Source organism: Enterobacter cloacae complex sp. 370H10 (genome assembly GCF_050031535.1).
GTDB classification, from domain to species: domain Bacteria; phylum Pseudomonadota; class Gammaproteobacteria; order Enterobacterales; family Enterobacteriaceae; genus Enterobacter; species Enterobacter intestinihominis.
Map to the genome: position 1 here is coordinate 512,428 of NZ_JBLGWG010000001.1, position 115,343 is coordinate 627,770.

The window sequence follows — 115,343 nt, forward strand, 5'->3', positions numbered from 1 at the left end:
AGTGCGGCGCCAATCGGTGCGAAGCTGCCGGTCATCAGGTGACGGACCGCGAGGGCCACGCCGTCGCCAATCATGCGGCCAAACGGACCGATAAAGGCATGCGCCAGGAACACCGCCAGGATCAGCGAGCAGACCGGGACCACCACCAGATAGAGGTAATCCGGCACGATGCGCTTCAGACGCGTCTCAATAAAGCCCAGCGCCAGACCCGCCAGCAATGCCGGGATAACCTGCGCCTGGTAGCCCACTTTGGCGATGGTAAACAGGCCGAAGTTCCACACCTCTGGCGTTTGCTGACCAAGTAAGTAAGCGTTCATTAACTGCGGAGAGACCAGCGTCACGCCGAGTACGATTCCGAGAATGGGCGTTCCGCCCATCTTGCGCACCGCTGACCAGCAGATCCCGACCGGCAGATAGAAGAAGATGGCTTCGCCAATCAGCCACAGGAAGTCATAGATGCTTTGCAGCGCCGGGTACATCTGCGCCAGGGTTTTGCCGTCGCTCATTGGCACATCGCCGATGACGTTACGGAAGCCCAGAATTAAGCCCCCGCTGATCAGCGCCGGCAGCAGTGGGAAGAAGATCTCCGCAAAATGGGAAATCAGCTGCTCATGCCATTTCATATTCTGGCGCGCTGCCTTCTTCGCCTGCTCTTTATCGGCGGAAGAGTGCCCGGTAGTCGCCAGCAGAGCCTGATAGTAATCGCCCACTTCGGTACCAATCACCACCTGGAACTGCCCGGCGTTGGTGAAGCAGCCTTTAACCATTTTCAACTCTTCAATGGCTTTCGGATTGGCTTTGGCCGGATCGTTCAGCACGAAGCGCAGGCGGGTAATGCAATGGCTGACGGTGGCGATGTTCTCGCGTCCGCCGACCAGGACGATCAGCTGATCGATATCGGCTTGTTTAACTTTACTCATCATGAAACCTCATGACAGATGGTGAAAGGGGTTATGACCTGTGCGCAAGCCTACTCCTTCAACGTGACGGCGAAAATGGGAACGTTCCCGAAATCGGGCGAAGATCACAATAATCCATTCAAAAAAATTATGAGAGGCGGGCTGGAATAACGATCTGACGGGGCTCGGTACGCCCGGTAATTTGCTCGATCAGCTGCGCGGCAGCCTGCCGGCCAGACTCGGCATAACCCGGGTCAACGCTGATAATCTCCGGGTGTAAGAACTTCATCAGCGGCGTGCTTCCCACGCTCGCTAACTGCAGCTCCCCGATGCGTTGTTCCTGCAAATATTTGCTCGCACCCAATGCAAGGGTATCCGTGGCGCACACCAGGGCGGTGGTTTGTGCAGTCAGCACGCTGGCGACCTGCTCATATCCCTGTTTCATACCCAGTCCAGGCAGCGCGGCCACGGCGGGGAGATTGTTTTTTTTACAAAACGCCAGGTACGCTTCATGGCGACGCTTGCCGGTGGTGATGTCGGCATGCGGCACGCCGAGATAGCTGATATGCCGATGGCCCTGCTCATACAGGCGCTGCATCAGGATCACGATTGCCCCTTCGTCATCGTAACAGACAGAGGCAAACCCGCTGGCGTCGCGCGCCAGCAGCACCAGAGACGGCTGCCAGGGTTTAAGCATGTCCTCTTTAAGGCCGGTAAACCCGAACAGCACTACGCCATCAATGTTGCGGCGCTGAAGCATACCGAGATGCTCCTCCACCATTTGCGCGGAAAACTTACTCTCCATCATGATCGGATCGTAGCCCTGCTCGTAGAACGCGGGCAGCATCGTCTGTACGGCGAGGTTTTCGGAGAGGGAATCCAGACGCGAGACAATAATGGCGACCACTTTATCGCTCTGCCCGCGCATGGCACGCGCGGAGCGGGAAGGGGAAAAACCGTGCTGATTCATCACCGCCTCGACGCGCTCGCGTGTGCGCTCGCTGACACCGCTTTCGTTGTTAAGCACGCGTGAGACGGTCGATTTCCCCACGCCGCTTAAACGCGCGATGTCTTTAATCGTAAGGCGGTTCTGCATGCTGTATTCCCTGTAACAACGATAAAATAATCAGTTGAGCCTAATGCTATCCTGCGAATTCGCTATGGGCAAAGTCTGGTTTACGTGCGGTTTATTTACGAGGGGGTATCATACCGCCCGAATAGTCACAAAAGGTATGGTTAAATCCTTATACTGCGCGACGACACCCCATTTTTAACTTACCGGAGGCCACATGGATCCCGATCCCACACCTCTCCTGACCAGGAGAAAACCTTCTTTCCGGTAAGCCAGCCTTTTGCTGTCTCACCGGCGTGAGGCAGCAACGTTCATACGTTCCTGCTTGATAAATTAAGTGCCTGACAGGTACGGCTCTGCCATGCCTGCGGGAAAACTGCGTCCGCCTTTGCGGATGCGGGGGAATGACTATGCTGAAAAATATCACCCGGCAGCTGTTCGCGCAGCTGAGCCGCCACCTGCCACATCGCCTGATTGCGCGCGATCCGCTGCCAAATGCCAACACCCTGGCGGGCGCGGAAATCCCCGCTTCCCTGACCGAGCGCTGCCTGAACGTGGCGGCGATGGATGAAAACGAAGTCTGGCGCGCCTTTGGCGGCCACCCGGAAGGGCTGAACGCGCAAGAAGTGTCAAAAATCCGCGAGGAACATGGCGATAACCAGATCCCGGCGCAAAAACCCTCTCCCTGGTGGGTCCACCTGTGGCTCTGCTACCGCAATCCGTTCAACCTGCTGCTGACGGTGCTCGGGATTATCTCTTACGCCACTGAAGATCTGTTTGCCGCAGGCGTAATTGCCCTGATGGTGGGGATCTCCACGCTGCTTAACTTTATTCAGGAAGCGCGCTCCACCAAAGCGGCGGATGCGCTGAAAGCGATGGTCAGCAATACTGCCACCGTGTCGCGTGTGATTAACGACCTCGGCGAAAACGCCTGGATTGAACTGCCCATTGACCAGCTGGTGCCGGGCGATCTGGTGAAGCTGGCGGCGGGGGACATGATCCCGGCGGATTTACGCATCATCCAGGCGCGGGATCTGTTCGTCGCGCAGGCGTCCCTCACCGGTGAATCCCTGCCCGTAGAGAAAGTGGCGCGGACCCGCGATCCGCAGCAGATGAACCCGCTGGAATGCGACACCCTGTGCTTTATGGGCACCACGGTGGTCAGCGGCACGGCGCAGGCCATTGTCACCGCTACCGGCGGCAACACCTGGTTTGGGCAGCTTGCCGGACGCGTCAGCGAGCAGGAGAGCGAGCCGAACGCATTCCAGAAAGGCATTGGCCGCGTCAGCATGCTGCTGATCCGCTTTATGATGGTCATGACGCCGATTGTCCTGCTGATCAACGGCTACACCAAAGGTGACTGGTGGGAAGCGGCGCTGTTCGCCCTCTCCGTGGCCGTTGGCTTAACGCCGGAAATGCTGCCGATGATTGTCACCTCCACGCTGGCGCGCGGGGCGGTCAAACTCTCTAAACAAAAGGTGATCGTCAAACACCTCGACGCCATCCAGAACTTTGGCGCGATGGACATTCTTTGCACCGATAAAACCGGCACCCTGACCCAGGACAAAATCGTGCTGGAGAACCACACCGATATCGCCGGAAAGACCAGCGAACGGGTGCTGTACAGCGCGTGGCTGAACAGTCACTACCAGACAGGGCTGAAAAACCTGCTCGACGTGGCGGTGCTGGAAGGTGTGGATGAAGAGTCTGCCCGCATGCTCTCCGGCCGCTGGCAGAAGGTGGACGAAATTCCGTTCGACTTTGAACGGCGCCGCATGTCGGTGGTGGTCAGCGAGCAGCCGGACGTACATCAGCTGATCTGCAAAGGGGCATTGCAGGAGATCCTGAATGTTTCCACGCAGGTGCGTCATAACGGCGAGATCGTGCCGCTGGATGAGACCATGCTGCGCCGCATCAAACGCGTCACCGATAACCTGAACCGTCAGGGGTTGCGCGTGGTGGCGGTAGCAAGCAAGTTCCTGCCCGCGCGGGAAGGGGACTACCAGCGTATCGATGAATCCGATTTGATCCTCGAGGGTTACATCGCATTCCTCGATCCGCCGAAAGAGACCACCGCGCCGGCGCTGAAAGCGCTGAAAGCGAGCGGGATCACCGTCAAAATCCTGACCGGCGACAGCGAGCTGGTGGCGGCCAAAGTGTGCCACGAAGTGGGCCTGGACGCGGGCGACGTCGTGGTGGGGAGCGACATTGAGCACCTGTCCGACGATGAGCTGGCCGAGCTTGCCCTGCGCACCACGCTGTTTGCCCGCCTGACGCCGATGCATAAAGAACGCATCGTCACTCTGCTGCGTCGTGAAGGGCACGTGGTGGGCTTTATGGGCGACGGCATCAACGATGCGCCAGCCCTGCGTGCGGCGGATATCGGTATCTCCGTGGACGGCGCGGTGGATATCGCCCGCGAGGCGGCAGATATCATTCTGCTGGAAAAGAGCCTGATGGTGCTGGAGGAGGGCGTCATCGAAGGGCGTCGCACCTTCGCCAATATGCTCAAATACATCAAAATGACCGCCAGCTCCAACTTCGGTAACGTCTTCAGCGTGCTGGTGGCGAGCGCCTTCCTGCCGTTCCTGCCGATGCTGCCGCTGCACCTGCTGATTCAGAACCTGATGTACGATGTCTCTCAGGTCGCCATCCCGTTTGATAACGTGGACGACGAGCAGATCCAGAAGCCGCAGCGCTGGAACCCCGCCGATCTGGGGCGCTTTATGCTGTTCTTTGGGCCGATCAGCTCCATCTTTGACATTCTGACCTTCTGCCTGATGTGGTTTGTGTTCCACGCCAACACCCCGGAACACCAGACGCTGTTCCAGTCCGGCTGGTTCGTGGTGGGGCTGCTGTCCCAGACCCTGATTGTGCATATGATCCGCACCCGCCGCATTCCGTTTATCCAGAGCCGTGCCGCATGGCCGCTGATCGTGATGACGGGCATTGTGATGGCGCTCGGGATCGCGCTGCCGTTCTCGCCGCTTGCAAGTTACCTGCAACTTCAGGCGCTGCCGCTGAGCTACTTCCCGTGGCTGGTGGCGATCCTCGCGGGTTACATGGTGCTGACGCAGATGGTCAAAGGATTCTATAGCCGTCGGTATGGATGGCAGTAACGGCAAGCCCGGTGGCGCTGCGCTTACCGGGCCTACGATCCGAACGTAGGCCGGGTAAGGCGAAGCCGCCACCCGGCAGCTGGCTTTCCTCCCAAATTCAACAACCTGTGATCTCCGTCGGCGCATTCGCTTGACGACAATTTGAGCGCATGTTAACAGAATGTTTTGCCTTTATTTGGCCCGTCAGATAAGGAACATTCATGTTACGGTACAGCCTCTTAACCGCCGGGCTCATGCTCGGCGCCTCCGCCTTTGCCGCCCCGGCAGGCGACCTTCCCTTAATGCCCTGGCCTGCGAAGGTTGAACGCCCGACCACGCAGGGTGCGCTGGTGCTTAACAATCAACTCACCGTGAGCGTCAGCGGCGACGATCTGGGGGATGCGGTCAACCGCCTGCGCCAGCGCATCGCCCTGCAAACTGGCTGGACGCTACAGCCGCAGGCCGAAAAACCTGACAAGCCAACCATCCGTATTTCCATCGCTAAAAAAGTGAAGCCGCAGCCGCTGCCGGACAGCGATGAGAGCTATAAACTCACGGTGGACGCCAACGGCGTAAATATCTCCGCCAACACCCGCTTCGGCGCGCTGCGCGCCATGGAAACCTTGCTCCAGCTGATGCAGAATGGCGCCGAAAACACCTCGATTCCGTGGGTTACCATTGAAGATTCGCCGCGCTTCCCGTGGCGCGGGCTGCTGCTCGATTCAGCGCGCCATTTCATCCCGTTACCCGATATCAAACGCCAGATCGACGGCATGGCCGCGGCTAAGCTCAACGTCCTGCACTGGCATTTGACGGACGATCAGGGCTGGCGCTTTACCTCGAAGCGTTATCCAAAATTAACCCAGCTTGCCAGCGATGGGCTGTTCTACACCCCGGAGCAGATGCGCGAGATTGTGCGTTACGCTGCCGAGCGCGGCATACGCGTGGTGCCGGAAATTGATATGCCGGGCCACGCCTCGGCGATTGCCGTCGCCTACCCGGAGCTGATGAGCGCGCCGGGGCCGTACGCCATGGAGCGCCACTGGGGCGTGCTTAAGCCAGTGCTGGATCCCACCAAAGAGGCGACCTATACCTTTGCCGACGCGATGGTCAGCGAACTGGCGGCGATCTTCCCGGATCCGTATCTGCATATTGGCGGCGATGAGGTTGACGACAGCCAGTGGAAAGCGAACGCTGCGATCCAGAGATTCATGCGCGACAACAAACTGGCGGACAGCCATGCGTTGCAGGCGTATTTCAACCGCAAGCTGGAGACGATCCTTGAGAAGCACCACCGGCAGATGGTTGGCTGGGATGAGATCTACCATCCCGATCTGCCGAAAAGCATTCTGATCCAGTCCTGGCAGGGACAGGACGCGCTGGGGCAGGTGGCGCAGAACGGCTATAAGGGCATTCTTTCTACCGGTTTCTACCTCGATCAGCCGCAATCCACCGCCTACCACTACCGCAATGAAATTGTGCCGCAGGGGTTGAACGGCGTGGATGTGATAGCAGACACCGACAGCGTCCAGAGCTGGGCTTTCTCGATGCCGCGTCTGAAAGGCAAGCCGGTGGAAGGCAGCTTTACGCTGGTGAAAGGCGATGCTGGCTGGCGCGGATTCATTGATTTTGCCGGGAAATCGCGTCGGGCGGTGGATAACATTCAGTGGCGGGACGACAATCAGGTAACGTTTACCGTTGATACCTGGATGGGTGAAACGCGTCCGGTCGTTTCTGTTGAGAACGATAAGCTCAGCGGCTATTTCCTGGTGGGTAACGCCCGCTACCCGATTAGCGGCACGCGTCTGGACGAGGTGCCGAAAGGCGTTCCGCCGGTGGTGCCGGACCCGGCGAACGAGGCCAATCTGCTCGGCGGTGAAGCCGCGCTGTGGGCGGAAAACGTGGTCGCGCCAGTGCTGGATATCCGTCTGTGGCCGCGCGCCTTTACGGTGGCGGAGCGGCTTTGGTCGGCGAAGGACGTCAACGACATCGACAACATGTATACCCGGCTACAGGCGATGGACAGCTGGTCCACGTTATCGGTTGGGCTACAGCAGCATACCCAGCAGCAGATACAGTTCACGCGCCTCGCTAATAATGCGGATACCTTGCCGCTGCAAATCCTCGCCCAGGCGCTTGAACCGGCGCAGTATTACACTCGTCAGCATCTTAAGTTCCAGGCTGGAAACTATCATCAGTTTGAGCCGCTCAACCGGCTCGCTGACGCGCTAAACGCGGAAAGTGCGACCGTGCGTCAGATGAATAAATGGGCTGATCGTCTGGTGAGCGATGCGGAAGACACGGAGAGCGCCGACGCGCTGCGCCACGTCTTTAACCGCTGGCAGAACAACACCAGCGACGTGCTGGCCTTGAGCGAAAACAGCTATCAGTTGAAGGCCATCAAACCGGTGATTCAGGAGGTGGACAAGCTGGCCTCGATTGGCCTGCGGCTGACGGATCTGGTGGCACGTCAGGGAACGCTGGATGATAAAGAGATCGCGTCGATCCAGAGCGAACTGGATAACGCGGCGAAAATCCAGGACGAAGTGGTGATTGCGGCGGTGTACCCGCTGGAAACGCTGCTCAGAGCGACGCGGAATCAGTAGTAAAGAACCCTCTCCCCTTTGGGGAGAGGGTTAGGGTGAGGGGTAAGGTTTTTCCACTCAGTTCTTCAACACCCACGCCTCTTTCCAGTGCGCGCCAACGCCAGGCTCAAACTGGTTTGCGGTTGGGCTGTACTGCACGCAGTAGCCGCTGTACGGGAAAGGCTTACATTCGTAGGTCTTACCGTCTTTTGGCTGTAGTACCACGGTGCCTGCTTTGTACGAGGCGATATTGTCCGGGAAGGTAAAGTCGTGGTGGCCGGTGCTGTCCGCAGCCGCATCGCTTTCCAGCATCAGGTTCAGCACGTCCTGGGCGAACATCGTGCCGTCTTTATTGGTCGCGTAGTATTTCAGCATATGGTGTCCCGCCGTCACGTCAGTCAGCGTCATGGTCACGTCCTGATTGACGTTGTTCATGTCCTGCTTCAGGTAACCTTTTTCCGCACCGTGGTGGTTCATCACGTGTGCTTCAAAATTAACGTCACCCTGCGTGTTGACGTGGAAGGTGACGGTCGCGTTGCCATGTTCGATTTTGCTGTATTGCAGATCGGAAACGGCGATGGTCTCGCTCACCTGCGCTTTTTGCTCTTCATAGGAGATGGCAACGGATTTCAGCGTGCTGCCCTCTTTCACGAATACGCTGTTGGCGCCGTGAACCGGGCTGATGTCACCGGCTTCATCTTTAACACCGACGCGGACATCGCTCTGAGCGGTGTTGATCTTCTGCGCCAGATCGTAAGACCACTGGTTAGCGTCGCCTTGTTCAGCAGAGCCGATGGTCATTTCGGTACGCATGGCGGTCACTTCACCGTTGGCGTCGAAGAAGCGTGCGATAACCTTATCGCCCACGTTCAGGTTATTACCGGCAATCTGGCCGCTCAGGGTTTTGCTCCATTCGGAAACAATCGCAGGCGTTTCATCCGGGGTAACGTTGCCACCATTCCCGAAATCAACGTCAATGGCCTGATAAAAGCTATTTGAGGTGTCCGCAATTTCCCACACGCCGTAAATAACCTGGTACCCCGTACGCGCAGGAACATTGCAAGTCATAGATTTTGTTACGGCTGGTGCCTGACTATTTCCGTTGATCGTACAGAATGGAGTTAATTCAAATTGATCGCGAGTCAGCGGCTTATTTGGATCCCAGTTTTGTTTGGTGATGTAATAGCGCCAGTTAGTGGTTTTATGCGGTGCAGTATGATGCCAGACGAACTCATGCGGGCCTGCCGTTATTGGGTTTTTGGTCCAGGCATTCAGGCTTTGCTTATCCAGCTGAGAATACTGGGAAATACCTGCACTGGCGAGCTGGCCGTCCGGCGGCATAGCGCCGGTCGGGAAACCGGAAGTTTTTTCCACGCTCTGCGGTTCATACTGTACAGCGCCGCAATCAATATTTTGGCCAAGCTTACACATATAGGCGCGGCTGGCTGGTGATTCAATATAGCCGTGAGCAAATGCCGACGATGCAACGGTCACTGTCGCGAGGGCAAGTGCAATTTTTGAAAGTTTCATTACTCATCCATTATTAGAGAATATTACCGGGTGGAGAAGCTTAATAATGGACGGTGCGATTTGTCATTTTATATGGAGAGTAAAAATAGTCGAAATAAAAAGGACAGCTAAGCTGCCCTTTCTTAATTGAATTGAATTAGCGACGTACGGCAATCGCTTCAATTTCAATTTTCACGTCTTTTGGCAGACGCGCCACTTCCACGCAAGAGCGAGCCGGGAAGGTCGCGTTGTGCTCGGTGAAGAACGCTTCGTAAGTGGCGTTAACGGTCGCGAAATCATTCAGATCTTTCACGAACACGGTGGTTTTGACGATATCGCCCACTTTCAGACCGGCAGATTCCACGATCGCCTGCACGTTTTCCAGCGACTGACGCGCCTGCGCCGCTACGTCGGCTGGCACTTCACCGGTTTTTGGGTTCACCGGGATCTGACCAGAAGTGATGATCATGCTGCCCAGATCAACGCCCTGAACGTATGGGCCGATAGCCGCTGGTGCATTTTCCGTCGCGAGTACTTTGCTCATTTTTTCTCCAGAATTACAGCGTTAAGAATGTTCCCGGCCATTATAACAGCCGGGATTTCATTACCAACCTCAATTAGTTGGCCAGCACCACATAATGAGAAAACTCTTTTTCGCAGTATTTGCATTTGAGTGCGATGTCATTGGCGCGTTTTTTCACTGCGAAACTGGAGGAAACCGGCTCAGCATGACTGATGCAGTTGCTGTTCGGGCAGACCAGCACGCTTTCGATGCGATCCGGCAGGCTTGGGCGGGATTTGCCCACCACGTCGTAATCGTCGATGCGGTTAACCGTGGCGTCCGGCGCGTACAGCGACAGCTGGTTAACCTGCTCGTCGGTCAGGAAGGTGTTCTCGATTTTGATCAGGTCTTTACGGCCCATTTCGCCCGACGGCAGGTTCAGGCCGATGGTGATGCGCTGGTCGGTTTCGGTCAGTTTGAACAGCGTCAGCAGTTTAAAGCCCACCTGCGCAGGGATGTGGTCAATCACGGTGCCACGCTTGATGGCTTCAACCTGGAGTTTGTTATCGTGTGTCATGGTCGTCTCCCCTTACAGAGCTAATTCGCGATTCAGAACCAGTGCCAGTAACGCCTGGCGAGCGAAGATGCCGTTTCCAGCCTGCTGGAAGTACCAGGCGTGCGGCGTTTTGTCCACGTCTGTGGTGATCTCATCGATGCGCGGCAGCGGGTGCAGCACCTTCATATTGTCACGCGCGCCTTCAAGGTCGCTGGCGCGCAGCACGAACTGCGCCTTCACGTTGGCGTACTCGGACGGATCCAGACGCTCTTTCTGCACGCGGGTCATGTAGAGAATATCCACGTTGCCCATCACCTCTTCGATACTGGCGTGCAGGCTCCACGCGATGCCTTTCTCGTCCAGCATGTCGAGAATGTACTGCGGCATCGCCAGCGCGTCCGGCGCGATAAAGAAGAAGCGGTTGCCGTTAAATTTCGCCAGCGCCTGGGTCAGGGAGTGGACGGTGCGGCCATATTTCAGGTCGCCGACCATGGCGATGTTCAGGTTCTCAAGCGTGCCCTGCGTCTCCTGAATGGTGAACAGATCCAGCAGGGTCTGCGTCGGATGCTGGTTGGCGCCGTCACCGGCGTTCAGTACCGGAATGCCGCCGGAAAACTCGGTCGCCAGACGCGCCGCGCCCTCCTGCGGGTGGCGCATCACAATCGCGTCAACGTAGGTACTGATAACCGAAATGGTATCCGCCAGGGTCTCGCCTTTTTTGCCCAGCGACGTGTTGCTGCTGTCCGAGAAGCCCACCACGCTCGCGCCCAGACGGTGCATGGAGGTTTCGAAGGAGAGGCGGGTGCGGGTCGAGGCTTCGAAGAAGCAGCTTGCAATCACCTTGTGCTTCAACAGCTCCGGTTGCGGATTGGCCTTCAGTTTTGCCGCGGTTTCCAGAACCAGTTCCAGCTCTTCGCGGCTGAGGTCGTTTATGGAAATGATGTGTTTTTGATAAAGCGGATTCATGTTTATCTCCTGACGCCGGGCAAAAAAAAGCCCCTCAAATGAGGGGCTCTGGGAATAGGTTTAGCAACGGGAAGAAAAACGGCAGGCCAGCGTCTGATTTCAGACGCGGTAAGACGTTATGTCGTACACGCTTGACCATGCTTCCTCCCGGCAAATTGTCGGGCATTATACGCAGCTCGCTTTTGGGATCAAGCGATTTAATGCACGCTTTACTCAATGCAAACGGTTCTTTGTGAATATTAATGCGTTCTGAGTAAATAATTAATTTGCTTATGCACCAGCGCGGTGCGCTTCACTACGCGGGGCGCGACCCAGACAATACTGCTCCCGGCCACTACACCTAAAATTTCCGGTAACTGGTGATAATCCAGAATACGCGCCACCGCGCGGCCATATCCGGCGACGGTATGGATAAGGATAAATTCGCTGTTGTGCTCCACGCTCACCACCATTTCAGAGACCGTACGCGCCGCGTCGGGGGCCGGGCGCAGCTGGGGATTCAGCGAATAAATCTTTAGCCCTTTGGCATTGCGAATTTTTATGACACCAAGCAACTTGAGCAGACGTGAAACGGTGGACTGGCTGATGGTCTCAAAACCACGCTCCTGTAAGTCACGGCGGATCTCTTCCTGGGAGAGATAGCTCTTTTCCGCGATCAGACGCTGGCAGACCGTTAGCTGTAGTTGCTCTTTGGGAGAGTACTCTTCGTAATCCATCATAGTTCCCATATCAGTTCCCGAAATAACCGGTGGCACCGCACCGATCCGTAGGCCGGATAAGCGCAGCGCCATCCGGCAAATCACAACAAAGCGCCCAGGCTTAACGCCACCATAATCACCACCGTTAAAATCCCCAGCAGCGGCGCGACCCATTTCAGATAACGCACGTAGGGCACGCGGGCGATAGCCAGCCCGCCCATCACGACGGCAGAGGTGGGAGTGATCAGGTTGACGATGCCGGACGCCGACTGGTAAGCCGTAACCACCAGGTCGCGGTTGACGTTAGCGAAATCGGCAAGGGGCGCCATGATCGGCATCGTCAGAACGGCCAGGCCGGACGAAGAAGGCACAAGAAACGACAGCACCACTTCCAGCCAGTACATCACGTTGATGAACGCCACCGTCGACAATCCGGTGACCATTCCCTCGGCGCTGTGCAAAATGGTGTGGGTAATCATGCCCTTATCCATGATCACTACGATACCGCGCGCGATGCCAATTATCAGCGCGACGCCCAGCAAATCTCGCGCGCCGTTGATAAAGGTTGAGGTCAGCTCCTCTTCGCTCATGCGGGCGATCAGCCCGACAATAATGGCACTGGCGAGGAACACCGCCGAAATCTCCGCCATCCACCAGCCCAGCACCGCCACGCCGTAGATCATCACCGCGAAGGCGAGGGCGAAGATCACCAGGATGAGTTTGCGCACCGGGGTAAATTCCAGCGACTGCTCGCCCTTGTTACCGAGAAAGTGGGCGAGATTTTCTTCCTGCTTATCCGCCACGATCGACAGCGACGGATCCTTGCGCACCTTGCGGGCGTAGCGCATTACCCACGCCACGCAGATGATCCAGCCGATCACCAGCAGCGCGATGCGTAGCATGATGCCGTTGGTGAAGGGGATCCCGGCGGCGTTGGCGGCGATCACCGTGGCGAACGGGTTGATGGTGGATCCGAGCGTGCCGATCCCCGCGCCGAGCAGCACGGTAGAAGCCGCAACCACCGGATCGAACCGCGCTGCCAGCATCACCGGCACAAGTAAGGTATAGAAGGGTAGCGACTCTTCGGCCATGCCGTAAATCGTGCCGCCGGCGGCAAACAGCGCCATCAGGATCGGGATCATCCACTCTTCGCGGCCGCGCAGTCGGGTGGTGACGCGCTCGATCCCGGCGTCTATCGCCCCGGTTTTAGTGACGATCCCGAGGAATCCCCCGATGATCAGAATAAACAGCGCCACGTCGATCGCCCCGGCCTGGCCGGACTCCGGATCGTACAGCCCGGCAATCGGCGCCATCAGCACGGAGACGAGCCCCTGCGGGTGCGCTGCCACGTGCGCGTAAGTGCCAGCAACCGGCACTTCTTTGCCGAGCGCCTCGTTCATCGCCATATGGTACTGCCCGGCCGGAACAATCCACGTCAGCACGGCAACCACGGCAATCAGAAAAAAGAGAATGGTATAAGCGGAGGGAAATTTGAACTTGCCCATGATGTTCTCCTGAACCCGGCGCACCCCGCGGCGCGCCGGGCGGTGATTAGTCGCCGAGTGTCGCCACCATGACCGCTTTAATGGTGTGCATGCGGTTCTCTGCTTCGTCGAAGACGATGGAGTTCGGGGATTCAAAGACCTCTTCCGTCACCTCCAGCCCCTTCAGGCCGTACGCCATCTCGATTTCGCGGCCCACTTTGGTATGTTCGTTGTGGAACGCCGGCAGGCAGTGCATGAACTTGACGTTCGGGTTACCGGTGGCCTTCATCACGTCCGCATTAATCTGATACGGCTTCATCAGGCTAACGCGCTCGGCCCACGCCTCCTTCGGCTCGCCCATTGAAACCCACACGTCGGTGTAGAGGAAATCGGTGCCCTGCACGCCTTCTTCCACATCGTCGGTGAGGGTGATGCGCGCGCCGGTCTCTTTGGCGATGGCGCGGCACTGCTCAACCAGCCCGGCCTCCGGCCAGAAGGATTTCGGCGCCACAAGGCGGATATCCATCCCCATTTTGGCCGCGCCGACCATCAGCGAATTACCCATGTTGTTGCGCGCGTCGCCGAGGTAAGCAAAGCTCAGCTCCGGCAGTGTTTTGCCCGGAGAGTGCTCCAGCATAGTCATCAGGTCGGCAAGGATTTGCGTGGGGTGGAACTCGTCGGTCAGGCCGTTCCACACCGGCACTCCCGCGTATTCGCCCAGCTCCTCAACGATGGCCTGGCCGTAGCCGCGATACTCGATGCCGTCATACATGCGGCCCAGCACGCGCGCGGTGTCCTTCATCGACTCTTTGTGGCCAATCTGCGAGCCGCTTGGGCCGAGGTAGGTGACCTGCGCGCCCTGGTCGAACGCGCCCACTTCAAAGGCGCAGCGGGTGCGGGTGGAGGTTTTTTCAAAGATCAGGGCGATGTTTTTCCCGACCAGGGTTTGCTTTTCGCGCCCGGCTTTTTTGGCCGCCTTCAGCTCGATGGCGAGGTCGATCAGGTACTGGATCTCCGCCGGGGTGTAGTCCAGCAGTTTCAGGAAGTTGCGGTTTTTCAGGTTGATGGTCATGGGTAAATCCTTTTTAAAATTAATGTCTAAGACCTTACCCCTCACCCCAGCCTTCTCCCCAAAGGGGAGAGGGTGTAATCGTCCCCTCTCCCCTTTGGGGAGAGGGTTAGGGTGAGGGGAAATGGGTGCTCAGTTACGAATCAACGTGCCTTTATCGCCCGCCAGGATCTCCGCGCCGTCGGCCAGCGCGCCGATCCCGGCAATGCCGTTGCAGGCTTCAACAAACTCGCGGCAGGCGGCCACTTTTGGCCCCATCGATCCGGCGTCGAACTGCATGCCTCTGAGCAGTTCCGGCGTGACCTGCGCCAGCGGGCGCTGGGTCGGCTTGCCCCAGTCGAGGTACACTGCGTCGGCATCGGTGAGGATCAGCAGGGCATCGGCCTCGATCTGCCGCGCCAGCAGAGCGGCGGAGAGGTCTTTGTCGATCACCGCCTCAATGCCGCGATAACCGTTGGCGTTTTCCACCACCGGCACGCCGCCGCCGCCGTTGCAGATGACCAGGTGGTCGCGCTGAATAAGCGCCGTAATGGCGTCGCTCTCCACGATGCGCTTCGGCTGCGGAGAGGGCACCACGCGGCGGAAATAGGCCCCGTCGACCTTGAACACCCAGCCTTTTTCCGCAGCCAGCGCTTTCGCCTGGGCTTCGCTGTAGACCGGGCCGATGTACTTGGTCGGGTTGCTGAACGCCGGGTCGGCGGCGTCCACTTCCACCTGCGTGAGCAGGACGCTCACCTCGCGCTGGGGCAGATTGTTTTTCAGCGCCTGCTGGAGCATGTAGCCGATCATTCCCTGGCTTTCTGCACCAAGAACGTCCAGCGGGTAGGGGGTGACTTTGTCGTAGGCGCTGTTTTGCAGCGCCAGCAGCCCGACCTGCGGGCCGTTGCCGTGCACCAGCACCACGCGCCATTGCTCCGTTAAGCCTGCGATGGTGCGGGCGGCCTGCTCGATGTTCTGGCGCTGGATGTCCGCTTCCAGCGGCTCGCCGCGCTTGAGCAGCGCGTTGCCGCCAAGGGCCACAACCAGAGTGGGTTTTCGTTCCATGATGGCTCCTTTAAATTCCGTCGCGTTCCAGTGGGCAGCTCATGCAGCGCGCGCCGCCGCGACCGCGCCCCAGCTCGTCGCCCGGGATCGGCAGCACGGTGATGCCCGCCTTGTCGTATTTCTCGTTGGTCCAGACGTTGCGCTCGTAGCCGATCACCACGCCCGGACGGATGGTCAGGACGTTGTTGGCGTCGTTCCACTGCTCGCGTTCGGCTTCAAAGGCATCGCCGCCGGTGGTGATCAGGCGCACCTGGTTAATGCCGAGGGCTTTTTCGATGGCGTGCAGCAGGTCGGTTTCCTGGGTACGCAGCAGGCCGCCGCGTCCGTCCGGGGTGAGCGTCCAGCACTGGGCGTCCTTGCGCACCACTTCCGGGTAAACGGAGAAAGTGTCCACGTCTATGTGGGTCATCACGGTGTCGAGGTGCATGCAGGAGCGGTGTTTTGGCAGCTCAACGGCGATCACGCGTTCGGCCTGGCGATGTTTAAACAGGCTGTTGGCGAGGAACTCCACGCCCTGCGGCGTCGTGCGCTCTGACATGCCGATCAATACCGCCCCGCGGCCAATCACTAATACGTCGCCGCCTTCCAGGGTGGCGTGGTCGTAATTAATATTCTCGTCGCCGAAATACTTAATAAACTCGCCATCGGCAAATGCGGGGTGCCAGCGATATATTGCGCGCAGATTATTGGTTTCGCGCTGACGGGCCGGTTTCGCCATCGGATTAATGGATACGCCGTTATAAATCCAGCAGGAGGTATCGCGGGTAAATAAGTGGTTCGGCAGCGGCTTCATAATAAAATCATTCGCCGTGTGGGTATCGACCACCATATTTTTAATAGCTGCCGGAATTTCACCGTAGGTTAATCCGCCGCTTAATCTGCGCGCCAGTTCGCGGTGCGGCATATCCGCCAGCCAGCCGCGGACGTCGCTGGCAAAGGCTGGGCCGAGGCGGTAGTCGGAGATTTGTGTTTCAAGAAGCCAGGCTTTTGCTTCCGCAATATCAAGCGTTTGCGTAAGAAGGTCGGTCAATAGCAGGACTTCCACACCCTGCTCGCGCAGCGTGTTTGCGAAGATATCATGCTCCTCTCCCGCCCGCTCAACCGAGAGCACGTCATCAAATAACAGCTCCTGACAATTCGATGGCGTTAAACGTTTAAGACTTAAATTAGGACGGTGCAGCATAACGCTACGCAATTGACCAATTTCAGAACCGACGTAATGCTTTTCCATAATTATTCCTTTAACTTTTTTTCAGAATAAAAAGGGCATGCGCCATGTGATGTGTTTAATTTCATGGCGGCTAAGCTCAATTGATTTCGTGATTCATAGTAGGCGCTTAAATAATGGTTATTGTGACGCTGCTCACGCGAAAACCGATATTGAGCAGTTTATTTTCAATTGCATGATTCGTATCAGATAATGATTAATTTCATATTATTACGGGATGAATAGCTAAGCAGGAACGGGTGGCAATATTTGAGGTTGTTATTGTTTTGTAGAATTACATGCTTTGAAATATTTAGTTATGCCGTTGATTTTAATGAATAAAATTTTGCCTCGAGAATAACTATGCAATAATGACAGTTAACTATTTTTCACTTAAGAGAAATCGATAAATAATTATGGGGTTTTAAAGGAAATAACCGAAGTGATAAAGTGTGATGCAACAACAGGTTTTGTGAGTTACGTTTTAAATTCAGCGAGTTAGATAAGTTGCGTAAAGCTTAGGAAATGAGGTTATGCATAATGACTGCATAAATGCCTTTTTGTAATTAACAGTGAATTAACACATTTTCCGATAAACATGCGCTGGCGCAAATCTTGTCTAAAAAGGGCTGGTATGGGAGAGGCGATTCTCGTATAAAAGATAAAAATGAAACAATGTTTTAATTTGAGGGTTGTATCATGATTATTGGCAATATTCATCATCTCCAGTCCTGGCTACCAGAAGAGCTGCGCCAGGCCATTGAGCACGTCAAGGCCCACGTCACCGACGCGACGCCGACCGGCAAGCACGACATCAGCGGCAACAGCCTGTTTTATCTGGTATCGGAGGACATGACCCAGCCGTTCGCTGAGCGTCGCGCTGAATACCATGCACGCTACCTGGATATTCAGATTGTGCTGAAGGGGCAGGAAGGGATGACCTTCAGCACCCTGCCGCACGGCACGCCGGACACCGACTGGCTGGCGGACAAAGACATCGCGTTCCTGCCCGAAGGCGAGCAGGAGAAAACCGTGGTGCTGAGCGAAGGGGATTTCGTGGTGTTTTACCCGGGCGAAGTGCATAAGCCGCTGTGCGCGGTGGGTGCACCTGCTAAGGTCAGGAAAGTGGTTGTTAAGATGCTGGTGGAGTAATTCCTTACCCCTCACCCTAACCCTCTCCCCAAAGGGGAGAGGGGACTTTACCACCCTCGCCCCTTTGGGGAGAGGGCCGGGGTGAGGGGTTAGCGGACATTATGTGATCCAGCTTAAACTTCCCGCACTCCCTCCTCATCTCCCATTTACCTGCGCTTTTTCTCCGTCATAGTATGATCGTTAAATTAATGAACGCTGTTCTATAATGTAGAACAAAATGATTCAGCAAGGAGATCACATGCCGCAGTCCGCGTTGTTCACGGGTATCATTCCCCCTGTCTCCACCATTTTTACCGCCGATGGCCAGCTCGATAAACCGGGCACCGCCGCGCTGATCGACGATCTGATCGCTGCGGGCGTCGACGGCCTGTTCTTCCTGGGCAGCGGCGGCGAGTTCTCCCAGCTCAGCGCCGAAGAGCGTAAATCCATTGCCCGCTTTGCGATCGATCATGTCGATCGTCGTGTGCCGGTCCTGATCGGCACCGGCGGCACCAACGCCCGGGAAACCATTGAGCTGAGCCAGCACGCGCAGCTGGCGGGCGCGGACGGCATCGTGGTGATCAACCCTTACTACTGGAAAGTGTCGGAAGCGAACCTGATCCGCTACTTCGAACAGGTGGCCGACAGCGTCACGCTGCCGGTGATGCTCTATAACTTCCCGGCGCTGACCGGGCAGGATCTGACCCCGGCGCTGGTGAAAACCCTCGCCGACTCGCGCAGTAACATCGTCGGCATCAAAGACACCATCGACTCCGTCGCCCACCTGCGCAGCATGATCCACACCGTTAAAGCGGCCCATCCACACTTCACCGTGCTCTGCGGCTACGACGATCATCTGTTCAATACCCTGCTGCTCGGCGGTGACGGGGCGATCTCGGCCAGCGGTAACTTTGCTCCGCAGGTGTCGGTAAATCTTCTGAAAGCCTGGCGGGATAAAGACGTGGCGAAAGCGGCTGAGCATCATCAGACTCTGCTGCAAATCCCGCAGATGTATCAGCTGGATACGCCGTTTGTGAACGTGATTAAAGAGGCGATCGTGCTCTGCGGTCGTCCAATTTCTACGCACGTCCTGCCACCAGCCTCGCCGCTGGACGAGCCGCGTAAGGCGCAGCTGAAAGCCCTGCTACAACAGCTCAAGCTCTGCTGAGCCGGACGATAACGATGACCAGTGAGAAAATTTTCACCCCACAGGACGACGCGTTTTATGCGGTGATCACCCACGCGGCGGGTCCGCAGGGCGCGCTGCCGCTGACTCCGCAGATGCTGATGGAATCCCCCAGCGGCAACCTGTTCGGCATGACGCAGAACGCCGGGATGGGCTGGGACGCCAACAAGCTGACCGGCAAAGAGGTGCTGATTATCGGTACTCAGGGCGGCATCCGCGCCGGAGACGGACGCCCGGTTGCGCTGGGCTACCACACCGGCCACTGGGAAATCGGCATGCAGATGCAGGCGGCGGCGAAGGAGATCACACGCAACGGCGGGATCCCGTTCGCGGCCTTCGTCAGCGATCCGTGTGACGGGCGCTCGCAGGGCACGCACGGCATGTTCGACTCCCTGCCGTACCGCAACGACGCGGCGATCGTGTTTCGTCGTCTTATCCGCTCTCTTCCGACGCGGCGGGCGGTGATCGGCGTGGCAACCTGCGATAAAGGGCTGCCCGCCACCATGATTGCCCTGGCCGCGATGCACGACCTGCCGACCATTCTGGTGCCAGGCGGAGCGACGCTGCCGCCGACCGTGGGGGAAGATGCGGGCAAGGTGCAGACCATCGGCGCGCGCTTCGCCAACCATGAACTCTCCTTGCAGGAGGCCGCCGAGCTGGGCTGCCGCGCCTGCGCGTCGCCGGGCGGCGGGTGTCAGTTCCTCGGCACGGCGGGCACCTCGCAGGTGGTCGCGGAAGCGCTGGGTCTGGCGTTGCCGCACTCCGCGCTGGCCCCGTCCGGGCAGGCGGTATGGCTGGAGATCGCCCGCCAGTCGGCGCGCGCAGTCAGTGAACTGGATAACCGCGGCATTACCACGCGCGATATCCTCACCGATAAAGCCATCGAAAACGCGATGGTGATCCACGCGGCGTTCGGCGGCTCCACCAATTTACTGCTGCACATTCCGGCCATTGCCCACGCGGCGGGCTGCACGATCCCGGACGTTGAACACTGGACGCGCGTCAACCGCAGGGTGCCGCGCCTGGTGAGCGTGCTGCCCAACGGCCCGGACTATCACCCGACCGTGCGTGCGTTCCTCGCGGGTGGCGTGCCGGAAGTCATGCTCCACCTGCGCGATCTCGGCCTGCTGCACCTGGATGCCATGACCGTCACCGGCCAGACGGTGGGCGAGAACCTCGACTGGTGGCAGAGCTCGGAGCGCCGTAAGCGCTTCCGCCAGTGCCTGCGCGAGCAGGACGGCGTGGAGCCGGATGACGTGATCCTGCCGCCGGAAAAAGCAAAAGCGAAAGGGCTGACCTCGACGGTCTGCTTCCCGACGGGCAACATTGCGCCGGAAGGATCGGTAATCAAGGCCACGGCGATCGACCCGTCGGTCGTCGGTGAAGATGGCGTTTACCGCCACACCGGCCGGGTGCGGGTGTTTGTCTCGGAGGCGCAGGCGATCAGGGCCATCAAGCGGGAAGAGATTGAGCAGGGCGATATCATGGTGGTGATCGGCGGTGGACCGTCCGGCACCGGCATGGAGGAGACCTACCAGCTCACCTCCGCGCTCAAACACATCTCGTGGGGCAAAACGGTGTCGTTAATCACCGATGCGCGCTTCTCGGGCGTGTCGACGGGCGCCTGCTTCGGCCACGTGTCGCCGGAGGCGCTGGCGGGCGGGCCGATAGGCAAGCTGCGCGATAACGACATCATTGAGATAGCGGTGGACCGCCTGACATTAACAGGCAGCGTAAACTTTATCGGTACCGCGGACAACCCGCTGACGCCGGAAGAGGGCGCGCGCGAGCTGGCACGGCGGCAGACGCATCCGGACCTGCACGCTCACGACTTTTTGCCGGACGATACCCGGCTGTGGGCGGCATTACAGTCCGTGAGCGGCGGCACCTGGAAAGGCTGTATTTATGACACCGATAAAATCATTGAGGTAATTAACGCCGGTAAAAAAGCGCTCGGTATTTAATTATTTTGTGAGAGAAAATCGTCTGCGGAAAATAGTCCGCGGGCGGTTTTTACGTGCCTGCAATTTACTAATTTAAACAATAAGTTGCGATATATCGTTGACGTCACAAAAGCGAAATAACGTAATTCAGAAATAAGATATGAGCATTGCTGGTTAATTGAACAGCTCATTACACTCCATTAACACGATGTTGTAATTCAGCACACTACATAAGGGTGTAATTCTGATGACGCAATTAACCATGAAAGACAAAATTGGCTACGGGCTGGGTGACACCGCCTGCGGCTTCGTCTGGCAAGCCACGATGTTCCTGCTGGCCTATTTCTACACCGACGTGTTTGGCCTCTCCGCGGGCATTATGGGGACGCTGTTTTTAGTCTCCCGCGTGCTCGACGCCGTGACCGACCCGCTGATGGGGCTGCTGGTAGACCGCACCCGCACGCGGCATGGCCAGTTTCGCCCGTTCCTGCTGTGGGGCGCCATCCCGTTCGGCATCGTCTGCATGCTGACCTTCTACACGCCGGACTTCTCCGCGCAGGGCAAAATCATCTACGCCTGCGTGACCTATATTCTGCTGACTCTGGTCTACACCTTCGTTAACGTCCCGTACTGCGCCATGCCGGGCGTCATTACCGCCGACCCGAAAGAGCGTCACGCCCTGCAGTCCTGGCGTTTCTTCCTCGCCGCCGCGGGGTCGCTCGCAATCAGCGGCATCGCGCTGCCGCTGGTCAGCATCATTGGCAAAGGCAACGAGCAGGTGGGTTATTTCGGCGCCATGTGCGTGCTGGGGCTGAGCGGCGTGGTGCTGCTCTACGTCTGCTTCTTTACCACCAAAGAGCGCTACACCTTTGAGGTGCAGCCGGGTTCGTCGGTGGCGAAAGACCTTAAGCTGCTGCTGGGCAACAGCCAGTGGCGCATCATGTGTGCCTTCAAGATGATGGCGACCTGCTCCAACGTGGTGCGCGGCGGGGCGACGCTCTACTTCGTGAAATACGTGATGGATCACCCGGAGATGGCGACCCAGTTTTTACTCTACGGCAGCCTCGCCACCATGTTCGGCTCGCTCTGCTCCTCCCGCTTGCTGGGCCGCTTCGACCGCGTTACCGCCTTCAAGTGGATCATCGTCGCTTACTCGCTGATTAGCCTGCTGATTTTCGTCACCCCGGCGGAGCACATCGCGCTGATTTTTGCCCTCAACATTCTGTTCCTGTTCGTCTTTAACACCACCACGCCGCTGCAGTGGCTGATGGCCTCTGACGTGGTGGATTACGAGGAGAGCCGTAGCGGTCGCCGCCTCGACGGGCTGGTTTTCTCCACCTACCTGTTCAGCCTGAAGATTGGCCTGGCAATTGGCGGGGCGGTGGTGGGCTGGATCCTGGCGTACGTCAACTACTCCGCCAGCAGCAGCGTGCAGCCGGTCGAGGTGCTGACCACCATCAAAATTCTGTTCTGCGTGGTGCCGGTGGTGCTCTACGCGGGCATGTTCATCATGCTTTCGTTCTACAAGCTCACCGACGCCCGCGTGGAGGCCATCAGCCAGCAGCTGATCAAGCATCGCGCGTCGCAGGGCGAGGCCGTTCCCGACGCGGCGACAGCCGCATCCCATTAACCGGAGGCAACATGGAAATTACTAACCCGATACTCACCGGCTTCAACCCGGACCCGTCCCTGTGCCGCCAGGGCGAGGACTACTACATCGCCACCTCGACCTTCGAGTGGTTCCCGGGCGTGCGCATCTACCACTCCCGCGATCTGAAAAACTGGTCGCTGGTCAGCACCCCGCTGGACCGCGTGTCGATGCTGGACATGAAGGGCAACCCGGACTCCGGCGGCATCTGGGCACCGTGCCTGAGCTACGCCGACGGGAGGTTCTGGCTGCTCTACACCGACGTGAAGATTGTCGACTCGCCGTGGAAAAACGGCCGCAACTTCCTGGTTACCGCGCCCTCCATCGAGGGACCGTGGAGCGAGCCGATCCCGATGGGCAACGGCGGGTTCGATCCCTCCCTGTTCCACGACGACGATGGCCGCAAATATTACCTCTACCGCCCGTGGGGGCCGCGCCATCACAGTAACCCGCACAACACCATCGTGATGCAGGAGTTTGATTCGCAGACTGGCACGCTCTCGCCCGAGCGCAAAACGCTGTTTACCGGCACGCCGCTCTGCTATACCGAAGGGGCGCATCTTTATCGCCACGCGGGATGGTACTACCTGATGGTTGCCGAGGGCGGCACCAGCTACGAGCACGCCGTCGTGGTGCTGCGCGCAAAAACCATCGACGGGCCGTACGAGCTGCACCCGGACGTGACGATGATGACCAGCTGGCACCTGCCGGAGAACCCGCTGCAAAAGAGCGGCCACGGCTCGCTGCTGCAAACCCACACCGGGGAGTGGTATATGGCCTACCTCACCAGCCGCCCGCTGCGCCTGCCCGGCGTGCCGCTGCTGGCCTCCGGCGGGCGCGGTTACTGCCCGCTGGGGCGCGAGACCGGCATCGCCCGCATTGAATGGCGCGACGGCTGGCCGTACGTGGAAGGCGGCAAGCATGCGCAGCTGACCGTGAAAGGCCCGCAGATGGCGGAGCAGCCTGTAGCCGTTCCGGGCATCTGGCGGGACGATTTCGACGCCAGTTCGCTCGACCCGGAACTGCAGACCCTGCGCATTCCATTCGACAACACCCTCGGCTCGCTTACCGCCCGCCCGGGCTACTTACGGCTCTACGGCAACGACTCGCTCAACTCGACCTTTACCCAGTCGACCGTGGCGCGCCGCTGGCAGCATTTCACCTTCCGGGCCGAGACGCGGATGCAGTTCTCGCCGGTCCACTTCCAGCAGAGCGCGGGGCTGACCTGCTACTACAACAGCAAAAACTGGAGCTACTGCTTTGTGGACTACGAGGAGGGGCAGGGGAGAACCATCAAGGTGATCCAGCTCGACCACAACGTGCCGTCATGGCCGCTGCACGAGCAGCCGATTCCGGTGCCGGAACAGGCCGAGAGCGTCTGGCTAAGGGTGGACGTGGATAAACTGGTCTACCGCTACAGCTACTCGTTCGACGACGAGACGTGGCACACCTTGCCGGTGACGTATGAGGCGTGGAAGCTGTCGGACGACTACATCGGCGGGCGCGGTTTCTTCACTGGTGCGTTTGTGGGACTGCACTGCGAGGACATCAGCGGCGACGGCTGCCACGCGGACTTCGACTACTTCACCTACGAGCCGGCATAGCCCAGTGCGCGTGAGAGCGCGAGCCCGGCCTGCTGAAGCTGCTCGCGGAAATTAGCCAGCTCGGCGTCGTCCACGCGCGAGGTCAAGGTCGACAGGCTCAGGGCGGCAATCACGCGGGATTCGTGGTTCCACACCGGCACCGCCACGCAGCGCACGCCCTGCTCGTTCTCTTCGCTGTCCAGGGCATAGCCTTGTTCGCGGGTCTGCGTCAGGGCAGTCATTAACGCTTCCCGGGAGGCGAGGGTGGAAGGGGTATAGGTGGTGTACTGATAGCCCTCCAGCAGGGTGTTCAGCTCGGCCTCGCCCAGCCAGGCAATCAACACCTTGCCGATGGCGGTGGCGTGAACCGGCAGGCGGCGGCCAATGCGCGAATAGGCGATGGCGGCCAGCTTGCCTTCAATCTTCTCGATATAGACCCCTTCACGACCGTCCAGGATCCCCAGATGGGTGGTCTGCCCGGTCCGCTGGGACAGCTCCGTCAGCCAACCTTTCGCCTTCTGGCGAATATCGATGGAGCCCACGACGAAATGACCGCGCTCAACCAGCTTCATGCCGAGGCGATATTTGCCGTTCTCCGGGTTCTGATCAATATAGCCGTGAAGCTGGAGGGTTTTCAGCAGCGAGTGGAGGGTACTCTTGCTCAGCCCCATCAGTTTGCTGATGTCGGTGATCTTAAGCTCGGTGGCCTGCTCGTTGAACAGGTCGAGGATCTGCAACGCACGTTCAACAGACTGAATAATCGGCATAATGCTGGCATGTCCACGCTGGAATGAAGGCGAAAACGTACCTTTTTCGGGGTGAAAAATCAATGAAATGGCGCCGGTGTTCTCCCTCTCCCCGTGGGAGAGGGCCGGGGTGAGGGCACCAGACCGCAGAGGAGTCAATCACTCCCCAAGCGTCGCCACCATCACCGCCTTAATCGTATGCATCCGGTTTTCCGCCTGGTCGAAGACGATACTCGCCGCCGACTCAAACACCTCGTCCGTCACTTCCATCCCGCCGTGCAGGTCGAACTCCTTCGCCATCTGCTTGCCGAGTGTAGTCTGGTCGTCATGGAACGCCGGCAGACAGTGCAGGAACTTCACGTTCGGGTTGCCGGTGAGCGCCATCATCTGCGCGTTCACCTGATACCCGCGCAGCAGCGCTATCCGCTCCGCCCACTTCTCTTTGGCTTCGCCCATCGACACCCAGACGTCGGTATAGATAAAGTCCGCGCCCTTCACGCCCGCCGCCACGTCTTCCGTCAGGGTGATTTTCCCGCCGTGCTTTTCCGCTAGCGCACTGCACTCCGCCACCAGGCTCTCTTCCGGCCAGCAGGCTTTCGGGGCCACCAGGCGTAGATCCAGCCCGGTCAGCGCCGCCGCTTCCAGCATCGAGTTGCCCATGTTGTTGCGCGCGTCGCCCGCGTAGACCAGCGTCATCTCGTTAAACGCCTTGCCCGGCAGGTGCTCCTGCATGGTCAGCAGGTCCGCCAGCAGCTGCGTCGGGTGGAACTCGTTGGTCAGCCCGTTCCACACCGGCACGCCCGCGTACTGCGCCAGCGTCTCGACCACTTCCTGGCCGTGACCGCGATACTGAATGCCGTCGTACATCCGCCCCAGCACGCGCGCGGTGTCCTTAATTGACTCTTTATGCCCAATCTGGCTGCCGCTCGGCCCTAAATAGGTAACGCGCGCGCCCTGGTCAAATGCGGCAACTTCGAAAGAGCATCGTGTACGGGTTGAGTCTTTTTCGAAGATGAGCGCGATGTTTTTTCCAGTAAGCTTTTGTACTTCCTTGCCATTTTTTTTATCGGCTTTGAGCTGTGCGGCAAGAGTCAGCAGAGAAGTGAACTGTGCAGGGGTAAAGTCGAGCAATTTCAGAAAGTGTTTCTTGTACAGATCAGACATTTTATCCTCGCATGGCGAACGCCACTTATTGAATTAAAATTCACTTTATATGTGTAATTATTCATTTGCAACCCCGTTTCACAAATCTTTCCAACAAAGGTGGAGGCAAACCCGTCCGTGTGTGAAAATAGAAGTATCTGCCGCACTTTAAAGAGGATTGACCCATGGCAAACCCGGAATTACTGGAAGAGCAACGCGAAGAGACGCGTCTGATTATTGAAGAACTGCTGGAAGACGGTAGCGATCCGGACGCGCTGTACACCATCGAACACCATTTCTCTGCGGATGACTTCGAGGCGCTGGAAAAAATGGCCGTGGAAGCCTTCAAGCTGGGTTACGAAGTGACCGAGCCGGAAGAGCTGGAAGTGGAAGAGGGCGACACCGTCATCTGCTGCGATATCCTGAGCGAAGGCGCGCTGAAGGCGGAGCTGATCGACGCGCAGGTCGAACAGCTGATGAACCTGGCCGAGAAGTTTGAAGTGGAATACGACGGCTGGGGAACCTACTTCGAAGATCCGAACGGTGAAGACGGCGAAGAAGGCGACGACGAAGATTACGTCGACGAAGACGACGACGGCGTGCGTCACTAAGCGTTTCAGGCGGTGGCACGCGCCACCGCTTTTTCAAGGCAGAACCATGGATTACCCGCAGATACTCGCCCCCGTACTCAACTTCCTCCAGTGCCCGACCCCGCAAGCATGGATTGATAAAGCCCGCGACCCGGCGAACCTGCCGTTGCTGCTCACCGACCATATGGTGTGCGAGCTCAAGGCCGCCCAGACCGCGCTGTTACTCGTGCGTAAATACGTCGCCGACGAAATCGGTGCCGATGCGCTGCTCGACTGGCTCAAACCCTACGAACTGTTCACCTTCCGCGACGGCCCGGAGCCGGACTTCATCGCCCTGCACAGGCAGATTGGCAAAAGCGTGATGCCCAAAACCGACGACCCGTGGGGACAGGCGCTCATCGACAGCATGGTGCTGCTGATTAAAGAGGAACTGCACCACTTCTGGCAGGTGCGCGAGGCGATGCTGGCCCGCGACATTCCGTACGTCAAAATCACCGCCAGCCGCTATGCCAAAGGGATGCTGAAGGAAGTGCGCACCCACGAACCGCTGACGCTGATCGACAAGCTCATCTGCGGCGCCTACATCGAAGCCCGCTCCTGCGAACGCTTCGCCGCGCTGGCCCCGTTCCTCGACGACGACCTGCAGAAGTTCTATCTCTCGCTGCTGCGCTCGGAAGCGCGCCATTATCAGGACTACCTGACGCTGGCTCAGCAGGTGAGCGACGACGATATCTCACCGCGCATACAGCTTTTTGGCGAAATTGAAGCCACACTTATCTCGACACCGGACAACGAGTTTCGCTTCCACAGCGGCGTGCCGGTGTAAACCGGCATAACTCAAGGATAAGGATGCTAGATGAATAAAAAGTGGACCCGTATTGTGATTATCGTCATTGCGGCTGCCGCCGTGGCGTTCTGGGTGTTTTTCGACAGGCAGCGCGCCCCGGAACGGCAGATGGATAACGCCCTCAACGCGATGCCCGCCTGGCAGGTGATTAAGGAGCAGGAGCCCGCGCTGCATCAGCGCATCCTCGACCAGATGGCTGCCCTGCAAAAAGCGGGCGAGCCGGAGCAGCAGATTATCGACACCATCCAGCCGCAGATCCTGCATCTGCAGATGACGCGCCTGCAAAACGCCCCGGACGCCAACGTGGTGAACTACATGACCATCAACATGGAGCAGACCGCCGCCATCCAGAAGGTGAGCGACGACGCCTGCTTCCGCTTCCTCTACCCGATGGTGAAGGGCGGCATCAACCCGATGCGCATGCTGGATAAAGATTTGATGGCGCGGCGCATGCAGGCCGATGCCGACATGATGCGTGCGGCCTACGGTAAAAATCGCCACACCGTGACGCAGGCCGAGCGTGAGGCGGCCGTCGAGGATGTGCGACCGATTATGAAGCAACTTGCCGATCAGTACGGCGAGGACATCCAGCTGTTGCAGATGCCGGAGAAGGCGGCGGGCAAAGAGAAGCTCTCCTGCGATATGGTGCAGGAGATGTGGGCCAAGGTGCTGGCGCTGCCGGAGCAGAAGGCGGCAGGGGTGATTCGGCTGGCGGTGTCTGAGCTGGAGTGACGAAGGGCGCTGGTTTTTTGGGCACTTAGCGCGGGTTTCGCGCGTCGTCGCTTGCATGGCGGCGCGCGACAGGTATAATCCACAACGTTTCCGCATCCCCTTCAGTGCCGAAGTGGCGAAATCGGTAGACGCAGTTGATTCAAAATCAACCGTAGAAATACGTGCCGGTTCGAGTCCGGCCTTCGGCACCAAAAGATGCAAATCAAAGTCGCTTAAGGGCGGCTTTTTTTGTGTCTGAAATCCAGTATTTACCCATCATTCCCGCTATATTAACTCTCTCAAGGTCAATCTGTTTCAACGTACATCTACCAACAGATGTTGGTACAGATGATGGTATTTCCGGTTCGATAACGCTTGTACCAACAGGGAGGGCATAAGCATGGCGTTAACAGATATCAAGGTCAGAACTGCCAAGCCAACGGATAAGCAATACAAACTGACCGATGGCAATGGTATGCATCTTCTCGTCCACCCAAATGGTTCAAGATACTGGCGTCTGCAGTACCGCTATGGCGGAAAGCAAAAGATGCTGGCTTTAGGTGTTTACCCTGACGTATCTCTTGCAGATGCCAGAGCTCGTCGCGATGACGCTCGTAAGCTTTTAGCAAACGGCATCGATCCGGGAGATAAAAAGAAAAATGATAAGATTGAGCAGGAGGAAGCACGTACTTTTGAGCAGCTTGCTATTGAGTTGCATGCCACAAATAAAAAGTGGTCGGAAGAACATAGTCGACGAGTGCTTAAAAGCCTGGAGGACAATCTCTTCCCTGCCATAGGTAAGCGGAATATCGCTGATCTTAAAACTAGAGACCTGCTGGCCCCAATCAAAGCGGTAGAACTGTCAGGACGGCTTGAGGTTGCTTCACGATTACAACAGCGAACCACGGCAATTATGCGCTATGCCGTACAGAGTGGTTTACTGGACTATAACCCCGCGCAGGAGATGGTTGGCGCTGTTGCTTCAAGTAACAGGCAGCATCGACCTGCTCTTCAGTTGAAGCTAATCCCAGAACTATTACGGCGCATAGATAGTTATACCGGTAGACCTCTTACTAGACTTGCCGTCGAACTCACGCTCCTGGTATTCATTCGTTCAAGTGAACTACGCTTTGCTCGTTGGTCTGAGATCGATTTCGAAACATCAATGTGGACAATACCTGCAGAGCGCGAAGCTATTGAAGGAGTAAAGCATTCACAGCGTGGTTCAAAAATGCGTACGCCTCATCTGGTGCCGCTTTCTCATCAAGCTTTAGCAATTCTTAAAGATGTTTACAAACTTAGTGGTGATCGCGATTTTGTTTTCATCGGCGATCATGATCATCGCAAACCGATGAGTGAAAACACGGTGAACAAGGCGCTGCACGTTATGGGTTATGACACGAAGGTAGAGGTTTGTGGGCACGGTTTCAGGACAATGGCCTGTAGTTCATTGATCGAGTCTGGATTGTGGTCGAGGGATGCAGTGGAAAGGCAGATGAGCCATATGGAACGTAGCTCAGTACGCGCAGCTTACATTCATAAGGCCGAACATCTTGATGAACGGCGACTGATGCTGCAGTGGTGGGCTGATTTTTTGGATGCGAATAGGGAAAGCGAAGTTAGCCCTTATGACTTTGGCAAGTAGTCTAATTCCTGATGCTTGCTATGTTCGAATTTGAAAAGCCGGCTTGAACTATAACCCATACTTTTTTATAACTGTATTATTCTGGCGACTCAGAGGTGCACTATGAAAACTTTCGATACTCAACTTGCGATGAGCATTGTATCGCACTCAACGGGAGGTTTTAGTTATGACACACTCGCTAGGGCATTGATTTCTAAAGATAAAAACGAAAACTCTGACGTCCTTCTTGAGTCATGTCGAAATTTTTGTCTCTCTCTTGAGGAAAAAGGTATTCTGAGGCGATGCCAAAGATGTTCTCATTCTCAAGATGAGTATTTCGAGTATATTCCTCACTAACATCAGTCCCTGAAAATTTTTTCAGGGACTGATTACTCCGTTCTTGTCATCCCCTTTTTTCTCCTGTAGCTTGTGTAACACGATTCTGGGGGGCGATTGTGAGCAACATCAACTTAATAACCACATGTACAAACGGCAAACACTACGGTAGTAGGGATATATTGAGTCTGAGTCAATTTTCATCAGGCCGAACCCCTTCAAATGTGCTCGTGAATTCTTGGTGCAATGCTCTGAATGAAGCTATTTCTACATCTGCAACTGTATGTGCAGAGGATCTTTATAAAGGTGGGCACTGGGCGACGGCTAAAGCCATCTTAGATGATTATCCTATTGATTTATGGATTCTTTCTGCTGGTTTAGGACTCCTTCACCACAAAGACAATGTTGTACCTTATAAAGCGACCTTTGCTGTTGGATATGACGAATCAATACCATTGTATTCTCAAGAATATGTAGGGAAAAGTTTTCATAGAACATGGTGGAAAGAAATAACCAATAGATCTACTTTTAAATCTAAGCATCCTACATCTATTGTAGAATTAATGAAAAAAAGAAAAAGAGACTATTATATTATCTGTGGCTCTCCAGATTATATTAATGCAATTGAACTAGATATCATTAATGGTCTTGAGTATCTAGTTGATGCAAAAAAACAACTGCTTATCATAACTTCCAAAAAAATCAATGGTAGGTTAACTACATACCTTTTCAAAACCAACCAAAATATGGCTCAGTGGCTGAGATGCAATATGCTCATGCTTAATATCAGTGTGGCAAAATACATTGTGAAGGAATTTACGTCAAAACAACTCAATGATTTAAATGAGTTATCTCAAAAGTTAAAAGAAGAACTCAAGGAGTTACCTGAGCGTGAAGTGAAAAAAGGAATTCGTCGTAGTCCGGAGGAAGTTAAGTCTTTCATTTTAAAGATTATGGAACAAAATCCTGGTATCAGTGCAACACACGCGTTGCGTGAATTTCGTGACTCGGGGAATTCATTTGAGGAAAAACGTTTTCGGGCTGAGTTTATGGCCCTGAGAGAGGCTAAACCTTAATGCTACTTGCCTGGGTTTCATGGTAGAATCCCCCGTTTTTTGAGGCTTTGCAGTGGCGTCACAGGAGAATAAGTTGTCGAAGCTAAAGTATTTTTTCCCTGATAGTCAGGATTTTATCGATCCCAGTTTCGACTTCTTTCGCGAAACGCGTAACGAACATCGCGTGCGTCAACGTGACGATCAGTATCCGCATGAGGTTTTTCCTCATCCTTACGATGGTATGCTGGTTTCTAAAGCTGTAGTTGATGGTCTTGGCGGCGGCGAGAGCAAATATACTCGTGCCCAGCGTTTGCGTTACTTCCGTAATGGAATGAAGCACTTTTTCCGTCTGCCGGAAAATATGGAAACTATGGGTGATTGCGGAGCCTTCACCTATGTTAATCAGGACGTCCCGCCATACCGTGTGGAAGAGGTGATTGAGTTTTACGAAACTTCCCGCTTTAACCATGGCGTTTCTCTCGATCATATCGTTTTTGGCTATGAAAAACCTGGTGAGGTATTTAGTGGCGAAGTATTGACTGAGTGTCGCCGACGCCAGGATATCACGCTGACCTTGGCTCAAGAGTTTTTAAATAAGTCTCAAAAGTCCTGTTTCACCCCCTTTGGCGTTGCACATGGATGGAGCAAAACCTCCTATCGTCAGTCTGTAGAGGCCCTGCTGGCCATGGGATACAAAAATATCACTATGGGGGGGATGGTGCCGTTGAAAACGGCGCAGATCCTAGAGACTCTCGAAGAGATTAAGCCGTTGCTGAAAAGTGATACGCGTATTCACTTGCTTGGTATTGCCCGTCCAGAGAGTTTCTCTGACTTTATCAAGTTTGGTGTGACCAGTATTGACTCGACTACACCGCTTCAGCAGGCCTTCAAAGATCGAAAAAACAACTATCATACGCTTGATGGCCCGGCCTATACCGCTGTGCGTGTCCCTCAGTTTGATGCGAATCCAAGTTTGAGCCGCAAAATTAAATCTGGCGTGATTGATCAGGATATTGCACGGCATCTGGAAAAGGATGCCATGAATGCCCTGTTCGAATACGATAAAGGGGCTTTGTCCCTTGAGAAGGCTCTTGATGCAGTCCTGGCTTATGAACGTCTGCATTCGGGTGAAAAAGAGGCCGACAAAATTCGTGCGGATTATGAACGTACGCTAGGAGAACGACCCTGGAAACAATGCCAGTGCAATATTTGCCAGGCCATCGGTATCAATGTCATCATTTTCCGCGGAGCAGAACGTAACCGTCGCCGCGGTTTCCATAATATTCAGGTGTTGTACAACCGTTTACAGCACACATTGTCATTACGCTCAGAGGAACTGTCATGAGTGAATATCGTGTTCCTGCCCTGCGAATCCGACAGGGTGAGGAGAGGCAACTCTATAGCCTTGCGATAGAAGGTAAACAGATCAGCAAAATAGCAGCGATTTCGCGTATTCGTCGCGGCGAAGAGAGTTTGGTTGGTTATCAGCGTCCAGAAGTACGTAACCATATTCGCGAAATTCAGCGCTACATTGAGAGCGCAAATCCGATGATACCAAACCCGGTGATTATCGCTTTTGATAAGCGTGTGCGTTTTGAACCGCTTACAGATAATGACGACATGGGACATCTGGTAATACCTTTCTCCGAAGATAAGGATTTTGAGAAGCCAGGGTTTATTGTGGATGGTCAACAACGTACTGCTGCTTTGCGGGATGCGGAAATCGACTCGTTTATGATGCCGGTCTCTGCATTTATCGCTAATGATGCAGAAGAACAACGCGAGCAGTTTATGCTGGTTAACTCCACAAAACCGCTGCCCAAAACGTTGTTATACGAACTGGCGCCGCATACCCACGGTCGTTTGCCATCCGATCTGCAAATGCGTAAGTTTCCTTCGCTGCTGACTCAACGACTGAACTTCGGGGAAGGTCCACTTGTGGGGCGCATCAAAACGGCAACCAATCCTGATGGGGTTATTGCTGACAACTCGATGATCAAAATGATCGATGCTAGTCTTCGTGAGGGAGCATTGTATCGCTTCCGTGACCCTGCGACAGGGTTGGGGGATGAAGGGAAGATGGTGAAACTGCTGAATAACTTCTGGTCGGCGGTGGAAACCGTGTTTACCGATGACTGGGACAAAAAGCCGCGCTATTCCCGCCTATTACACGGCGTCGGTATTCTTGCACTGGGTAGCCTGATGGATGAAATTGATCAGGTGCATCAGGACTATAAAGGTGAACCTGGCTGGACTGAGATCCCTTCCTATACTCGTTTTGTCGAAGAGTTAAATCGCATCAAGTCGCTTTGTGCATGGAGTAGTGGCGCGTGGAACTTCGGTACGGATATTGATGGTCAGCCTATCGTCCGTAAATGGAATGAACTGCAGAACCTGTCGAAAGATATCTCATTAGTGACGGATTATCTGGTCACAAGTTATATCAAAGCAGCGAACGCCAATATATAAAAAAGGGGCATTTGCCCCTTTTTTTATGCCACTACTGCAGAGACCTGCTGAACGTGCGCAATAAACGCGTTCAGCATTGACCCGGCACCTTTACCTGTAGGGTAGATTAAATCTCTGCGCTGTGCTGAGACCGCGTAAAAGGCCTGATGAGTGGCGCTGCCTGCAGAAAAGATGAAGTAATCAGCCTGTTTTGCTTGATTTATCAACTTGTCGGTTGCAGTGTGCGCATGGCTGATCTCCACTCTGATCCCGGGGAACAGCGTTTCCAGCATCCGTTTCGCGCGTCTTACCGCGCCTTCTGTCAGGCTATAAATCGCCACTCTGGCTCCGGATAAGTCCGGCAATTCATCTTCTGCATCTGCCGTACAGCTATCCTGCTCAGCCGGAAATACGCGCTCTGCACCTTCCCCTAGCACGTCAGTCGCCAAGTTGCGCATCACTGTACGAGTAGTCGGATCTAATCGCGCCCATATTCCGCTCACAAAAGACTGAACGCTGAGCCACAGCGAGGTGAGCGTCGCCCGATCCTGCACCGGAGCATCAAGGAAGAGTTCGATCAACTCGCCCAGCGCTGGCAGGTTGCGGAATGAACTGGCGCGTTCGACGATCAGTTCCAGCATGGCACCGGACTGTTGATACGCTTCCTGGCTAACAGAGCCTTGTAGGAAGCGGTCCGTCACCATTGTGGCCAGCTTGATATCCGCCTGACTGACGCTTTGTTCCATCGCAAGAACATCCAGCCACTTTAGCCACGTCGTACTACTCAGACTGAACTGATGACGTTCAAGCCATTCAATAAAGGCAGGCATCACGTTACGCAGGATCGGGAACGCGTCTGGTGGAACCTGACTTGATAGTAACTGGAGCATCGTCGCTTCATGGAACGAGTCGGCGGGCCAGTTTTCACTTTCCAGCGCGACCAGTTGCACCAGGCTGTTGCTGTCGACTTCTGACTGACATAGTCGGGAGAAACAGATATCCCAGCCCACGATTTGCGGATTGGTCAGATGGCGGATCTCCTCGATGAGTGTTTTCAGCAGTGGTACCGCCATCGCCTGCTCTATCAACTGCTGATCAAGCGTGTGGAGCGTTTGTGCGTAGCCGGTAATCTCCTCTTGCGTTGCGGTCAGGGAGGTTTGCAGATATGCGGCAAGCTGTTGCAGCGTATCCGGGAGCGACGCCGTCGCTGTCGCTGCTGACGGACTCACAACGTAGAACGGCCGACTGGCCCAGGTGTGCAATCCACTCAACCAGTCGGTTTTTAGGCGTTCTGGTAACGCGTTGAGCAGGTCGACTTCGCCAATAAGCATCACGCCGGTGGCCCAGGTTTTCCACGCCGCAAAGTCAGCCTCATCCTGGGATAAAAAAGGCATCTGCGTAAACAGAGGGTGCAGCGCCAGACATTGCGGGCGAAGATCCGCCGGGGAGGCCTGCGGATACCCGTGGATGTCGGGTGTAAAAAAGCGCTGCTGGTATGCTTTCAGCAGCATCCGCATCAGAGTTGTGGGAATGCGTCCCCGAACCAAATCAGCAAGCGAATCGTGATTCAGCAGCGTGTCCCACTTCTCTAACTTACCCGCCTGCTGGAGTTCAAGCAGCATAAGGTTGCGTCGCGAAAGCGCGCCGTTGTTCTTCAGTTCCTGTAGTAAAGCGTCGCTTGTGGCTTCGTCTTTTTGGCTATTCGCCAGAATGAAATCACTCAAGATCCGCCCAAAGGGACGTTTGACCGTGCGTACGATTGATGGCCTATCACGAAACAGGGCGATAACGTCTTTGAGCGCGGCGAAGACCCGCTCTTTTGCTGGTTTATCTTTCTGCTTTGTGGGCAGTAATTCGATCCGGATAAATCCGGCCGGACAGTGCGTCAGCAGAGCCGTTTCAGACAGCGATGTCGCTCCCTGCGCGGGGACGAAAGTCACCCTTCTATCGGCAATAACATCGGCAGACCCCAGCCTGGCATTCAACACATTGCTGAGCTCCAGCGTGGTGCGATCCGTTTCTGCCGCGGCAAAAAATACCCAGCGATGAGCATCGCACCAGGGCAGAATGATCGGCCACTGAGCGTCAGTCGCGCTCTCGTAGAGCGGCAGTAAGACGGTTTTTAAGTCCGCAGGGTAGGCGTTTTCAACGTTTTCTAGCAACCTGTCCAGCTTCAGTAAATTTCCGTTGCCAAAGAAGTCACGCACCCATTGAGGAGTATCAGTCATGGGTGTCTCCAAAGGTGTACTGGCCGCTAAATTCAATCAACGCATCTGAAATCACCGTATTATTAGTTGAAAACAGCAGATGCTCATCGTTCAGGTTTGCGCCGCTCCAGGTGTAATTCATGGATCCTTTCAGAAAGAAATGTTTGGTCAGCAACCCCTTGGCGTGCAGGTTCTCGTGATATAGGTATTGCATGTCGTGATCGGGCGATAAGCGCGTCAACAGTCGCTCGATAAAGACCACGCTGCGCGTGTCTTCACGTGTCACGATGCGTAGCGGACAGCCATTGTTGACGGCGGTGGCGAGCAATTCCTGGAAGCTGACCATCCGGGCCCCCCATGAAGGATCAAGAAAATTCCACTGACCGCCCCGGTTATCAATCACGTCAAAGTCGCTCATCCACGGTGAGATCAGCCAGATCGGTTCTGGGTAGAGGATCAAGCCACTAAACTGCGCGCTTAGAATTTCCCGCAAATGTCGCTGGCCCAGTGGGCCATGTAGGAAAATTTGTCGTTGTTCTTCCATTTCTGCGTTCCTTACAGCAGCGCTTCGGCCAGTTCAATACGTAACACTAGATTGCCATCCTGATAATCCACGGCGGATTCGCGGGGATAAAGATGCAAACCAAAGTACTCAATCGGGGTCACCTGCACCAGAGAGATCACTTCCACAATACGATGGCGGGCCTCGCGCGGGATATGCAGTTCTGCAAAGCCGTGTTGGGTAATGGCGTGATGTAACTGCGCTAACCAGTCGTTCTCGCTGATGCTGATGCTGCACGCCGTCTGTTGAAACAGTGAGCTTAGCAGCAGTCGTTCAGTCAGGTTGTTACCGGACTTAAACGGATTGTAATAGCTGAGAACCGACTGACGGATGGCATTGCCGCGCTGCCAGAGCATTCCCTGAATTTTGCAAAAGCGCTCAAAAACTTTAATCACACTGGCGTCAGGCAGTTCTTGCGTCGCTTGGGTATGGGCAAAAATATTCAGAGCGATTTCGTATCCGGCTTTGTCTTCCAGTTCCCGCCATGCGTTGAGATATGCAAGCATCTGCGCATCATGTGATGCCTGGCTGCCCGGACGTAGTACCCGTGTGTGCAGCACCGACATAAAACTGTGACTGAGTGCAAATCCCTGCGCCTTCAACAGCGCTCTGAGGTGGGCGTTAGCCTCACGGCGCTGCGGATGGCTGCTGGCCTTACGTATCGCATTTAAGGCCTCCTGGAGCTCGCTGGAAGAGGGGAGCCGCGAAAGCATTTCGAACAGGTCGTAGTCGATCTGCTCGTAATCGCTGGCGGCAAAACTACGCATAAACAGATTCAGTACGGAGACCGGATCCTGATGAAAAACGTCTTCCAGACGGGTAATGATGCCACAGCCGCCGGGTTCTGATTCGGTCAGCCAGATGTCCAGTACTTCGTCGTTGAGTTCGGTATCCACCACCAGACCGCGTTCATCGACATCCGGCAGCAACAGGTGGCTGGTTTGTTTGACCGCTCCGGCAAGGGTCGTTGTCAGCAGATGCTGTAGCCAGTCCTGAAAATCGACATCATCACTGAGATCCTGAGTCAGGATCGCGCTGTGCCTGTCCACCATTTCCAGAATGTCGGTCTCTTTAAACAGGTTGCGCAAATGTTGCTGCAGTTCCTGGCTTTCGGCGTCGTCTTCACCATCCTCGCTATTTTCAAAGATATTCTCTGCCTGGAAGAGTGTGTCCGCGATATCAGTCAGTCGACGTCGGCCGTCCGGGGTTTTTAATTCCGCGATAGAGTCTGCCAGAGACGACTGTGTGGCCAATTCCCGCGTAACCGCCGCTAGGTAGCACTCGTAGATCCAGTCAGCGGTGAACGTGTCATATTCGAAGCGTGGTTCATGTTTGATCCGATGCTGGAAATAGAGCGTTCGCAGTGCGCGCTGAATGGCCGGGTCATGCCGGAGGCGTTGCAGCAGAGTGGGCGGCAGCGTAAATCTGAGCCGGGCGCCATCCACCCACTGCCGCACGCCAACCCCGACAGGCTCGCCATTGTCGACCCACCTGAAGTTCACATGCGCCTGTTGCTTGGTTTTATTGCGTAATGAGGCTGTTGCGTGGGTGGCGTAACGCGTGACGTCGAGAGGTGTCATGTTCTGGTGGGTAAAGAACGTAATGGAGCGGAGGGTGTCCGTCCACGGGCCGGCAGGAATGGGGAGCGGATCGGCCTGATCGTCTGGGTTAAACCGGGTATGCCAGTACAGTTGCGAGTTGCTTTTCTCGGTGAGATTTTGCTCGAATCGCAGCGCGCGCGTAAGCACCTGCATCGGGCGAATGACCCTAATAGGGGGCTGACCTTCATACTCAATGATACACTCGGGCTGCCAGGTATCGCCGAAAGCCTGCTCAATATCAAAATCAACATCCGAAACGCAATTCATCGCCGGAACAAAGTTGTTCGGGATAAGCCAGTCTGCTTCATTGTCGGAGTAAACGGCATAGCGCTTGGAAATGCGCCCCGGCGCAAACTCTTTCAGACCCTGAATAAAGGGCAAATGTTCACGTTTCTTGAACTTCCGCTCGAGATGGATCTCCAGTTCCGGCAGATTGAGTTCACTGAATAGCGCTGAAGGAATAAAGGCCGGCAGCGGGGAACGTCCCGTCGAACGGTCTGCCTCCGGTTGGCCCATCCGCGACCATTGGGTGGTGAGTTGTCGTTTTAATGTCGGCAGCAACTCCATCATGATCGAACGGGGCGGCGACCACAGTACACGCTGAAGTTGCTCGTCAGTGATGCGCAGCGCGTAGAACAGATACTTTTCCAACTCCTGCTGCCACGCATGTTGTTCGATCACGGCGGTAATCAGGTGGAACATACGATCAAGATGGTCAAGAGACTCTCGCTTTGTCTGCGGTTTATTCAGCAATGACCAGATATTACTTCCGGGGATCTTCATGCTCAGCCAGTCAAGTGTCGCCATTGCCGCCTGCATTTTCTGGATATGAATGTTGCCCATCGGCAACGACTGTCCTTTTATCTCTGGATTAATGAGCTCTTCATAGCGTTGATAAACGACGCGGTCGCGGCCAAATTCGGACAGGACTGCGACCATCCATGGACGCATAGTTCTTGAACGACCGGCACGCCCTTTACGCTGCAAATAGGAGGCAACGTTACGTGGCGCTTTATGCTGAATAACCATGCCAACTGAGGGGTCGTTAAAGCCCACCTCCAGCGACGCGGTTGCAATTACCACTTCCGCTCTAGGATCGACCCCGACGTCCTGACTGGACGTTCGGGCAACGATGGCCCGGTCATTTTCGTCAAGTGGGTGACCAATATCCTGCGCGATACGCCAGTTCTGTCCTGCCAGAGTCAGCGTATGGCTGTTTTGCGGTGTTTCCAGACGCTGAGCGGCCAGCGGCGGTTTCGCAACGTATAAGTTTTGACCACGTGACCGCCAGCCTTCGGCGTCACACAGTTGATGATAAAGTCGGTTATTGATATCCAGATCGTCGGTGAAGACGAAGGTTTTTTGCCCCCATGTCCCGCGTGATTTTTTCCTTTTCGTATCCAGAATACGCCGGGCGAGCATGCTGGTCTGGATAGTAGTAGACAGCAGGGCGGTTTGCGAGACCGGATCACCGCGTAATGCCAGCAGATATTCAGCCCCTTCATCTTCCATTTCGTGGAGCTTCGGTTCGATAAGAGCCACATGTTTTTTATACGCGCCTACCAGATCGGCGAAGAAACGTTCGGCGTCACTTAGCGTTGCCGACAGCCCGACAAAATGGGGGCGGCTGCGTGCAAGTTGCATCCAGCGTCGCAGCAGATAGGCTGTCTGCGCACCGGTATTCCCCACATAGGTGTGTACTTCATCCAGCAGGACTACCGGCGGCGGTGTTACGCCGATGCCAACGCCAAATAGGTGATTCGTTTGGTTATTCCCGAGGTGCTGATTGAGCATTTCGGTGGTAGTAAACAGGATGTCAGGCGGGTTTTTCATCAGCGAGACGCGGGTCAGGATCACTTCGTCACTGTCTACGCTGTGATCGCAGTGGCTACAACGAAGAATCTCTCTTTTCGCTTTGATATCTTCTGCTTTCCAGTGCATTTGCCCCGGACATTTCGGCGTGGTGCAACGGAGTAAATCAAAGGGCATATCCTTGTCTTTATCTTTCGTTGCGTATTGATGGTTGAACGGGGTGTCACCGAAAAAAGAACCAATACGGATCTTGCGTCCTGCCAGTGCTAGGGCCTGACTGTCGAGTTCACGACATTTGCCCCAGGTTTCCATGAACTGATCTTTAAGCAGTTCTTTACGCGGATACAGTGCCAGCGTCCTGACCCGCTGTGCGTTGTCGCGCTGAATATCATTGAGGAGCGAGGTGAGTGCCGGGAGATAGAACGCCAGCGTTTTACCACTCCCCGTACCGGCACAGACAATGGTCCCGGTGGCTTCTTTCGCGTGAGCATGATGACTATGAAAGTGCCAGGCGCGCAAAATACGTTCGGTTGAGCGTTCCTGAAAGCCGGCAATGGAAAAGTCGCCGATCAGTCGGGAAAGCGCCTTGCGTTTAATCTCGTTCATCCACGGGACGTCGACCCATTTGCTCAGCACCGTTTGCGCCGGAAGTTCCCGCTTCGGATAGTTGCGCGGGCGACGGACGAAACGGTAGTCGGCGACAAGCGTCCGGGCTCGCTGAAGCGGTTGATCGCGGAACCATTGACGCTGGTGGCGGAACAGGTAGACCGATTCCGCCATACGCGTGCGGTAGCGCGTCCCCCCTTTGCTGGTCGGGACGCTGAAGAGCATGGCAGCATTCTGCAGTTCTGCCAGTAACGACTCTGCATCTTCGTAGGGCAGGTGCCGGGTAAAGAGTGAGATGATATCGGCATGGGTAAATGCGCCATCCGTATCCCCCCAGACCAGCAGTTCCGCTTCCCGCTCTTCGAGCAGGTCCAGCGCCTGGTGCAAGTGGGACAAATCAGCCGTAGACATAAACTATTTCCTTGTGATCACGAACTCATCCAGCATCTCTTCATCCCTTAACCACTCAAGCACCTCGGGCGTCAGGGCACTTAACGTCGGGCGGAGACTCTGCGGGCCATTAATGCTATTGAAAAATGCTTGCACCACGTCAGGCCAGTCTGTTTTCATCATGCCGCGCAGGGAATACAGTTTTTCGGCGAGCGCTTTGATTTGGTGAATCTTTTCACCGCTAACTGGTTGGCACTGCGTTAAGTTTTCGAAATCCTGACGTCGACGCTCATAGTCGGAGGCGATATCGTCAAATTTGTTCGCATTTTTTTGGAAATTCAGTGTCTTGTCATCGACATGAACCTGCTGATGTAACTCTTCCAACCATGCATCCCAGGCATCTTTTAGTTCTTTGCTCAGGTCCTTGTGTAGGGTGCCGAGTTGGCTGACGCAATGGGTCAAGGAATCATTCTGGATGATGTCGTAAGCGGTAGGTTCCTCTGAAGCGGCCAGCGTCTCATCTAGAGAGTTCTGTGGCGACTCTTCCTGATCTACAAGGTTTTCTTCCTCGCCGGGATTGTTTACCGACTGGTTTTTCAGCCAGCGTCCCCACTGTAACTTGAGACTTTTGACGCTGTTTGCGGCAGCGATCAGTTCGCTACGCTGCTCGTCATTCCAGGTAACCGCAATGCCCCGCGGGAGTTGTTGCTGGGCTGGATATTGCTGTTTAAGCAATGCAAACTTATCGGCAATGGTGTTAGTTTTGCTGCACACCAGATTACATTTATCGATGATTTGTGAGGCCTTACCAGCCTGAACGCTAAGATCGAGTTCTTTTTGCATTTCAGCCAGTTGTTGGCGCAAGGTGGTCATTGAACGGCTCCAGAGGCGATGATATCGCTCACAAGTGTTTTCAGACGGTCATTCACTTTATTCAGAGCAAGAGTCAGTTGCTGGATATCCCCTTTGGCGTTCATCTGCTGGAGTGTGAACGCGATCTTGGGTTGTACCAGTTGCCATTGCGCAAGTACGCTGCTGATTCTTGAAACGTAGTCACCGTCAAGTCGACAGATCTCCAGCCACAATTTCGCACTATCTTTCTGTTTTTCAATGGAAAGTAACGCAATTAAAGTCGCCAGACTCTCCTCGGCGTCGGTTCTGAGGGCTTCAATTTCACCCAGCAGCCACGAAGATGGTTTGTACTGAGCGCTGCCTGTGGGATAGTGCTCGGTCCGCACAGTCTCAATAAACGTCTGCCAGTCGTTCAGTTGGCTGAGGAAATCGTCGCTATCTTTAATGTTGGCAAAGAGATGAACATTTTTTAGCGTGCTGGCAAGTTCCTGTTTGACGGAGAGCGCCGCACGTTCAATTTCCGCACCAAGCGACTGTTTTAACACTGTTTTCAGCGCGGAATATATTACATCGGCATCCAGCGCACGACTGCTGCCCAAGCCTGAGCCTTGCTCAGTGATGGCAACCTGTTCAAGCCACGCTTTTCTGGCATCATCCCATCCTACGAGCGCCTGCGCCCTGGCTTCGGCGACTCTGGCGCTGGCGTGCGGATGCAGGGTCGCCTCAATCCCTCTGAAACAGATCTCGGAAGGAGAGGTCGTCAGCGTTCGACCGGTACTTTTCCCTTCGGTTCTCCCGACACCTTTCTGGGTGAGGCATAGGGTATTGACGATCTCCGCCGGTTCTTCTTTACCCGTCACCAGGCCAAGCAGCAGAGCTTTTTGCAGATGCTTTTTAAGCGCATCCTGTAAGTTACGCGCCCGGAAGTGATTAATGGCGCTTTCCGTAGCCTGCGGCACCCACCACTGGATGAAGTTTTGATAGCGAGTGTAGTCTTCCTGCGCCTCTGGATAATTAAAGCCTTGCTTTAAACCGGCGTAATACTGGATACGTAACAGGGCTACCGCAGCGTTATACACATCTACCCGTCGGGAAGGATCGGTCAGGTCCTGCTCAGAGTAAAAGTTCGTAATAATGCTTGAGGGGTCAGACGCCGCTTTTGGCAGTGAAATCAACGTAAAACGACCTTCTTTCAGCGGTGGCCGAGAAGACATACCGAACAACTCTGGCTGTGCATGAATTTCATAACAGGCGTTCAGTGCCGCACGCAAATCACGGGCAACATCCTGCGGCAGAATGACATTGTCATTCACCCATGCACGGACCGCCCTGATAAAGGGTAGTTCGGATTTGGCAGTGTATTTTGCCTCTTCTTTCGGTTTGAATTCCGGATTGTCAATCTTTTTACCCGCCGGCGTACTGCCTGTTTTGCCCGCCGTTTCGTGTGCGTTCTTTGTTGCTGGTTCCGCCGACTCCATGGTGGGACCTTTGCCATTCAGTTGCGCTGCTAGTTCATCGAGGCCAAAGGCACTCGCAACGCTGCCCGGCAGTTTTTCGCGTAGTTCATCAAATGAATCAATGCCATATCCCCAGATGGCGGCAAGCGTCACCGAACTGCCAACCCGGTTGACAACTATCTGTGAAATCTTGTCTTCGATCTCGGGAACGGCATGAATTCCAGCGAAATTTGCTGGCGGGAACTGTGTTTTTTCCGCTTCTATTCTGCAATCGCGCAGAATATCTAACAGGATGCGGTTAATGATTGTACGCGGGTTAAAAATCAACTCGCCGCTGCTGTCGCGGCAATGCTTATCCGCCAATGCCAAAATGGCATTGCGGTTATATGGGAAGAGCGGGAATTTCTTATTGGCAGAATAACCAAAATCTTCTAGTGCATTGGGGATCTCATCACTGTGCCAGACAGGTGGCCACTGGGGCTTACCTTGCTCAGGACTGTTTTTTAACTCCTCTGATCCAAAGCGTGCGGCGTTCAGATAGCGACCACAGAGCGAGACAATACGATCTTCGTTATTGTCTTTATCGACGTTCTCGATGACCCACTCGTAGCCAGCACGCGTGATTAACGTTTCCTGGCGGCGTTTATAGCCGGGATAATTGTCGGTGACTGCAATCACTGAGTGGACAGGGCAGAGAATTTGCACGCCGCCAGGTGCCGCTTCTTCGATCAGGCTGTCGATCAGGACATCTTCAATGGCGGAGATCGCCGCCATATCTTCTACCAGAATCACCAGACGGCGATTAAGTCGCAGAAACTCCTTGCGGATTTCCTGAAAAAGCTCCTGAAAAGATCCTCCATTGAAGGTGAACAGGCGCTTGAAGAGTGATTTCAGCGAGGTATGCATGGCTTCATTGAGCACGCGCGCTGCACGGGTACGCGCCTCCACTTGGTCTGACTCATGCAGTTGAGAATGGTTAAGATAGCGGCGTGCACGCGCGGACAGATCGTCAGGCTCAAAGACAAAATAGAGATCTTCCGGAAGAAGTTCATATTTATCATGATCTTCTTCTCCTTCTTCCAGACCACTACTCATCCGACTGGCAAGTTTGAAAATACAGTGGCCCGGCTTCAGAAGATTCTGTTTGAAGTTGGGGTCGGTGATCAGATCACAGATACCGTTTTCCACCTCTTCAATGATGGCTTCCATATAGGCGAGTCGGTCTGCTGGAATGTCTTTACCTTGTGCCAGCAGCGTTTGACCTTCTTCCATGACCGCTTTTTGCATGTCCTGCAACTGATGGGCCATCATGGTCAACAGTAGATCTGCCAGATCTTTCGCCGGATACTGTTCTGTTACTTCATTAACGCGCATGCGTGCGTTGTCGAAAAATTCCCCCGTCAAGTTTTTCAGGATGCGTAAAAGCACCTGTCGTAGACTGGAGTTTTTGGGTATCCGGACAATTTCCCATTGCTCGCTCTGGTCGTTTTCCGCCAGGTACATGTTGAACCGGCAGTCTAACCAGCGCACCAGATGTGATTTCCCCATCCCCGAGCGGCCAATCAGTGGGATGGCGCGCTCCGTATGAAGTAACTGCTGGAACAGGTCTTCGTCACGTAATATTTTATGATTTTCATTGACGTCGCGTCGGGTCAGTAGCATCGGTTCATGCACGGCCAGAAGTACATGATCCTCTAATTCTTCTGCTTCATTGCGAATGCATTGGACGATATTTTTCCTGGATGGCCAGTACTCCATCATGCTCATTCTGCATCCTCCCTTAGCGTGATTTGGCTAACCCGGCGAATTTTACCGCCAGGTAAGTGGAGTGATAAGGCGTCTTTATCATCACTGCCGATGGCGAGGATAATGCGCTTACTGATTTCAAGTCGTTGCAGCGCAACGGATGTGCTGGTGCAGATATTGTCACCTTCCGGCGCGACCCAGTCTTTTTCCTGCTGCATCACGTCATGAACGGAGTTTCTGAACTGGCCCCCGTCCATCATTGGCATGACCTCCGCCATGTTTGCCATAAAGATTTTGGCGGGAAGGGTACGCGTATCGTCAAAGATCTCCGGCAGAAAATATTGAATGGCCCGGGTAGGGTCGGTGACATAATTTCCGTCCGGCATTAACTCGAGAAAACCGAGAAAACGACCAAATTCTCTCACTAGTTTTTCGGTGTTGGTATTGATGGTTTCGCCGGGTAACCATTTATGCACTTTGTTGGTGATGATCGTAGGGGAGAGAGGTTCCAGGCCCCCGAGCGAGTGTTGCTGAAGGCTCAACAGGCAACTCAGTACCCGCCACAGCGGTTCGCATTCATTCCCACTGGCAACGCCGTTTTCACGACAAGCATCAATCGTACAGGCAAGCAACCGATGCGCCAACGGACGCACATCTGCTTCAAGCGGTAACATCTTTCCGTCGAGCATCGGCCAGAGTCCCAGATTGCACCAGAAGCTCAGGTTCTCTTTTAATTTTCCCCATGCGTTATCGTTAGTGGGCAGGTTATCAGGACGATAGCGGGCGAGCAGCGTGTCCTGAGACAACGGTTCCTGTGCGCTTTGCAGAACGCGTTCAATCAAAGGAAGCAGTATCAGGCCGCTTCCTGGGTTTGCGTTGTTAATTATTGACATGTTGTAGTTGCCTGATAAAAGTGTCCAGCGACAGCGCATTAGCGGCGCTTGCACACCATGTTCGATGTGGGAACTGAGGATCGGCGAGATGCTCAGGTGCAATAATAATTCGCTCAAAGCGCGTCATGGGTAGGTCTGGGAACGCATTGGCCGTGTTAGGGATGATCACGATCTCTGGTCCATCCGATGCAGGTGCTGTCATTTTCTGTGCGCTCCAGAAATGCGAAAGCGAATCCAGGTTGTTCTCTAGTTGCAGGAACACTGGCCTGTCTGCACGAATAAACACGTATTCGCCAGAGGTGATCAGCGACCGCAACGTCACACGAAGTTCCATCAACAACGAATGTAACTTCATATTTTCGTTGTAATAAACTTTCTTTTCCGCACCTACGAAGAGTGCTTTTTTCTTCGGCTCGGAGCGTAAAATTTGTACATCTGTGCCCACGGTGGGCGAAAACGCTCCTTTCCCTTTCTGACGACATCCCGGACAACCTCCACAGGTTAACTCGGGAGGATGGCTCTGATATTCATAGAATTTCTGCAGAATTTTACACAGTGGTTTGCCAGGATCCTCCAACCACATTTCCATTACCGTAAAGGCTGCCCGGCGGTTATTCAACTCGGACTGGCGGATCTTCTCCACATGGGTGTTCCAGTGCGCTTCTGAATAATGCGCATCGTCACAGTGACGGATATGAACGTGGTTATAGTAGCTTTCGAACCATTCAATCAGTTGCGTGTTGTTGTCATCCAGATTATCTCGCAGGTCGTCAGGAATTTTCGGATCAGCAAAGACCAGTTTGATGAGTCCGGCTCTTTGCATTAACAGCAATGTCCGACGGTTCCAGGCTTCGTTTTTATCGCCTTGGTGATCAATATGAACGGGCTTGGTGTTCAGTGAAATCATGTAGTCAGCGATCGGGCTTTTCTTACGATCGTCAAACATTGCTTTCCAGCGGGCAAAACCTTTTTCTACGCCAATCAGCGTCTCAACGGCCAGCGATTTTGCCGTTTTCATTTGCGCCTTATGCCATACCAGATGCACCTGGCAGGATCTGCCGTCACGCCCAGCACGCCCGCAGTCCTGGTAATAGCGGTCGATATTTTCCGGAATGGCAGCATGAATGATGCTGCGGATTTCCTTTTTATTCATCCCTACCCCAAAGGCAGAGGTAGCGACCATGATATCGAGCTGGTCATTTTTCCATTTTGAAATCAATTTCTTGCGATTGTTTGTGTCAATTTGACCGTGGAACATGCCGGTTCGCCAGTAGCCCAGTTCGTTCAGACGGGCAGACCACATTTCCGCATCTGTGCGGGTAGTGCAATACAAAATCAGCGGGCGGGGTAAGGTCAGCAGAAGCTGTTCGACCCGCTGACGATGCGCGTTTTCATTTGCCTCATGATGCACAAAATATTCCGGCTCCGGGCGTAGGAAATTAGCTGACACTTCAATCAGTTCGCTGTTTTCATCATGGAACTGCTCGACCAGAATGTCCCGGGTGCTTTTGCTGTAAGTCGCCGAAAGTAGCAGCGTACGAAAACGGCATTTTCCTAGGGCTTTCAGTGAGCGAATCATAGGGGCAATCAGCTGAAAGTCAGGGCGGAACTCTGCGCCCCATTGATCGATCAAATGCGCTTCGTCGATGACGATCGCGCCAATCATATTCAGTCTGGAAAGCTCAAACAGCACCGGAACCAAAGAAGAGCGAACGGATTCCGGGGAACAGAAGAGCACACGCTGTGTCCCCGCTTTGATTCTTTCCTTAATTGCCTGACGCGAGGGCTGATCTTGTCCTCCGATCCAAGCATAACTTCCACCATGATCTTGGTCGGTGCCGCGAAGCAGTTTTTGCATGTCGTCAGCCTGCTCAATTGCGAGGGCGACGGTGGGGACGATCACCAGCGTGAGGGTGTTTGTCGGTGCGCTGAGCGCCTGGAGTTGGGTGAGCAGACTTTTACCGCAACTGGTGGGCAGATTCACCAGCAATGTACAGTTATTATCAGACGTTAGCAGCGTCCGGATGGCGGCCTGTTGACCGAATCCCTGATAATGAGTCAGCCAAGGCTCCTCGGGTAACAGGCGCTTCAGTGCCGGATCGGTCTCGGGGCGCAGCAAGTTCCTGCGGATCTTACGCTGATAGGTGGCTCTGGTCAGCGCCAGGTCCGCCTCTTCAGCCAGTTGAATTTGTTGCGCGGCAGGCGACTTTGTCATGCCCCACTCAGGCGCCGGAGCGTCGGTCAGTTCCGGCGGCAGGGGTAGCCACGGCGCGCTAATACCACTTGCGTGAGCGGCACGTAACGCATCGGCGTAGCCGGCAAAAATGTCACCATGACCTGCCGAGGCATCGGTGATGATCTGAATCAGTCTGTTCAGAAACTGATTTTCGATACCGTCCTTAAAGGTGACCCCTTGACTAAAACAGGTGGTTAGCGCCTGCTGCAGGCGTGACCATTCCTCTTCCATCAGACGATTTCCTCCAGTAGATTTCTGCTGCACACCACCACGGCTTTGACGGCCATTAACTGGAGTCTGGCTTGTTCGCCGAAGGTTGCCTGTTGTTGTTCCCGGTCACTGGCATAGACTCGTTCCACCATCTCTTTCCAGGTGTCCGGTGAGACAAGCTCTTCAATTTCTTGCCAGAGATTAGGGCGCAGATTCATATCTGCATAGAATTTCTGCGATGTTTCATGTTTGGCGTACTCGCTATTGAGCAGTTCCAGCAACTGCGGATTCGTCACCGGTGTACCCTTAGAGGACAGCCAGTGTTGCACAATACGCGGCGGGTACAACTCGTCTGCGATACGGCGTTGGGCGTAGGTGTCCTGCGTCTGGCGATGGGTGACAAGCCAAGTAGACTGGAAGAAGTAATTGGGCTCATTCAATGGCTTTGGGAGCACCCGCAGTACCGCCATGGAACTGCCCCGGGCATCTTGGTTTAACAGTTGCCAGATCGTATCGACAAATGGCTGCCCATAACGCAGCGGATAAACGGTTGTTCCGTCGATCGCCGGAATGCGTTCAGCGCTCATCAGATGCGTTGACGGTGGGTTACCCCCTTCTTTATCGAAGCTGAGCATGCAGGTGGTGAGAAAGGTTTTAAAATCGACCAGCGTCCCTGTGCTGCGGTCAGAGAGTTCGAACTGAAACTTGATACCTTTTTCTGCGGTGCCGGTGGCGCGAAAACGCAGTGCACGCGTGATCCAACTTGTCAGCGCATTACACTGCGCTACTGCAAGATGATCGTCAGCGCTTATCTGTTGCGCAAAAATCGCCGCCTCTGCAATCTCGTCATCCATCGCCAGCAGCTTTTCCTGCATGTTAATTTTATGAGTTTCGTTGGCCAGAATGCCCTGTTCGCCAGGGAATTCGCTGGCAATACGTTCAAGGGCCACCGGACCTTCTTGGTAGACATTTTGCCACGCATTTTCCAGATAATCGTCGAGGACGAACTGGAGGCTGGCGATGGTGTTATTAAATACGCCAATGCTGTCTTTCAGAATACTGGCCCACACGTTGCGTAATCCGCGGTCGGCGTGATTTTTCAGGATCAGACTCTGGACGGGTTTTACGCCTTTCAGGTTTGCACTGTACCTGTTCAGACGACCAAGGCGCTGTTCAATACGGCTACAAGAGCGCGGTAAACCGTAGTGAACGGCCAGTCGCAGACCCCCATGGAGATTCAGACCATCTTCGCCGCTTTTATCGCAGATCAGGATCCGAATGGGGCTGCCGGGTTTCAGGTACATCAGGGGTTGACCCGGCTGATAGCGCTCCAGGGGGTACTCCAGCAGCAGTTCGAGCTTTATTGCCAAGTGCTGGGCAAGATCCGGACGATCGCAAAAGACGATGGCTTTTCCTGTTGAATTCTTTTGCAGCCACTCATTCAGGGTGATGGCAAGCTTGTTATCAATGGCCTGAAGTTCATTTTTTGCAGTTGAAACAATGTGTTCTAACAGATCTCGTTCTTCCTGAGTGCGTTCCGCTTCACCCAAATGTACTTTAGCGCGTTGCATGACACAGAGTGGGCTGGATAGGAGATCGTCAATCCAGAAAAGGTACGTGTCTTCACTCATTGCCCACTGCGTATTCTGCGGTAGTAAAGATAATGAACGATACTCATCAATCAGTTCGTCTAACGCTAACCCATCGCAATACCAGCGGCACTCCGCTGCTCCATTTAGCCCTGGAAACAGAAGGTTTAGGTTGAGGTTTTTCGTTTCATCGAAGCTGAGTGAAACCTGACGGCGGTTACGCAACAGTCGATGATGAATGCGATAGTTTTCCCCTAGGTGCCGACGAATATCCCGGATCCTTTCTTCACGCTCCTGGGTATTGGGGGAGAACGTCCCAATAAGCGGGATGAGTTGCTGGCAGAGTGTCATCAGAACAGTATCTTCTGGGAACTGCTGCTGCAGTGTTTCCAGATTACGGCGTAAGCTGACGTTTGAGACGGAAGGTACTAACCCCGAGAAGATCCCGCCGAGGTTTTCACGATTTTTGACCAGTTCGGTAAAGTCTTGCAGATGGGTCTCATCCACTTGGTAGGCTTCGGGATTAATACAGTGCAGCATCGACAAGAAGTTCCTTTCATGCCCATGCAGAGGGGTCCCCGTGAGTAACAGAACGTAGTGGGCTTTCCGGCAACCCTTAGCGATCAGGTTGAAGTCATAACGTTCATCTTTATCTCCTGACCACGGCCAGGAGGCAATCTGGTGGACCTCATCGACCGCGATAAGTGAAGGGGTGAATCCCCGTTCAATCAGGGTACAGGCATCGCAATGGGTGCAAATCACGATGCCTTCTGTGACCTCATTTTGTCGCAAACCTGCGAGGGCCGTAGAGGCATCAATAATAAGTTGTTTCAGTTGAAAGCGTTCACCCAGTTCTTCCCGCCACTGGTTAACGAGCGGTGCAGGAACTGCAATAAGCATGCTGACGTGGCCAGTAGTTTCTAACGTGTGTTCACGGACGACCATACCAGCTTCGATGGTTTTCCCCAGCCCAACCTCATCGGCCAGAATATATTTAGGGTTTTTATCCTGAAGCACACGGCGCACCACCGCCAACTGGTGGGGCTCAAGTTCAACGGCGCTACTGGAAATAGATGCCATCGCCCGGCAGGCAGCACGTTGTTGGATGTAAGTTTCAATAAAGGCTTGACGGTGAGGGAAAAAGAACGGCGCGTCATTAGCTTGGTGAGCAAGGAAATCTGCAGGGTTTACTGGGGTATCCGGCGCTTTGTTCAGAACAAAAATTTCGTCGATTGTCAGCGTCGTACTTTCATCTTCGCGAAAGATGACGAGAAAATCCCCTTTGGGGCGCGAACCGCCAAATCGGGCTCTAGCCCATCGTTGGCTTTGTGGTTCAATGCAATAAATTACCGTCTCTTCGTGCGGGATTGTCGGGGTGAGTTGTTCTAAAGGAACTTTCGTTTGCCGTGCATAAGGTTGAGTCGGTGACTCAAAAAAAGCAACTATTGCATTATTTGCGTCAATATCAATGCTGACAACTTTTCCGATGCCCTCAAAATGCTCAGAAATAACCAGCGACCCAATAGATAATATGCTCATCATCACAATCCTTGAAATTGTCTTCGCATGTATGATTTGTGCGGAAATGGACAGTCATGGGTGAAGTAAGCGGTTTCCATGTCTGAACGACACACATAGAGAAGCAAAAGTTCAGTCGATAGTGATAGGATACTGAGATAAATCCCATATTCAAGTGAAAAAAATCAAAGTTTTTAGTAAGTTCACAGATAACAAATTGATGTGATTAATTCACTTTGGGATGATTGATTTGTATAGAGAAAATCTCTTTTGCAACTGCTGTTTTTTAGTGTTGACAGTATTAACTTTGAGTTAAGGCAAGTTAAAGTGAATCGATGAGAACTAGATGGCTAATTTATTACGATATATTAAATATTCTTGTTGCATTAGTTAAATATAACAATAAATTTTAATAAGGCTAGGTAGCCAATATAAATTTGGCTACCTGAGTAAATTATTATTCACCGCGATAAATGCAGCCTGCAGAGCAGGTCTCTTTAACGACGACTGCGCTAAGGATTGGGAGTTGCGGCTTAATCTGATTCCAAATCCATTCAGCAAGCACTTCGCTGGTAGGGTTTTCCAGGCCTGGAATGTCATTGAGATAGTAATGGTCCAGCCTATCCAAAGTAGGTTTAAAAATCGCTTTTAGTTCGGCGAAATCAATGATCCAACCAGTGTGCTTATCCACATCACCGGTTATCTCAAGTCGCACGACAAAAGAGTGTCCGTGTAAGCGACCGCATTTATGGCCTTCCGGAACATTGGGAAGACGGTGTGCAGCTTCAAAGGTGAAATCTTTGTATAACGTAGTTTTCATAGCAACCTCATTTTTTTGTTATACAGTAACAATAAGAACCAAGATCTCCTAGCATTTCTGAGTTAGCTACCACTACTCTTTTGATAGACAAAAATATTCCGGTCTAGCTATACCGGACTGTTTCCGATTGTGAGCCTTTAGGCAGGATGATCATGACGCTAAATTGTGGGTTATCGGTGGTCACAGCCTTACATGGACCACTTAACTTGATGCCCTATTAATGGTTTTAAAATGGCTGCAAGGAAAAACCTCAATATTTTCAAACTGTCACCGTTGCTGGTTGGCTGGCGGCTCAAGTACAGCAACTCAGGAAGTAACGTTCACCATGTACTCGGCTGCATATTTTGAGCATTACCAACCGACTTTACTGACCTTTGGAAAAGGAGTTCTGGTCAAAACCCGATCAGGTAAAAGGGGACATTTTCTATCTGTACTTCAACGCCGCTACGGGTGAAGTTGAGCTGACCAAAGTAATGAATTACTGAGTTAACTTACTCCGTGTCGATTAGCACCGACTAATGATCAAGCGGCGGTTTTTCGTATTACCCCATTCAGCCATGCCTCATCCCTGTCAGGGCGGTTATCCTGTGTCGTCCAAAGCGAAGCTATCTCAATCCCCGGAACCGCCCTCAGCAACTCCTGCAATCCCTCTTCATCCAGGTCCGTAAACCGTCTTTCACCCTGCACCCGCTCACCGTTGCCATACTTAAAGGACACGTACCAAACGCCGCCAGGCTTAAGCGCATCCGCAAGCTTCTGCATCACGGCAGGCAGCTCAGAAGAGGGGACATGCAGCAAAGAGGCACAACACCAGATCCCATCGTACTGTGCTTTACCGTCGATCTCTGAAAATGTCATCAGCTTCACGGGTAACCCGGTATGTTGCTTTGCCAGTTCCACCATCGCGGAAGAGGCATCAAAAGCATCCACCTGATACCCCATCTCATGAAATGCTTTTGCGTCTCGTCCTGAACCGCAGCCCGCATCCAGAACCCGGGCACCATGAGGCAGATGTTGGGTGAAGGCCTCGTAAAGCGGGGTCATATCGACATTGACCGTGCCATCGAAGAAATCCTGTGCGTGGTTCTGATAGTAGTGAAGTGTCATTAAAACGTCGCCTCGCCTTCCGCGTTGGGTTTCCAGGTATGGATAAGCTTGTCCAGCGCGGCCTGCCAGTTACGCTGAAGAAAGCTTCTCCGTGCTTCAGGACGTTGCCCTGTCTGTAGAACAATCGTCTCATGTAACGGCAGTTTGCTCTGAATAAAATACTCATTGCGGGTGTGTAACCGCTGCAGGAGCCTGAGGTCGGGAATGCGTGCAGATTTACCTTCGACGCCACGGTTACAACACCGGCAGGCCAGCACTAAGTTCCATACGCCGTTAATATTGCTCACTTCATGGCGGGCAGCCCAGGGAATAAAGTGGTCGACGTCCGCCAGTTCTGCATCTCCCGGTACCAGACTGATGGGTTTAAAGCAGTAAAAACACCGTCCTTTCTGGTAACCATTCAGGCTGTCGCGACAGCTGGTGATGTCTACGCGACGCGCGTTCACCCTTGTGAACAACAGCTGATTATCTTCATCGAACTCCACGCCCACAAGATTACGTGAAATCCCCATCGACCAGGCCTGTTCTACCAGGTTCCAGCGGGCATTGGTTTCAAAGGCGAGGTTTTTATACTGCAGGCGTTCGCCCAGTAAAAAGAAGTTATCCGTCAGGCGGATACCGTTGTTGGTTTTGCGCTCATCGAGGAAAAAACGTTTATCGATCTCGCCCTGGTTTACGTAGTGAAAGGCATCGATCACGTTGTTAAAGCCAAGGCGCACCGTCGCTTCAATGAGTTGGGCATGGGTGATTTCCCCTCGGTTGAACTTCAGGCAGGTTTCCAGAAATTGGCTGCTGCGGGAGGTGATCTGTTTTGGCGCGTGCTTCAGGTGCTCGCAAAGATAGCGGCTGAACGGCACCGCAAGCTGGTCGAGCGTAATCAAATCGCTGCCCGTCTTATCCACTTCATACAACGCTGACGCCAGCGCAAATTTGTAAGATGCGACGTTCCTTCCAAAGAGGATCACACCACGCCAGTAGTTCTCAAGCGTCGGATCGGCCTGATAAAATTCCATCGATGAAGTCCTGTTACGGTTGGCTGGGCAGGGCGTTACTAAAGCCTGTAACAGGATCACATAACAAAATCAGGGTGATGTAAATCGTTAATCTATAGGTTTGATGAATTTTTGAGAGGTCTGAGAGGAAGTTATCGGGACAACCGATACGGCATTAGCGCAGGTTTATAAACGAACAGATATCTGGAAGAGGTGAGTTGAACAGGTTTCCAGCCAAAGCGTTGTCATTCCTCGAATTAAAACCCTATTTCCTGAATCCTCCTCGCAAATTCTAAATTTACCCCACACCAAACCGCTGTATTTATATTCAGCCCTGTATAATGGGCACCAGAAATTACGCCGAACGGCAAAGGAAGTATCAAAGAATATTTAAAGAAGAATTCGCGATATGAAGGTGCTGCAACACCCCCATACCGCTAACCACCAACAACTACGGAGAAGTTGAAAATGGCTGCGACGAATTTTAAGCCAGAGTTTACCGTTTGCAAAACAGAATCAGACGCTTTCACCGGCATGATTGAAAACCGCGAGCTGGTACGCAAAAACAGCGCCCGCCGTCTGCACGGCAACCCGCCCAACGCGGCGCCCGTCCACCCTCGCGCGGAAACGCCGCAGGACAGTGCCGCTTGCTGCGAACTGTATGCACGCATAGACATGAAATACCTTCTCCTAGGCGGCGACTGGTTAACCCGTGCAGGCTTTATCAACGGTATGCCTGTGAAAATCCGCGCCATGAAAGACTGCATCGTGATTACGCCACAGCATACAAGAGAATTATGGGGATGTCTGGAAGGTATGAGTGTGGTGAATATAAATAAGCAGAAAGTCGTGCAGTGGTTAAAAACGTTTCCGGGCGCGTTGAATGATACGGGAGATATACCTATGGTGAAGCGCGGAAATGGTCTGGCTGAATAATAATTTCTAAATTCTCCCTTCATTATTCCTGTAAAAGGATAAATTAATACGGACAAGAGTATTAATGTCCGTATTTTTTATTTTTTAAATGAATTATCTGTCTCCGCTGGTGCACTCAATAAATCGGTTGTAACATTCCCTGCAAAGCGACAGGGAGGATTGCTATGCAGATTTGTAGGATGGATTACAACGATGTCTCAGCCGATGGAAGAAGGCTGAAACTACACGTTTATGGCGTTGGGACGTTTCCCGTTTTTTCAGGGATAGAACCCGTAACCAATATTGCAGAGTGCGCCTTTATCAGGAATGCAGCATTACCTGTGGGTACGTACTGGATCGTTGATGCACCGGAAGGCAGTATTGCTAATCGGGTTGAGCGGTTTGTAAAAGACTTCAAGAACGGGACCGATCATTCTGAATGGTTCGGCTTGTTTAATGCTTCGACCATGGCCGATAACGTATTTGTGAATGGGGTCGACAGAGGCTCATTTCGACTTCATCCATTGAGGCCGAATGGTGAGGGAGAGTCGTGGGGATGCATAACGTTCTATAATATCCCTGATTTTCAACTGGTCAGACAATCTTTGCTTGCACGTAAGAAGATTCGTGTTCCTGGTGGTAAAGGGTTGATGGCATATGGACGTATTGATGTGACAGGAAGGGCTGATTATGCTTCATGCAAAGTTAAAAAATAATATCCTGATTGGTCTGGCATGCCTCATTGCTTCCTTCTTTATCGTCCTGTTTCCTCTGGGAGGCTTGCTCGATTACTTGTCTCAAGCCAGCAATGATTTTTTAAATCGCACCGGTTTGGGGTTTGCTGATGGTGAAGCAGACCCATCATTCCTGTGGGTGTTGGGGGGGATGATGGTCGTCGTTACCGCGCTACTGATGATTATCATCCGAAAGATATGTAACCTGAAGCAGGGATGAAATATTTCATAGCCGCTTTCTAAAACAATTAAGCGGCTTCGTGCCAATCCCACGCACTCCACCGCTAAACCTACTTTAACTAAACACCGGCACCCCCAGCCCAACCTTCACCTCCCTCAACGTCTCATGCGTCACCCCCTGCGCCCGTTCGGTCCCGCGCTTCAGCATCGCCATTAGCTCCCCCTTGTCCTGCATATACATCGCCCGCCGCTCCCGCATCGGCGCAATCAGCTCCTGCAAACACACCTCCAGCTCGTTCTTACATACCCGATCCCCCAGCCCGCCCGCCTGATAGTGCGCCTTCATCGCCGCCACTTTATCCTTGTCCGGATGAAACGCGTCGAGGTACGTAAACACCACGTTCCCCTCAATTTGCCCCGGGTCGCTCACCTTCAGGTGGTTCGGGTCGGTGTACATGGCGCTGACCGCACGGTGGATCGTCTCTTCGCTGGCCGAAAGGTGCAGCGTGTTGCCCAGCGATTTCGACATCTTGGCGCTGCCGTCGATGCCGGGCAGGCGGCTGGTGTCGCTCAGCATCGCCCTGCAGTGGAGCAGCACCGGGGCGGGCAGCAGGCTGTTCATCTTGTGCACAATCTCGTTGGTCTGCTCAATCATCGGCAACTGGTCGTCGCCGACGGGCACGCACTCGGCCTTAAACGCGGTGATGTCCGCCGCCTGGCTGATGGGGTAGGCCATAAACCCGACCGGCAGCGAGCGGGCGAAGCCCTTCTGCGCAATCTCGTTTTTCACCGTCGGGTTACGCTCCACGCGGGCGACGGTGACGATGTTCATATACAGCATCGTCAGCTCGGCGAGGGCGGGCAGGGCGGATTGCAGGCAGATAGTGGTCAGGTTCGGGTCGATGCCGGCGGCGAGGTAGTCGGCCAGCACTTCGGGGATGTTGTCGCGAATTTTTTGCGGGTTGCTGCCGTTGTCGGTCAGCCCCTGAAGGTCAGCAATCAGCACAAACTGGTTGTGCGTCTGCTGCAGCGCCACACGTTGGCGCAGCGATCCGACGAAGTGGCCAAGGTGCAGCGGGCCGGTTGGGCGATCGCCGGTGAGGATGGTTGGTGTGTTCATAAAGACTCCTTAATGTGCAATTGCCGAAAGGGGTCTTAGAAAAGTGAAAGCCGCCTTTCGGCGGCTATCAGAAAATGGGGAAAACTACTCCGTGCCGCCTTAAGAAGGCAGCCACCAGCGGTTTACGGTGAGCACGGCGTGGTTTATGTTCATCTCTTTACCGTACCACGTCCGGCGCGAAAAACAAAAGGGCACGTCATGCTGCAATCTCTCAATCATCTGACCCTCGCGGTCAGCGACCTGCAAAAAAGCGTCACCTTCTGGCACGAGCTGCTGGGGCTTGCGCTGCACGCCCGCTGGAATACCGGGGCCTATCTCACCTGCGGCGATCTATGGGTCTGCCTGTCCTACGACGAGGCGCGCCAGTACGTGCCACCGCAGGAGAGCGACTACACCCACTACGCGTTTACCGTGGCGGAAGAGGATTTTGAACCGCTCTCGCAAAGGCTTGAGCAGGCGGGCGTCACCGTCTGGAAGCAGAACAAAAGCGAGGGGGCGTCGTTCTATTTCCTCGACCCGGACGGGCACAAGCTGGAGCTGCACGTGGGCAGCCTCGCCGCTCGGCTGGCGGCGTGTCGCGAGAAGCCCTATGCGGGCATGGTGTTTACCTCAGACGAGGCTTGAGGCGCGCACCTTCAGCCTGCCCGCCAGCGTCACGTGCGTGGCGGCATCTTCCTGATTGCACAGGTACTCCACCGCCAGCCGTCCCAGCTCGCTGTAGGGCAACTGGATACTGGTCAGCGGCGGGGTGAGCTGTTCGGAAATCTTCTGGTCGTCGTAGCCCGCCAGCAGCATGTCCTGCGGGATACGCACGCCATTCACCGCCAGCGCCTGGTAGCAGCCAATCGCCAGCCAGTCGCTGGCACAGAAAATGGCGTCCGGGCGTTCGGTCAGTTCCAGCAGGGACGTGGTGGCAGTAAAGGACTCGCTGAACTGCCAGTTGGTCTGGCGCACCAGGTCGTCGTCACACGCGAGTCCGGCCTGCTGTAATGCCGCCTGATAGCCCGCCAGACGCTGGCGCGAGGCCTCCATCCAGCTCTCGCCGGTGATGTGGGCGATGCGCGTGGCCCCGCAGGCGATGAGGTGTTTAGTCACCTGGAAGGCGTTGGCGTAGTCGTCCGGGATAAACGACGGCAGCAGCGGCGAGCCAGGGTCGCGCTGGTTGAGCAGCACCAGCGGGATGCGGGTACAGTCCTGAAATGGCGTCATATCGACGACGTTCGTGACCGGAGAGGCAAGGATAATCCCGATGCAGTTGCGCTTGCCCAGCTGGCGGATGATGTTCAGGGCCAGCTCCACGTCGTCGCCGTAGTCGTAGACGGTGAGCAGCGTCTCGTTGCGCCACGCCGCTTCACGCGCCTGGCTGATGGCGTCGATAAACGGGTCGAAGCTCTGCAACGAGCTGACCAGCAGGGCGATCTCCTCCTGGTTGCGCGGAGCGTGAATGGCAGGAAGACGGTCGTAGCCGAGCTCGGTAGCGACGTTGATCACCCGCTGACGGGTGTCGTCGCTGAGCTTGATGTTGCGGGACTGGTTAAGCACCAGCGATACCGTCGCCTGCGACACGCCCGCCGCCCGCGCAATATCGTTCATCGTCACTTTCGTTTTTCGCTTCATCCGTCCTCTCCCTTTCGCGAATTCGCATCATACCCTAACCGCACGCTTTAGCGCCGCCGATCACGTTTCTCATTCATAGAAGCGTGAACTTTGTGAGAGGCGTCGCTTTTCTTTGCACCGCGATTTGCGCATTTATCCCACAGCTAATATTTATTAGCTAAACATTATCAGCAAGAGGATGCGTAATGAAAGAGCAGTGGAGTAAAGAACAGGCACAGGCGTGGTATCAGCAAAAAGGCTGGCTGTGCGGGTTCAACTATCTGCCGTCGACAGCGGTGAACTGGACCGATATCTGGCAGGAAGAGACCTTCGATGCCGCCACTATCGACCGCGAGCTGGGCTGGGCGGCGGACGCGGGCTATAACACCCTGCGCATCAACCTGCCGTTTATCGTATGGGAGCACGACCGCGACGGGCTGATGGCGCGCATCGACCGCTTTTTGACGATTGCCGACGACCAAGGGTTCAGCACCATGCTGACCCTGATGGACGACTGCGGCTTCTCCGGCGACGAGCCGTACCTCGGCCCGCAAAAGCCGCCCGTACCGGGCAAACACAACAGCCAGGCGGCGGCGAGCCCGGGGCGCGATAAGGTGTGCGATCGCGACTGCTGGCCACAGATTGAGCGCTATATCCGCGACGTTGTGCGCCAGTTCCGCGAGGATAAGCGCGTATTGCTGTGGGATCTGTATAACGAGCCGGGCAACCGCGGCATTTTCGCGACGGGCACCGAAGAGGTGTTGTACGACGAGAAGCTGGAAACCTGCGCGCACGAGTTGATGAAGCTGGCGTTCCGCTGGGTGCGTGAGGAAGATCCGACCCAGCCGCTTACCGTCTGCGCCTGGCGTCTGCCGGCGGAAGAGGAGGGCGAGACGTTTTATCAGCACCCGCTGGACCAGACCGCGCTGGAACTGTCGGACGTGGTGAGCTATCACGCCTACACCAATACCGGGCGCATGACGGCGATTATCCAGCAACTTCAGGCGCTGGGCCGCCCAATCTTCTGCACCGAATGGCTGGCGCGTCACGTGGGCGGCACCATCGAAGAGCAGCTCCCGCTGATGTACATGGCAAAGGTCGCGCCGTATCAGTGGGGGCTGGTGCGCGGTAAAACCCAGACCTGGCTGCCGTGGCCGGTGGTGATGAAGGAGTCCACGGACTACTGCCGCCTGTGGTTCCACGACGTGTTCGAGGAGAACGGTATCCCGTTTTCACGCGCTGAAATCGCGCTGATGAAGAAGCTGCGCAATATCGCCCCGGATCCGCAGGGCTAATAATAACGACCCGGCGCGCTGTCGCCGGGCAACCAGGTACGCACTATGGCAATGACAATGAAAATACCGTCTCGCGAGTTATGGTCCTACTTTGGCTATGGTTTAGGTCAGTGTTTTAGCTTTGGTTTAGTGGGTTCGTTTATAAACTATTTTTACACCGACGTGCTGGGGATCTCGGCGCTGGCGGCAAGTACCATCTTCCTGATTGCCCGCGCGTGGGACGCGGTTCACGATCCGCTGTTTGCCAGCATTATGGACACCATTAATAGCCGGTTTGGCAAGTTTCGCCACTTTTTACTGATTGCGCCGCTGCTGATTACCGGCGTCACCCTGCTGGCGTTCTATAAAATCGAAGCGGACATGACCACCAAAATCCTCTACGCCGGGGTGACGTATATCCTGTGGGGGACGCTGTACGCCATCTCCGATATCCCGTTCTGGTCGATGTCGTCGGTGATGACCAACGACTCCGGCCAGCGCACCCGCGCGGTAACGGCGGCGATGCTCGGGGTGAACGCCGGGATTGCCTGCGCCAATATCTTCTTCCCGAAGCTGGCGGCGTTCTTCGCCCAGTACAGCAACGATAAAGGCTACTTTATGGCGGCGCTGGTGATGATGCTGGTGGGCCTGCCGCTGATGCTCAACGGCTTTATGCAGATCAAAGAGCGCGTCCCGCCCAGCCCGGAAAAGGTGACGATGCGCGACACCTTCCACAACCTGCGCCAGAACAAGCCGCTGTTTATCGTCCTGCTGTCGTTCTTTTTCTGCGTGTTCCATAACGTGGCGGGCGGACTCTATATCTACTTCTTTATCAACAACATGGGCGACGGCAGCCTGCAAATGGCAATTGGCGTGATGGGGATAGTGGCGGCGGTGCTGTGCCTGGTCGCCCCGCTGCTGACGCGCCGGATGCAGAAGCGGAAGCTGTTTATGATCCTCTGCGGGCTGGACGTGGCGGTGCGCGTGGTGATGTGGTTCACGGGCTATCAGCACACGGCGCTGCTGTTTATCCTGCTCGGCCTGAGCACGCTGTTCGTGATGATGACCAACATCCTCACCTCGTCGATGATTGCCGACACCATCGAGTACGCGGAGTACCACACCCACAAGCGCTGTGCGGCGATCACCTTCTCCGGGCAGACCTTTACCGGCAAGATGTCGGTGGCGGTGGGCGGCGGGTTAATCGGCGTGTTTCTGACGATGATCAACTATGTGCCGCAGGCGCAGATCCAGAGCGAAGGCGTACTGTCGGGGCTGTTCTTCGGGATTTGCCTGCTGCCGGCGATTGGGTCGCTGATCCGCATGGGCTTTATGTCGCGCTTTACCTTTACCGAGGAGAAGCATGCGGAGATTTGTCGGCTGCTGGCGGAGCGGAATGCGTCTGCGAAAGCGCCGGGTGGTGGCTGCGCCTTACCCGGCCTACAGGACCAGCCCTTGTAGGCCTGATAAGCGAAGCGCCATCAGGCTTCGCGTAATGACTTACAGCGACTTCACAAACGCCAGCAGATCTTCGTTGAGCTGATCCTGGTGGGTCAGCGCGAAGCCGTGCGGCGCGTTGTCGTACACCTTCAGCGTGGCGTTTTTGATCATCTCCGCCGCCAGCTTGCCGGTGCTTTCAAACGGCACGATTTGGTCGTTGCTGCCGTGGATCACCAGCGTCGGCACGTCGATTTTCGCCATATCCGGGCGGAAGTCGGTTTCGGCGAAGGCGGTCACGCAATCGATGGTGCCCTTCAGGGACGCCAGCAGGGCGATGTTCAGCGTCTGCGTCAGGGCACCCGCGGAAACGGTCTGTCCGGCGTTGGTGCCGTAGAACGGGGTGGCGAAGTCGCTGATGAACTGGGCGCGATCTTTACGCAGTCCGTCTCGGATGCCGTCGAACACGCTCTGATCCACACCCTGCGGGAAGGAGTCAGATTTGCCGAAGATTGGCGTCACCGCGCCCAGCAACGCCAGACCAGCCACGCGTTCGCTGCCGTAGTTGTTGATGTAGCGGGTCACGTCGCCGCCGCCCATGGAGAAGCCCACCAGCGTTACGTCGCGCAGATCCAGGGTAGTAATCAGGTCGTTAATGTCGGACGCAAAGGTGTCGTAGTCATAGCCGTTCCACGGCTGATCCGAACGCCCAAAGCCGCGACGGTCAAAGGCGATGGCGCGGAAGCCGCGCTCGGCCAGGTAGTTTAGCTGGCTGTCCCACATGTCGCCGTCCAGCGGCCAGCCGTGGCTGAAGAGGATCGGTTTGCCCGCGCCGCAGTCTTTGTAGTAAATCTGCGTGCCGTCTTTTGCCTTAAACAGTGCCATAGTGTGTTCCTGTGCAGGTGATTGTTATGGTTATACCGGCGCGACCAGATAGCGAATTGCCGGTGATGTTGTGCCCTGATGAAAAGCCAGAACGCGGCTCTGCAACAGGAGGTCATTCATGGTGTGGCGTTCCTGCTGGCGCAAATGCTCAATCCAGGAACCCATCAGGAAGGTCTCGATAAACAGCCCTGGACGTTCGATATCCTCGTACACCGCCCAGCTCATCGCTCCGGCGCGGCGGCGCACCCGGCGTAGCTCGTGCACGGCCTGCAAAAACGCTTTCGCGTTCTGTGGGTCGATGATGTACTCGTGCGACACCAGCACCGGGCCGCGCTCGTTCGGGAGTTCAATCTCCACGCCGTCCAGCGGCTGCTCGCTCAGGTCGAGATTTAAATTCGGATCTTTCTCCAGCTTCCAGCGGAACGCCGTCGCGCTTGCCAGCACCATCCCCAGCGTGGCAACCACCAGCGAGGTCGGGGTGCCGAACTGCGAGGCGATCTGCCCCCAGACGGCGCTGCCTGCGGTCATCGAGCCGAAGAACACCGTCAGATACACAGCCAGCGCCCGGGCTTTTACCCAGCGGGCGGCGCTGCGCTGTGCGCCAAGGTTGAGGGTGGAGAGCACCGCAATCCACGCGAAGCCGGTGAAGAACTCAAACAGGTTCAGCAGCCAGACGTGGCGCACGAACGCCAGCGCCAGCATGGTGAGGGCAAACGTCAGGCTGGCGGCCACCATCAGCCGATCGGCATTCAGCCGCTGGCGCAGGCGCGGCAGCAGGATCGCCCCGGCAATCGCCCCCAGGCCGATACACGCCAGCATCACGCCGTAGCCCGCCGGGCCTAAGCCCAGCTCGTGGCGCGCCACCAGTGGCAGTAACGCCCAGCCCGCGCTGCCGAAAACGAAGAACGCCACGGTACGCACCAGCACGTTGCGCAGCACCGGGGCGGCGTGCACGTAGCGAATGCCGGACCGCACCGCCGAGAAGAAGTGCTCCGGCGGCAGCCGCTGCACGGAAGGCGCCGGACGCCAGCGCCACAGCACCCACGCCACGCCGACCACGGATAGCGCGTTAAGCGCAAACACCATCCACGGCCCGGCCAGCGACAGCAGGAAACCGCCCAGCGCCGGGCCAATCGCCCGGCTGATGTTGACCCCGAGCGAGTTAAGCGCCACGGCGGAACCCAGCTCGGGCTTGCTCACCAGGTCAGGCACAATCGCCTGAAACGGCGGCGAACTCATGGCCGCGCCCACGCTCAGCAGAAACGTTGCCGCCAGCAGAACGGTGGGGGTGACGTGTCCGGTAAAAGAGAGCAGCGTCAGCCCGGCAGCGGCGATGAACACCCACAGCTGGGAGAAGAGCAGGTATTTTCGTCGGTCAACGATGTCCGCCATCACCCCGGACGGCAGGGCGAAGAGGAACATCGGCAGGCTGCTGGCCGCCTGCACCAGCGCGATATCCAGCGGATCGGCGCTGAGCGTCAGCATGCTCCAGTTGATGCCGACGTCGCTCATCCATGAGCCGACGTTAGAGACCACCGTGGCGATCCACAGCATGCGGAACACCGGCTGGCTCAGCGGCTGCCAGGGCGAAGCCGCCGATGCGGGCGTCGTCTCGACGTGTGCGTCGCGAACGTCGTTAACCTGGGTCATGCGAACCTCTCCGTCGTCTTACGCTGCAGCCGCCACTGGCCCGGTCCGGTGAGGGCGAGGGTGGTGAAGATAATCAGCAGCAGCCAGCCAAACTGCCCTTCGGCAATCGACCAGTCCGGGTGCACCGCCAGCATCGCCACCAGCAGCACGGCGATAATCGGCAGGCACGCCAGGCGGGTGTAAACCCCTGCAATGATAAACAGCGGGCAGATGGCCTCGGCGACGATCGCCGGGATCAGGCTCGCGTAAGGTCCGAAACCAAACGGATCTTCGATGCGCGTCAGCTCTTCGCTGAAGTGGAGCACCTTCGGCAGGCCGTGCACGTACAGCAGCAGCAGGCTGCCGGTCAGGCGCAGGAAGAACAGCCCCGGATCGATCCGGGGTGAAGCGTCATTATGTTTCATCAGAATGCAAAGCAGCTGCAGCCCAGCGCCCCCCAGAAAGCGTTATCGTCGGACACTGGCATCTCTGACGTGCGGGCGAAATCATGCTGGTGGCTATGAACCCCGCACGGGCCGCTGCAGTGGTGGACGGCGCTCATGCCGACGCGTGCGGCCTGCGGCGGCGCGCTGCGGTAGTGGCCCGGCACTTTCACCACCGGGGACCACTCGGGCAGGACCGGAATGGCGGGCGGCGCGAGCGGGCCAAAGCTGCCAGCGGCGTAGACGATATCGCCGTTGACCACGGTGAGGACGGACTCGATGCCCTTGATCTCCTCTTCCGGCACGCGGAAGTAATCTTTGCTGAGCACCGCCAGATCCGCGAGCTGGCCCGTTTTGATCTGCCCCTTCTGGTTCTGCTCGCTGGAGAACCACGCGCTGCCCTGGGTCCAGAGCATCAGGGCGGTATCGCGATCCAGACGGGCGCTGTGATCGTACATCTGCATTCCGCCAACGGTGCGGCCGGAGACCAGCCAGTAGAGCGCGGTCCACGGGTTATAGCTCGCCACGCGGGTGGCGTCGGTGCCTAAGCCCACCGGCACGCCGGTCTCCAGCATTTTCGCCACCGGCGGCGTGTGGCGGGTGGCTTCGATGCCGTAGCGCTCGGCGAAGTATTCCCCCTGGAAGGCCATGCGGTGCTGCACGGCAATGCCGCCGCCCAGTTCTTTGATGCGGTCGATGTTGGCCTGTGACACGGTTTCGGCGTGGTCGAAGAACCAGTGCAGCCCGTTGAACGGAATGTCGCGGTTCACCTTCTCGAACACGTCCAGCATGCGGCTGATGGATTCGTTATAGGTGGCGTGCAGGCGGAACGGCCAGCGGTGTTCGACCAGATGGCGCACCACGCGCTCCAGCTCGTCCTCCATGCCCGGCGCGAGATCCGGGCGCGGCTCGAGGAAGTCTTCAAAATCGGCGGCGGAGAAGACCAGCATCTCGCCCGCGCCGTTGTGGCGGAAGAAGTCGCTGCCCTGGCCCGGCGTGAGCATGTCGGTCCATTTTTCAAAATCTTCCAGCTCGTGGCCCGGACGCTGGGTAAACAGGTTGTAGGCGATGCGGATGGTCATCTGCTTTTTCTCGTGCAGCTCGGCAATTACCTCGTAATCTTCCGGGTAGTTCTGGAAGCCGCCGCCCGCGTCGATGGCACTGGTCAGCCCCAGGCGGTTCAGCTCGCGCATGAACTGGCGCGTGGAGTTGACCTGCTGCTCCAGCGGCAGCTTCGGCCCTTTGGCGAGGGTTGAGTACAGGATCATGGCGTTCGGGCGGGCGATCAGCATCCCGGTCGGGTTGCCGTTGGCGTCGCGCTGGATCTCCCCGCCCGGCGGATTCGGCGTGTCCCTGGTGTAGCCGACCACCTTCAGCGCGGCGCGGTTGAGCAGGGCGCGGTCGTACAGGTGCAGGATGAAAACCGGCGTATCCGGCGCGGCGTCGTTGATCTCGTCTAAAGTTGGCATACGGCGCTCGGCAAACTGGAACTCGCTCCAGCCGCCCACCACGCGCACCCACTGGGGCGACGGCGTGCGCAGGGCCTGCTCTTTCAGCATGCGCAGGGCATCTGCCAGGGACGGTACGCCTTCCCAGCGCAGCTCGAGGTTGTAATTCAGCCCGCCGCGGATCAGGTGCAGGTGCGAGTCGTTCAGGCCGGGGATAGCGGTGTGGCCTTTTAAGTCGACCATCTTAGTGCCGTCGCAGTGGTGTTGCATCACCTCGGCGACGGTGCCCACTTCCAGGAATTTCCCGTCGCGCACGGCAACGGCTTCCGCGAGAGGGTTCTCGCGATCGACGGTGTGAAACTGGCCGTTAACCAGAATGAGATCGGCTTTACCGAGAGTAACCATAACTGCTCCAGACTGAGAGGGGAATGGTCAGGATTATGGGAACCGGTTTCGGGAAAGATCCAGTTATACAATAGGATAGGTATACCAAAGTATAACTATACCTAAGGTTAACTATACGAAGAGATAATTACGCCCCGGCGGCGCGGGTCATAGGATGAATGCGATTTTATCGGCGTGCCTTTCGCGACGATTTTAACCTTTAACCTCACTGGATAATCTTATGACCACTACAAAGCTCGAAGTCTTAACCCCTGCCAACTGTCAGATCATCTTCATCGACCACCAGCCGCAGATGGCGTTTGGCGTGCAGTCTATTGACCGCCAGGTGCTGAAAAACAACACCGTGGCGCTGGCGAAAGCGGCAAAAGTGTTCAACATCCCGACCATCATCACCACCGTAGAGACCGAAAGCTTCTCCGGTAACACCTATCCGGAGCTGCTGGATGTGTTCCCGGGCCAGGACATTCTGGAGCGTACCTCCATGAACTCCTGGGACGACCAGAAGGTGCGTGACGCGCTGAAGGCTAACGGCAAGAAGAAGGTGGTTGTCGCGGGCCTGTGGACCGAAGTGTGCAACAACAGCTTTGCCCTGTGCGCGATGCTGGAAGGGGACTACGAAATTTATATGGTGGCGGACGCGTCCGGCGGCACCTCCAAAGAAGCCCACGACTTCGCGATGCAGCGCATGATCCAGGCGGGCGTGATCCCGGTGACCTGGCAGCAGGTGATGCTGGAGTGGCAGCGTGACTGGGCGCATAAAGAGACCTACACCGCGGTGATGGATATCGTGCGCGAGCACTCCGGTGCGTACGGCATGGGCGTGGATTACGCCTACACCATGGTGCACAAAGCGCCGTCTCGCCAGAAGAGCGAGCACCGTACCTTAGCGCCGGTTCCGGCACGCTAAATCCCGGCGGCGGGCTGGTCCCTCATCCGGCTCGTCACTGCCTTTTTCTCTGGAGTTCACAATGAGTACAGGGTTGATATCCCTCGCGGCAGGCGTGCTGATTGGCCTGATGTATGCCGTGCTGAAGGTGCGTTCCCCCGCGCCGCCCGCGCTGGCGCTGATTGGCCTGCTGGGTATGCTGGCAGGGGAACAGGCGATGCGTCATCTTTTATCCCGCGATAATCCCGCTGGCGTGCAGGTGACGGTTCCCCACGTTCAGCACCTGACCGGAGCGTCATCATGAAGGCCTGGATTATTTCGCTGGTGTGCGGGGTCGCGGCTGGGGTAATTTACGCCCTGCTCGACGTGCATTCCCCGGCGCCGCCGGTCGTCGCGCTGCTTGGCCTGTTCGGCATGCTGGTGGGTGAACAACTGATCCCCATCGGACGGCGTCTGGTGAGCCGCGAACCGCTGACCCTGGCCTGGTTTCGTCATGAATGCGTACCGAAAATCAGCGGTACCGCGCCCCCAACGCCCGCGAAGGAAAGCCGCGACGCGTAACGAATTGTTTGAGGAAAGACAGCATGACGCTGCCGTGGCGCATTGCCATCATTGATGACGAACGCTCTGTTCGCAGCGGGCTCAGTAACCTGCTGCAATCGGAAGGGTATGCTACCGATACCTTCGATTCGGCAGAGGTGTTTTTGAGCCACCCTCTCGCCCTGTCCGGCGCGTCGCTGGTGATCACCGACATCAAGCTGCGCGGCATGAACGGGATCGAGCTGTTTGAGAAGCTGCGGTTGCTGGCCACGCCGCCGCCGCCAATACTGTTTATCTCCGGCCATGCGGATGAAAATATGCAGCGGTATGCACTCAGCCTGGGCGCCGCTGCATTTTTGCGTAAGCCGATTAACATCGATATTCTGCTGGATCATATTCAGCGGGAGCTGACCCGCCGACAATAAGGATCGCGGATGAACGAACAAACGTCGCCTGCATTTTGGCCCGCCCGGGGAAGTCTCCATGAAGGGCGGGCTTTTGTTCTGAAAGAGGATGTTATTTTTACCGTGCTGGCGCAGGAGGGCGGCATCTCCTGGATGAACGGGCGGCATCCCCAGTCCGGCGGTTCGTTTATTATTGCCACCGCGGTCAGCGATGAAGAAGAGGAGCGGGCAACGCGGCTGCTTAAAAACGAGTTTGCCCTGCGCGATCGACTTCATGACGGCTGGGCTATCCGGCCCGTCGCTTCAACCCAGTACCGCGGACGTTTTGCGCTGGTCTACGCGCCGTTCTGCTTTGAACTGCTGGCGTGCCGGGCAGGTAAGGCGATTTCCGGGATCGCCCGCTTTATCGAGATGGCGATCCGCATCTGCGGTCCCCTGCGCCAGATGCATCTGCACAACCTGATCCACGGCGATATCAAACCCGGGTCGATCTTCGTTCATCACGACGCCACCAGCCGTCTGTGCAGCTTTGGTCTTTCCTGCGCCACTTCCGACGCATTCTCCCAGTCCCGGCTTGCCGCGTCTGGCGGCACGCCCGCCTACATGTCACCGGAACACACCACGCGTACCCGGCGCGCCGTCGACAGCCGGAGCGATCTCTACAGTCTGGGTATCGTGCTTTATGAACTTCTGACCGGGCGATTGCCGTTTGAACTGAGCGCTGATGACCAGACTAACTGGGCGCATTACCATATTGCCTCTGAGCCGCTTGCGCCGGGCCGGGTGCGTCCGGACGTACCCGGCATGCTCTCGACCATTATCCTTAAGCTGCTGGAGAAGAATCCGGAGAATCGCTATCAGACCGTCGACGGGCTGATTGCCGACCTCAGGCGCTGCCAGGCGACGCTGACCGCCGAAGGTGAGATCGTCGACTTTATTCCCGGCCAGCAGGATCGCTCTCCGGCGATCCATCTTGCCGATTCGCTTTTCTCTGCGCATCCGCAGGCCAGCGACGTCATCGCCGCGTTTGAGCGGGTCAGCCAGAGCGGTGCGCCGGAACTGGTGACGATTGGCGGTCCGTCGGGGATCGGCAAATCTTCCGTGATCGCCACCACGCTGAAATCGCTGCAACAGCGCAAGGTGCTGCTGGCGGTGGGCAAGGTCGATCAATACTCTCCCACGCTGCCCTACGGCGTGCTGAGTTCGGCGTTTCGGACGCTCACGCTGCACCTGCTCGGGCTGCCAGCCGGGGAGGTGGCGACGTGGAAAATCCGCCTGTCGCGCGCGCTGGAAGGCTTCGAGGAGCTGGCTGTCAGCCTGGTGCCGGAGCTGAATTTACTTCTTGAGAACAAACCGCGTTTCTCTGCGGATACATTTTCCATCGACGCGCGGGCGCGCTTCAGCCATATGGTGCTGGCGCTGGTGAAAACCTTCGCCACCCAGGGCGCGCCGCTGGTGCTGCTGCTGGATGATGTGCAGTGGATCGACGCCGCCAGCCTGCAAACGCTCGATCACCTGCTGCGCGCCTGCGGCGCCATCCCGCTGCTGGTGGTGGTGGCGCACCGCGATCTCAGTTCGCTTTCTGATCCCAGCTTGCAGACCGCGCTGGCGAGCCTGCCGGAGGCGGCGCAGCATGCCATGACGATCGTGCCGCAGCCGCTGTCGGTGAAGGCCGTGGCACGCTGGCTCGGGGGGATTTTTCATGCCCGCAGTACCGGCGCCTCCGATCTTGCCACGCTGATCCATGAAAAAACCGGCGGCAACCCGCTGTTCGTTCAGGAATTTTTCCGCCGCATCGTCGATGACGGACTGGTGGTGCACAACAAATATCAGGGGAAATGGCATTACGATCTCCAGGCCATCCGCGCCCGGCATTACACCGAGAACGTGGTGACGCTGGTGCTTGAACAGCTCAAAGAGATGCCCGATGAGACGCGCCGCCTGCTGGGCAGCATCGCCTGCCTCGGCTGCACGGGCGAGCTGGAGATGCTGTGCCGCGTGGTGGGGCAGTCGGCGGCGGAAATCCGCTACGCCCTTCATCCGGCGGTTACCGCTCAGCTGATAGTGCTGACGGAGAAAGCGTACGCTTTTACCCACGATCGGGTGCAGGAAGCCGCCTTTGCCCTGCTGGATGAGGGCGAGAAAAGCCATCTGCACCTGACCACCGCCAGCCTGCTGGCGGATGCCGCGCGGCAGACGGCGGGTAACGAACTGCTGTTCCGCGCGGTTCACCACGTCAGCGCCGCGCTGGACTGCATCCAGCCTGCGCCGCAGCGCCAGAGATTCCGTGAGCTGAGCCTCCAGGCCGCGCGGCGTGCGAAGCGTACCGGCGATTACCTTTCCGCCTTAAGTTACATCCAGACCGCCAGAGCGCTGGGGAACGCGGGTCCGGTCTCGGACTTTATGCTGGATATCGAAGAGGCGGGCTGTGAGTTCGCGCTCGGGCACCTGGAGCGCACGCGCGCGCTGTGCGATACGATCCTCGGCTCACCGGGCGGGCTGACGGAGAAAGCGCTGGCCGCTAACCTGCTGGCGGAAGTCTATATGCGCCAGTCGGAGATCCGCCTGGCGCTGGAGGCGTCGTTATGCTGGCTGGGCGTGTTCGGGATCCAGATCAGCCGCTACCCGGAAAATGCCGAATGTGACGAGGCCTGGCAGCAGTTCTGTCAACGCACCGCCGACGCGCCGCAGAACCCGTTTACTCAGCTTAAGCTGATGGAGAGCGCGGAGACCGAAGCGGTAATGAACCTGCTTTACAGCGCCAGTATTTTCGCCAGCTTTACCTGCCCGCGCCTGCACTTTTTACTCCTGTGCCGGATGATGCACCTCACGCTCGATCGCGGCATAACCGGCGCATCCACCACGGCGATGGCCTGGTTTGGCGTGCTGATTGGCCACCGCTACGCCGAATACCGTCTCGGGTTTGAGTACGGCACGCTGGCTCGCGAGCTGGTGAACCGCCACGGCTATGATGCCTTTGAAGCCAAAACCCTGCTGCCGCTCGACCAGCTCAGCGTCTGGACCCAGCCGCTGTCGTACACTATCGAGTGCGCCAAGGCCTGCTTTACCTCGGCGGTGACCCACGGCGACATGACGATGGCCTGCTTCGCGGCCTGTCACCAGATCATTAACTTCCTCTCCCGGGGCGATCATCTGGACGGCGTGTTGACCAGCATCGATCGCGGTCTGGCTTTTGTGCGTAAAACGGATTTTCAGGACATTGAAACCGTTCTGCACATTCAGCGCCGCTACGTGGAGTTTTTACGCACGCCGGTGACGGGCACATGGAGCGCCGCCCAGGCGCTGCCTGACGATCTGCTGCCCGCACCGCCGGAGCAGGCGCCCGAGCAGACCTCGACCATGCTGTTCTGGTACTGGCTCTATCGCGGGATGGCGCACTTTACCTGCGGCGAATACGCCGACGCGCAGGCGGATTTAGAGAGGGCGGGCTGGTATGCGTGGTCCGCACCGGGCCATATCCATCTGCTGGATTACCATTTTTACAGCGCGCTGGCGCTCTCCCGCCAGCTTTCGCCGGAGACCTTCTCGGCGGATTATCGCCGCAGTATTCATCACCATTACGACAAAATTGCCCTCTGGGCGCGGATCAATCCGGGCACGTTTGCCGATAAAGAGGCGCTGATTTATGCCGAAATCGTCCGTCTGGACGGCATGAACAGCATCGCGCTGGAGCAGTATGAAAAGGCGGTGCGGCTCTCGCGGGAGGGCGGGTTTAACCCGATCAATGCCCTGGCCCACGAGCTGGCAGGGCGTTTCTCGCTGGCCTGCGGCTACCCGACCGCCTCCGACGCCCATTTCCGCGGTTCGATTGCCGCCTGGGGCCGCGCCGGGGCGCAGGCCAAGGTTCGTCAGCTGGAGCAGGATTTTCCGCATCTGCTGGCCTCCGGGCAGAGCCGCGCGTACGACACCGTGGCATTTGCCCAGAACGAGGTGATCCGCGATTTACAGAGCGTCATCAAAGCCTCACGCGCCTTGTCCGAAGAAATCAACCTCGAGCGTTTAATTGAAAACCTGATGACGCTGCTGCTTGAACGGGCCGGGGCGCAGCGTGGCCTGCTGCTTCGCGTCAGCGATAATCACATCCCGGAGATCGAAGCCAGCGCCTGGACCAGCACCGACGGGGTGCGGGTTCGCATCCTGAAAGAGACACCGATGGCGACGGACATGCCGCTGTCGGTGCTGGCCGCGGTGATCCGCACCGGGCAGGAGATCCGCACCGGCAAACCGGAGGAATTTCACCCGTTCAGCCAGGATCCTTATCTGGTGACGTCCGGCGCCGCCGTGATGTGCGTGCCGATGTTCAAACAGGCGCGACTGGTGGGGGTGCTGTATCTGGAAAACCGCCTGATGCCGGAAGTGTTTACCGCCGAACATTCGCGCGTGGTCAGCCTGCTGGGCGCGCAGGCGGCGGTTTCGCTGGAGACGGCACGGCTCTACGCCGAGCTGCTGGCGGAAAACATCCACCGCCGACGGGTGGAGAAAGAGCTGCGCGCCAGCCAGACCTCGCTGATGCTGGGTGAGCAGATCAGCCATACCGGCAGCTGGCGCTGGGAGCTGGTGCAGGATCTGATGTTTATGTCCGAAGAGTACGCCCGTATTCTTGGCCTGCCGGAGCAGCAAAAGATGATCTCAATGGCGGAGTTTTTGACCTTCGTGCATGAGGATGATTATGGCCGGATCGGTAACCTCGTTAATCAGAGCGTGCGTGACGGACTGTCGATGCGCGCGGAGTTTCGCATTATCCGCACCGACGGCTCCGTTCGCTACATCCTCGGGATTGGCGATCCGGTGGGCGTGGGCAGCGAGGTGAATGAGTATTACGGCATCATTACCGACATCACCAGCCAGCGGGCGGCGGAGGATGCGATGCGGGTGGCGCAAGCGGATCTGGCGCGAGTCTCACGGGCCACCACCGTCGGGCAACTCACCTCCTCGATCGCGCACGAGATCAACCAGCCGCTGATGTCGATTGTCTCGAACGCCGGCGCGAGCCTGCGCTGGCTCAACCGCGATCCGGCGCGGCTGGACAAAGTGCGAGAGGGGCTGGAGGAGATCGCCGCCGAGGGCGAGCGGGCAGGGGAGATCATCCGCAGCATTCAATCTCTGACGCGCAAACAGGACCCCACGTTTACGCGCATCGATCTGCACTTCCTGATCCACCACATCATTATGCTCTCCCGCAGCGAACTTGAGCTGCGACACATAAGCGTTGATTATCTCCTGAACGCTGACGACAGCTTTATCATCGGCGACAGCGTGCAGATCCAGCAGGTGCTGCTTAACCTGGTGATGAATGCGATGGAAGCGATGGCGGAAGTGACGGATCGCCCGTGCTGCATCACGATCGCCACCGCGAACTGCGCCGAAGGGAAGGTGATCTTTGAGATCGCCGATACCGGCAGCGGCATTGAGCCGGAGCTCACCGAGCGGATCTTTGACTCGTTCTATTCGACCAAAGCGCAGGGAATGGGGATGGGGCTGACCATCAGCGCCAGCATCATTGAACGGCACCGGGGAAAACTGAGCGCGCGCCGCAGAGATCCGTACGGGACGGTGTTTACCTTCGCGTTGCCGCTTGCCGGACAGGAGGCGTAACGGTTATTCCGCTGGCTGATGTTTTGTCAGGCGCTCGACGGCCCTGACCAGCTCGGCCACGGAGCGGACCTGCATTTTCTCCATCACCCGGCGGCGGTGTACTTTCACCGTAATCTCACTGACGCCCAGCTCGGCGGCGATCTGCTTGTTGAGCTTGCCGCTGATGGCAAGCTCAAGCACCTCATGCTCGCGCGGCGTGAGGGACATGTGGCGCTGTTTCAGGGCGTAGTGCTCTTTGACGCGGGCGGCGTTGTGCTGTGCCAGCCTGAGCGCGGATTCGATAGAGCCAATGAGGGCGCTGGATTCAACGGGTTTAGTGAGAAATTCGTAGGCCCCGCCTTTGATCGCCCGGACGGACATAGGGATAGTGCCGTGACCGGTGAGAAAGATGATCGGTATTTCCCGCCCGTTGGCTTTCAGCGCATCTGCGACATCAAACCCGGTGATCGTGGGCATTTGCATATCGAGGATCACGCAGGAGGGCAGATCCTCAAAGGGATGGCTGAGAAAGGCTTCTGCTGAGGAAAAGCCAAGGGCGTGTATATCCGCTGATTCCAGCAGCCCAACAACGGACTGCCTGACAGCGTCATCGTCATCAACCACATAAACAATGTGTTCCATTCACCGCCCCGGTGTGATCAGTAAACCATCAAGAATAAAATGCGCCTTTTTGAACGTAAGCGACTGTTTGCTATCCTCATTCATACTAACACATTAATAATTATTATCATTCGGCAATATGAAGATGATATGAAAGTGTAATAAAAATGTGGCGAATTGGTTAGGATCGGAACGCTGTTTTTAGAGACCTTTCCGGCTGCGAAGCCAGAGCGTGACACAGGCGATATTCATCCTGAGCCACGATGTTTTGTGTGAGGACGCCGACGGGTAAAACAGGCTACACTCTGATTTTGAGCGCGACAAGCTGAGGACATAACGATGCACTACACACTGAAAAGCAGTGACGATAAAGAAAAAGCGGAAGGAACAAGCGGCGCGGGCGCTCTACAGCAAAAACTGCTGGAATCCCGTTCGATTGTCATCTCCGGCGAGATCAACCAGGAGCTGGCCCAGAAAGTCATCACTCAGATGATCCTGCTGCAAAGCGTCAGCAACGATCCGATCAAGCTGTACATCAACAGCCAGGGCGGCCACGTGGAAGCGGGCGACACCATCCACGACTTCATTAAGTTTATCCGACCGGAAGTGCACGTCATTGGCACCGGCTGGGTGGCAAGCGCCGGGATCACCATCTTCCTGGCGGCGAAAAAAGAGCACCGCTACTCGCTGCCGAATACCCGCTTTATGATCCACCAGCCGCTGGGCGGCGTGCGCGGTCAGGCAACGGATATCGAAATCGAAGCGCGCGAGATTATCCGCATGCTGGAACGCGTGAACAAACTGATTGCTGACGCCACCGGCCAGCCGCTGGAGAAAGTGAAGAAGGACACCGACCGTAACTTCTGGATGTCACCGGCGGAAGCGCTGGACTACGGCATCGTGGGCAAACTGATCACCCATTATGACGAGCTGAACCTGGATTAAGTTTTAGCCCGCGCGTGCGTCGGGTGACGGCTTTGCCTTACCCGACCTACGCGCGCTCGATTGACCCATGACAAGTTCCCCCCTGGCTGTCTCTTCTATAATCGCGCCTGTCTCCCCTCTCACTGGTGCTAACCATGGCGTATCAACTGAACCTCGACTGGCCGGAATTTCTTGAGAAATACTGGCAAAAACAACCCGTTGTGCTGAAAAATGCCTTCCCGAATTTTGTCGACCCCATTACCCCTGATGAACTGGCGGGTCTGGCGATGGAGCCGGAAGTCGACAGCCGCCTGGTAAGCCATGCTAACGGCAAGTGGCAGGCGAGCAATGGCCCGTTTGAGCATTTCGATAACCTCGGTGAAACCGGCTGGTCTCTGCTGGCGCAGGCGGTGAACCACTGGCATATGCCCGCCGCAGAGCTGGTGCGTCCGTTCCGCGTCCTGCCGGACTGGCGTCTCGATGACCTGATGATCTCCTTCTCCGTCCCGGGCGGCGGCGTTGGGCCGCATATCGATCAGTACGATGTGTTTATTATTCAGGGGATGGGTAGCCGTCGCTGGCGCGTGGGTGACAAGCTGCCGATGCGTCAGTTCTGTCCGCATCCGGCCCTGCTGCACGTCGATCCGTTTGAGCCGATCATTGACGAAGATCTGGCCCCGGGCGATATCCTCTATATTCCGCCTGGATTCCCGCATGACGGCTTCACCCATGAAACCGCGCTCAACTACTCTGTCGGTTTCCGCGGGCCGAACGGTCGCGATCTGATCAGCAGCTTTGCCGATTACGCGCTGGAAAACGATCTGGGTGGCGAGCACTACAGCGATCCGGATCTGACCTGCCGCGAACACCCGGGCCGCGTGGAGCAGTACGAGCTCGATCGCATTCGCCAGATGATGATCGACATGATTAGCAAGCCGGATGATTTTACAAAATGGTTCGGCAGCTTCGTCTCCACGCCGCGTCACGAGCTGGATATTGCCGCCGCCGAGCCGCCGTATTCCGCAGACGAGGTGCTCGACGCGCTGCAAGGGGGCGAAACGCTTTCACGCCTGAGCGGGCTGCGCGTGCTGAACGTCAACGGCAGCTTCTTTATCAACAGCGAACAGCTGGAGACGGCGGATGTGAACGGGGCGGACGCGCTGTCCCGCTACACCCAGCTCGGCCAGGCCGAACTGGGCGATGCGCTGAATAATCCGGCGTTTGTGGAAGAGCTGACCGGATTAATTAACCAGGGATACTGGTACTTCGACGAGTAACAGACTGCGGCGTTTAGTCAGACTAAACGCCGCTACGTTCAAACCAGCATATTACAGGCCTTCCAGTAGTTCAGAAGCCGCTCATCGTCGCGCTCTTTTTCCGCTTTAATTTTCATCGCCTGGGCGAGATTTTCTCGCGATACCTCATGGCCTTTTTGCACGATGTCTAAGACCGCTTCACCAAGAGCCAGCGAAATTTCTGTCCGATTGTTGCGAATCGTCATAAATACCTCCTCGTTGGTTGCGATACTTTAATTATGAACGGGAAATAATCAGTCGCTAATAATTAATCTTATTCTTATTTTTTCAATTCGGCGCTAAATAGACATAATATTCGGTTCTGTCAATGATGTTTCAAAATGCTAATACGCATTTCAGGTCCGAATTTATGCGCTACAGTTAATTTCGTGCAACAGGCAAATAACCGAAACAGGAGAATGAATATGGTAGATAAAAGCGCAATTAAGGATCACACTCAGGTTGTCGCCAGCTGCGGAACGCATGTCGGGGTTGTAGACCATCTTGATGGTGAGCGTATCAAGCTTGCGAAGAGCGACCCGGAATCAGGCGGCAAGCACCACTTTATTCCTCTCGGCTGGGTCGATAAGGTCGAAGATAATAAAGTTGTCCTGACCAAAAACCATAAAGAGGTTTTTGCTGAGTGGCAGAAAGCATAAATATATTTCTCGTAAAGAAATATACGCCTTCGCTCCGGCTTTGTCCGGAGCGTAATAGTGTCTGCGCCCGGTGATTGCTGCCATGGCAAATGAATGGTACTGTTTTGCCTGTCCTTTCCCCGATGCAGGCTCCGAATTATGCTCCAGAGTGAAAATACATCAGCGAAGCGCATATTTTTTGTTGAGGATTTTCAAATATTCGGCGAGCGCTACGGCATCGACTACCGTTTCCCGCAGCTAAAAGATGAGCAGGTCAGCGGCAGCCCCGTGTTGCAGGGGAATGTTGAAGAGATGACGCTCTCGTCCGGCATTTCACTGACCCATTCCGACGTACGTGTATTACAGCCCTATGAAACCACCTCTCGCCACAGCAGCCCGCTTTATATGCTGGTGGTGCTGGAAGGGTGCGTGACGCTCACGCTCAATGGTATCGATTATCCCGTCCGCCCGGGCATGGCGTTCAGCTCGCGTCTGAGTGAAGATCAGGTGATGAGCGCGCGTCACGATGCTGACAGCACGCTGAAAACGCTCTCGTTTGGCGTGTACCCGCACGATGCCGGACGTGAAGCCCTGCTTGAGTCGCTGCTGCTGGAATGGCAAAGCCTGAATACCCCCGCGTTTGTCTGGCACGTTCCCGAGTTTGTGATGTCAGGCATTCAGCATGCACAGCGGCAGGGGGGAAGCATGCTCTCGCGTAAGCTGTTGCTGGAGGGGCTCATGTACCAGCTGCTCGGCCACGGCCTGAACCAGTGCCAGCTGCCCTGTCCGAGCCGCCCTGAGCATGCGCGTCTGGAACGCGTCCGGTGCCTGCTGGAACAGTCTCCTGAACGTGACCATACACTCGCGCAGCTGGCAGCCCTTGCTGCCATGAGCCCAAGCAGCCTGCGCAGCAAGTTCCGTCAACGCTACGGCTGCACACTCTTCGATTATCTCCGCGACTGTCGCCTTGCGCTGGCGCGTCGCTATCTGCTGGAAGGCCACAGCGTACAGCAGGCGGCGTGGATGTGCGGGTATCAGCATGCCACCAACTTCGCCACCGCATTTCGTCGTCATTACGGGATTTCACCGGGTGACGTGCGCAAATTCCGCTAACGTAATTTTGTCCATCGCGCGAACGTATCCCGTGCGGTTTAGCATCGCGCATACATAACCTGGCGGCGCGCATAGCTGTTTGCACCCTCAAAAAGGTAATAATTCTTATTAACAATAAGAAATATCTCTGGAGAGGGTTATGTTTGCTAAATCGCGTCTGGCACTGCTGGTGGGATGGGTTACCGGTAGCGTCGCTTTTCCTTTACTGGCGCAGGATGCCCAAAAAACTGACACCGTGGTGGTGACCTCGCAGATGCAGTCTGCGGCCACCAAGCTTGAAACGCCGGATATTGAAACCCCGCAATCGGTCTCTATCGTCACCCGCGAGCAGTTCGAAGAGCAGGGCGCAACCAGCGTGCGTCAGGCCGTGAGCTACACGCCGGGGGTCTACAGCAACCAGATTGGGGCATCAAACCGCTTCGACTACATGGTGCTGCGCGGCTTCTCGGACGGCAGCCTGGACAACGTCTACCTCGACGGCCTGAAGATGATGGGCGACACCAATTCCCACAGCTCGCTGGTGGTTGATCCGTGGTTCCTGGACAGTATCGAAGTCGTGCGCGGCCCGGCCTCCGTGCTGTACGGTCGCTCATCGCCGGGCGGCATCGTGGCGCTCACCTCCCGTAAGCCATCGTTCGATCCGGGCGGGGAGATCAAGCTCTTCGCCGGTAACAATAACCAGCGCGGGGCGATGTTCGACGTCACCGGCCCGGTTGATGATAACGACCGCGTGGCGGTGCGCCTCAGCGGGATGACCCGCTATGCCGATTCCCAGTTCGATCCGCTCAAAGAAGAGCGTTACGCGCTGATGCCGAGCCTGACCTGGCGTATCACCGATAATACCCGTCTGGATCTGATGGCCTACCTGCACCGCGATCCGGAAGGCGGCAGCCACTCCGGCCTGCCGTATGAGGGCACCGTCGTGCCGCACAGCGGTAAGAAAATCTCCAACACCTTTTTTGAAGGTGAAGACGATTACGACAAGTACGATCGTCGGGAAAACATGGTCGGTTATAACATCGAGCACTTGTTTGACAGCGGCTGGGCCGTGCGTCAGAAGCTGCGCTACCTGCACACCAAAGTCGAGCTGAACCAGGTGTATGCCGCAGGCTGGCTGAACGACACCGAGCTGAACCGCGGCTATTCCGGCTCCGATGAGAAGATGAACGCCATCACCCTGGATAACCAGGTCGACGGCAGCATCGATACCGGCGAGGTGAACCACCGCGTGCTGATCGGCATGGACTACCAGGACCGCACCAACAACGTCATCGGCTACTACGGCGGCTTCCCGCCGATTGACGCTTTCCATCCTGCTTATGGCGCGAAGCCGGACTACATCACCCAGTACAGCAGGGAAAAGCATAAGCTGCGCCAGACCGGCTACTACCTGCAGGATCAGATGTCCATTGACCGCTGGCGCCTCACGCTGGGTGGGCGTTACGACCAGGTGAGCGTGTCGAACGTCGACAACTTCAACCATACCCGCAGCGATCTGGATAAAAACAACTTCAGCAGCCGCGCGGCGCTGCTGTATCTGTTTGATAACGGTGTCGCGCCGTACGTCAGTTACTCCACCGCCTTTACGCCGACCAGCTTTGCCGACGAGCAGGGGAATATCCTGGATCCGATGAAGGGCAAGCAGTGGGAAGCGGGCGTGAAGTATGAGCCGGAGGGGATGAACAGCCAGTTCAGCGCCTCGGTGTTCCGCATCAACCAGAAGAACATTGCCACTAAAGAGGAGCCGACCGATCCGTACCGTTCCATCGGTGAAATCGAATCCGAAGGCGTTGAGCTGGAGGCGATTGGACAGCTGACCGACAGCCTGCGCATGCAGGCGGCCTACACCTATACGGATATTCGCTACAAGAAGAGCAGCCCGGAAGAGGAGGGCAAGCGCGCCGTCTATGCCCCGCGTAACATGGCCAGCGCCTGGCTGAGCTACGACGTCAAAAGCGGCCCGCTGGACGGCCTGACCGTCGGCTCCGGCGTGCGCTATGTCAACGGGATCGCCAGCGATCGTCAGAACACCCATACGCTACCGTCATACACCCTGGTGGATATGGTCGTGGGGTATGACCTGTCGAAAGTGGGGCTCACGGGCGTGAGCGCGCAGTTGAACGTCAATAACCTGACGGACAAAAGCTACGTTGCGGCGTGTAACTCGCTCTCTTACTGCTACTTCGGTGCAGAGCGCAGCATTGTCGGCAGCGTTTCGTGGACATTCTGAGTCGTTAGCCAATGCCCGGTGGCGCTGCGCTTACCGGGCCTACGGGATCGGTTTTCACCCTCTCCCTGTGGGAGAGGGCCGGGGTGAGGGCAACAGGCCGCACTACCCCTCCATCGCAATCACAATCGCCTCACCCATCTTTTTCAACGCCTCGCGATGTTTATCCGTCGGCGGCAGCGCCACGTTGATCCGCAGACAGTTGCGGTACTTACCGGAGGCGGAAAACAGCGACCCGGCCGCAGCCTGGATCTTCAGACGGCACAGCTGCTTGCTGACGCACACCATGTCGACCGTCTCCGGCAGCTCGACCCACAGCAGGAAGCTGCCCTGCGGGCGGGTAACGCATATTTCTGCCGGAAAATACTGCCGCACCCAGCAGGTGTAGGTCTCCATATTCTGCTGATAAATCTGGCGCATGCGCCGCACGTGGCGATGGTAATGGCCGTCGCGAATAAACGCCGCCACCGCCATCTGCGTGCCCGGCACGTTAAAACCGCCCGCGGCGTATTTCATGTGCATCACCCGGTCGTAATAGCGCCCCGGCACAATCCAGCCGACGCGCAGCCCGGGCGCCACGGTTTTGGTAAAGGAGCTGCAGAGGATCACGCGGCCATCAATGTCCATCGAGTGAATGGTGCGCGGGCGCGGGTACTCTGCGGCCAGCTCGCCGTAGATATCATCCTCCACAATCACAATATCGTGCCGCTGGGCGAGCGCCAGCACCTGCTTTTTACGCGCTTCCGGCATGATAAACCCGAGCGGGTTATTGCAGTTGGGGACCAGGATCACCGCTTTGATCGGCCACTGCTCCAGCGCCAGCTCTAACGCCTCGATGCTGATCCCGGTCTCGGGATCGGTAGGTATTTCAATCGCCTTGATGTCGAAGCCGCGCAGCATCTGCATGGTGCCATGAAACGACGGCGACTCGACCGCCACGATGTCCCCCGGTTTGCACACCGAGAGCAGGGCGATCGACAGCGCGCCGTGGCAGCCGTTGGTGATCACAATCTCGTTTGCCGCCACGGTGGAGCCGCCGTCCAGCATCAGGCGGGCGATCTGCTCGCGCAGCTCCAGACGACCATCGAGCACGTCATAGCTCAGCATTTCGCCAGGGTTATGCTGCGCAATGCGGCTCATCTCGCGCCACAGCGGCTTCAGGCTCGGCTGGTTGATGTCCGGCGAGCCGCCGCCAAAGGAGATCATCTCTTTGTCGGCGCGGGCGTCCAGCAGCATCATCACCTCATCCCACTGGGTGACGTCCACGGGGCGCTGCACCGGGCGCGTCATCGCCGGTACGGGCGGCTGCGCTTTGCGTTTCGAGACAAAATAACCGGAGCGCGGCTGGGGCGTGATCAGCTGGAGATTTTCGAGGATCTGGTAGGCCTGCTGTATGGTGCTGATACTAACGCCGTGTTCCTGGCTCAGCGTGCGTACCGACGGCAGACGTTCGCCGCTGCGATACAGCCCTTGTTCGATACGTTCCGCCAGTAGGTTGGCCAGATGTTGATAGCGCGTCATGCTGTATCCTTTGTTTTCACCATACAGATTATTAAACCAGTACAGATTGGTGGGTAAAACGCCATGCAGATACCGTTTTAGCGGATCTGTATGGTAAACAAAAGCAGTTTTTGAATCTGTATTGTATTGGCCGTTTTCCATGATGATAACCCCACTGGCACAGCGAGGAGAGCATCATGGAATTCTACGAGAATCGTTCAAAACGTCCGTTTATCGCGTTTGTCTGGGTAGCGAAAACGCTGCGTAACTGGTATCGCATCAACCGTACCCGCCGCATTCTGAGCCAGATGAGCGACGAGCAGCTCAAGGACGTTGGGTTATCGCGATATGATGTGTAAGCATTGGGTTGCCCGGTGGCGCTATGCTTACCGGGCCTACAGGAGACCGTAGGCCGGGTAAGGCGCAGCCGCCACCCGGCGGTTTTCAACTCAACAGCGCAAGCGTCTGCCGTTTCGGCCTTTCCAGCAGCTCAACCGCCTCCTGATATGACCGCACGTTGTTATAGCCCATCACCAGCCCGTAGCGTTTTCCTGATCCGTGATACCACGCCGAAAGCGCATTAACCTGTAGTTGCTGTTCCTGCCAGCAGCGGGCGATCTCCCGGTCAGCGCTTCCCTTTGCGAGGAACGCGACAATATGCATTCCACCGTCGTTTTGCTCGGTGAAGAACAGGTCACCATAGACCTCACCCAGGGCGGCAATCATCCAGTCGCGGCGGATCTGATACAGGGCGCGCATCTTTTTAAGATGACGAAAAAAATGCCCTTCGTTGAGAAATGCGGTGAGGATTTTTTGCGTCAGCACCGGCTGGCCGCTGGTGGTAATGTCCGCGCAGTCGGTAAAGGCCCCGACGGTGCTGGCGGGCATCACCACGTAGCCCATGCGCAGTGAAGGCATAATGGTTTTGCTGAAGGTGCCCATAAAGATCACCCTGTCATGCCGATCGAGGCTTTTCAGCGACGGCAGCACTTTGCGGGTGTAGTGAAATTCCCCGTCGTAATCGTCTTCGATAATCCACGCCTCGTTTTGTGACGCCCAGTCGAGCAGCTGCTGCTTGCGCGGCAGTGAGAGCGTCACCGCCAGCGGGCTCTGATGCGACGGGGTCACGATGGCAAAACGCGCGTCGCGATGATGACGGAGCAGGTAGTCCGTATTGATGCCGCAGCGATCAACCGGCACGGTGTGCAGGCGGGGCACGATCCGCTTGAGCAGCTGCTGGCCCATAAAATAGCCCGGATCCTCAAACACCACCTTGTCGCTGCGGCTGGCAAGCGTGTCGAGGATCAGGCGCAGGCTGCCGCTGTAGCCGCTGGTGATCAGTACCTGTTCGGCGGTGCAGGATAACCCGCGCGAGATATTGAGATAGCGGGCAATCGCCTCGCGCAGCGGATACCAGCCCAGCACCGGCGGGTTGAGCATTTCATTCTGACGCATGGCGCGCGTCGCCTGGCCCGCCAGCAGCAGCCATTTTTTATAGGGGAAGCTGTCGAGCGCCGGAATGCCGGGGCGCAGAAAACCGGCCCGTTCGCGCTGGCTAATCAACGACGCCAGCAGCGTGCCGGTCGCTTGTTCTGCGGGGGCGTGTTGCGCGGGCAGCAGAAGATCCGGGTTCACCCGCGTCCCGCGCGCGCCCTGGCTTACCAGATACCCTTCGCCCGTCAGAATGGCATACGCCGTCTCGACGGTTTTACGCGCCACCTTCAGCTCTTCCGCCAGCACGCGGATGGCAGGCACTTTATCGCCCGGCTTCAGCACGCCACTCGTGATGTTGTCGCGATAGCGGGAATAAATCTCATGATAGCCCGGCTTCATGTCCTACCTCATTTCACGATTTTTGTGTCTTTTTACTATGTCATTAACGGCGTAGATTTGCCTTATCGCATGAAAAAAACGGCACAAAAAGAGGAAAGACAATGAGCACCCGCGTAAACCACCACAAAGCCACACCTGCACTTGCCAACGCGCTTTCTGCCCTGAGCATGGAGGTGGCGAAAACCTCTATTGATCCGGCACTGAAGCACCTGATCGACATTCGCGTATCGCAGCTGAACGGCTGCACCTTCTGTCTGGATATGCACTCGAAAGAGGCTAAAATCGCCGGTGAGCGCGAGCTGCGCCTGTACCATCTGGCGGCCTGGCGCGAGTCCCCGCTGTTTAGCGCCCGTGAAAAAGCGGCGCTGGCCTTCACCGAAGCGCTGACCCAGATTGGCGTACATGGCGTGAGCGATGCGCTGTACCGCAGCGTGGCGGAGCACTTCTCGGATGTCGAGATTTCAGAGCTGAACTTCGCCATCGTAGCGATCAACGCCTGGAACCGCCTGGGCATTACCTCCCGCATGGAGCCGGGCGCGCTGGATGCGGCTTACGGTCTGAACAAGGCTAACCTGGAATAATTCTGCGCTCGCGGATCATCGCCACCAGCGCCCGTAATCCAGGCGAGTGGGGGATTGGGGCGTTTATGGAGTCGAAGTCGATGGTGGGTTAAACCCTGCCCGGTGGCGCTACGCTTACCGGGCCTACATGAGCCCGTAGGCCGGATAAGCGCAGCGCCATCCGGCAAACACTTCGCTCCATACCGAAGCATTGTGGTTTTTCCTCCTGCATTCTCTCCACACCCTCACAACGGAGAGACACCCATGATCGCAGTCCTTTTTGAAGCCAAAGCGGAGCCTCATCATCAGGCGCGCTATCTGCAGCTTGCCGCTGAACTCAAGCCTTTGCTGGCGGACATCGACGGCTTTATTGATATAGAACGTTTTCAGAGCCTGAGCATCGACGGCAAAATCCTGTCCCTTTCCTGGTGGCGGGATGAAGAGGCCGTCCGCCGCTGGAAGCAGAATGTCTTCCATCAGGCCGCGCAGGCCGAAGGCCGGGAGTCGATTTTTTCTTTCTACCGTATTCGCGTGGCGCAGCTGGTGCGGGAGTACCGCTCTGAAACGAGAGGGCACGCGGATGTATGACGTTCACGTGATTTTTAGCGACAGGCCCGGCGAGCTGGCGCGCTTTGGACAGCTGTTAGGCCGCAACGGCGTGGGGCTGGAGGGGGGCGGCGTTTTCGGTACGGATGCCCATTTCCTGGTGGAGGACGGGGAAAAAGCCCGCCGTGTGCTGCTCGACGCCGGGTTTACCGTGCAGGCGCTGCGAAAGCCGGTGATCAGAAAGCTTAAGCAGGAGCGTCCTGGCGAGCTGGGCGAGATAGCGGCGGCGCTGGCCGCAAAGGGCGTGTCTATCCTGACTCAGTACAGCGACCATGCGAATCACCTTATTCTGCTGACGGATGATGATAAGCTGGCCGCTGAGATCACCACACCCTGGGCGACAAATGTTAAAGACGAGCTTACCCTCTGATAACAGCGCGATGCTGGAAAAGGCCATTGCCGCTGTAGCGGCTGCAATGGCCGATCCGTCGCGCGTGAAAATGCTCTGTGCACTAATGGACGGCCGGGCGTGGACGGCCACCGAACTGAGTGCGGCGGCAGACGTTGCGCCGTCGACCGCCAGCGGGCATCTCGCCCGGCTGGTTGAAGGGCAGTTAATTACCTGCCTGTCGCAAGGGCGGCATCGTTATTATCGTCTTGCCGGGCACGACGTGGCGGCGCTGGTGGAACAGATGATGGAGCTTTCGTGGAGCCGCATTACCCCGCCGGAAACTACCGCGCCGAAAGCCATGCGTAAAGCCCGGACCTGCTACGACCATCTCGCAGGCGCGGTGGCGGTGCAGATCTACGATTTCATGCAGGCAGCATGCTGGCTGGAGGCAGACGGTTCAGCGCTCACGCCGTATGGTCGGGAGCAATTTCTGAAGCTCGGCGTTTCGTTAAGCGCTCATTCGCGCCGAAAAGCGTGCTGCGCCTGCCTGGACTGGAGCGAGCGGCGGTTTCATCTAGGAGGCGAAGCCGGCGCAGCGCTGCTTCTTTATCTGGAAAGCAAAGGGTGGATCCAGCGGGTGGCGGGGTACAGGGAGGTGGTTGTGACGGCTTCAGGACAGGGCGCCATCACCAGACATTTTAGCCGCTAAACTCCGCTGCGGGCTGTGCCCTCACTCTGCCCTTCTCCCACAGGGCTGAGGGATCCCCAGTAATTTTTTTATGCAGAAGCAATAAAGTTGCTTTCTAAATGACTGAGGGCTGTCAGCGATGCCCTGGTCCGGCTGTAAATCGCTGAGGCGTTTGCCTTCCGGCCGGGGCGAGGCGCAGGGATGCGCCGAGAGGGCGGCTTTACAGGGACGTTGCCTCCGCCCGTACCCGATAAGCCGGAAGGAATAAGCCGAGGGCACCGCGAAGCGGCGATTTACCGCCGGGAGCCCGGGTCGCCAGGGTGGTGGCGACTGAGCCACCCTGGCACGTTCACCGGTCATGTCGTTACAGAGTAGCAAGGAACATAAAGTGAACGGAATGACCACCACCGCCGTATGTTCCCCTCACCCTAACCCTCTCCCCGGAGGGGCGAGGGGATTGCTCAGTGCTCGCATTAATTTGTGGGGAACCCTCAGCCCACAGGGAGAGGGAGAATCTCATTTCGCAATTCCTGCGCTTTAACTTCTCGTTTCTTGATACTTACCCTGATAACTATTATCGTGACCGCGTGTGACGAGAGGTTTCCCCATGAGTGAAGAAGAACTGTTTAGCCGCAGGCCGATGGGCATGCGGATGGCGATGATCGTGCGCCAGTGGCGTGCCGTCATTGACGACGCCATTCTCGATACTGGGTTAACCCAGTCGAGCTGGACGGTGATGATGCAGCTGCATCAGCTCGGGGATAACGTCTCGGTGAGTGAGCTGGCGGAGGTGCAGGGCATTGAACTGCCGCCGCTAATGCGCACCCTGACACAGCTGGAAAAACAGGGTTACCTGCTGCGCACCGTCTCGCCGTATGACAAGCGCATCCGGCTTCTGACGCTGACGCCTGAGGGAAAAGCTGTACTTAACAGGCTCACCCAGGTAATTGAGACGCTTCAGACGCGCGTATCGCAAAACATCGCGCCTGAACATCTCGACATTTTCAGCGCCACCCTGAATCAAATCGCCTGCAATTTGCGGACAATCCGCGAAGAAGATAACAAGACCGAAAAATAATGACTCCTGAACAAAAGTTTGCCCGCTGGGTAAGGGTAAGTATTGCCTCTTTCCTGCTGATGTTTGTCTACTTTATCGTCGCGGATATCTGGATCCCGCTGACGCCGGATTCCACCGTGATGCGCGTGGTGACGCCGGTGTCTGCCCGTGTCTCCGGCTATGTGGCGGCGGTCCATGTCCACAACAATAGCCAGGTGAAGAAAGGCGATCTGCTGTTTGAGCTCGACGACACCCCGTTTCGCAATAAAGTGGAAGCGGCGCAGATCGCGCTTGAGCAAGCTCGCCTTTCCAACGAACAACTGGACGCGCAGATCGCCGCCGCGCAGGCCAGCCTGAAGACCGCCGTGCTGACCGCGCGTAACGACAAAGTGACTTTCGACCGCTACCAGAAACTGAGCACCCTGCAGAACGTGTCGCAGGCGGATCTGGATAAAGTCCGCACTACCTGGCAGAGCAGCGAGCAGTCCGTCAGCTCGATTCAGGCGAATATTCATAACCTGCGCATTCAGCGCGGCGAGCGGAATGAACACCGTAACGTGACGCTGCAAAAATACCGTAACGCGCTGGATGAAGCGGAGCTGAATCTTGGCTGGACGAAGGTCTACGCCGAGGCGGACGGCACGGTGAGTAATCTGCAATTAAGCCCCGGTTTTTACGCCTCGTCCGGTTCGGCAGCGCTGGCGCTGGTGAATACGCAGACGGATATTGTGGCGGATTTCCGCGAGAAGAGCCTGCGTCATACCCACCAGGGGACCGACGCCGCCGTGGTGTTTGACGCCTTTCCGGGACGGGTTTTCCGCGCCCACGTGACGAGCAGTGACGCGGGGATCCTCGCCGGTCAGGAAGCCGTTAACGGTCAACTTTCTGAACCGGAAACCTCTAACCGCTGGGTGCGCGATGCCCAGCGAATGCGCATTCACGTGGCGCTGGACGAAGCCTTACCGAAGTCGCTGCCGACCGGCGCGCGCGCCACCGTGCAGCTCTACAACAGCGAAGGGCCCTTTGCGCGCTTCTTCTCCGGGATGCAAATCCATCTGGTGAGCCTGCTTCACTATGTCTATTAGCACTCTGGCGCGGGTATTTACCCCGCACGGCAACATCGTCTACACGGCAAACGACTTCCGCCAGACCCTGCGCATTGTCTTTGCCGGGATGATTGCGCTCAGTATTTCGAGCTTCTACAACACCAGCTACGGCGTGTTTTTTGTGGTCTACCCGATCATGCTGCTGTCGCTGGTGCCGGTGTTTAACCGCCACGTGGCGAAGCAGTTTATCTTCAGCGCATCGCTCAACTGCGTCGAAATGGTGATCATCATCGGCTTTCTGTCGCAATGGCCGGTCATTATGACGCTGGTGGTCTTTGCCCTGTACGTGATGCGCTTTCGCTTTATGAGCAAGGGGCCGCTGTTTCTGTTCGGTTCGATGGGCGTGGTGTGCCAGAGCGTAATGCTCAACTTTATGAGCTACCCCACCACCAACTGGCACACGCTTTTGTTCTCCAACATTGAAGCGAGCGTGATGGCGGTGTGTCTGAGCGCGCTGATGAATTACCTGCTGCCGGACGTGGAGCCACGTAAGCCGCCGCCGCTGATAGAGAAAGACGATGCCCGCGTGCGCCACGAGTCGCTGCTCTCCGGCACCGTGGCGACGCTGATTTTCGTGGTATTTCAGATGAGCGACTTAAGCGATTCGCTCTCGGCGCTGATGGCGGGCATTCTGATCCTGTTCCCGATGCACTACCGCGGCGCGGTGATGAGCTCTATCTGGCGCGTGGTCGGCGTGGTGCTGGGCTGTCTCTATATCCTCGTCGTTCAGCTTATCCTGTACGATCACAGCAGCCATATGCTGCTGATGATGCCGCTGATCGGCCTCGGGCTGGCATTTGGCGCGCGCCTGCACGTGATGGAGAAGGTCGGGGCCGGGGTGGGATTTTCCAGCATTACCACCATCGGCATTATGTTCGGGCAAAACATGCATCCGGACAGCGATCTGGTGTTCAGCGATCTGTACCGCATCACCTCCGTTACCTTCGCGCTGGTGGTCACGCTGACGATGGTCTTTCTGGTGCACCTGATCCTGAACCGCTTCGAGGCGACGCGCTACGTTATCGCGCCGCCAAAAGCGGATTAATGCCCCAGCACGGCGGGCAACTGAGAAAGTAAAAACAGGATCAGGCCAATCGTTCCGCCTACCAGGGTACCGTTTACGCGAATGAACTGAAGATCTTTACCGATATTGAGTTCTATCTGGCGTGACATATCTTTGGCGTCCCAGCTTTTCACCGTGTCGCTGATATGACGCGTCAGGAACGCAGCAAAATCCGGCGCGACGCGGTGCGCGGCCTGCTCCAGATGCTCGTTCAGCGACGCACGCAGGCTGGCATCATTCGACAGCGTCTCACCAAACCACAGCCCGGCGTTGGCGATACGTTGCTTCACGCGGGAATCGTCGCTCTGCATGTCATTTTTCAGCCACTGGCGCAGGTCAGCCCACATTTCACCCAGGTAGCGGTTAAATGCTTCATCATTCTTCAGATAGTGCTTGATGTTGTCGGCTTTGGCCGTCATCTCCGGGTCGTTTTTCAGGTTGTCGATAAACTTCAGCGTGGCGCGGTCAAATGCCCGACGGATCTGGTGCGTGCGGTCGTGGCTGATATCATCCAGCAGCGTGTTCACCGCGTTCGACACCATCTCTGCGCTCTGATCGCCCAGCCACTCGGTGGGCAGCACCATCGCCTTGCGCGGATGCTCGGTCTTCAGCCAGTGGACGATCTGGTCAGAGATAAATTCCCGCGTGCTCTCGCGCTGAATCAGGGTTATCAGACGGTTGATGATGGCGTCCAGCAGCACCTGGTGACGGTTGTTTTTGGTCATGCTTTCCAGCATGACGGCGCTGGTCTCGGTTAAATCGACCTTGTCGATAGCCTTATGCACCGCGCGTTTGAGCAGGCGCTGAATGCGCCCGTCGTCAGTCAGCTCAAGAAAACCGCTCATCACCTGCATCAGATGCAGCCCGACGCGCTGGGCGTTGTCGGGCTTGCTGAACCAGGCACCAATCATCTGGGCCGGCTCGTAGCGGCGAATTAATGCGACCAGCGACTGGGTATCCAGAAACTTTTCCTGCACGAACTGGCCAAGATTGTCGCCGATGCGGTCCTTATTGCGCGGGATAATCGCCGTATGGCGCGAGATAACGGGAATTGGCACCCGGCGGAACAGCGCGACAACGGCAAACCAGTCCGCCAGCGCGCCGACCATCGCCGCCTCGGCAATAGCTTTTGCGCCGCGTACCCAGAAGGTTTGCGGCAGGAACAGGGTAGTGATAAAGGCCGCAGCGGCAATCAGCAGCAGCGACAGCGCGAGAAGCTTGGCGCGTTTGAGTTCGGTATGTTTTTCCATGGGTTAAGGATAGAGGGATACGGGGGAAAAGTGCAAAAACCGCCACAGCACCCAGCCACCAAACCCCATCAATACCACCCCCGCCGTGCGCTCTATCAGCCAGAGCGAACGGCTGAGCTTTCGCTGAACCGCCGGTAACCCCATCAGCGACACCAGCGCAAAATCCCATACCAGTACTACCATCACCATCCAGACGCCGCAGGTCGCCTGCTGAAGCAGCGTGACGTCCGGCCCGAGTAACGCCGTCATCAGCGCCAGGTAGAACAACGCGTTTTTGGGATTCAACAGCGCCGAGCCCAGCCCCAGCAGGATCTGCTTACGCAGCGAGGGGCAGCGCTCATGTGTTTCATTTAGCGTCAGCGTCTGCGGTCGGCTGCGTACAAGATGCGAGCCGATCCAGAGCAAATACAGTGCGCCGGATAATTCAATCAACGTGAACAGCCATGCGAACTGACGCAGCGCGCTCCATCCCATAATGACCAGCAAAATGTAAAGCCCATTTCCTGCCGCTATCCCGATGCACAATCCGGCGCTGCCGCGCAGTCGGTAGCGGGCGGCGTAGCCCATCAGCAGGAAAAAATCCGGGCCCGGGCTTAACAGGGCAACAAAATGCGCCAGCGCCAGGGCGAGAAAAGCGGAAGGGAAGAACAGTTCCATAGCGACCTCAGAATGCAAAACTGGGGCCAGATTACGGAAACACAGAACTTATTTATTGTCTGATATTGATCGGCCCGTAGCGTACTGGCGCGGTGTGGCGGCGGTGTAGCGCACAAAGGTCTTATGAAAATGGCTCTGGTCAGCAAACCCGCTCTGGTAGCCGACATCGGCGATATCATCCCCGGCACGCAGCCGCGCTTTGGCGTACTCTACGCGGGAGATATTGAGGAAGCTGCCAGGCGTCAGGCCCGTGTCCTTCTTGAAGGTACGGATCAGCGTCTCCTTTCGCAGCGAGAATCGTTGCGCAAGTGCGTCGAGGGAAGGCGGGCTGGAAAGACTGGAAAGAAATGCCTGCTGAACCTGCTGGCTGGTTGATCCAGGCTTTTCTGCCTCATCCATGCAATGGGGAAGGGCAGCAAGCAGCCTGTCCACGGACGCAGGGGACATCCTCTCAACAACTTCCCGGTAATACATAAACAGCGTAGCGTTGCGAATCACCTGAACCGCAAGGGGAAGGTCCGTATCGATATAAAGCATATGATAACTACGCGGCTGCCCGGCAACAGGGTTGCAGCTGTGTGGGACATAAGCCGGGATCACAATCAGGTCCCCGGGCTGGAGGATGTATTCTCTGCCATTACACACGCAGCATGTCTGGCCTTCCACAATTGCGCCGATGGAGAGCTGAGGGTGGCAATGGTGTTTGTACGCCTGCATGCTTTGCCACGTGCTGCGTAGTTCAAGGCCCGAGGCGCGGTGAAAGGTCTGACGGATGTGGCGGGTATCGGTCATAGCAACTCCTTATGAAGGTTTTTTATACCACGCCAGCCACGGTATGGCATCGCTTTACTCAGAACCTTCCGGATATACCCAACTTTACGTCCATAGCCAGTCATGTTGACTACCCTTAATACCCTAAGCGGTAAAACATGGAGATTCGATATGGCTTATCAGACAGTAAATCCTGCCACTAACCAGCTCATCAAAGAATATCCCTCCCACACTGACGCAGATGTTGAAGCGGCGCTGAAGGCAGCCGATGCGCTCTATCACTCCGACTGGGCGAAAAGCGACATAAGCCAGCGCCTGCCGGTACTGCATAAGCTGGCGGACCTGATCGACGAACGCGTGGAGGAGCTGGCGAAAATCGCCAGCCAGGAGATGGGTAAGCTCATCGAACAGAGCCGCGGCGAGGTGAAGCTGTGCGCGCAAATCGCCCGCTACTATGCGGACAACGCGAAGCAGTTCCTGGCTCCAGTGAAGTATGACTCTGAACTCGGGGAAGCATGGGTTGAACATCACCCCATCGGCGTGCTGATGGCCGTCGAACCATGGAACTTCCCATACTATCAGTTGATGCGCGTTCTGGCGCCAAACCTGGCGGCGGGTAACCCTGTCATCGCTAAACACGCCAGCATTGTGCCGCACTGTGCGGAAACCTTCGCCCATCTGGTGCGTGAGGCGGGCGCGCCGGAAGGGGCGTGGACCAACCTGTTTATCTCGTCCGATCAGGTGGCGAACATCATCGCTGACGATCGCGTACAGGGCGCGGCGCTAACCGGTTCAGAAAAAGCGGGCAGCGTGGTAGCGGCCCAGGCGGCGAAGCACATTAAGAAATCCACGCTGGAGCTTGGCGGTAACGACGTATTCGTGGTGCTCGACGATGCGGACCTGGATAAAGCGGTGAAGATCGGCGTTAACGCGCGGCTCAACAACGCCGGGCAGGTCTGTACCGCGGCGAAGCGCTTTATCCTGCATGAAAAGATTGCCGATGCCTTCCTGAGCAAATTCACCGAGGTATTTAAGCAGGTGAAGATTGGCGATCCGCTGGACGAAAGCACCACGCTGGGGCCGCTGTCCTCTAAAGACGCGCTCGACACGTTGACCAAACAGGTTAACGAGGCGGTGAAAAACGGCGCTACGCTGCACTATGGCGGCAAACCTGTGCAGCGAGACGGGAGCTTCTTTGAGCCGACCATCCTGACCAACATCTCACGCGACAACCCGGCGTACTTCGAAGAGTTCTTTGGCCCGGTAGCGCAGATTTACGTGGTGAAAAACGACGACGAGGCGGTCACGCTGGCGAACGACTCCCACTACGGCCTGGGCGGAGCGGTGTTCAGCCAGGATATTGAGCGCGCGAAGAAGATGGCATCGCGTATTGAGACCGGGATGGTGTACATCAACTGGCTCACCGATACGGCGGCAGAGCTGCCGTTCGGCGGCGTAAAACGTTCGGGTTACGGACGCGAGCTGTCGGACCTGGGGATCAAAGAGTTTGTGAACCAGAAACTGGTGGTTGTTCGCAAGTAATGTCGGACATAAAAAAACCTGCCATCCGGCAGGTTTTTTTATTAACAGTCTCATCGCCTTTTTTGCCGTGTGGCGCTGCGCTTACCCGGCCTACAAGGTGCAATAATATTCATAAATTGCACCCTTCATTGTAGGCCCGTGCAAGCGTAGCGCCGCCGGGCGAAACGGGCAAACAGGCTTAGAAGGACACGCCACCGCCAACATATGCGCCGTCAATCAGCGTGTGGTTAGGACGACCGTCTTTACCATCAACGCTCACGTGACGATAACCCACCTTCAGCGTCACCGGCTTCACTGGCGTCCAGCTTACGCCACCGTTCGCTTCAACGTAGTTTTTCACGCTGTTGTTCAGGCCGTCTGGCGCAACGTAGCCTTCACCGAACACCCTGATGCTGTCGGTCAGGGCAACGTTCACACCGCCGCCGACCGGGAACGCCACGCCGTTATCGCCTTTTTTCGGGCCAACGTAGAGGGCCTTAGCGCCTGCGTTCAGCATCACCGGGCCGATTTCAAAGTTGTAGCCTGCACCTACGCCACCGGTTGTGGTGCCGTCATCGGTGTTTTTCAGCCAGCTACCTTCGGTGTACAGACCGGAGGTTGATTTCCCCATTTCCACATTCAGGTTGGTAAAGTTTTTACCCTGCTCAATGCTGCCGCCCATGGCCAGTGCGGAGCCCGATACGGCAGTCAGAGCGGAAAGAAGGAGAACGTTGAGCTTTTTCATGAGTTTTTCCTCGTCATCAAATTAATCTGAGGGCACCTTAACAAGAGCTGTTTATCTCTGCAAATGCGATGCTTGTCACGTTTTTATGCTGTTTTTGTTTGGTTTTTGAATTTTAAATGTTGTTCGAATGTTGACCCGGCAAGGAGTCAATACGTAATGCATTCGCGTTTAGGAAGGGTTCAGGATTCTCATTAAACGTACGCTGAACGGGTCGGAAAAATTAGTTCAGGATGAATTAATTGAGTTTCTAATAATTTCCAAAAGTGTTTCAGTTGTCACAGATAAAGACACAGGTTTACATTTCTGGAGGTGGCTATACGCCCCGTTGTGCCGAACCGCTTTCACCATGTCATTTTTCTGACACGTTTCTTCATTACATTGTTGGCTTCACTTACTGGGTGCTAACACTATGAAAAGAAAAATCATTCCTGTGCTAATTGGTTGTGCGCTCTCTTTCTCTGGCCTGGCGGCACAGCCAACCGCGGAGCGTTACGTCGTCAGTTTTCCCGAAGGCTCGCATGTCAAATACAGCGGTGCGTTTGCCAGCGCGTTTCCGAACGGGCTGCCTGTGGGGATTGGCTCTGGCCTGCTGTTTACGGGCAAGCAGGGCGATGCCTTGACGTTTACGACCGTGACCGATCGCGGTCCTAACGCGGATTCGCCAAAAATGGGGAAAAATGACGCTAAAATCTTTGTTACCCCGGATTTCGCCCCGCAGCTAATGACGATCCGCGTGCAAAACGGTAAAGCGGAGGCCGTGGACGCGCGTCCTTTGCATGACGATAAAGGCGAAATCAACGGTCTGCCGCTGCAAAGTGGCGTGATTGGTTCCACCAATGAAATCGCGCTAAGCGACACCTTAAAAGTGCTGAAAGGCGATAACCGCGGGCTGGATACGGAAGGCATCACGCCGGACGGGAAGGGCGGCTACTGGCTGTGCGATGAGTATGGCCCGTTCCTGATTAATATTGACAGTAAAGGGAAAATCCTCGCGATCCACGGCCCACAGGCGGCGGAAGGGGAGAAATCCATCGCGGGCGGTCTGCCAAATGTTATCAAATGGCGCCAGGCAAACCGGGGATTTGAAGGCCTGACCCGCATGCCGGACGGACGTATTATCGCCGCTGTCCAGAGTACGTTGGATATCGACGGGAAGAGCAAAAAGCAGGCGCTGTTTACGCGACTGGTCAGCTTCGATCCGGCGACCGGAAAAACCGCGATGTACGGCTACCCTGTCGACAGCGCGGCCTACAGCAAAAACAGCGACGCCAAAATCGGCGATATCGTGGCGCTGGATAACCACACTATCCTGCTGATTGAACAGGGCGAAGATAAAAACGACGCAATGCGTAACCTCATCTACAGGGTGGATCTGAGCAAGGCGAGCGATCTGGCCGCCTTCGACAAGCCGGGCGAATACCCGGAATTTGACGATGAGAAAACGCTGGCGCAGCGCGGCATTACACTTGCGGAAAAAACGCAGGTGGTCGATCTGCGTGCGCTGGGCTGGCAGCAGGAAAAGGCCGAAGGGCTGGCGCTGATTGACGACAAAACGCTGGCGGTGGCGAACGATAACGACTTTGGCGTGAAGGTGGCGATGCACAACCCGGCCGAGGGCAAGAAGCTCAAGGATTATCGGGTGAACGCGGAAGGCAAGCTGACGCTGGATGACAAAGCGGTTGAAACTACCCTCAGCGTCAAGCCACTGAAGAAGCCGGAGTCCGACAGCGAGCTGTGGATTGTGACGCTGCCGGAGGCGTTGAAATAATATTGGGCTTTACCCCTCACCCTGGCCCTCTCCCCACAGGGGAGAGGGGATTGTTCGGTGCAGATACTTTTCAACGCGGAATAGTTAGATCGACTTAACGCTCTTTTCCCAGGTCTCGACCAGATGATCTCGCAGGCTTCCGGTTCCGTGCATTGTCACCAGAAGATTCTGTCGTGCGCGGGTAATGCCGACGTAAAGGCGCTTGATATCGTCACTCAGATCTTCACTGTCCCTTTCCTTTGCCGCATCCATAATGGCGACCGAATTAAACTCAAGCCCCTTGCTGCTGGGCAGCGGCATGACGCAGAGGTAATCATTCTGCGGGGACCAGTGCTTTTTATCATCGCTGGAGACAATCATCTGGTATGGGATCTTGCGGGCTTCAAGCCTTGGCGCGAGCATGCCTGAAATGCTGTAGGTTGAGGGGCACAGTATGGCGATTTCTGACCACGCAACACCTTCCTGTCGCTGCTCTGTGACCCAATCGAGGACGCGCGTAATCTCCTCGTCCTGATTATCAAAGCTGGCCAGCGCGGGATACTTCCCGGACAGGCCACCTGCGGCAGGCTGCTGGTATTTGAGAGAAGCTTCTATGTGATTATTGAGATAATTAAATGCTACGCTGCTGGCAAAATGGAGTATTTGCCGGGTGTTGCGATAATTGGTATCCAAAATAGTTGTACGGCCCTGAGCCTTTATATCGACGCTGGACAGGGTAAAATCGAGAGCTTTCTTTTTCTGATAAATTGACTGAGCGTCATCGTACAGAAACAGCAGGGAGCTATCTTTATTGTCCGGCATTTTGGCGAGGATTCTTAGCCATTCCGGTTTAAAATCGTGTCCTTCATCTATCAAAACGGCGCTGTACTGCTCCGGTTTGATTGCTCCCTCTTCAAATGCCACCGTCAGCGCATTCTCCATCAGCTCAATAAAGTTTTTGCTCCTGGGGGGAAGACGCCGATGCGCGTTTAATTGCTGATAACACCAGGCGTGGAAATGGATAACTTCGACGGGAAGTCTGAGGCTATGCTGTTCGAGCTGCGCTTTGAGTTTTTTAGCCAGCGTAATGTTGTAGCAAATCACCAGTATCGGTTTGGTGTTTTCAATGTTGTTGGCAAGCTCAATACATCGGTGGTGCAAAATGAGCGTTTTGCCCGAACCTGCCACGCCATGAATTACCCTGTGTCCCGCCCCCATACTTCTGGCGAGTTGTTCCTGGTTCCTGTCCATCATGCATACCACATCAGGGGTGTGGAAAGTAAAATTATCCAGGTCAACCCGCGTAACGGATGGGTTAATGCGGACATCGGGATAAAGATGCCACCGGATGCGGTCGAGCTGCTGTGGTGTTGTGTTATGAACAAAGTGATGTTTGAGAAGGGATTCGAGCCGGCCAGAGATTTGTTCTCGAGTCATAAACTCGTTGAGTTCGTCTTTGCATATCACCTGGCTGGCGGGCAATATTTCATTCAACTCCTCAGGTGTAAAACTCTTTTCCAGCTGTGCCCGAGTGATGTTGCTCAAATAAACACCGTATCCATACGGCATAATAAAACCGCCCTCATGCTCTCCCTGTTTCTGGCGAAGCAGGGGATCTTTTTTCAGGCTATTGATGATATGAAAGGTATATTGTCGAACTTGTTCGAGTGGGTTCTTCAACGGCTCTATGCCGTTTTTGGTTTCATAATTAATATGGGTTTTATTAGCCGATTTTATTTTTGTGATATACCAGTCTTTCACTTCTATAAACAGCAGCCCTTTATCGGGGGCCAGAATCACAAAATCAGGATGATCGTCTTTGTCTCCCATTCGGGTATCATACTAGCAGGTACATTGTTCGCTGAGCCCACCCTCCAGAAGCCTTGCCAGTCTTTTTTCTCCTGCCGTAATTTTCTCGCTACAGCTGCTAACCGTGGGAATAATGATTGCCATATTACGCCTACCAATTCATGAAAATTATATGAATCCAATTAATTAATATTGTAACCAATATTAATCAAAGCATGATTTCATTCATGATAAGAACATTAACAGACAATATTGCAAACAGAAAGGGCGAAACCCGCATTTTGCCTTAATGAAATACGCCCCCTTTACTGTTTAAAGGGGAGCGACGATTTACTTTTTCAGTCCCGTAAACGCTGCCCGAATTTCCTCTTCCGGCAGCTGTATTCCAATAAACACCATCACGCTGTGCGGCGGTTCATCGCCCCACGGACGATCCCAGTCGGCGCTGTACAGGCGCTGCACGCCCTGGAACAGCAGGCGGTTCGGCTCGCCGTCGATCCACAGCATTCCTTTATAGCGCAGCAGCTTGTCGGCAAACGACAGCAGCAGGTTCTCCATCACACGCGAGACCTCGCTGATGTCCACCGGGTAGTCCAGCTCCACCACAATCGACGCTACGTCGTTTTGCTTGTCTGCCATAAAGTGGAAGCGCGGTTTCGCGGTGACGTTCTCCTCCAGCATAAAGCCGTTGGTGTTGAACAGCTGAGACAGGTCGATATCGCCGTGCGTCACGGTATAAATGGGTGCGCGCGAGTTGATGCGCGTCAGGCGCTCACGCAGTTTTTCGCTTTCACCCGCCACGTCGGTTTTGGTCAGCAGAATGCGGTCGGCGTAGCCAATCTGAGACTGGGCGATGGTGAACTGGTTCATCTGCTCGTCGGCGTGTACCGCATCCACCAGCGCGACGACGCCGTCCAGCAGGTAGCGCTGGCACAGAATATCGTGGGAGAAAAAGGTCTGAATAATCGGGCCGGGGTCGGCCATGCCGGTGCACTCGATCACCAGACGGTCGAAGACGATGTCACCGCGATCGCTGCTGTCGAGCAGGTCCAGCAGGGCGTCTTCTAATTCACTGGAGCGGGTGCAGCAGATGCAGCCGTTGGTCAGGGTTTTGATCTGCGTGGCGCGGTCGCCAATCAGCTGATCGTCAACGGAGACTTCGCCAAATTCGTTTTCGATGACGGCGATTTTGAAGCCGTGCTGCTCGTTCAGGATGTGGCGCAGCAGGGTGGTTTTACCGGCGCCGAGAAAACCGGTCAGCAGGGTAACGGCAATCGGGGTCATGGTTTCTCCTTTAGCAGCAGCGGACGCCGCCTTCTCCACTTCCGCCGTAGCGCGCTTCCTGACGCTCGCGGAAGAATTCAGTGTAGGTCATGTACGGCTTATCCGGATGGTTGGTCTTCATATGCTCAACGTAGTTGTCATAGTCCGGAATGCCAATCAGCATTTTCGCCGCCTGACCGAGGTATTTTTTTGCTTCGCCTAAGTTACCAAACATAACGTGTCCTGATAAGAAAAAGCCCGGTGGCGCTACGCTTACCGGGCCTACAGTAACGTTGTAGGGCGGGTCAGCGCAGCGCCACCCGCCATTTTATTAATGGTGTGAAGACGTCTTCACGCCGCCTTCCGGCACCGGCACGTACGGGGTTTCTTTGTCCGTACGGCCATCGGCATTACGCACTTTCATCCAGGTTTTAATGCCGTAGAAGATAATGCTGTACACCACCACCAGGAACAGAATGCTCAGACCCGCGTTGGTGTAGTTGTTCACCACGATATGGTTCATGTTGGCAATCTGCTGCGCGGTTAGATCCACGCCGCCTGCGGCAATCTTCTCTTTGTACTGGTTAGCCATGAAGAAGAAGCCTTCCAGCTGCGGGTTGGTGCTGAACAGTTTCAGACCCAGCGCCCAGGTAGTGCAGAGCAGCAGCCACAGCGCAGGCACCACGGTTACCCAGATGTATTTGGTGCGTTTCATCTTCACCAGGACAACGGTGCCCAGCACCAGGGCCACAGCCGCCAGCATCTGGTTAGAGATGCCGAACAGCGGCCACAGGCTCTTCACGCCGCCCAGCGGGTCTACAACGCCCTGATACAGCAGATAACCCCACAGACCTACGCAGCCCGCAGTACCCAGAACACCTGCTACCAGAGAGTCGGTTTTCTTCAGGAACGGCACGAAGTTACCCAGCAGATCCTGCAACATGAAGCGGCCTGCACGCGTACCGGCATCCAGCGCGGTGAGGATGAACAGCGCTTCAAACAGGATACCGAAGTGGTACCAGAAGCCCATGTCCGCCCACGGCAGCACTTTGTGGAACACGTGTGCGATACCCACCGCCAGCGTCGGTGCGCCACCTGCGCGGTTCAGCACGGATGGTTCGCCGATGTCTTTCGCGGTCTGCATAATCTGCTCAGGCGAAATCACGAAGCCCCAGGAGCTGACGGTCGCCGCCGCGTGTGCGCTGGCGTCTTTCAGTTGCGCCATGATCAGCGCGGTATTTTCGCCGCCCATCTCATGCAGGTTTGGCATGGTGATGCCGAGACCCGCTGGTGGGGTGTTCATCGCGAAGTACAGGCCAGGCTCGATAATCGACGCCGCAACCAGCGCCATGATCGCCACGAAGGATTCCATCAGCATTGCGCCGTAACCGATGAAGCGTGCGTCGGTTTCGTTGGCCATCAGCTTCGGCGTGGTGCCGGAGGCGATCAGTGCGTGGAAGCCAGACACGGCACCGCAGGCAATGGTGATAAACAGGAACGGGAACAGGGCACCTTTCCACAGCGGACCGGTACCGTCAATGTACTGCGTCACCGCCGGCATTTTCAGCTCCGGGTTGATGATCACAATCCCGATTGCCAGCCCGACGATCACGCCGATTTTCAGGAAGGTCGCCAGGTAGTCACGCGGAGCCAGAATCAGCCACACCGGCAGCAGCGCTGAGATGAACGCGTAACCGATCAGCGCGAAGGTGATGGTGGTGTCTTTAAAGGTCAGCGCCGGGCCCCAGTACGGGTCGTGGGCAATCACACCGCCGAAGTAGATAGAGGCGACCAGCAGCACGATACCGATGACCGACACCTCGCCAACGCGGCCAGGGCGCAGGAAGCGCATGTAGATGCCCATGAACAGCGCAATCGGCACGGTAGAGCAGACGGTGAAGACGCCCCACGGACTTTCGGCCAGCGCTTTCACCACGATCAGGGCCAGCACTGCCAGGATGATGATCATGATCAGGAAGCAGCCGAAGAGGGCGATCGTGCCCGGCACGCGGCCCATCTCCTCTTTGATCATCTCGCCCAGCGACGAACCATTACGGCGCGAGGAGATAAACAGCACCATAAAGTCCTGCACCGCTCCCGCCAGCACCACGCCCGCGAGCAGCCAGAGCGTACCCGGCAGGTAGCCCATCTGCGCAGCCAGCACTGGACCGACCAGCGGACCCGCGCCTGCAATGGCGGCGAAGTGGTGACCAAACAGCACGTAACGGTTGGTTGGCACATAGTTCAGGCCGTCATTGTTAATGACCGCCGGGGTGGCGCGCGTCGGGTCGAGCTTCATGACCTTCTGCGCGATGTACAAGCTGTAGTAGCGATAAGCCACAAGATAGACGGAAACCGACGCGACCACGATCCACAGGGCGCTGACGTGCTCGCCCCGGCGTAATGCGACAACCGCCAGACAGAAAGCGCCGATGATCCCGAGGATGGCCCAGGGCACGTGCTTAAGTAGTTTTTTAGTATCCATAGTAAGACCTGGTTTTTTATGTAAAGAAAAAAGGGTCAGGGTTCGTTGTGAGGAGGTATTGATTAATGCTGGAGCGATCGTGCCAGATCCTCGCGCGTGTAAAGCACGGTAAATGGGTGAGTGGTTGAAAGCGATGCGTGAGCGGTCAAAAGCGAGGGTGAGTGGTTAAGGCTCACCCCCGGCGGGAGAAAATATGTGATTGAGATCACTGAGAATAATCTAGCCCTGCGGGGTTTCGTCGTTCGCATCAGGGCATTGCGTGCAGCGGCAGGGCTGATATGCGGGCAGCAGCTGATAGCGTCCTTTGCCGTCGTGTTCGATAATTGGGGAAAGGGCCTGTAGATCGCGGTACACCGTACGTTCGGTAATGCCAAATTTTTGCATCAGATCGCGGCGATTAACGCTTCCGTTGCGGTGCAGAGCAATAATGATGTCAACCAGACGCTCAGCCGAGCGGCTTCGGGGTGAAGGGGCCATAAGACTTTCCAGCGTTAAGGGGGCGGCTGACGACGTCGCCAGCCGCCCCGGAAAATTTATCTTATGGATAGTTAACGGCGCACCTTTGCGGAAACCTTAGCGTTTTTTTGTGCAACGGGATCAAACCGCGGCTTCCATCTCCATCATCACCGGGTGGAAACGGCGTTTGAAGTAGATCAGGCCGTGCCCCTCGCTGCTGAGGATGATGTTCTTAATCTCCACAAGGTAGACCAGATGGGTACCGATGGTTTGCACCTGGGTTATCTCACCTTCCAGGCTTGCCAGGGCGCCTTTCAGCACCGGCTGCGCCAGCGGTCCTTTCTGCCAGCAGGAGAGAGCAAAGCGCTCCTCCATGGCCATGCCGGTCATCCCGGCAAAGTGGCGGGCCATGATCTCCTGCTCGTGGTTCAGCACGTTGACGCACAGTTTGCCGTTGCCCTGGAAGACCGGGTTCATGGCGCTGTTGGCGTTGATGCAGACCATGACCGAGGGCGGGGTATCCGTGACCGAACAGACGGCGGTGGCGGTAATGCCGCAGCGGCCCGCATCGCCCTCGGTGGTGACCACATTCACCGCCGCCGACAGGCTGGCCATCGCGTCGCGAAAACGCAGGCGTTCTTCAGATTGCATTGAAACCTCCCGCTGCGTTATTTCAGCAGCTTATCCAGCATGTTGATATCAGTGTTGTTGTGCAGGTGCGGTACGGTCCAGCCGTGCTGGTCGTACTCGGACATGCAGCGGTCAACCATCGCCATCATCTTGTCCATGTTGCCGGAGCTTTGCGCCTGACGCAGGCATTGCAGGCGGATCTCATCCTGGCTACCGGAGTAGTTGATTTCGTACAGCTCGTGACGTCCGCCAAACTCGCTGCCGATGGCATCCCACATCAGTTTCAGAATCTTGATGCGTTCGACGTGATCCATCCCGTTGGAGCCGCGTACGTACTTCGCCAGATACTGGTCGATCTGCGGGTTGTTCAGGTCCCGCGCGCTGGACGGCAGGTAGATCAGCCCGGAGGTCACGTTGCGTTCGATGATGTTCTTGATTTTCGCGTAGGCCATCGGCGCCATCACGCGGTAGGTCTGTAACGCCGCGTGGTCAGGCAGGTACGCGCCGTTTATCCACGGCGTGGCTTCGGAGCACATGGAGTCGCTCAGCGCCCAGAACATGTTGCGCCACGCCACCACTTCGCCGAGATCCGCCTGCACGCCGCGGAACTCGAGGGTGCCAGTGCACTCCAGCGATTTCTTCAGCAGAGCGGTGATGAAGTCGAGCTTCACTGCCAGACGCACGCAGGCCTGAAGCGGGTACATGCGGGCGAAGCCACCTTCCATCGTCCAGCGACGACAGCGGTCGAAATCGCGGTAGATCAGCACGTTTTCCCACGGGATCAGCACATGATCCATCACCAGAATGGCGTCGTTCTCGTCAAAGCGGCTGGAGAGCGGGTAGTCGTACGGGGAGCCGGTCGCCCCTGCCACCATCTCGTAAGAGGCGCGGGAGATCAGCTTCACCCCTTCGGCATCCATCGGCGCGACGAACATTAGCGCGAAGTCCGGGTTTTCGCCCATCACCTGCGCAGAGCCAAAACCAATCATGTTGTAGTGGGTCAGCGCAGAGTTGGTGGCCACCACTTTCGCGCCGCTGACGATGATCCCGGCATCGGTCTCTTTCTCCAGCTTGATGTAAACGTCTTTCACCTCGTCCGCCGGTTTATGGCGGTCGATAGGCGGGTTGACGATGGCGTGGTTAAAGTACAGGCCGGTTTCCTGAATACGGGTGTACCAGTTGCGGGCGTTCTGCTCGAACTGACCGTAGAAGGCAGGGTTCGCCCCCAGCGCGCAGCCGAACGCGGCTTTGTAGTCTGGCGTGCGGCCCATCCAGCCGTAGCTCAGGCGCGACCACTCGGCGATGGCGTCGCGCTGCTGGCGCAGATCGTCGGCGCTTTTCGCCACGCGGAAGAATTTATGGGTGTAGCCGCCGCTGCCGGTGTCGGTGCCCCAGCAGAGGGTATCCTGCATGTCTGGCTTGTGCAGGGCATCGTACATCTGGGCGATGGACGCCGCCGCATTGCGAAATGCCGGGTGGGTAGTGACGTCCTTAACGCGCTCGCCGTAGATATAAATCTCACGGCCATCTTGCAGGCTTTTTAAATACTCTTCACCGGTTAACGGACGTTTGGCATCAGCGCGGAAATCTTCAGGCTTCATAGGGACCTCGTATCGGAAGATGGTTGTTAAATTTATGTTTTGTTTTTGTTGTTTAATTGAAGCGTGAGAGGGGCGGAACGTGAAGGGACGATTGGGACAACGGCAGGTACTTTTCGGGTGGGATGTTGTTTTGTGATCTGTGCGGCTTTTCGGCGGGTGGCGCTGCGCTTACCCGCCCTACGAACCGTGATGCGTTCAGGAAACCGGTACTTTCTGCGCCCGGTATGCGCTGGGTGAGCACCCCGTCAGTCGGTTGAAAAAACGGGCGAAATAGGCCGGATCTTTAAACCCCAGTTGCCAGGCAATTTCGCTCACTGTGCTGTCGGAAAACAGCAGCAAGCGCCTGGCTTCCCGCAGCTGGCGGTCGAAGATCAGCCGTTTCGGCGAGCGGTTGGCAAAGCGGCGGCAGATATCGGTCAGGCGGGATTCGGTAAGATGCAGTTCGCTGGCGTATTCCGGCACCGTCCAGTGCTCGTGGTAATGCGCATCTGTCAGCTGGTTAAAGCGCTGAAACAGCTTCAGCTCGCCGCGCATGCCGCCTGAAGCGTGGTCGTCGAGCTTCGCGTTGCGCAGCAGCAGGGTAAATACGGCCTGCGCCAGCAGAACCAGCGTATGCTCACGGCCCGGCAGCTGTTCCGTGGATTCCCGGGCAATGAGCTGCCAGTAATGCTTCAGCGCCGCCAGCTCGTCAGGCCTGTCGGCAAGCGACAGGCAGATCCCCGGCAGGCCGAACGCCTCCCGCGTGCCGGGGTAGAGCACTTCTAACAACGGCCAGATAAGATCCTCGCGCACCGTCAGCACGTGGCCGTCGCTGTCGGATTCAGTGATAAACGCGTGCGGCACCGACGGCGGCGTCAGAACGAACAGCGGCGCCTGCACCGAGTAGCGGTGGTCGTCGAGCTGCAGCTCAATCTGCCCGGTGTCGAGAAAATGCATCTGAAAATACTGGTCGTGGCGGTGCGCCTGCATGTCGCGGCCAAAAAAGGCCGCCATGCGGGCGAACGACTGGTAGTGCACATCGTCGGTGCCCAGACTTTCGTCGTACTCCTTGCTGATATCAATGTTGGCGATAGGGCTCTGGCACATGATCGTTCCTCTTTTGAACCCGCTGCGTCATCGGAATGCGCGTCAGCACCAGCGCGCCCACTACCAGCAGACCCGCCACGAACCACAGCCCCGAGCTGAAGCTGCCGGTCGCGTCGCGCAGAATACCAATCAGCAATGGGCTGACGGCAGACCCGACGTTGCCGATGGCGTTGATCACCGCCAGCGCCACCGCGCGGGATTGCAGGCTAATCACTTGGTCCGGCGTGGTCCAGAATATCGCCATGGCGGTAAACGATCCGGTTGAGGCCATGATGATGCCAAGCAGCTGGATCAGGCTGTGATCGGTCGCCGAGGCCAGCATCCATCCCGCCGCCGCAAACAGATACGGCAGGATGGTGTGCTTTTTTCGCTCTTTCAGCCTGTCGGAGCGGCGGCTCCACCAGATCATCCCGAGGATGGTGCAAAACTGCGGGATCGCCGCCAGCAGGCCAATCACGATATTGCTGCTGCCGGTGTTGAAGCTTTGCAGGATCTGCGGCGTCCAGATGTTGATCGCGCTCAGCGTATTCGTCAGGCAGAAGTAGGCCAGCGTGTAGAGCAGTACGGCGGGCGTCAGCACCTCGCGCAGCGTCGATCGCGGCGTGGCGACGTGCGCAATGGCCAGTTCCTGCTCGCGGGCGATCATCGTTTTGAGTGCCTGCTTTTCATCATCATCCAGCCAGGTGGCCTGATCCGGGGTGTCGTTAAGGTAGAACCAGGTCACCACGCCGAGTACTACCGACGGCAGCCCCTCCAGCAGGAACAGCCACTGCCAGCCCTTCAGGTTCCACAGCCCGTCCATCGCCAGAATGTACCCGGAGAGGATCGAGCCGAGCATCATGGTCACCGGCATGGCGATCATAAACAACGCGTTGGCGCGGGCGCGGTGATAGGCCGGGAACCACCAGGTGAGATAGACCAGGATCCCCGGCAGGAAACCGGCTTCGGCAATGCCCACCAGCATGCGCAGGACGTAGAGCGTTTCCGGACTGGTGGCGAACATTGTGCAGGTAGAGGCGATGCCCCACACCACCATGATCCCGGCGATCCAGCGCCGCGCGCCGATTTTCGCCAGCATGATGTTGCTGGGGATCCCGCACAGCACGTAGGTGACGTAAAACAGGGTCGCGGCCAGGCCAAACATGGTCGACGTGAGGCCCAGATCTTTGCCCATCGTCAGCCCGGCAAAGCCGATGTTGATGCGATCGAGAAACGAAAAGACAAACAGGATAAAGAGAAACACGATCAAACGACGGAACAGCTTGTTGATAACGCGATGTTCTATAGCTTTCTTATCTTGCAGGGTAGAGGTCGTCATGCTGCGCTCCAGATCTTACGTTTAGTAGACGGATTTATTGTTATTAACTGACGTAACCGGTTGTTCGATAAAGCGTGCCGCCAGCGCTTCCGCGCCGCGGGCGAGCAGGGTGGTGTCGACGCCGACGGCGACAAACAGCGCGCCGAGTGCAAGGTAACGTTTCGCCAGCTGCTCTTTGGCCATCAGGATGCCGGGCGCTTTACCGGCGGCGCGTATCTGCGCGATCGCCTGCTCAATGGCGGCCTGCACCTCCGGGTGCTGCGGATTACCGGCAAAGCCCATGTCGGCACTCAGATCCGCCGGGCCGATAAACACGCCGTCGACGCCGTCCACGTCCAGGATCTGCGGCAGGTTTTTCAGCGCTCTTAGGGTTTCGATCTGCACCAGCACGCACATGGCGTCGTTAGCCTGATGCAGATAGTCCGGGATACGGTTCCAGCGCGACGCCCGCGCCAGCGCGCTGCCCACCCCGCGAATGCCGGCAGGCGGATAGCGGGTGGCGCTGACCGCCAGCCGCGCTTCGTCGGCGTTTTGCACCATCGGCACCAGCAGGGTTTGCACCCCCACGTCCAGCAGCTGCTTGATCTGCACCGGATCGTTCCACGACGGGCGCACCACCGGCTGGCTGGGATAAGGGGCGATGGCCTGTAGCTGAGTCAGAATGGTCTGCACGCTGTTCGGCGCGTGCTCCCCGTCGATCAGCAGCCAGTCAAAACCGGCCCCGGCCAATAGCTCAGCGCTGTAGCTGCTGGTTAGCCCCAGCCATAACCCGATTTGCGGTCGGCCCGCTTTCAGCGCCGCTTTGAATGCGTTTTGCATGATCATCTCCTTACACAAAGCGGCAGCTGATGGAGCCCATGTTGCCGTAGTCGACGTGGAAGGTGTCGCCTCTGCTGGCGGCAACCGGGCGGGTAAACGAGCCGCCGAGGATGATCTGGCCTGGCTCAAGCTGCACGTCGTATGGCGCGAGTTTGTTCGCCAGCCACGCCACGCCGTTCGCCGGATGATTAAGGACGCCTGCGGCCACGCCGGTCTCTTCGATCACGCCGTTGCGGTAGAGCAGGGCGGAGATCCAGCGCAGATCCAGTTCGTCGGGTTTAATCGGGCGGCCGCCGAGGATAACGCCCGCGTTGGCGGCGTTATCGGAGATAGTGTCGAATACCTTGCGCGGGCGCTGGGTTTCCGGGTCAACGTTGTGGCAGCGGGCGTCGATCAGCTCCAGGGCAGGGATGACGTAATCCGTGGCGTTGTAAACGTCGAAGATCGTGCAGTTCGGGCCGCGCAGCGGTTTTGCCAGCACGAAGGCCAGCTCCACTTCGATGCGCGGGACGATAAAGCGATCCACGGGAATGTCGCTGCCGTCGTGGAAGAACATATCGTCCAGCAGCGCGCCGTAGTCTGGTTCGCTGATCTGCGAGCTGGCCTGCATCGCTTTGGAGGTGAGGCCGATCTTGTGGCCTTTCAGCACGCGGCCTTCGGCAATTTTCAGGCTCACCCATTCGCGCTGGACGGCGTAGGCGTCTTCAATGGTGATCTCCGGATACTCAAGCGAGATCGCGCGGATCTGCTCCCGGGATTGTTCCGCCTGATGCAGGCGGTGGGCGATCAGGGTATGGGTGTGTTTGTCGAGCATGGCGATATCCTGTTGTTGCCGGGTGGCGCGTAGCGATCCCGGCCTACGTTCGAGCCGTTGTAGGCCCGGTAAGCGAAGCGCCACCGGGCGAGCAGACGGCTACTTAAACAACGCGTGCACGTTGTTCTGCTTGTAATTGAGCGTCGGGTGCAGCTCGTCGAGCTCGAAAGACAGCGCCAGATAGCGGGCGGCCATCAGCGCTGCAAAATGCGTTTTGATCAGCGCAAACAGCATTTCACCGACCTCTTCCCGGCTCTCCAGACTGCGCCCGGCGCCGATTTTGAGCGTCATATGCACAAAGGCGTAATCGTGCTTGCCGTCGGCCATCTGCCAGGTGTCCAGCCAGTGGGCGCGGCTGCGGATACCGCCGAGCGGGAAAATACCCGTGGCGGCGAGCGCCTCGTTCACTTTGGCAAACAGCCCCGGCAGGTCGGCCTGCTCGCGGATGTTGTCGGTACATTCAGCAATAAAGTGCGGCATGGTGGCTCCTTACGCGGGCAGCGGGAAAACGGCGTTGACCTGGCCGGTGCCGGAGCTGGCGAACAGCTCGGTGAGAAACTCCACCTTACCGTCGTAGTTGTCCCAGCCGAGCATCCCCAGCAGCATCACCGTGTCGTGCATGTTGCCCTCGCCGTAGCAGTAGTCGGCGTACTCCGGCAGCATGCTGCAAAACTCTTTGAACTGCCCCTCGCGCCACAGCTTCACTACCCGCTCATCCATCTGGCGGTCAAACTCGCGGGTGTAGCTGTTCATCCCTTCCTCCGCGCGCTGGTCGTCGATAAAGCGGTGCGACAGCGAGCCGCTGGCGAGCACCGCCACGGTGCCGTCGTATTTTTCGATGGCGCTGACGATGGCCTCGCCCAGCCTGCGGCTGTCGGCGAAGTCGTGTACCGTGCAGAACGCCGAGATGGAGACCACTTTGAAGTGCTTATCTGCGTTCATGTAGCGCATCGGCACCAGCGTGCCGTACTCCAGCTTCAGGCTTGGGATGTTGTGCGCCTTGGCGCGCACGCCAAGCTTCACCGCTTCGTCGGCGATCAGCTGGCCGAGTTCCGGGTTGCCGTCGTAGTCGTAGGTCATGTCGCGAATAAAATGCGGCAGCTCGTTGCTGGTGTAGACGCCTGAAAAATGGTCCGCACAGTTGATGTGATACGCGCTGTTCACCAGCCAGTGGGTGTCGAAGACGATAATGGTATCGACGCCCAGCTCGCGGCAGCGCTTGCTGATCTCTTTATGCCCGTCGATGGCTGACTGGCGGCAGCCGTGGTTTTTGCCCGGCAGTTCAGAGAGATACATTGACGGCACGTGTGTGATTTTTGCCGCTAAGGCTAATTTTCCCATGATCAGATCCCCCATTTTGGAATCGGATGGTCGCCCATGGAGATACAGACGTTTTTCATCTCCGCGAAGACCTCAAAGCTGTACTCGCCGCCCTCACGCCCGGTGCCGGAGGCCTTCACGCCGCCAAACGGCTGGCGCAGGTCGCGCACGTTCTGGGTGTTGACGAACACCATGCCCGCTTCGATGTTGCGCGCCAGACGCAGCACTTTGCTGACGTCCTGCGTCCAGATGTACGACGCCAGGCCATACTCCACGTCGTTTGCCAGGCGCAGGCCTTCCGCTTCGTCCTTAAACGGCAGCAGGCAGGCCACCGGCCCGAAGATCTCTTCCTGCGCCACGCGCATGCGGTTATCGACATCCGCCAGCACGGTCGGGCGCAGGAAATTGCCGCCTTTCAGGTGCGCAGGCAGATCGGTCGGTTTGTCCGGGCCGCCCGCCAGCAGGGTTGCCCCCTCTTCAATGCCGAGGCGGATGTAGCCGGAGACCTTCTCCCAGTGCTGCTTGCTGATCAGCGCGCCAATCTGGGTGTTCGGATCGGTCGGGTCGCCCACGCGCAGGCGGCTGGCGCGCTCGGCAAAGCGTTTGACGAACTCCGGGTAGATGCTCTGCTGGATGAAGATGCGCGAGCCGGCGGTGCAGCGTTCGCCGTTGATGGAGAAGATGGTGAACAGGGCGGCGTCCAGCGCGCGCTCGATGTCCGCGTCTTCAAAAATCAGCACCGGAGATTTGCCGCCCAGCTCCATGGAATACTTCTTCAGCCCGGCGTTTTTCATGATGTTACGCCCGGTGGCGGTGCCGCCGGTGAAGGAGACGGCGCGCACGTCATGATGACGCACCAGCGCGTCGCCCGCCGTGGCGCCATAGCCCTGCACTACGTTCAGCACGCCCGCCGGAATGCCCGCCTCCAGCGCCAGCTCGCCCAGACGGTCGGCGGTCAGCGGGGAGAGCTCGGACATCTTCAGCACCGCGGTGTTACCCAGCGCCAGGCACGGCGCGACCTTCCAGGTGGCGGTCATAAACGGCACGTTCCACGGCGACACCAGCGCACAAACGCCTACCGGCTGCACGAGGGTGTAGTTGAGCATCTTGTCATCGACCGGGTAGGTTTTGCCGTTCATCTGCTGGCACACCTCGGCGAAGAACTCAAAGTTGTGCGAGGCGCGTGGAATGAGCACGTTTTTGGTCTGGTGGATCGGCAGGCCGGTGTCGGCGGTCTCCATCGCGGCAATGTCCGGCACGTTCTGGTCAATCAGATCCCCCAGGCGACGCATCAGGCGCGCACGCTCCTTCATCGGCAGGTTGGCCCATTTCGGGAACGCCTCTTTGGCGGCGGCAACGGCCTGATGGATTTCGGCTTCGCCGCCAGAGGCCACTTCTGCCAGCACCTCGCCGGAGGCCGGGTTAGTGGTTTGGAAGTACTCACTTCCGGCGACGTTTTTCCCGTTGATCCAGTGGTTAATCTTTTTCATTTTGCAGTCTCCTCACTGACAATTCGGTTTACCAGGCGGCCTACGCCTTCCACTTCCACTACCACCTCATCGCCCGGCACCAAGTCGGACAGCCCCTTCGGCGTGCCGGTGGCAATCATGTCGCCCGGTTGCAGGGTCATGAAATCGCTCAGATACGCAATCAGGAATGGGATGCTGAAAATGAGATCGGCGGTGGTGCCTTCCTGACGCAGTTCACCGTTGACGTAGGTGCGAAGACGAAGGTTGTGCGGGTCAGGGATGGCTTCTTTTGGCACTACGTTCGGGCTGATGGGGGTCAGCCCGTCGCGGCTTTTCACCCGCAGGTTCGGGCGATAGTAGTTTTCGAGATAATCGCGGATGGCGTAGTCGTTGCACACCCTGTAGCCCGCAACATAGTCCATCGCCTCGGCTTCGCTGACCTTACGCGCGGTTTTACCGATGACCACCACCAGCTCGGCTTCGTAATGCATGTATTCAATGTTGTTTGGGCGCACCGAGGTCTGGTTGTCGCCGTTAAAGGTGTTCGGCGCTTTGATAAACACCAGCGGCTCGGTGGGCGGTTTGAAGTCCAGCTCGCTGGCGTGATCGGCGTAGTTCAGGCCGAGGGCGAACAGCGTGGCGTGCGGCGGCGTGCGCGAAGCGATGGTAACGTCGCGTTCCTCCACCACCGGGTTTTCCAGCGGCGGAAATCCCTCTGCCAGAATGCGTACCCGATCGCCCGGGCGAATTTCGACGCGGCTTTGCGGGGTACCGAGCAATATCGCATCGCCGGGGTTCAGGGTGGCAAATTCGCTCAGGGCGCTCAGCAGTTCGGCGGCGTTGCGGTGCAGATCGGCCGTGTTCCAGTGGTCCGCTTCGCGACCGTTGATCTCGGTGATGATGGTCAGTTTGTCCACGTTATCAACGGCGACAGGTTCGCCGAGCGGGCAAAATCCATCCCGACATTTGGCCTTGATCGCCGGGCGGTAGAAGCTCTCTTCCGGCAGGCTGATTTCGTTGGCCAGCGCGTAGCCGGCGATGTACGCCGCCGCCTCTTCAACGCGTACTTTGCTGGCGGTTTTGCCCACCACCAGCGCCACCGTTGCGCCGCTTAACACGGTTTCTCCCTGCGGGAAGGGAATCGGCTCGCCTGCGCGAATAACGGTGTTATGTGGCTTGATAAACCACACCGCCGTTTTTGGCGGCGCGTTATAGGGGGCTTTTTCAAACGCCTCAGCCCAGGCCGCACGCTGGCTTTGGTGGTTTAGCGCTACGGCAAAAACAGTACCTTTCATTCCCATACTCCTCAAACCGACTGTCCAGTTTTGATTTCATTAATATGTTAATGATCTGGTTTTATGCTTTTGCTGTTCGTTTCGCAATCAGAAGTGAATAATTTGTGATATGAATAACAATAAATTTACACCAATGGGTTAATTATCATTTAAATCAATGCATTAAAAAAATGACGTTGTTTCTGTTAGACTTTTTGGGTTACAACGTGTTGTCTATAAAAGCATCTGTTTTAAATTGTTTACTTGTTAATGATGTAAGGGGAAGGTGATGCATGATTCATTAACCATCGCGCTGTTGCAGGCGCGTGAAGCGGCGATGGGCTATTTCCGCCCGATAGTGAAACGGCATAATCTGACCGAGCAGCAGTGGCGTATCGTCCGCGTGCTGGCCGAGCATCCCTCCATGGATTTTCACGATCTGGCGTTCCGCACCTGCATTTTGCGCCCAAGCCTGACCGGCATTCTGACGCGGATGGAGCGCGACGGTCTGGTGCTGCGCTTAAAGCCGGTGAATGACCAGCGCAAGCTGTACGTATCGCTGACGAAAGAAGGCAACGCGCTGTACCAGCGTGCTCAGGCTCAGGTGGAAGAGGCGTACCAGCAGATTGAGGCGGAATATACCCCGGAGAAGATGAAGCAGCTCACGGCGCTGCTGGAAGAGTTTATTGAACTCGGAAACCGACATATTGCCGCGCGGGACGAAGAGTAAAAACCCTAAAATCCAGGATGATTTTCGTAAAGTTTTCCCTTTCCAGGCCGAAAATTCTGTATCTGTCTGAGGAAAGAGAAAACATGTTAAATCGTATCAAGATTGTCACCAGCTTACTGCTGGTTTTAGCGATATTTGGCCTTTTACAACTCACATCCGGTGGTCTTTTCTTCAATGCCCTGAAGCATGACAAAGAGAATTTCACCATCCTGCAAACCATTCGCCAGCAACAATCCACCCTGAACGGTAGCTGGGTGGCGCTGCTGCAAACCCGTAACACCCTGAACCGTGCGGGTATCCGCTACATGATGGATCAGAACAATATCGGCAGCGGCTCAACCGTCGCCGAGCTGATGCAGATTGCCTCTGCGTCTCTGAAACAGGCGGAAAAAAACTGGGCGGATTACGAAGCACTTCCGCGTGACCCGCGTCAGAGCGACGCTGCGGCACTGGAAATCAAACGTAATTACGATATCTACCACGGCGCGCTGGCCGAGCTGATCCAGCTGCTGGGGGCGGGCAAGATCAATGAGTTCTTCGACCAGCCGACCCAGAGCTATCAGGATGGCTTTGAGAAGCAGTACGTCAGCTATCTGCAACAAAACGACGCGCTCTATCAGACCGCGGTTGAAGACAGCAACAGCTCTTACCGCCAGGCTATCTGGGTGCTGATTAGCGTACTGGCTGCGGTGCTGGTGGTGATTGTTGCCGTCTGGCTGGGTATTCGTCAGGCGCTGATTTCGCCGCTGAACCGTCTGATTGACAGCATTCGTCATATCGCCAGCGGCGACCTGGTGAAGCGCATCGACGTGGAAGGCTCCAACGAGATGGGTGAACTGGCTGACTCCCTGCGCCATATGCAGGGCGAGCTGGTGCGCACCGTGGGTGACGTGCGTAACGGCGCAAACGCCATTTACAGCGGTGCGAGCGAAATCTCGATGGGCAATAACGATCTCTCATCCCGTACCGAGCAGCAGGCTGCCTCTCTGGAAGAGACCGCCGCCAGTATGGAACAGCTGACCGCCACCGTGAAGCAAAACGCCGAGAATGCCCGTCAGGCGAGCAACCTGGCCCTGAGCGCATCCGAAACCGCGCAGAAAGGCGGGAAAGTGGTGGATAACGTGGTGCAGACCATGCGCGACATCGCCGGCAGTTCGCAGAAAATCGCCGATATTATCAGCGTGATCGACGGGATTGCTTTCCAGACCAATATTCTGGCGCTGAACGCGGCGGTAGAAGCGGCACGTGCGGGCGAGCAGGGCCGCGGCTTTGCGGTGGTTGCAGGTGAAGTACGAAACCTGGCGCAGCGCAGCGCCCAGGCGGCTCGCGAGATCAAGAGCCTGATTGAAGACTCCGTGGGGCGCGTGGAGTTGGGTTCAACGCTGGTAGAAAGCGCCGGTGAAACCATGGGTGAGATCGTGAATGCGGTAACGCGCGTGACGGACATCATGGGCGAAATCGCGTCTGCGTCTGATGAGCAGAGCCGCGGTATCGACCAGGTGGGGCTGGCGGTGGCTGAGATGGATCGCGTGACCCAGCAGAACGCCTCGCTGGTGGAAGAGTCTGCGGCGGCCGCGGCGGCACTGGAAGAGCAGGCGAGCCGTCTGACGCAGGCCGTTGCGGTGTTCCGTATTCAGCAGGAACAGATGAAGGCGCGCGAGTTCGCCTCCGCGAAAAACGTTGCCGCACCGGTAGTGGCGCGTAAACCGGCGACCGCAGATGCGGGCGATAACTGGGAAACGTTCTGACGTTGTGCGTTTCGCCGGGTGGCGGCTACGCCTTACCCGGCCTACGGGATGTGCGTTTTGCCGGGTGGCGGCTGCGCCTTACCCGGCCTACGGGATGTGCGTTTCGCCGGGTGGCGGCTACGCCTTACCCGGCCTACGGATTGTGGGTTTTGCCGGGTGGCGGCTACGCCTTACCCGGCCTGCGTATTGTGCAATTTGCCGGGTGGCTTCGCTTTACCCGGCCTGCGGAATTGGGTTTTGTAGGCCCGGTAAGCGCAGCGCCACCGGGCGATTTTACAGAGGCAGGCGCATGGCGCAGCGGGAACCATACGCTAAACCGTGCGCCGTCTCTTCTTCACGTTTCTGGCGCATTTCCGGCGTCAGCGTCGTCATCATTTCAAACCCTAATCGCCTGTAGTAGGGCGCGTTCCACGGGACATCACGAAACGTCGTTAACGTCAGCGAGGTTAGCCCCAGCGTGCGGGCATGCTCTGCGACACGGTTAATCAACCGGCGTCCG

Annotated in this window: 97 protein-coding genes, 1 tRNA gene and 2 pseudogenes (2 of these 100 only partly in view); 44 read left to right on the plus strand and 56 right to left on the minus strand. The window is 56.5% G+C overall.

Annotated elements, in window-relative coordinates; all coding sequences use genetic code 11:
* Nucleotides 1–920 carry the 5' portion of a PTS trehalose transporter subunit IIBC gene (gene treB, locus ACQG2Q_RS02480; RefSeq protein ID WP_063849871.1) on the minus strand. Its footprint begins 499 nt before the window's first position, so only the first 920 of its 1,419 coding nucleotides appear in the window; the start codon lies at nucleotides 918–920; the stop codon falls past the left edge of the window.
* A 127-nt stretch (nucleotides 921–1,047) separates the two neighbouring features.
* A complete protein-coding gene (gene treR, locus ACQG2Q_RS02485) occupies nucleotides 1,048–1,995 on the minus strand; it encodes a trehalose operon repressor TreR (RefSeq protein WP_022646876.1) in 948 nt (315 codons plus the stop codon).
* 386 nt (nucleotides 1,996–2,381) lie between these two features.
* Between treR and mgtA the strand changes: the two genes are divergently transcribed.
* Nucleotides 2,382–5,090 (plus strand): magnesium-translocating P-type ATPase, encoded by a 2,709-nt coding sequence (mgtA, locus tag ACQG2Q_RS02490; RefSeq protein WP_022646877.1) that lies wholly within the window; start codon nucleotides 2,382–2,384, stop codon nucleotides 5,088–5,090.
* Nucleotides 5,091–5,290: 200 nt separating this feature from the next.
* The gene (locus ACQG2Q_RS02495) at nucleotides 5,291–7,675 is read left to right on the plus strand and encodes a beta-N-acetylhexosaminidase (protein WP_063849842.1); all 2,385 of its coding nucleotides are present in this window, start codon (nucleotides 5,291–5,293) and stop codon (nucleotides 7,673–7,675) included.
* Between the two features lie 57 nt (nucleotides 7,676–7,732).
* On the opposite strand, the gene gbpA is transcribed toward ACQG2Q_RS02495, so the two are convergent.
* From gbpA to ACQG2Q_RS02520, 5 genes are all read right to left on the minus strand, one after another.
* Nucleotides 7,733–9,184 (minus strand): N-acetylglucosamine-binding protein GbpA, encoded by a 1,452-nt coding sequence (gene gbpA, locus ACQG2Q_RS02500; protein ID WP_032625241.1) that lies wholly within the window; start codon nucleotides 9,182–9,184, stop codon nucleotides 7,733–7,735.
* Between the two features lie 136 nt (nucleotides 9,185–9,320).
* Entirely contained in the window at nucleotides 9,321–9,707 is a 387-nt protein-coding gene (gene ridA, locus ACQG2Q_RS02505; RefSeq protein WP_003863373.1) for a 2-iminobutanoate/2-iminopropanoate deaminase, read from the minus strand.
* Nucleotides 9,708–9,780: 73 nt separating this feature from the next.
* Nucleotides 9,781–10,242 carry an aspartate carbamoyltransferase regulatory subunit gene (pyrI, locus tag ACQG2Q_RS02510; protein WP_003863370.1) on the minus strand — a complete coding sequence of 154 codons (462 nt, stop codon included), beginning with the start codon at nucleotides 10,240–10,242 and terminating at the stop codon, nucleotides 9,781–9,783.
* A 12-nt stretch (nucleotides 10,243–10,254) separates the two neighbouring features.
* Nucleotides 10,255–11,187, minus strand: a complete 933-nt coding sequence (gene pyrB, locus ACQG2Q_RS02515) for an aspartate carbamoyltransferase (RefSeq protein WP_003863368.1) — start codon at nucleotides 11,185–11,187, stop codon at nucleotides 10,255–10,257.
* A gap of 34 nt (nucleotides 11,188–11,221) precedes the next feature.
* On the minus strand, nucleotides 11,222–11,326 hold the full coding sequence (locus ACQG2Q_RS02520; RefSeq protein ID WP_022646880.1) for a pyrBI operon leader peptide: 105 nt from the start codon (nucleotides 11,324–11,326) through the stop codon (nucleotides 11,222–11,224).
* On the opposite strand from ACQG2Q_RS02520, the pseudogene ACQG2Q_RS02525 reads away from it, so the two are divergent.
* Nucleotides 11,306–11,423: pseudogene (locus tag ACQG2Q_RS02525) on the plus strand (hypothetical protein). The gene ACQG2Q_RS02520 and the pseudogene ACQG2Q_RS02525 sit on opposite strands and share 21 nt — an antisense overlap.
* A gap of 3 nt (nucleotides 11,424–11,426) precedes the next feature.
* Here ACQG2Q_RS02525 and ACQG2Q_RS02530 read toward each other — a convergent pair.
* From ACQG2Q_RS02530 to arcA, 5 genes are all read right to left on the minus strand, one after another.
* Nucleotides 11,427–11,906 carry an arginine repressor gene (locus tag ACQG2Q_RS02530; protein WP_003863366.1) on the minus strand — a complete coding sequence of 160 codons (480 nt, stop codon included), beginning with the start codon at nucleotides 11,904–11,906 and terminating at the stop codon, nucleotides 11,427–11,429.
* 80 nt (nucleotides 11,907–11,986) lie between these two features.
* Complete coding sequence (locus ACQG2Q_RS02535; RefSeq protein ID WP_022646882.1) at nucleotides 11,987–13,390, minus strand: YfcC family protein; 1,404 nt, start codon at nucleotides 13,388–13,390, stop codon at nucleotides 11,987–11,989.
* A 46-nt stretch (nucleotides 13,391–13,436) separates the two neighbouring features.
* Nucleotides 13,437–14,441, minus strand: a complete 1,005-nt coding sequence (gene argF / locus ACQG2Q_RS02540; RefSeq protein ID WP_003863360.1) for an ornithine carbamoyltransferase — start codon at nucleotides 14,439–14,441, stop codon at nucleotides 13,437–13,439.
* Nucleotides 14,442–14,570: 129 nt separating this feature from the next.
* Entirely contained in the window at nucleotides 14,571–15,482 is a 912-nt protein-coding gene (gene arcC, locus ACQG2Q_RS02545; RefSeq protein WP_063849843.1) for a carbamate kinase, read from the minus strand.
* 10 nt (nucleotides 15,483–15,492) lie between these two features.
* Nucleotides 15,493–16,713, minus strand: a complete 1,221-nt coding sequence (gene arcA / locus ACQG2Q_RS02550) for an arginine deiminase (RefSeq protein ID WP_023299194.1) — start codon at nucleotides 16,711–16,713, stop codon at nucleotides 15,493–15,495.
* Nucleotides 16,714–17,388: 675 nt separating this feature from the next.
* On the opposite strand from arcA, the gene ACQG2Q_RS02555 reads away from it, so the two are divergent.
* The 5 genes from ACQG2Q_RS02555 (at nucleotide 17,389) to ACQG2Q_RS02575 (ending at nucleotide 24,201) form a co-directional block, all read left to right on the plus strand.
* Entirely contained in the window at nucleotides 17,389–17,841 is a 453-nt protein-coding gene (locus tag ACQG2Q_RS02555; protein WP_022646886.1) for a YhcH/YjgK/YiaL family protein, read from the plus strand.
* Nucleotides 17,842–18,079: 238 nt separating this feature from the next.
* Complete coding sequence (gene yagE, locus ACQG2Q_RS02560) at nucleotides 18,080–18,988, plus strand: 2-keto-3-deoxygluconate aldolase (protein WP_096216796.1); 909 nt, start codon at nucleotides 18,080–18,082, stop codon at nucleotides 18,986–18,988.
* Between the two features lie 14 nt (nucleotides 18,989–19,002).
* Nucleotides 19,003–20,970 carry a xylonate dehydratase YagF gene (gene yagF / locus ACQG2Q_RS02565; protein ID WP_426759058.1) on the plus strand — a complete coding sequence of 656 codons (1,968 nt, stop codon included), beginning with the start codon at nucleotides 19,003–19,005 and terminating at the stop codon, nucleotides 20,968–20,970.
* A gap of 226 nt (nucleotides 20,971–21,196) precedes the next feature.
* On the plus strand, nucleotides 21,197–22,579 hold the full coding sequence (locus tag ACQG2Q_RS02570) for an MFS transporter (RefSeq protein WP_023299198.1): 1,383 nt from the start codon (nucleotides 21,197–21,199) through the stop codon (nucleotides 22,577–22,579).
* An 11-nt stretch (nucleotides 22,580–22,590) separates the two neighbouring features.
* The gene (locus tag ACQG2Q_RS02575; RefSeq protein ID WP_063849845.1) at nucleotides 22,591–24,201 is read left to right on the plus strand and encodes a glycoside hydrolase family 43 protein; all 1,611 of its coding nucleotides are present in this window, start codon (nucleotides 22,591–22,593) and stop codon (nucleotides 24,199–24,201) included.
* Here ACQG2Q_RS02575 and xynR read toward each other — a convergent pair.
* From xynR to argL, 3 genes are all read right to left on the minus strand, one after another.
* Nucleotides 24,186–24,947, minus strand: a complete 762-nt coding sequence (gene xynR, locus ACQG2Q_RS02580) for a DNA-binding transcriptional repressor XynR (protein WP_063849872.1) — start codon at nucleotides 24,945–24,947, stop codon at nucleotides 24,186–24,188. The two genes, ACQG2Q_RS02575 and xynR, sit on opposite strands and share 16 nt — an antisense overlap.
* Before the next feature lie 138 nt (nucleotides 24,948–25,085).
* Entirely contained in the window at nucleotides 25,086–26,090 is a 1,005-nt protein-coding gene (gene argF, locus ACQG2Q_RS02585) for an ornithine carbamoyltransferase (RefSeq protein WP_023299201.1), read from the minus strand.
* Nucleotides 26,060–26,155, minus strand: a complete 96-nt coding sequence (gene argL, locus ACQG2Q_RS02590; protein WP_213083700.1) for a putative translational regulatory protein ArgL — start codon at nucleotides 26,153–26,155, stop codon at nucleotides 26,060–26,062. Before argL ends, argF (ACQG2Q_RS02585) begins: the two co-directional genes overlap by 31 nt.
* Before the next feature lie 99 nt (nucleotides 26,156–26,254).
* Between argL and rraB the strand changes: the two genes are divergently transcribed.
* The 8 genes from rraB to dbpB all read left to right on the plus strand — a co-directional run bounded on the left by rraB (nucleotide 26,255) and on the right by dbpB (nucleotide 33,701).
* Nucleotides 26,255–26,680, plus strand: coding sequence for a ribonuclease E inhibitor RraB (gene rraB / locus ACQG2Q_RS02595; protein ID WP_017694625.1), 426 nt, complete (start codon nucleotides 26,255–26,257; stop codon nucleotides 26,678–26,680).
* A gap of 46 nt (nucleotides 26,681–26,726) precedes the next feature.
* Nucleotides 26,727–27,485 carry a tRNA isopentenyl-2-thiomethyl-A-37 hydroxylase MiaE gene (miaE, locus tag ACQG2Q_RS02600; RefSeq protein WP_063849846.1) on the plus strand — a complete coding sequence of 253 codons (759 nt, stop codon included), beginning with the start codon at nucleotides 26,727–26,729 and terminating at the stop codon, nucleotides 27,483–27,485.
* Nucleotides 27,486–27,515: 30 nt separating this feature from the next.
* Entirely contained in the window at nucleotides 27,516–28,238 is a 723-nt protein-coding gene (locus ACQG2Q_RS02605; RefSeq protein WP_063849847.1) for a hypothetical protein, read from the plus strand.
* 106 nt (nucleotides 28,239–28,344) lie between these two features.
* Nucleotides 28,345–28,429 (plus strand) — tRNA-Leu (locus ACQG2Q_RS02610).
* A 188-nt stretch (nucleotides 28,430–28,617) separates the two neighbouring features.
* The gene (locus tag ACQG2Q_RS02615; protein ID WP_063849848.1) at nucleotides 28,618–29,862 is read left to right on the plus strand and encodes a tyrosine-type recombinase/integrase; all 1,245 of its coding nucleotides are present in this window, start codon (nucleotides 28,618–28,620) and stop codon (nucleotides 29,860–29,862) included.
* A 539-nt stretch (nucleotides 29,863–30,401) separates the two neighbouring features.
* Complete coding sequence (locus ACQG2Q_RS02620; RefSeq protein ID WP_169809093.1) at nucleotides 30,402–31,253, plus strand: hypothetical protein; 852 nt, start codon at nucleotides 30,402–30,404, stop codon at nucleotides 31,251–31,253.
* Between the two features lie 73 nt (nucleotides 31,254–31,326).
* Nucleotides 31,327–32,577, plus strand: coding sequence for a tRNA-guanine transglycosylase DpdA (gene dpdA / locus ACQG2Q_RS02625; protein ID WP_096216836.1), 1,251 nt, complete (start codon nucleotides 31,327–31,329; stop codon nucleotides 32,575–32,577).
* Nucleotides 32,574–33,701, plus strand: coding sequence for a DGQHR domain-containing protein DpdB (gene dbpB / locus ACQG2Q_RS02630; RefSeq protein WP_063849850.1), 1,128 nt, complete (start codon nucleotides 32,574–32,576; stop codon nucleotides 33,699–33,701). The genes dpdA and dbpB overlap by 4 nt, the downstream gene beginning before the upstream one ends.
* Nucleotides 33,702–33,724: 23 nt before the next feature.
* Here the strand turns inward: dbpB and dpdD are convergent, their stop codons facing one another.
* From dpdD to ACQG2Q_RS02685, 11 genes are all read right to left on the minus strand, one after another.
* Nucleotides 33,725–35,908 carry a protein DpdD gene (dpdD, locus tag ACQG2Q_RS02635; RefSeq protein ID WP_047053961.1) on the minus strand — a complete coding sequence of 728 codons (2,184 nt, stop codon included), beginning with the start codon at nucleotides 35,906–35,908 and terminating at the stop codon, nucleotides 33,725–33,727.
* Nucleotides 35,901–36,431: a phospholipase D-like domain-containing protein DpdK gene (gene dpdK / locus ACQG2Q_RS02640; protein WP_063849851.1), complete on the minus strand. Its 531-nt coding sequence runs from the start codon at nucleotides 36,429–36,431 to the stop codon at nucleotides 35,901–35,903. The genes dpdD and dpdK overlap by 8 nt, the downstream gene beginning before the upstream one ends.
* Nucleotides 36,432–36,442: 11 nt before the next feature.
* Nucleotides 36,443–40,879, minus strand: coding sequence for a protein DpdJ (gene dpdJ, locus ACQG2Q_RS02645; RefSeq protein ID WP_063849852.1), 4,437 nt, complete (start codon nucleotides 40,877–40,879; stop codon nucleotides 36,443–36,445).
* A gap of 3 nt (nucleotides 40,880–40,882) precedes the next feature.
* Nucleotides 40,883–41,731, minus strand: a complete 849-nt coding sequence (locus tag ACQG2Q_RS02650) for a hypothetical protein (protein ID WP_047053965.1) — start codon at nucleotides 41,729–41,731, stop codon at nucleotides 40,883–40,885.
* Nucleotides 41,728–44,934 carry a protein DpdH gene (dpdH, locus tag ACQG2Q_RS02655; protein ID WP_063849853.1) on the minus strand — a complete coding sequence of 1,069 codons (3,207 nt, stop codon included), beginning with the start codon at nucleotides 44,932–44,934 and terminating at the stop codon, nucleotides 41,728–41,730. The genes ACQG2Q_RS02650 and dpdH overlap by 4 nt, the downstream gene beginning before the upstream one ends.
* On the minus strand, nucleotides 44,931–45,806 hold the full coding sequence (gene dpdG / locus ACQG2Q_RS02660; RefSeq protein WP_061891884.1) for a protein DpdG: 876 nt from the start codon (nucleotides 45,804–45,806) through the stop codon (nucleotides 44,931–44,933). Before dpdG ends, dpdH begins: the two co-directional genes overlap by 4 nt.
* On the minus strand, nucleotides 45,793–48,273 hold the full coding sequence (dpdF, locus tag ACQG2Q_RS02665; RefSeq protein WP_063849854.1) for a protein DpdF: 2,481 nt from the start codon (nucleotides 48,271–48,273) through the stop codon (nucleotides 45,793–45,795). The genes dpdG and dpdF overlap by 14 nt, the downstream gene beginning before the upstream one ends.
* Nucleotides 48,273–51,383, minus strand: a complete 3,111-nt coding sequence (gene dpdE / locus ACQG2Q_RS02670) for a protein DpdE (protein ID WP_233156087.1) — start codon at nucleotides 51,381–51,383, stop codon at nucleotides 48,273–48,275. Before dpdE ends, dpdF begins: the two co-directional genes overlap by 1 nt.
* Before the next feature lie 433 nt (nucleotides 51,384–51,816).
* Nucleotides 51,817–52,179 (minus strand): 6-carboxytetrahydropterin synthase QueD, encoded by a 363-nt coding sequence (gene queD, locus ACQG2Q_RS02675; RefSeq protein WP_063849856.1) that lies wholly within the window; start codon nucleotides 52,177–52,179, stop codon nucleotides 51,817–51,819.
* 522 nt (nucleotides 52,180–52,701) lie between these two features.
* Nucleotides 52,702–53,286, minus strand: a complete 585-nt coding sequence (locus ACQG2Q_RS02680) for a class I SAM-dependent methyltransferase (RefSeq protein ID WP_063849857.1) — start codon at nucleotides 53,284–53,286, stop codon at nucleotides 52,702–52,704.
* Nucleotides 53,286–54,299 carry an HNH endonuclease domain-containing protein gene (locus tag ACQG2Q_RS02685; protein ID WP_063849858.1) on the minus strand — a complete coding sequence of 338 codons (1,014 nt, stop codon included), beginning with the start codon at nucleotides 54,297–54,299 and terminating at the stop codon, nucleotides 53,286–53,288. The genes ACQG2Q_RS02680 and ACQG2Q_RS02685 overlap by 1 nt, the downstream gene beginning before the upstream one ends.
* 447 nt (nucleotides 54,300–54,746) lie before the next feature.
* Here ACQG2Q_RS02685 and ACQG2Q_RS02690 point away from each other — a divergent pair, with 447 nt between their 5' ends.
* The 3 genes from ACQG2Q_RS02690 to ACQG2Q_RS02700 all read left to right on the plus strand — a co-directional run bounded on the left by ACQG2Q_RS02690 (nucleotide 54,747) and on the right by ACQG2Q_RS02700 (nucleotide 56,147).
* Nucleotides 54,747–55,214 carry a SymE family type I addiction module toxin gene (locus ACQG2Q_RS02690; protein ID WP_074169630.1) on the plus strand — a complete coding sequence of 156 codons (468 nt, stop codon included), beginning with the start codon at nucleotides 54,747–54,749 and terminating at the stop codon, nucleotides 55,212–55,214.
* Between the two features lie 164 nt (nucleotides 55,215–55,378).
* Nucleotides 55,379–55,909 carry a DUF2778 domain-containing protein gene (locus ACQG2Q_RS02695; RefSeq protein WP_023295850.1) on the plus strand — a complete coding sequence of 177 codons (531 nt, stop codon included), beginning with the start codon at nucleotides 55,379–55,381 and terminating at the stop codon, nucleotides 55,907–55,909.
* Nucleotides 55,884–56,147, plus strand: coding sequence for a hypothetical protein (locus tag ACQG2Q_RS02700; RefSeq protein WP_063146616.1), 264 nt, complete (start codon nucleotides 55,884–55,886; stop codon nucleotides 56,145–56,147). The genes ACQG2Q_RS02695 and ACQG2Q_RS02700 overlap by 26 nt, the downstream gene beginning before the upstream one ends.
* A gap of 75 nt (nucleotides 56,148–56,222) precedes the next feature.
* Here ACQG2Q_RS02700 and trpS read toward each other — a convergent pair whose 3' ends face one another.
* Nucleotides 56,223–57,227, minus strand: a complete 1,005-nt coding sequence (trpS, locus tag ACQG2Q_RS02705) for a tryptophan--tRNA ligase (protein ID WP_063849859.1) — start codon at nucleotides 57,225–57,227, stop codon at nucleotides 56,223–56,225.
* 198 nt (nucleotides 57,228–57,425) lie between these two features.
* On the opposite strand from trpS, the gene fosA reads away from it, so the two are divergent.
* A complete protein-coding gene (fosA, locus tag ACQG2Q_RS02710) occupies nucleotides 57,426–57,851 on the plus strand; it encodes a FosA/FosA2 family fosfomycin resistance glutathione transferase (protein ID WP_063441687.1) in 426 nt (141 codons plus the stop codon).
* Here the strand turns inward: fosA and ACQG2Q_RS02715 are convergent.
* Nucleotides 57,837–58,844 (minus strand): LacI family DNA-binding transcriptional regulator, encoded by a 1,008-nt coding sequence (locus tag ACQG2Q_RS02715; protein ID WP_063849860.1) that lies wholly within the window; start codon nucleotides 58,842–58,844, stop codon nucleotides 57,837–57,839. The genes fosA and ACQG2Q_RS02715 overlap by 15 nt on opposite strands.
* 185 nt (nucleotides 58,845–59,029) lie before the next feature.
* Here ACQG2Q_RS02715 and ACQG2Q_RS02720 point away from each other — a divergent pair, with 185 nt between their 5' ends.
* Together ACQG2Q_RS02720 and ACQG2Q_RS02725 are read left to right on the plus strand one after the other, a co-directional pair.
* Nucleotides 59,030–60,118 (plus strand): cellulase family glycosylhydrolase, encoded by a 1,089-nt coding sequence (locus tag ACQG2Q_RS02720; RefSeq protein WP_063849861.1) that lies wholly within the window; start codon nucleotides 59,030–59,032, stop codon nucleotides 60,116–60,118.
* A 45-nt stretch (nucleotides 60,119–60,163) separates the two neighbouring features.
* Nucleotides 60,164–61,558, plus strand: a complete 1,395-nt coding sequence (locus ACQG2Q_RS02725) for an MFS transporter (RefSeq protein ID WP_063849862.1) — start codon at nucleotides 60,164–60,166, stop codon at nucleotides 61,556–61,558.
* 39 nt (nucleotides 61,559–61,597) lie between these two features.
* Here ACQG2Q_RS02725 and ACQG2Q_RS02730 read toward each other — a convergent pair whose 3' ends face one another.
* The 4 genes from ACQG2Q_RS02730 to ACQG2Q_RS02745 are packed head-to-tail and all read right to left on the minus strand — an operon-like array spanning nucleotide 61,598 to nucleotide 66,344.
* Complete coding sequence (locus ACQG2Q_RS02730) at nucleotides 61,598–62,419, minus strand: alpha/beta fold hydrolase (RefSeq protein WP_022646918.1); 822 nt, start codon at nucleotides 62,417–62,419, stop codon at nucleotides 61,598–61,600.
* 30 nt (nucleotides 62,420–62,449) lie between these two features.
* Entirely contained in the window at nucleotides 62,450–64,069 is a 1,620-nt protein-coding gene (locus tag ACQG2Q_RS02735; protein WP_063849863.1) for an MFS transporter, read from the minus strand.
* Nucleotides 64,066–64,473 carry a DoxX family protein gene (locus ACQG2Q_RS02740; RefSeq protein WP_063849864.1) on the minus strand — a complete coding sequence of 136 codons (408 nt, stop codon included), beginning with the start codon at nucleotides 64,471–64,473 and terminating at the stop codon, nucleotides 64,066–64,068. Before ACQG2Q_RS02740 ends, ACQG2Q_RS02735 begins: the two co-directional genes overlap by 4 nt.
* A complete protein-coding gene (locus ACQG2Q_RS02745; RefSeq protein WP_022646921.1) occupies nucleotides 64,473–66,344 on the minus strand; it encodes an amidohydrolase in 1,872 nt (623 codons plus the stop codon). The genes ACQG2Q_RS02740 and ACQG2Q_RS02745 overlap by 1 nt, the downstream gene beginning before the upstream one ends.
* Before the next feature lie 220 nt (nucleotides 66,345–66,564).
* Between ACQG2Q_RS02745 and ACQG2Q_RS02750 the strand changes: the two genes are divergently transcribed.
* The 5 genes from ACQG2Q_RS02750 (at nucleotide 66,565) to ACQG2Q_RS02770 (ending at nucleotide 73,790) form a co-directional block, all read left to right on the plus strand.
* On the plus strand, nucleotides 66,565–67,251 hold the full coding sequence (locus ACQG2Q_RS02750; protein WP_022646922.1) for a hydrolase: 687 nt from the start codon (nucleotides 66,565–66,567) through the stop codon (nucleotides 67,249–67,251).
* Nucleotides 67,252–67,312: 61 nt separating this feature from the next.
* Complete coding sequence (locus ACQG2Q_RS02755) at nucleotides 67,313–67,534, plus strand: DUF1427 family protein (protein ID WP_022646923.1); 222 nt, start codon at nucleotides 67,313–67,315, stop codon at nucleotides 67,532–67,534.
* Nucleotides 67,531–67,791, plus strand: a complete 261-nt coding sequence (locus ACQG2Q_RS02760) for a XapX domain-containing protein (RefSeq protein ID WP_045621749.1) — start codon at nucleotides 67,531–67,533, stop codon at nucleotides 67,789–67,791. Before ACQG2Q_RS02755 ends, ACQG2Q_RS02760 begins: the two co-directional genes overlap by 4 nt.
* A gap of 23 nt (nucleotides 67,792–67,814) precedes the next feature.
* Entirely contained in the window at nucleotides 67,815–68,195 is a 381-nt protein-coding gene (locus tag ACQG2Q_RS02765) for a response regulator transcription factor (RefSeq protein ID WP_006810275.1), read from the plus strand.
* Between the two features lie 9 nt (nucleotides 68,196–68,204).
* Nucleotides 68,205–73,790: a trifunctional serine/threonine-protein kinase/ATP-binding protein/sensor histidine kinase gene (locus tag ACQG2Q_RS02770; RefSeq protein ID WP_063849865.1), complete on the plus strand. Its 5,586-nt coding sequence runs from the start codon at nucleotides 68,205–68,207 to the stop codon at nucleotides 73,788–73,790.
* Nucleotides 73,791–73,793: 3 nt separating this feature from the next.
* Here the strand turns inward: ACQG2Q_RS02770 and ACQG2Q_RS02775 are convergent, their stop codons facing one another.
* Nucleotides 73,794–74,411 carry a response regulator transcription factor gene (locus ACQG2Q_RS02775; protein WP_022646926.1) on the minus strand — a complete coding sequence of 206 codons (618 nt, stop codon included), beginning with the start codon at nucleotides 74,409–74,411 and terminating at the stop codon, nucleotides 73,794–73,796.
* Between the two features lie 318 nt (nucleotides 74,412–74,729).
* Here ACQG2Q_RS02775 and ACQG2Q_RS02780 point away from each other — a divergent pair, with 318 nt between their 5' ends.
* Entirely contained in the window at nucleotides 74,730–75,335 is a 606-nt protein-coding gene (locus tag ACQG2Q_RS02780) for an ATP-dependent Clp protease proteolytic subunit (protein WP_022646928.1), read from the plus strand.
* A gap of 134 nt (nucleotides 75,336–75,469) precedes the next feature.
* Complete coding sequence (locus ACQG2Q_RS02785; RefSeq protein WP_045307858.1) at nucleotides 75,470–76,591, plus strand: cupin domain-containing protein; 1,122 nt, start codon at nucleotides 75,470–75,472, stop codon at nucleotides 76,589–76,591.
* A gap of 38 nt (nucleotides 76,592–76,629) precedes the next feature.
* Here ACQG2Q_RS02785 and ACQG2Q_RS02790 read toward each other — a convergent pair whose 3' ends face one another.
* Nucleotides 76,630–76,815, minus strand: coding sequence for a hypothetical protein (locus ACQG2Q_RS02790; RefSeq protein WP_010427252.1), 186 nt, complete (start codon nucleotides 76,813–76,815; stop codon nucleotides 76,630–76,632).
* Nucleotides 76,816–77,034: 219 nt separating this feature from the next.
* Between ACQG2Q_RS02790 and ACQG2Q_RS02795 the strand changes: the two genes are divergently transcribed.
* The 3 genes from ACQG2Q_RS02795 (at nucleotide 77,035) to foxA (ending at nucleotide 80,590) form a co-directional block, all read left to right on the plus strand.
* Nucleotides 77,035–77,268, plus strand: a complete 234-nt coding sequence (locus ACQG2Q_RS02795; RefSeq protein ID WP_063849866.1) for a DUF2171 domain-containing protein — start codon at nucleotides 77,035–77,037, stop codon at nucleotides 77,266–77,268.
* A 138-nt stretch (nucleotides 77,269–77,406) separates the two neighbouring features.
* Nucleotides 77,407–78,360 (plus strand): helix-turn-helix domain-containing protein, encoded by a 954-nt coding sequence (locus ACQG2Q_RS02800; RefSeq protein ID WP_063849867.1) that lies wholly within the window; start codon nucleotides 77,407–77,409, stop codon nucleotides 78,358–78,360.
* A gap of 121 nt (nucleotides 78,361–78,481) precedes the next feature.
* The gene (foxA, locus tag ACQG2Q_RS02805; RefSeq protein ID WP_139154181.1) at nucleotides 78,482–80,590 is read left to right on the plus strand and encodes a ferrioxamine B receptor FoxA; all 2,109 of its coding nucleotides are present in this window, start codon (nucleotides 78,482–78,484) and stop codon (nucleotides 80,588–80,590) included.
* Between the two features lie 102 nt (nucleotides 80,591–80,692).
* Here foxA and ACQG2Q_RS02810 read toward each other — a convergent pair whose 3' ends face one another.
* Nucleotides 80,693–82,108, minus strand: coding sequence for a PLP-dependent aminotransferase family protein (locus ACQG2Q_RS02810; protein WP_022646932.1), 1,416 nt, complete (start codon nucleotides 82,106–82,108; stop codon nucleotides 80,693–80,695).
* Between the two features lie 176 nt (nucleotides 82,109–82,284).
* On the opposite strand from ACQG2Q_RS02810, the gene ACQG2Q_RS02815 reads away from it, so the two are divergent.
* Nucleotides 82,285–82,446 (plus strand): DUF1127 domain-containing protein, encoded by a 162-nt coding sequence (locus ACQG2Q_RS02815; protein ID WP_003863073.1) that lies wholly within the window; start codon nucleotides 82,285–82,287, stop codon nucleotides 82,444–82,446.
* An 85-nt stretch (nucleotides 82,447–82,531) separates the two neighbouring features.
* On the opposite strand, the gene ACQG2Q_RS02820 is transcribed toward ACQG2Q_RS02815, so the two are convergent.
* Nucleotides 82,532–83,920 (minus strand): PLP-dependent aminotransferase family protein, encoded by a 1,389-nt coding sequence (locus ACQG2Q_RS02820; protein ID WP_063849869.1) that lies wholly within the window; start codon nucleotides 83,918–83,920, stop codon nucleotides 82,532–82,534.
* Between the two features lie 101 nt (nucleotides 83,921–84,021).
* On the opposite strand from ACQG2Q_RS02820, the gene ACQG2Q_RS02825 reads away from it, so the two are divergent.
* The 7 genes from ACQG2Q_RS02825 (at nucleotide 84,022) to ACQG2Q_RS02855 (ending at nucleotide 89,313) form a co-directional block, all read left to right on the plus strand.
* Complete coding sequence (locus ACQG2Q_RS02825; RefSeq protein WP_022646934.1) at nucleotides 84,022–84,501, plus strand: carboxymuconolactone decarboxylase family protein; 480 nt, start codon at nucleotides 84,022–84,024, stop codon at nucleotides 84,499–84,501.
* 243 nt (nucleotides 84,502–84,744) lie between these two features.
* Entirely contained in the window at nucleotides 84,745–85,068 is a 324-nt protein-coding gene (locus ACQG2Q_RS02830) for an antibiotic biosynthesis monooxygenase family protein (RefSeq protein WP_096216833.1), read from the plus strand.
* A complete protein-coding gene (locus tag ACQG2Q_RS02835; RefSeq protein WP_022646936.1) occupies nucleotides 85,061–85,456 on the plus strand; it encodes an amino acid-binding ACT protein in 396 nt (131 codons plus the stop codon). The genes ACQG2Q_RS02830 and ACQG2Q_RS02835 overlap by 8 nt, the downstream gene beginning before the upstream one ends.
* Complete coding sequence (locus ACQG2Q_RS02840; RefSeq protein WP_063849870.1) at nucleotides 85,431–86,126, plus strand: ArsR/SmtB family transcription factor; 696 nt, start codon at nucleotides 85,431–85,433, stop codon at nucleotides 86,124–86,126. Before ACQG2Q_RS02835 ends, ACQG2Q_RS02840 begins: the two co-directional genes overlap by 26 nt.
* A gap of 586 nt (nucleotides 86,127–86,712) precedes the next feature.
* On the plus strand, nucleotides 86,713–87,183 hold the full coding sequence (locus tag ACQG2Q_RS02845) for a MarR family winged helix-turn-helix transcriptional regulator (protein WP_022646938.1): 471 nt from the start codon (nucleotides 86,713–86,715) through the stop codon (nucleotides 87,181–87,183).
* Nucleotides 87,180–88,247 carry an HlyD family secretion protein gene (locus tag ACQG2Q_RS02850; RefSeq protein WP_088581776.1) on the plus strand — a complete coding sequence of 356 codons (1,068 nt, stop codon included), beginning with the start codon at nucleotides 87,180–87,182 and terminating at the stop codon, nucleotides 88,245–88,247. The genes ACQG2Q_RS02845 and ACQG2Q_RS02850 overlap by 4 nt, the downstream gene beginning before the upstream one ends.
* The gene (locus ACQG2Q_RS02855) at nucleotides 88,237–89,313 is read left to right on the plus strand and encodes a DUF2955 domain-containing protein (protein ID WP_022646940.1); all 1,077 of its coding nucleotides are present in this window, start codon (nucleotides 88,237–88,239) and stop codon (nucleotides 89,311–89,313) included. The genes ACQG2Q_RS02850 and ACQG2Q_RS02855 overlap by 11 nt, the downstream gene beginning before the upstream one ends.
* Here ACQG2Q_RS02855 and ACQG2Q_RS02860 read toward each other — a convergent pair.
* The 3 genes from ACQG2Q_RS02860 to ACQG2Q_RS02870 are packed head-to-tail and all read right to left on the minus strand — an operon-like array spanning nucleotide 89,310 to nucleotide 92,030.
* Entirely contained in the window at nucleotides 89,310–90,581 is a 1,272-nt protein-coding gene (locus ACQG2Q_RS02860) for a DUF445 domain-containing protein (protein ID WP_023299245.1), read from the minus strand. The two genes, ACQG2Q_RS02855 and ACQG2Q_RS02860, sit on opposite strands and share 4 nt — an antisense overlap.
* A gap of 3 nt (nucleotides 90,582–90,584) precedes the next feature.
* Nucleotides 90,585–91,238, minus strand: a complete 654-nt coding sequence (locus tag ACQG2Q_RS02865) for a LysE family translocator (RefSeq protein ID WP_058645753.1) — start codon at nucleotides 91,236–91,238, stop codon at nucleotides 90,585–90,587.
* Nucleotides 91,239–91,286: 48 nt separating this feature from the next.
* The gene (locus ACQG2Q_RS02870; protein ID WP_063849720.1) at nucleotides 91,287–92,030 is read right to left on the minus strand and encodes a helix-turn-helix domain-containing protein; all 744 of its coding nucleotides are present in this window, start codon (nucleotides 92,028–92,030) and stop codon (nucleotides 91,287–91,289) included.
* A 150-nt stretch (nucleotides 92,031–92,180) separates the two neighbouring features.
* Here ACQG2Q_RS02870 and ACQG2Q_RS02875 point away from each other — a divergent pair, with 150 nt between their 5' ends.
* Nucleotides 92,181–93,551, plus strand: coding sequence for an NAD-dependent succinate-semialdehyde dehydrogenase (locus tag ACQG2Q_RS02875; RefSeq protein WP_063849721.1), 1,371 nt, complete (start codon nucleotides 92,181–92,183; stop codon nucleotides 93,549–93,551).
* 178 nt (nucleotides 93,552–93,729) lie between these two features.
* Here the strand turns inward: ACQG2Q_RS02875 and ACQG2Q_RS02880 are convergent, their stop codons facing one another.
* On the minus strand, nucleotides 93,730–94,275 hold the full coding sequence (locus tag ACQG2Q_RS02880) for a YfaZ family outer membrane protein (protein WP_063849722.1): 546 nt from the start codon (nucleotides 94,273–94,275) through the stop codon (nucleotides 93,730–93,732).
* Between the two features lie 409 nt (nucleotides 94,276–94,684).
* On the opposite strand from ACQG2Q_RS02880, the gene ACQG2Q_RS02885 reads away from it, so the two are divergent.
* On the plus strand, nucleotides 94,685–96,043 hold the full coding sequence (locus ACQG2Q_RS02885) for an esterase-like activity of phytase family protein (RefSeq protein WP_063849723.1): 1,359 nt from the start codon (nucleotides 94,685–94,687) through the stop codon (nucleotides 96,041–96,043).
* A gap of 84 nt (nucleotides 96,044–96,127) precedes the next feature.
* On the opposite strand, the pseudogene ACQG2Q_RS02890 reads toward ACQG2Q_RS02885, so the two are convergent.
* From ACQG2Q_RS02890 to hpaG, 15 genes and pseudogenes are all read right to left on the minus strand, one after another.
* Nucleotides 96,128–97,975, minus strand: a pseudogene (locus ACQG2Q_RS02890) (3'-5' exonuclease).
* A gap of 186 nt (nucleotides 97,976–98,161) precedes the next feature.
* Nucleotides 98,162–99,115 (minus strand): GTPase, encoded by a 954-nt coding sequence (gene yjiA / locus ACQG2Q_RS02895; protein ID WP_063849725.1) that lies wholly within the window; start codon nucleotides 99,113–99,115, stop codon nucleotides 98,162–98,164.
* Between the two features lie 10 nt (nucleotides 99,116–99,125).
* Nucleotides 99,126–99,329 carry a YbdD/YjiX family protein gene (locus ACQG2Q_RS02900; protein ID WP_003856610.1) on the minus strand — a complete coding sequence of 68 codons (204 nt, stop codon included), beginning with the start codon at nucleotides 99,327–99,329 and terminating at the stop codon, nucleotides 99,126–99,128.
* Between the two features lie 96 nt (nucleotides 99,330–99,425).
* On the minus strand, nucleotides 99,426–101,579 hold the full coding sequence (locus tag ACQG2Q_RS02905) for a carbon starvation CstA family protein (protein WP_063849726.1): 2,154 nt from the start codon (nucleotides 101,577–101,579) through the stop codon (nucleotides 99,426–99,428).
* Between the two features lie 219 nt (nucleotides 101,580–101,798).
* Nucleotides 101,799–102,056: an HTH domain-containing protein gene (locus tag ACQG2Q_RS02910; RefSeq protein ID WP_022646951.1), complete on the minus strand. Its 258-nt coding sequence runs from the start codon at nucleotides 102,054–102,056 to the stop codon at nucleotides 101,799–101,801.
* Nucleotides 102,057–102,176: 120 nt separating this feature from the next.
* Complete coding sequence (locus ACQG2Q_RS02915) at nucleotides 102,177–102,686, minus strand: 4-hydroxyphenylacetate 3-monooxygenase reductase subunit (protein ID WP_003856606.1); 510 nt, start codon at nucleotides 102,684–102,686, stop codon at nucleotides 102,177–102,179.
* Between the two features lie 17 nt (nucleotides 102,687–102,703).
* Entirely contained in the window at nucleotides 102,704–104,266 is a 1,563-nt protein-coding gene (gene hpaB / locus ACQG2Q_RS02920) for a 4-hydroxyphenylacetate 3-monooxygenase, oxygenase component (RefSeq protein WP_045621221.1), read from the minus strand.
* Between the two features lie 195 nt (nucleotides 104,267–104,461).
* A complete protein-coding gene (gene hpaA / locus ACQG2Q_RS02925; protein WP_022646953.1) occupies nucleotides 104,462–105,352 on the minus strand; it encodes a 4-hydroxyphenylacetate catabolism regulatory protein HpaA in 891 nt (296 codons plus the stop codon).
* Nucleotides 105,324–106,670 (minus strand): 4-hydroxyphenylacetate permease, encoded by a 1,347-nt coding sequence (gene hpaX, locus ACQG2Q_RS02930; protein ID WP_032625355.1) that lies wholly within the window; start codon nucleotides 106,668–106,670, stop codon nucleotides 105,324–105,326. The genes hpaA and hpaX overlap by 29 nt, the downstream gene beginning before the upstream one ends.
* A 21-nt stretch (nucleotides 106,671–106,691) precedes the next feature.
* A complete protein-coding gene (hpaI, locus tag ACQG2Q_RS02935) occupies nucleotides 106,692–107,489 on the minus strand; it encodes a 4-hydroxy-2-oxoheptanedioate aldolase (protein ID WP_063849727.1) in 798 nt (265 codons plus the stop codon).
* A 10-nt stretch (nucleotides 107,490–107,499) separates the two neighbouring features.
* Entirely contained in the window at nucleotides 107,500–108,303 is an 804-nt protein-coding gene (hpaH, locus tag ACQG2Q_RS02940) for a 2-oxo-hept-4-ene-1,7-dioate hydratase (RefSeq protein ID WP_015572593.1), read from the minus strand.
* 99 nt (nucleotides 108,304–108,402) lie between these two features.
* Complete coding sequence (locus ACQG2Q_RS02945; protein ID WP_063849728.1) at nucleotides 108,403–108,783, minus strand: 5-carboxymethyl-2-hydroxymuconate Delta-isomerase; 381 nt, start codon at nucleotides 108,781–108,783, stop codon at nucleotides 108,403–108,405.
* 9 nt (nucleotides 108,784–108,792) lie between these two features.
* The gene (hpaD, locus tag ACQG2Q_RS02950) at nucleotides 108,793–109,644 is read right to left on the minus strand and encodes a 3,4-dihydroxyphenylacetate 2,3-dioxygenase (RefSeq protein WP_022646958.1); all 852 of its coding nucleotides are present in this window, start codon (nucleotides 109,642–109,644) and stop codon (nucleotides 108,793–108,795) included.
* A 2-nt stretch (nucleotides 109,645–109,646) separates the two neighbouring features.
* A complete protein-coding gene (gene hpaE / locus ACQG2Q_RS02955; RefSeq protein ID WP_022646959.1) occupies nucleotides 109,647–111,113 on the minus strand; it encodes a 5-carboxymethyl-2-hydroxymuconate semialdehyde dehydrogenase in 1,467 nt (488 codons plus the stop codon).
* Entirely contained in the window at nucleotides 111,110–112,387 is a 1,278-nt protein-coding gene (gene hpaG, locus ACQG2Q_RS02960) for a 4-hydroxyphenylacetate degradation bifunctional isomerase/decarboxylase (RefSeq protein ID WP_063849729.1), read from the minus strand. The genes hpaE and hpaG overlap by 4 nt, the downstream gene beginning before the upstream one ends.
* A 268-nt stretch (nucleotides 112,388–112,655) precedes the next feature.
* Between hpaG and hpaR the strand changes: the two genes are divergently transcribed.
* The gene (gene hpaR, locus ACQG2Q_RS02965) at nucleotides 112,656–113,096 is read left to right on the plus strand and encodes a homoprotocatechuate degradation operon regulator HpaR (protein ID WP_006810239.1); all 441 of its coding nucleotides are present in this window, start codon (nucleotides 112,656–112,658) and stop codon (nucleotides 113,094–113,096) included.
* A gap of 83 nt (nucleotides 113,097–113,179) precedes the next feature.
* Complete coding sequence (tsr, locus tag ACQG2Q_RS02970; RefSeq protein ID WP_063849730.1) at nucleotides 113,180–114,844, plus strand: methyl-accepting chemotaxis protein; 1,665 nt, start codon at nucleotides 113,180–113,182, stop codon at nucleotides 114,842–114,844.
* Between the two features lie 273 nt (nucleotides 114,845–115,117).
* On the opposite strand, the gene ACQG2Q_RS02975 is transcribed toward tsr, so the two are convergent.
* On the minus strand, nucleotides 115,118–115,343 hold the final stretch of the coding sequence (locus ACQG2Q_RS02975; protein ID WP_063849731.1) for a GNAT family N-acetyltransferase. The gene runs 284 nt beyond the window's last position; the window shows 226 of its 510 coding nt (coding positions 285–510); its start codon lies beyond the right edge, outside the window; its stop codon occupies nucleotides 115,118–115,120.

Coding starts and splice junctions, on each gene's coding strand:
- ACQG2Q_RS02760 (WP_045621749.1), top strand. CDS start 67,531: ATGAAGGCCTGGATTATTTCGCTGGTGTGCGGGGTCGCGGCTGGGGTA.
- argF (WP_003863360.1), bottom strand. CDS start 14,441: ATGACCATCAACCTGAAAAACCGCAACTTCCTGAAACTGCTGGACTAC.
- arcA (WP_023299194.1), bottom strand. CDS start 16,713: ATGGAAAAGCATTACGTCGGTTCTGAAATTGGTCAATTGCGTAGCGTT.
- ACQG2Q_RS02860 (WP_023299245.1), bottom strand. CDS start 90,581: ATGGAAAAACATACCGAACTCAAACGCGCCAAGCTTCTCGCGCTGTCG.
- ACQG2Q_RS02780 (WP_022646928.1), top strand. CDS start 74,730: ATGCACTACACACTGAAAAGCAGTGACGATAAAGAAAAAGCGGAAGGA.
- ACQG2Q_RS02820 (WP_063849869.1), bottom strand. CDS start 83,920: ATGAAGCCGGGCTATCATGAGATTTATTCCCGCTATCGCGACAACATC.
- hpaR (WP_006810239.1), top strand. CDS start 112,656: ATGCATGATTCATTAACCATCGCGCTGTTGCAGGCGCGTGAAGCGGCG.
- dpdD (WP_047053961.1), bottom strand. CDS start 35,908: ATGACTGATACTCCTCAATGGGTGCGTGACTTCTTTGGCAACGGAAAT.
- ACQG2Q_RS02910 (WP_022646951.1), bottom strand. CDS start 102,056: ATGGCCCCTTCACCCCGAAGCCGCTCGGCTGAGCGTCTGGTTGACATC.
- ACQG2Q_RS02880 (WP_063849722.1), bottom strand. CDS start 94,275: ATGAAAAAGCTCAACGTTCTCCTTCTTTCCGCTCTGACTGCCGTATCG.
- ACQG2Q_RS02840 (WP_063849870.1), top strand. CDS start 85,431: ATGTTAAAGACGAGCTTACCCTCTGATAACAGCGCGATGCTGGAAAAG.
- ACQG2Q_RS02535 (WP_022646882.1), bottom strand. CDS start 13,390: ATGGGCAAGTTCAAATTTCCCTCCGCTTATACCATTCTCTTTTTTCTG.
- ACQG2Q_RS02690 (WP_074169630.1), top strand. CDS start 54,747: ATGGCTGCGACGAATTTTAAGCCAGAGTTTACCGTTTGCAAAACAGAA.
- tsr (WP_063849730.1), top strand. CDS start 113,180: ATGTTAAATCGTATCAAGATTGTCACCAGCTTACTGCTGGTTTTAGCG.
- ACQG2Q_RS02615 (WP_063849848.1), top strand. CDS start 28,618: ATGGCGTTAACAGATATCAAGGTCAGAACTGCCAAGCCAACGGATAAG.
- dpdJ (WP_063849852.1), bottom strand. CDS start 40,879: ATGTCTACGGCTGATTTGTCCCACTTGCACCAGGCGCTGGACCTGCTC.
- hpaE (WP_022646959.1), bottom strand. CDS start 111,113: ATGAAAAAGATTAACCACTGGATCAACGGGAAAAACGTCGCCGGAAGT.
- ACQG2Q_RS02915 (WP_003856606.1), bottom strand. CDS start 102,686: ATGCAATCTGAAGAACGCCTGCGTTTTCGCGACGCGATGGCCAGCCTG.
- treR (WP_022646876.1), bottom strand. CDS start 1,995: ATGCAGAACCGCCTTACGATTAAAGACATCGCGCGTTTAAGCGGCGTG.
- ACQG2Q_RS02520 (WP_022646880.1), bottom strand. CDS start 11,326: ATGGTCAAGCGTGTACGACATAACGTCTTACCGCGTCTGAAATCAGAC.
- ACQG2Q_RS02900 (WP_003856610.1), bottom strand. CDS start 99,329: ATGTTTGGTAACTTAGGCGAAGCAAAAAAATACCTCGGTCAGGCGGCG.
- ACQG2Q_RS02530 (WP_003863366.1), bottom strand. CDS start 11,906: ATGATGGATTACGAAGAGTACTCTCCCAAAGAGCAACTACAGCTAACG.
- ACQG2Q_RS02830 (WP_096216833.1), top strand. CDS start 84,745: ATGATCGCAGTCCTTTTTGAAGCCAAAGCGGAGCCTCATCATCAGGCG.
- ACQG2Q_RS02575 (WP_063849845.1), top strand. CDS start 22,591: ATGGAAATTACTAACCCGATACTCACCGGCTTCAACCCGGACCCGTCC.
- ACQG2Q_RS02685 (WP_063849858.1), bottom strand. CDS start 54,299: ATGGAATTTTATCAGGCCGATCCGACGCTTGAGAACTACTGGCGTGGT.
- ACQG2Q_RS02715 (WP_063849860.1), bottom strand. CDS start 58,844: ATGAAGCGAAAAACGAAAGTGACGATGAACGATATTGCGCGGGCGGCG.
- gbpA (WP_032625241.1), bottom strand. CDS start 9,184: ATGAAACTTTCAAAAATTGCACTTGCCCTCGCGACAGTGACCGTTGCA.
- ACQG2Q_RS02800 (WP_063849867.1), top strand. CDS start 77,407: ATGCTCCAGAGTGAAAATACATCAGCGAAGCGCATATTTTTTGTTGAG.
- arcC (WP_063849843.1), bottom strand. CDS start 15,482: ATGGAACGAAAACCCACTCTGGTTGTGGCCCTTGGCGGCAACGCGCTG.
- ACQG2Q_RS02745 (WP_022646921.1), bottom strand. CDS start 66,344: ATGGTTACTCTCGGTAAAGCCGATCTCATTCTGGTTAACGGCCAGTTT.
- ACQG2Q_RS02695 (WP_023295850.1), top strand. CDS start 55,379: ATGCAGATTTGTAGGATGGATTACAACGATGTCTCAGCCGATGGAAGA.
- ACQG2Q_RS02790 (WP_010427252.1), bottom strand. CDS start 76,815: ATGACGATTCGCAACAATCGGACAGAAATTTCGCTGGCTCTTGGTGAA.
- ACQG2Q_RS02905 (WP_063849726.1), bottom strand. CDS start 101,579: ATGGATACTAAAAAACTACTTAAGCACGTGCCCTGGGCCATCCTCGGG.
- ACQG2Q_RS02870 (WP_063849720.1), bottom strand. CDS start 92,030: ATGACCGATACCCGCCACATCCGTCAGACCTTTCACCGCGCCTCGGGC.
- ACQG2Q_RS02605 (WP_063849847.1), top strand. CDS start 27,516: ATGAATAAAAAGTGGACCCGTATTGTGATTATCGTCATTGCGGCTGCC.
- yjiA (WP_063849725.1), bottom strand. CDS start 99,115: ATGACCCCGATTGCCGTTACCCTGCTGACCGGTTTTCTCGGCGCCGGT.
- queD (WP_063849856.1), bottom strand. CDS start 52,179: ATGAAAACTACGTTATACAAAGATTTCACCTTTGAAGCTGCACACCGT.
- ACQG2Q_RS02775 (WP_022646926.1), bottom strand. CDS start 74,411: ATGGAACACATTGTTTATGTGGTTGATGACGATGACGCTGTCAGGCAG.
- hpaI (WP_063849727.1), bottom strand. CDS start 107,489: ATGCAAAACGCATTCAAAGCGGCGCTGAAAGCGGGCCGACCGCAAATC.
- ACQG2Q_RS02750 (WP_022646922.1), top strand. CDS start 66,565: ATGACCACTACAAAGCTCGAAGTCTTAACCCCTGCCAACTGTCAGATC.
- ACQG2Q_RS02795 (WP_063849866.1), top strand. CDS start 77,035: ATGGTAGATAAAAGCGCAATTAAGGATCACACTCAGGTTGTCGCCAGC.
- ACQG2Q_RS02700 (WP_063146616.1), top strand. CDS start 55,884: ATGCTTCATGCAAAGTTAAAAAATAATATCCTGATTGGTCTGGCATGC.
- ACQG2Q_RS02495 (WP_063849842.1), top strand. CDS start 5,291: ATGTTACGGTACAGCCTCTTAACCGCCGGGCTCATGCTCGGCGCCTCC.
- fosA (WP_063441687.1), top strand. CDS start 57,426: ATGCTGCAATCTCTCAATCATCTGACCCTCGCGGTCAGCGACCTGCAA.
- trpS (WP_063849859.1), bottom strand. CDS start 57,227: ATGAACACACCAACCATCCTCACCGGCGATCGCCCAACCGGCCCGCTG.
- ACQG2Q_RS02730 (WP_022646918.1), bottom strand. CDS start 62,419: ATGGCACTGTTTAAGGCAAAAGACGGCACGCAGATTTACTACAAAGAC.
- hpaA (WP_022646953.1), bottom strand. CDS start 105,352: ATGTGCCAGAGCCCTATCGCCAACATTGATATCAGCAAGGAGTACGAC.
- ACQG2Q_RS02740 (WP_063849864.1), bottom strand. CDS start 64,473: ATGAAACATAATGACGCTTCACCCCGGATCGATCCGGGGCTGTTCTTC.
- yagE (WP_096216796.1), top strand. CDS start 18,080: ATGCCGCAGTCCGCGTTGTTCACGGGTATCATTCCCCCTGTCTCCACC.
- ACQG2Q_RS02680 (WP_063849857.1), bottom strand. CDS start 53,286: ATGACACTTCACTACTATCAGAACCACGCACAGGATTTCTTCGATGGC.
- argL (WP_213083700.1), bottom strand. CDS start 26,155: ATGAATAATTACACATATAAAGTGAATTTTAATTCAATAAGTGGCGTT.
- ACQG2Q_RS02845 (WP_022646938.1), top strand. CDS start 86,713: ATGAGTGAAGAAGAACTGTTTAGCCGCAGGCCGATGGGCATGCGGATG.
- ACQG2Q_RS02865 (WP_058645753.1), bottom strand. CDS start 91,238: ATGGAACTGTTCTTCCCTTCCGCTTTTCTCGCCCTGGCGCTGGCGCAT.
- dpdH (WP_063849853.1), bottom strand. CDS start 44,934: ATGAGCATGATGGAGTACTGGCCATCCAGGAAAAATATCGTCCAATGC.
- ACQG2Q_RS02555 (WP_022646886.1), top strand. CDS start 17,389: ATGATTATTGGCAATATTCATCATCTCCAGTCCTGGCTACCAGAAGAG.
- ACQG2Q_RS02650 (WP_047053965.1), bottom strand. CDS start 41,731: ATGACCACCTTGCGCCAACAACTGGCTGAAATGCAAAAAGAACTCGAT.
- hpaG (WP_063849729.1), bottom strand. CDS start 112,387: ATGAAAGGTACTGTTTTTGCCGTAGCGCTAAACCACCAAAGCCAGCGT.
- ACQG2Q_RS02785 (WP_045307858.1), top strand. CDS start 75,470: ATGGCGTATCAACTGAACCTCGACTGGCCGGAATTTCTTGAGAAATAC.
- rraB (WP_017694625.1), top strand. CDS start 26,255: ATGGCAAACCCGGAATTACTGGAAGAGCAACGCGAAGAGACGCGTCTG.
- ACQG2Q_RS02945 (WP_063849728.1), bottom strand. CDS start 108,783: ATGCCGCACTTTATTGCTGAATGTACCGACAACATCCGCGAGCAGGCC.
- dpdE (WP_233156087.1), bottom strand. CDS start 51,383: ATGATGAGCATATTATCTATTGGGTCGCTGGTTATTTCTGAGCATTTT.
- hpaH (WP_015572593.1), bottom strand. CDS start 108,303: ATGCTCGACAAACACACCCATACCCTGATCGCCCACCGCCTGCATCAG.
- xynR (WP_063849872.1), bottom strand. CDS start 24,947: ATGCCGATTATTCAGTCTGTTGAACGTGCGTTGCAGATCCTCGACCTG.
- ACQG2Q_RS02570 (WP_023299198.1), top strand. CDS start 21,197: ATGACGCAATTAACCATGAAAGACAAAATTGGCTACGGGCTGGGTGAC.
- dpdF (WP_063849854.1), bottom strand. CDS start 48,273: ATGGAAGAGGAATGGTCACGCCTGCAGCAGGCGCTAACCACCTGTTTT.
- ACQG2Q_RS02755 (WP_022646923.1), top strand. CDS start 67,313: ATGAGTACAGGGTTGATATCCCTCGCGGCAGGCGTGCTGATTGGCCTG.
- ACQG2Q_RS02765 (WP_006810275.1), top strand. CDS start 67,815: ATGACGCTGCCGTGGCGCATTGCCATCATTGATGACGAACGCTCTGTT.
- pyrB (WP_003863368.1), bottom strand. CDS start 11,187: ATGAATCCGCTTTATCAAAAACACATCATTTCCATAAACGACCTCAGC.
- argF (WP_023299201.1), bottom strand. CDS start 26,090: ATGTCTGATCTGTACAAGAAACACTTTCTGAAATTGCTCGACTTTACC.
- ACQG2Q_RS02855 (WP_022646940.1), top strand. CDS start 88,237: ATGTCTATTAGCACTCTGGCGCGGGTATTTACCCCGCACGGCAACATC.
- ACQG2Q_RS02825 (WP_022646934.1), top strand. CDS start 84,022: ATGAGCACCCGCGTAAACCACCACAAAGCCACACCTGCACTTGCCAAC.
- ACQG2Q_RS02875 (WP_063849721.1), top strand. CDS start 92,181: ATGGCTTATCAGACAGTAAATCCTGCCACTAACCAGCTCATCAAAGAA.
- yagF (WP_426759058.1), top strand. CDS start 19,003: ATGACCAGTGAGAAAATTTTCACCCCACAGGACGACGCGTTTTATGCG.
- hpaX (WP_032625355.1), bottom strand. CDS start 106,670: ATGACGACCTCTACCCTGCAAGATAAGAAAGCTATAGAACATCGCGTT.
- dpdG (WP_061891884.1), bottom strand. CDS start 45,806: ATGTCAATAATTAACAACGCAAACCCAGGAAGCGGCCTGATACTGCTT.
- mgtA (WP_022646877.1), top strand. CDS start 2,382: ATGCTGAAAAATATCACCCGGCAGCTGTTCGCGCAGCTGAGCCGCCAC.
- dbpB (WP_063849850.1), top strand. CDS start 32,574: ATGAGTGAATATCGTGTTCCTGCCCTGCGAATCCGACAGGGTGAGGAG.
- ACQG2Q_RS02725 (WP_063849862.1), top strand. CDS start 60,164: ATGGCAATGACAATGAAAATACCGTCTCGCGAGTTATGGTCCTACTTT.
- ACQG2Q_RS02720 (WP_063849861.1), top strand. CDS start 59,030: ATGAAAGAGCAGTGGAGTAAAGAACAGGCACAGGCGTGGTATCAGCAA.
- ridA (WP_003863373.1), bottom strand. CDS start 9,707: ATGAGCAAAGTACTCGCGACGGAAAATGCACCAGCGGCTATCGGCCCA.
- ACQG2Q_RS02835 (WP_022646936.1), top strand. CDS start 85,061: ATGTATGACGTTCACGTGATTTTTAGCGACAGGCCCGGCGAGCTGGCG.
- ACQG2Q_RS02815 (WP_003863073.1), top strand. CDS start 82,285: ATGGAATTCTACGAGAATCGTTCAAAACGTCCGTTTATCGCGTTTGTC.
- miaE (WP_063849846.1), top strand. CDS start 26,727: ATGGATTACCCGCAGATACTCGCCCCCGTACTCAACTTCCTCCAGTGC.
- pyrI (WP_003863370.1), bottom strand. CDS start 10,242: ATGACACACGATAACAAACTCCAGGTTGAAGCCATCAAGCGTGGCACC.
- ACQG2Q_RS02885 (WP_063849723.1), top strand. CDS start 94,685: ATGAAAAGAAAAATCATTCCTGTGCTAATTGGTTGTGCGCTCTCTTTC.
- ACQG2Q_RS02770 (WP_063849865.1), top strand. CDS start 68,205: ATGAACGAACAAACGTCGCCTGCATTTTGGCCCGCCCGGGGAAGTCTC.
- dpdK (WP_063849851.1), bottom strand. CDS start 36,431: ATGGAAGAACAACGACAAATTTTCCTACATGGCCCACTGGGCCAGCGA.
- ACQG2Q_RS02735 (WP_063849863.1), bottom strand. CDS start 64,069: ATGACCCAGGTTAACGACGTTCGCGACGCACACGTCGAGACGACGCCC.
- hpaD (WP_022646958.1), bottom strand. CDS start 109,644: ATGGGAAAATTAGCCTTAGCGGCAAAAATCACACACGTGCCGTCAATG.
- ACQG2Q_RS02810 (WP_022646932.1), bottom strand. CDS start 82,108: ATGACGCGCTATCAACATCTGGCCAACCTACTGGCGGAACGTATCGAA.
- hpaB (WP_045621221.1), bottom strand. CDS start 104,266: ATGAAGCCTGAAGATTTCCGCGCTGATGCCAAACGTCCGTTAACCGGT.